General features: G+C 51.2%; 124 protein-coding genes and 3 pseudogenes (1 of these 127 running past the window's edge). 72 read left to right on the forward strand and 55 right to left on the reverse strand.

Translation table 11 applies throughout. The features are described 5' to 3' along the window. The 4 genes from ACW73I_RS06425 to ACW73I_RS06440 form a co-directional block, all read left to right on the forward strand. The coding region (locus ACW73I_RS06425; RefSeq protein ID WP_458028414.1) for a Crp/Fnr family transcriptional regulator at positions 1-400 on the forward strand (400 nt) is incomplete at its 5' end. Between the two features lie 434 nt (positions 401-834). Continuing rightward, positions 835-1,365, forward strand: coding sequence for a transglycosylase SLT domain-containing protein (locus ACW73I_RS06430; RefSeq protein WP_458028415.1), 531 nt, complete (start codon positions 835-837; stop codon positions 1,363-1,365). An 18-nt stretch (positions 1,366-1,383) separates the two neighbouring features. After that, the gene (locus ACW73I_RS06435) at positions 1,384-1,695 is read left to right on the forward strand and encodes a flagellar transcriptional regulator FlhD (protein ID WP_458028416.1); all 312 of its coding nucleotides are present in this window, start codon (positions 1,384-1,386) and stop codon (positions 1,693-1,695) included. Continuing rightward, positions 1,692-2,243, forward strand: coding sequence for a FlhC family transcriptional regulator (locus ACW73I_RS06440; protein ID WP_458028417.1), 552 nt, complete (start codon positions 1,692-1,694; stop codon positions 2,241-2,243). The genes ACW73I_RS06435 and ACW73I_RS06440 overlap by 4 nt, the downstream gene beginning before the upstream one ends. Before the next feature lie 791 nt (positions 2,244-3,034). Here the strand turns inward: ACW73I_RS06440 and ACW73I_RS06445 are convergent. After that, on the reverse strand, positions 3,035-3,388 hold the full coding sequence (locus ACW73I_RS06445) for a hypothetical protein (RefSeq protein ID WP_458028418.1): 354 nt from the start codon (positions 3,386-3,388) through the stop codon (positions 3,035-3,037). A 287-nt stretch (positions 3,389-3,675) separates the two neighbouring features. Continuing rightward, positions 3,676-4,236, reverse strand: a complete 561-nt coding sequence (locus ACW73I_RS06450) for a TetR/AcrR family transcriptional regulator (protein ID WP_458028419.1) — start codon at positions 4,234-4,236, stop codon at positions 3,676-3,678. Between the two features lie 212 nt (positions 4,237-4,448). On the opposite strand from ACW73I_RS06450, the gene ACW73I_RS06455 reads away from it, so the two are divergent. The 16 genes from ACW73I_RS06455 to ACW73I_RS06530 all read left to right on the forward strand — a co-directional run bounded on the left by ACW73I_RS06455 (position 4,449) and on the right by ACW73I_RS06530 (position 17,341). Next, the gene (locus ACW73I_RS06455; protein ID WP_458028420.1) at positions 4,449-5,543 is read left to right on the forward strand and encodes a lactonase family protein; all 1,095 of its coding nucleotides are present in this window, start codon (positions 4,449-4,451) and stop codon (positions 5,541-5,543) included. Positions 5,544-5,586: 43 nt separating this feature from the next. Beyond that, positions 5,587-6,207, forward strand: coding sequence for a cytochrome P460 family protein (locus tag ACW73I_RS06460; RefSeq protein ID WP_458028421.1), 621 nt, complete (start codon positions 5,587-5,589; stop codon positions 6,205-6,207). An 81-nt stretch (positions 6,208-6,288) separates the two neighbouring features. Further along, on the forward strand, positions 6,289-6,669 hold the full coding sequence (locus ACW73I_RS06465) for a DUF4383 domain-containing protein (RefSeq protein WP_458028422.1): 381 nt from the start codon (positions 6,289-6,291) through the stop codon (positions 6,667-6,669). Then, positions 6,660-7,148, forward strand: a complete 489-nt coding sequence (locus tag ACW73I_RS06470) for a GNAT family N-acetyltransferase (RefSeq protein ID WP_458028423.1) — start codon at positions 6,660-6,662, stop codon at positions 7,146-7,148. Before ACW73I_RS06465 ends, ACW73I_RS06470 begins: the two co-directional genes overlap by 10 nt. A 437-nt stretch (positions 7,149-7,585) precedes the next feature. Next, positions 7,586-8,104, forward strand: a complete 519-nt coding sequence (locus tag ACW73I_RS06475) for an adenylate kinase (RefSeq protein ID WP_458028424.1) — start codon at positions 7,586-7,588, stop codon at positions 8,102-8,104. Continuing rightward, positions 8,085-8,879, forward strand: a complete 795-nt coding sequence (locus ACW73I_RS06480) for an NAD(P)-dependent oxidoreductase (RefSeq protein WP_458028425.1) — start codon at positions 8,085-8,087, stop codon at positions 8,877-8,879. Before ACW73I_RS06475 ends, ACW73I_RS06480 begins: the two co-directional genes overlap by 20 nt. A gap of 53 nt (positions 8,880-8,932) precedes the next feature. After that, positions 8,933-9,523, forward strand: coding sequence for a Crp/Fnr family transcriptional regulator (locus ACW73I_RS06485; protein ID WP_458028426.1), 591 nt, complete (start codon positions 8,933-8,935; stop codon positions 9,521-9,523). 105 nt (positions 9,524-9,628) lie between these two features. Then, on the forward strand, positions 9,629-10,255 hold the full coding sequence (locus ACW73I_RS06490) for an NAD(P)H-dependent oxidoreductase (protein ID WP_458028427.1): 627 nt from the start codon (positions 9,629-9,631) through the stop codon (positions 10,253-10,255). 1 nt (position 10,256) lies between these two features. Next, positions 10,257-10,715: a DMT family transporter gene (locus tag ACW73I_RS06495; RefSeq protein WP_458028428.1), complete on the forward strand. Its 459-nt coding sequence runs from the start codon at positions 10,257-10,259 to the stop codon at positions 10,713-10,715. Further along, complete coding sequence (locus ACW73I_RS06500; protein ID WP_458028429.1) at positions 10,705-11,487, forward strand: GNAT family N-acetyltransferase; 783 nt, start codon at positions 10,705-10,707, stop codon at positions 11,485-11,487. The genes ACW73I_RS06495 and ACW73I_RS06500 overlap by 11 nt, the downstream gene beginning before the upstream one ends. A 709-nt stretch (positions 11,488-12,196) precedes the next feature. Then, complete coding sequence (locus ACW73I_RS06505) at positions 12,197-12,676, forward strand: hypothetical protein (protein ID WP_458028430.1); 480 nt, start codon at positions 12,197-12,199, stop codon at positions 12,674-12,676. A 598-nt stretch (positions 12,677-13,274) separates the two neighbouring features. Beyond that, positions 13,275-14,264 carry a hypothetical protein gene (locus ACW73I_RS06510; protein ID WP_458028431.1) on the forward strand — a complete coding sequence of 330 codons (990 nt, stop codon included), beginning with the start codon at positions 13,275-13,277 and terminating at the stop codon, positions 14,262-14,264. 167 nt (positions 14,265-14,431) lie between these two features. Further along, on the forward strand, positions 14,432-15,010 hold the full coding sequence (locus ACW73I_RS06515) for a hypothetical protein (RefSeq protein ID WP_458028432.1): 579 nt from the start codon (positions 14,432-14,434) through the stop codon (positions 15,008-15,010). A 73-nt stretch (positions 15,011-15,083) separates the two neighbouring features. After that, positions 15,084-15,866, forward strand: coding sequence for a hypothetical protein (locus ACW73I_RS06520; protein ID WP_458028433.1), 783 nt, complete (start codon positions 15,084-15,086; stop codon positions 15,864-15,866). A gap of 185 nt (positions 15,867-16,051) precedes the next feature. Further along, entirely contained in the window at positions 16,052-16,549 is a 498-nt protein-coding gene (locus ACW73I_RS06525) for a hypothetical protein (protein ID WP_458028434.1), read from the forward strand. A 237-nt stretch (positions 16,550-16,786) separates the two neighbouring features. Further along, positions 16,787-17,341, forward strand: a complete 555-nt coding sequence (locus tag ACW73I_RS06530) for a hypothetical protein (protein ID WP_458028435.1) — start codon at positions 16,787-16,789, stop codon at positions 17,339-17,341. Positions 17,342-17,393: 52 nt separating this feature from the next. Here ACW73I_RS06530 and ACW73I_RS06535 read toward each other — a convergent pair whose 3' ends face one another. After that, entirely contained in the window at positions 17,394-17,915 is a 522-nt protein-coding gene (locus tag ACW73I_RS06535; RefSeq protein WP_458028436.1) for a flagellar protein FlhE, read from the reverse strand. A gap of 139 nt (positions 17,916-18,054) precedes the next feature. Next, complete coding sequence (locus tag ACW73I_RS06540; protein ID WP_458028437.1) at positions 18,055-19,131, reverse strand: hypothetical protein; 1,077 nt, start codon at positions 19,129-19,131, stop codon at positions 18,055-18,057. Positions 19,132-19,223: 92 nt separating this feature from the next. On the opposite strand from ACW73I_RS06540, the gene ACW73I_RS06545 reads away from it, so the two are divergent. From ACW73I_RS06545 to istB, 3 genes are all read left to right on the forward strand, one after another. Beyond that, a complete protein-coding gene (locus ACW73I_RS06545) occupies positions 19,224-19,529 on the forward strand; it encodes a hypothetical protein (RefSeq protein WP_458028438.1) in 306 nt (101 codons plus the stop codon). 201 nt (positions 19,530-19,730) lie between these two features. Further along, a complete protein-coding gene (gene istA, locus ACW73I_RS06550; protein ID WP_458028439.1) occupies positions 19,731-21,278 on the forward strand; it encodes an IS21 family transposase in 1,548 nt (515 codons plus the stop codon). Then, positions 21,275-22,021, forward strand: a complete 747-nt coding sequence (istB, locus tag ACW73I_RS06555; protein WP_458028440.1) for an IS21-like element helper ATPase IstB — start codon at positions 21,275-21,277, stop codon at positions 22,019-22,021. Before istA ends, istB begins: the two co-directional genes overlap by 4 nt. Here the strand turns inward: istB and ltrA are convergent. Both ltrA and ACW73I_RS06565 read right to left on the reverse strand, forming a co-directional pair. After that, positions 21,982-23,295, reverse strand: coding sequence for a group II intron reverse transcriptase/maturase (ltrA, locus tag ACW73I_RS06560; RefSeq protein ID WP_458028441.1), 1,314 nt, complete (start codon positions 23,293-23,295; stop codon positions 21,982-21,984). The two genes, istB and ltrA, sit on opposite strands and share 40 nt — an antisense overlap. A 587-nt stretch (positions 23,296-23,882) precedes the next feature. Beyond that, entirely contained in the window at positions 23,883-24,737 is an 855-nt protein-coding gene (locus ACW73I_RS06565) for a LysR family transcriptional regulator (protein WP_458028442.1), read from the reverse strand. A 133-nt stretch (positions 24,738-24,870) separates the two neighbouring features. Here ACW73I_RS06565 and ACW73I_RS06570 point away from each other — a divergent pair, with 133 nt between their 5' ends. After that, entirely contained in the window at positions 24,871-25,590 is a 720-nt protein-coding gene (locus ACW73I_RS06570; RefSeq protein ID WP_458028443.1) for an FMN-dependent NADH-azoreductase, read from the forward strand. 107 nt (positions 25,591-25,697) lie between these two features. Here ACW73I_RS06570 and ACW73I_RS06575 read toward each other — a convergent pair whose 3' ends face one another. Continuing rightward, the gene (locus tag ACW73I_RS06575) at positions 25,698-26,579 is read right to left on the reverse strand and encodes a LysR family transcriptional regulator (protein WP_458028444.1); all 882 of its coding nucleotides are present in this window, start codon (positions 26,577-26,579) and stop codon (positions 25,698-25,700) included. A gap of 104 nt (positions 26,580-26,683) precedes the next feature. On the opposite strand from ACW73I_RS06575, the gene ACW73I_RS06580 reads away from it, so the two are divergent. From ACW73I_RS06580 to ACW73I_RS06590, 3 genes are all read left to right on the forward strand, one after another. Beyond that, positions 26,684-27,286: an FMN-dependent NADH-azoreductase gene (locus ACW73I_RS06580; protein WP_458028445.1), complete on the forward strand. Its 603-nt coding sequence runs from the start codon at positions 26,684-26,686 to the stop codon at positions 27,284-27,286. Between the two features lie 66 nt (positions 27,287-27,352). Beyond that, on the forward strand, positions 27,353-27,922 hold the full coding sequence (locus ACW73I_RS06585; RefSeq protein WP_458028446.1) for a YceI family protein: 570 nt from the start codon (positions 27,353-27,355) through the stop codon (positions 27,920-27,922). A gap of 83 nt (positions 27,923-28,005) precedes the next feature. Continuing rightward, positions 28,006-28,863: a pirin family protein gene (locus ACW73I_RS06590; RefSeq protein ID WP_458028447.1), complete on the forward strand. Its 858-nt coding sequence runs from the start codon at positions 28,006-28,008 to the stop codon at positions 28,861-28,863. A gap of 113 nt (positions 28,864-28,976) precedes the next feature. Here ACW73I_RS06590 and ACW73I_RS06595 read toward each other — a convergent pair whose 3' ends face one another. Continuing rightward, a complete protein-coding gene (locus ACW73I_RS06595; RefSeq protein WP_458028448.1) occupies positions 28,977-30,794 on the reverse strand; it encodes a sigma-54 interaction domain-containing protein in 1,818 nt (605 codons plus the stop codon). Between the two features lie 317 nt (positions 30,795-31,111). On the opposite strand from ACW73I_RS06595, the gene ACW73I_RS06600 reads away from it, so the two are divergent. From ACW73I_RS06600 to ACW73I_RS06625, 6 genes are all read left to right on the forward strand, one after another. After that, entirely contained in the window at positions 31,112-31,849 is a 738-nt protein-coding gene (locus ACW73I_RS06600; protein ID WP_458028449.1) for a cysteine hydrolase, read from the forward strand. A 61-nt stretch (positions 31,850-31,910) separates the two neighbouring features. Beyond that, entirely contained in the window at positions 31,911-32,165 is a 255-nt protein-coding gene (grxC, locus tag ACW73I_RS06605) for a glutaredoxin 3 (protein WP_458028450.1), read from the forward strand. Between the two features lie 84 nt (positions 32,166-32,249). Further along, positions 32,250-32,720 (forward strand): nuclear transport factor 2 family protein, encoded by a 471-nt coding sequence (locus ACW73I_RS06610; protein WP_458028451.1) that lies wholly within the window; start codon positions 32,250-32,252, stop codon positions 32,718-32,720. Positions 32,721-32,967: 247 nt separating this feature from the next. After that, positions 32,968-33,513, forward strand: coding sequence for a carboxymuconolactone decarboxylase family protein (locus ACW73I_RS06615; protein ID WP_404359416.1), 546 nt, complete (start codon positions 32,968-32,970; stop codon positions 33,511-33,513). A gap of 60 nt (positions 33,514-33,573) precedes the next feature. After that, entirely contained in the window at positions 33,574-34,206 is a 633-nt protein-coding gene (locus ACW73I_RS06620; RefSeq protein ID WP_458028452.1) for a pyridoxamine 5'-phosphate oxidase family protein, read from the forward strand. Positions 34,207-34,818: 612 nt separating this feature from the next. After that, a complete protein-coding gene (locus tag ACW73I_RS06625; protein WP_458028453.1) occupies positions 34,819-35,166 on the forward strand; it encodes a hypothetical protein in 348 nt (115 codons plus the stop codon). Positions 35,167-35,190: 24 nt separating this feature from the next. Here ACW73I_RS06625 and ACW73I_RS06630 read toward each other — a convergent pair whose 3' ends face one another. Genes ACW73I_RS06630 through traF form a run of 3 tightly spaced genes read right to left on the reverse strand, consistent with a single transcriptional unit; the run spans position 35,191 to position 41,063 of the window. Further along, positions 35,191-38,388 (reverse strand): conjugal transfer protein TraG N-terminal domain-containing protein, encoded by a 3,198-nt coding sequence (locus tag ACW73I_RS06630; RefSeq protein ID WP_458028454.1) that lies wholly within the window; start codon positions 38,386-38,388, stop codon positions 35,191-35,193. A gap of 60 nt (positions 38,389-38,448) precedes the next feature. Further along, on the reverse strand, positions 38,449-39,900 hold the full coding sequence (locus ACW73I_RS06635) for a conjugal transfer protein TraH (protein WP_458028455.1): 1,452 nt from the start codon (positions 39,898-39,900) through the stop codon (positions 38,449-38,451). Further along, complete coding sequence (traF, locus tag ACW73I_RS06640) at positions 39,897-41,063, reverse strand: conjugal transfer protein TraF (RefSeq protein WP_458028456.1); 1,167 nt, start codon at positions 41,061-41,063, stop codon at positions 39,897-39,899. Before traF ends, ACW73I_RS06635 begins: the two co-directional genes overlap by 4 nt. Positions 41,064-41,403: 340 nt before the next feature. On the opposite strand from traF, the gene mobI reads away from it, so the two are divergent. Beyond that, positions 41,404-41,889 (forward strand): conjugative transfer protein MobI(A/C), encoded by a 486-nt coding sequence (mobI, locus tag ACW73I_RS06645; RefSeq protein ID WP_458028457.1) that lies wholly within the window; start codon positions 41,404-41,406, stop codon positions 41,887-41,889. Between the two features lie 192 nt (positions 41,890-42,081). Here the strand turns inward: mobI and ACW73I_RS06650 are convergent, their stop codons facing one another. The 4 genes from ACW73I_RS06650 to ACW73I_RS06665 all read right to left on the reverse strand — a co-directional run bounded on the left by ACW73I_RS06650 (position 42,082) and on the right by ACW73I_RS06665 (position 45,939). Beyond that, positions 42,082-42,885: a LytR/AlgR family response regulator transcription factor gene (locus ACW73I_RS06650; protein ID WP_458028458.1), complete on the reverse strand. Its 804-nt coding sequence runs from the start codon at positions 42,883-42,885 to the stop codon at positions 42,082-42,084. Then, on the reverse strand, positions 42,882-44,036 hold the full coding sequence (locus ACW73I_RS06655) for a sensor histidine kinase (protein WP_458028459.1): 1,155 nt from the start codon (positions 44,034-44,036) through the stop codon (positions 42,882-42,884). Before ACW73I_RS06655 ends, ACW73I_RS06650 begins: the two co-directional genes overlap by 4 nt. Positions 44,037-44,276: 240 nt before the next feature. Further along, positions 44,277-44,687: a DUF6326 family protein gene (locus ACW73I_RS06660; RefSeq protein WP_458028460.1), complete on the reverse strand. Its 411-nt coding sequence runs from the start codon at positions 44,685-44,687 to the stop codon at positions 44,277-44,279. Between the two features lie 136 nt (positions 44,688-44,823). Continuing rightward, complete coding sequence (locus ACW73I_RS06665; RefSeq protein ID WP_458028461.1) at positions 44,824-45,939, reverse strand: sensor histidine kinase; 1,116 nt, start codon at positions 45,937-45,939, stop codon at positions 44,824-44,826. Positions 45,940-46,343: 404 nt separating this feature from the next. Here ACW73I_RS06665 and ACW73I_RS06670 point away from each other — a divergent pair, with 404 nt between their 5' ends. The 6 genes from ACW73I_RS06670 to ACW73I_RS06695 all read left to right on the forward strand — a co-directional run bounded on the left by ACW73I_RS06670 (position 46,344) and on the right by ACW73I_RS06695 (position 50,827). Continuing rightward, positions 46,344-46,736 (forward strand): hypothetical protein, encoded by a 393-nt coding sequence (locus ACW73I_RS06670; protein WP_458028462.1) that lies wholly within the window; start codon positions 46,344-46,346, stop codon positions 46,734-46,736. Positions 46,737-46,967: 231 nt separating this feature from the next. Next, complete coding sequence (locus tag ACW73I_RS06675; RefSeq protein ID WP_458028463.1) at positions 46,968-47,684, forward strand: hypothetical protein; 717 nt, start codon at positions 46,968-46,970, stop codon at positions 47,682-47,684. Between the two features lie 76 nt (positions 47,685-47,760). After that, complete coding sequence (locus tag ACW73I_RS06680) at positions 47,761-48,504, forward strand: Lcl domain-containing protein (RefSeq protein ID WP_458028464.1); 744 nt, start codon at positions 47,761-47,763, stop codon at positions 48,502-48,504. Positions 48,505-48,539: 35 nt separating this feature from the next. Then, positions 48,540-49,097, forward strand: a complete 558-nt coding sequence (locus tag ACW73I_RS06685) for a hypothetical protein (protein ID WP_458028465.1) — start codon at positions 48,540-48,542, stop codon at positions 49,095-49,097. A 220-nt stretch (positions 49,098-49,317) separates the two neighbouring features. After that, complete coding sequence (locus ACW73I_RS06690; protein ID WP_458028466.1) at positions 49,318-50,115, forward strand: alpha/beta fold hydrolase; 798 nt, start codon at positions 49,318-49,320, stop codon at positions 50,113-50,115. Continuing rightward, positions 50,096-50,827 (forward strand): DUF998 domain-containing protein, encoded by a 732-nt coding sequence (locus ACW73I_RS06695; RefSeq protein ID WP_458028467.1) that lies wholly within the window; start codon positions 50,096-50,098, stop codon positions 50,825-50,827. Before ACW73I_RS06690 ends, ACW73I_RS06695 begins: the two co-directional genes overlap by 20 nt. Positions 50,828-51,287: 460 nt before the next feature. Here ACW73I_RS06695 and trfA read toward each other — a convergent pair whose 3' ends face one another. Both trfA and ACW73I_RS06705 read right to left on the reverse strand, forming a co-directional pair. Then, on the reverse strand, positions 51,288-52,157 hold the full coding sequence (trfA, locus tag ACW73I_RS06700) for a plasmid replication initiator TrfA (RefSeq protein ID WP_458028468.1): 870 nt from the start codon (positions 52,155-52,157) through the stop codon (positions 51,288-51,290). A gap of 10 nt (positions 52,158-52,167) precedes the next feature. Continuing rightward, entirely contained in the window at positions 52,168-52,632 is a 465-nt protein-coding gene (locus ACW73I_RS06705; RefSeq protein WP_458028469.1) for a hypothetical protein, read from the reverse strand. A 130-nt stretch (positions 52,633-52,762) separates the two neighbouring features. On the opposite strand from ACW73I_RS06705, the gene mobH reads away from it, so the two are divergent. The 3 genes from mobH to ACW73I_RS06720 are packed head-to-tail and all read left to right on the forward strand — an operon-like array spanning position 52,763 to position 57,635. Next, on the forward strand, positions 52,763-55,165 hold the full coding sequence (gene mobH, locus ACW73I_RS06710) for a MobH family relaxase (protein ID WP_458028470.1): 2,403 nt from the start codon (positions 52,763-52,765) through the stop codon (positions 55,163-55,165). Further along, positions 55,162-57,006 (forward strand): conjugative transfer system coupling protein TraD, encoded by a 1,845-nt coding sequence (traD, locus tag ACW73I_RS06715; RefSeq protein ID WP_458028471.1) that lies wholly within the window; start codon positions 55,162-55,164, stop codon positions 57,004-57,006. Before mobH ends, traD begins: the two co-directional genes overlap by 4 nt. Then, a complete protein-coding gene (locus ACW73I_RS06720) occupies positions 57,003-57,635 on the forward strand; it encodes a DUF4400 domain-containing protein (RefSeq protein ID WP_458028472.1) in 633 nt (210 codons plus the stop codon). Before traD ends, ACW73I_RS06720 begins: the two co-directional genes overlap by 4 nt. A 51-nt stretch (positions 57,636-57,686) precedes the next feature. On the opposite strand, the gene ACW73I_RS06725 is transcribed toward ACW73I_RS06720, so the two are convergent. Next, positions 57,687-58,565: an AraC family transcriptional regulator gene (locus ACW73I_RS06725; protein ID WP_458028473.1), complete on the reverse strand. Its 879-nt coding sequence runs from the start codon at positions 58,563-58,565 to the stop codon at positions 57,687-57,689. Positions 58,566-58,765: 200 nt separating this feature from the next. Between ACW73I_RS06725 and ACW73I_RS06730 the strand changes: the two genes are divergently transcribed. From ACW73I_RS06730 to ACW73I_RS06740, 3 genes are all read left to right on the forward strand, one after another. Beyond that, positions 58,766-59,347: a hypothetical protein gene (locus ACW73I_RS06730; protein ID WP_458028474.1), complete on the forward strand. Its 582-nt coding sequence runs from the start codon at positions 58,766-58,768 to the stop codon at positions 59,345-59,347. Next, positions 59,344-60,072: a class I SAM-dependent methyltransferase gene (locus tag ACW73I_RS06735; RefSeq protein ID WP_458028475.1), complete on the forward strand. Its 729-nt coding sequence runs from the start codon at positions 59,344-59,346 to the stop codon at positions 60,070-60,072. The genes ACW73I_RS06730 and ACW73I_RS06735 overlap by 4 nt, the downstream gene beginning before the upstream one ends. Before the next feature lie 246 nt (positions 60,073-60,318). Beyond that, positions 60,319-62,088, forward strand: coding sequence for an MOSC domain-containing protein (locus tag ACW73I_RS06740; RefSeq protein ID WP_458028476.1), 1,770 nt, complete (start codon positions 60,319-60,321; stop codon positions 62,086-62,088). Between the two features lie 34 nt (positions 62,089-62,122). Here the strand turns inward: ACW73I_RS06740 and nikR are convergent, their stop codons facing one another. Together nikR and ACW73I_RS06750 are read right to left on the reverse strand one after the other, a co-directional pair. Then, positions 62,123-62,614: a nickel-responsive transcriptional regulator NikR gene (gene nikR, locus ACW73I_RS06745; RefSeq protein ID WP_458028477.1), complete on the reverse strand. Its 492-nt coding sequence runs from the start codon at positions 62,612-62,614 to the stop codon at positions 62,123-62,125. Positions 62,615-62,951: 337 nt separating this feature from the next. Then, positions 62,952-63,752: a helix-turn-helix transcriptional regulator gene (locus ACW73I_RS06750; protein WP_458028478.1), complete on the reverse strand. Its 801-nt coding sequence runs from the start codon at positions 63,750-63,752 to the stop codon at positions 62,952-62,954. Between the two features lie 115 nt (positions 63,753-63,867). Here ACW73I_RS06750 and ACW73I_RS06755 point away from each other — a divergent pair, with 115 nt between their 5' ends. Next, positions 63,868-64,524 carry a pyridoxamine 5'-phosphate oxidase family protein gene (locus tag ACW73I_RS06755; protein ID WP_458028479.1) on the forward strand — a complete coding sequence of 219 codons (657 nt, stop codon included), beginning with the start codon at positions 63,868-63,870 and terminating at the stop codon, positions 64,522-64,524. Positions 64,525-64,585: 61 nt separating this feature from the next. Here ACW73I_RS06755 and ACW73I_RS06760 read toward each other — a convergent pair whose 3' ends face one another. The 8 genes from ACW73I_RS06760 to ACW73I_RS06795 all read right to left on the reverse strand — a co-directional run bounded on the left by ACW73I_RS06760 (position 64,586) and on the right by ACW73I_RS06795 (position 73,358). After that, on the reverse strand, positions 64,586-65,083 hold the full coding sequence (locus tag ACW73I_RS06760) for a DUF2380 domain-containing protein (RefSeq protein ID WP_458028480.1): 498 nt from the start codon (positions 65,081-65,083) through the stop codon (positions 64,586-64,588). A 2-nt stretch (positions 65,084-65,085) separates the two neighbouring features. Continuing rightward, positions 65,086-65,535, reverse strand: coding sequence for a regulator (locus ACW73I_RS06765; RefSeq protein ID WP_458028481.1), 450 nt, complete (start codon positions 65,533-65,535; stop codon positions 65,086-65,088). An 891-nt stretch (positions 65,536-66,426) separates the two neighbouring features. Next, complete coding sequence (locus ACW73I_RS06770; protein WP_458028482.1) at positions 66,427-66,945, reverse strand: hypothetical protein; 519 nt, start codon at positions 66,943-66,945, stop codon at positions 66,427-66,429. A gap of 105 nt (positions 66,946-67,050) precedes the next feature. After that, positions 67,051-67,986, reverse strand: a complete 936-nt coding sequence (locus ACW73I_RS06775) for an AraC family transcriptional regulator (RefSeq protein ID WP_458028483.1) — start codon at positions 67,984-67,986, stop codon at positions 67,051-67,053. A gap of 216 nt (positions 67,987-68,202) precedes the next feature. Then, a complete protein-coding gene (locus tag ACW73I_RS06780) occupies positions 68,203-69,549 on the reverse strand; it encodes a DUF1302 family protein (protein ID WP_458028484.1) in 1,347 nt (448 codons plus the stop codon). Between the two features lie 13 nt (positions 69,550-69,562). Then, positions 69,563-70,363 (reverse strand): outer membrane lipoprotein-sorting protein, encoded by an 801-nt coding sequence (locus ACW73I_RS06785; RefSeq protein WP_458028485.1) that lies wholly within the window; start codon positions 70,361-70,363, stop codon positions 69,563-69,565. Beyond that, positions 70,360-72,732: an efflux RND transporter permease subunit gene (locus ACW73I_RS06790; RefSeq protein WP_458028486.1), complete on the reverse strand. Its 2,373-nt coding sequence runs from the start codon at positions 72,730-72,732 to the stop codon at positions 70,360-70,362. The genes ACW73I_RS06785 and ACW73I_RS06790 overlap by 4 nt, the downstream gene beginning before the upstream one ends. Next, entirely contained in the window at positions 72,729-73,358 is a 630-nt protein-coding gene (locus tag ACW73I_RS06795; RefSeq protein WP_458028487.1) for a glutathione S-transferase family protein, read from the reverse strand. The genes ACW73I_RS06790 and ACW73I_RS06795 overlap by 4 nt, the downstream gene beginning before the upstream one ends. Before the next feature lie 113 nt (positions 73,359-73,471). Between ACW73I_RS06795 and ACW73I_RS06800 the strand changes: the two genes are divergently transcribed. Both ACW73I_RS06800 and ACW73I_RS06805 read left to right on the forward strand, forming a co-directional pair. Beyond that, complete coding sequence (locus ACW73I_RS06800) at positions 73,472-74,077, forward strand: TetR/AcrR family transcriptional regulator (protein ID WP_458028488.1); 606 nt, start codon at positions 73,472-73,474, stop codon at positions 74,075-74,077. Between the two features lie 64 nt (positions 74,078-74,141). Beyond that, positions 74,142-74,330: pseudogene (locus ACW73I_RS06805) on the forward strand (IS1595 family transposase); the annotation flags it as partial. Here the strand turns inward: ACW73I_RS06805 and ACW73I_RS06810 are convergent. From ACW73I_RS06810 to ACW73I_RS06850, 9 genes are all read right to left on the reverse strand, one after another. Next, entirely contained in the window at positions 74,314-74,946 is a 633-nt protein-coding gene (locus ACW73I_RS06810; RefSeq protein ID WP_458028489.1) for an HAD-IA family hydrolase, read from the reverse strand. The pseudogene ACW73I_RS06805 and the gene ACW73I_RS06810 sit on opposite strands and share 17 nt — an antisense overlap. A gap of 77 nt (positions 74,947-75,023) precedes the next feature. After that, positions 75,024-75,623: a DUF6624 domain-containing protein gene (locus tag ACW73I_RS06815; RefSeq protein ID WP_458028490.1), complete on the reverse strand. Its 600-nt coding sequence runs from the start codon at positions 75,621-75,623 to the stop codon at positions 75,024-75,026. An 87-nt stretch (positions 75,624-75,710) separates the two neighbouring features. After that, positions 75,711-76,148, reverse strand: a complete 438-nt coding sequence (locus ACW73I_RS06820) for a GNAT family N-acetyltransferase (protein ID WP_458028491.1) — start codon at positions 76,146-76,148, stop codon at positions 75,711-75,713. Between the two features lie 242 nt (positions 76,149-76,390). After that, a complete protein-coding gene (locus tag ACW73I_RS06825; RefSeq protein WP_458028492.1) occupies positions 76,391-76,897 on the reverse strand; it encodes a hypothetical protein in 507 nt (168 codons plus the stop codon). Between the two features lie 200 nt (positions 76,898-77,097). Further along, positions 77,098-77,880, reverse strand: coding sequence for a hypothetical protein (locus ACW73I_RS06830; protein ID WP_458028493.1), 783 nt, complete (start codon positions 77,878-77,880; stop codon positions 77,098-77,100). Between the two features lie 69 nt (positions 77,881-77,949). Further along, positions 77,950-78,522, reverse strand: a complete 573-nt coding sequence (locus ACW73I_RS06835; RefSeq protein WP_458028494.1) for a hypothetical protein — start codon at positions 78,520-78,522, stop codon at positions 77,950-77,952. A 90-nt stretch (positions 78,523-78,612) separates the two neighbouring features. Next, positions 78,613-80,334: a transposase gene (locus tag ACW73I_RS06840; protein ID WP_458028495.1), complete on the reverse strand. Its 1,722-nt coding sequence runs from the start codon at positions 80,332-80,334 to the stop codon at positions 78,613-78,615. Positions 80,335-80,700: 366 nt separating this feature from the next. Next, positions 80,701-81,099, reverse strand: coding sequence for a hypothetical protein (locus ACW73I_RS06845; protein ID WP_458028496.1), 399 nt, complete (start codon positions 81,097-81,099; stop codon positions 80,701-80,703). Between the two features lie 109 nt (positions 81,100-81,208). Further along, a complete protein-coding gene (locus tag ACW73I_RS06850; RefSeq protein WP_458028497.1) occupies positions 81,209-81,919 on the reverse strand; it encodes an autoinducer binding domain-containing protein in 711 nt (236 codons plus the stop codon). Between the two features lie 173 nt (positions 81,920-82,092). Between ACW73I_RS06850 and ACW73I_RS06855 the strand changes: the two genes are divergently transcribed. The 5 genes from ACW73I_RS06855 to ACW73I_RS06875 are packed head-to-tail and all read left to right on the forward strand — an operon-like array spanning position 82,093 to position 84,757. After that, entirely contained in the window at positions 82,093-82,488 is a 396-nt protein-coding gene (locus tag ACW73I_RS06855) for a DUF4260 domain-containing protein (RefSeq protein ID WP_458028498.1), read from the forward strand. Positions 82,489-82,525: 37 nt separating this feature from the next. Next, entirely contained in the window at positions 82,526-83,215 is a 690-nt protein-coding gene (locus ACW73I_RS06860; protein WP_458028499.1) for a class I SAM-dependent methyltransferase, read from the forward strand. Positions 83,216-83,222: 7 nt separating this feature from the next. Continuing rightward, complete coding sequence (locus ACW73I_RS06865) at positions 83,223-83,546, forward strand: EthD family reductase (protein ID WP_458028500.1); 324 nt, start codon at positions 83,223-83,225, stop codon at positions 83,544-83,546. Between the two features lie 46 nt (positions 83,547-83,592). Further along, complete coding sequence (locus ACW73I_RS06870; RefSeq protein ID WP_458028501.1) at positions 83,593-84,159, forward strand: hypothetical protein; 567 nt, start codon at positions 83,593-83,595, stop codon at positions 84,157-84,159. 16 nt (positions 84,160-84,175) lie between these two features. After that, entirely contained in the window at positions 84,176-84,757 is a 582-nt protein-coding gene (locus ACW73I_RS06875; RefSeq protein ID WP_458028502.1) for a transglutaminase-like domain-containing protein, read from the forward strand. 70 nt (positions 84,758-84,827) lie between these two features. Here ACW73I_RS06875 and ACW73I_RS06880 read toward each other — a convergent pair whose 3' ends face one another. After that, positions 84,828-85,775 (reverse strand): IS1595 family transposase, encoded by a 948-nt coding sequence (locus tag ACW73I_RS06880; RefSeq protein WP_458028503.1) that lies wholly within the window; start codon positions 85,773-85,775, stop codon positions 84,828-84,830. Positions 85,776-85,862: 87 nt separating this feature from the next. Between ACW73I_RS06880 and ACW73I_RS06885 the strand changes: the two genes are divergently transcribed. From ACW73I_RS06885 to ACW73I_RS06905, 5 genes are all read left to right on the forward strand, one after another. After that, positions 85,863-86,264 carry a GFA family protein gene (locus ACW73I_RS06885; RefSeq protein ID WP_458028504.1) on the forward strand — a complete coding sequence of 134 codons (402 nt, stop codon included), beginning with the start codon at positions 85,863-85,865 and terminating at the stop codon, positions 86,262-86,264. Between the two features lie 75 nt (positions 86,265-86,339). Beyond that, a complete protein-coding gene (locus ACW73I_RS06890) occupies positions 86,340-87,218 on the forward strand; it encodes an alpha/beta fold hydrolase (protein WP_458028505.1) in 879 nt (292 codons plus the stop codon). Continuing rightward, positions 87,190-87,885: a CTP synthase C-terminal region-related (seleno)protein gene (locus tag ACW73I_RS06895; RefSeq protein WP_458028506.1), complete on the forward strand. Its 696-nt coding sequence runs from the start codon at positions 87,190-87,192 to the stop codon at positions 87,883-87,885. Before ACW73I_RS06890 ends, ACW73I_RS06895 begins: the two co-directional genes overlap by 29 nt. 100 nt (positions 87,886-87,985) lie before the next feature. Next, entirely contained in the window at positions 87,986-88,393 is a 408-nt protein-coding gene (locus tag ACW73I_RS06900) for a DUF7768 domain-containing protein (protein WP_458028507.1), read from the forward strand. Positions 88,394-88,510: 117 nt separating this feature from the next. After that, complete coding sequence (locus ACW73I_RS06905; protein ID WP_458028508.1) at positions 88,511-89,068, forward strand: class IV adenylate cyclase; 558 nt, start codon at positions 88,511-88,513, stop codon at positions 89,066-89,068. Positions 89,069-89,204: 136 nt separating this feature from the next. Here the strand turns inward: ACW73I_RS06905 and ACW73I_RS06910 are convergent, their stop codons facing one another. The 4 genes from ACW73I_RS06910 to ACW73I_RS06925 form a co-directional block, all read right to left on the reverse strand. Beyond that, positions 89,205-89,915 (reverse strand): SGNH/GDSL hydrolase family protein, encoded by a 711-nt coding sequence (locus tag ACW73I_RS06910; protein WP_458028509.1) that lies wholly within the window; start codon positions 89,913-89,915, stop codon positions 89,205-89,207. A 70-nt stretch (positions 89,916-89,985) separates the two neighbouring features. After that, positions 89,986-90,606, reverse strand: coding sequence for a LysE family translocator (locus ACW73I_RS06915; protein ID WP_458028510.1), 621 nt, complete (start codon positions 90,604-90,606; stop codon positions 89,986-89,988). A 248-nt stretch (positions 90,607-90,854) separates the two neighbouring features. Continuing rightward, positions 90,855-91,499: a glutathione S-transferase family protein gene (locus tag ACW73I_RS06920; RefSeq protein ID WP_458028511.1), complete on the reverse strand. Its 645-nt coding sequence runs from the start codon at positions 91,497-91,499 to the stop codon at positions 90,855-90,857. Next, on the reverse strand, positions 91,496-91,750 hold the full coding sequence (locus tag ACW73I_RS06925) for an antibiotic biosynthesis monooxygenase family protein (protein ID WP_458028604.1): 255 nt from the start codon (positions 91,748-91,750) through the stop codon (positions 91,496-91,498). Before ACW73I_RS06925 ends, ACW73I_RS06920 begins: the two co-directional genes overlap by 4 nt. Here ACW73I_RS06925 and ACW73I_RS06930 point away from each other — a divergent pair. Continuing rightward, the gene (locus ACW73I_RS06930; protein WP_458028512.1) at positions 91,730-92,782 is read left to right on the forward strand and encodes an IS630 family transposase; all 1,053 of its coding nucleotides are present in this window, start codon (positions 91,730-91,732) and stop codon (positions 92,780-92,782) included. The two genes, ACW73I_RS06925 and ACW73I_RS06930, sit on opposite strands and share 21 nt — an antisense overlap. On the opposite strand, the gene ACW73I_RS06935 is transcribed toward ACW73I_RS06930, so the two are convergent. From ACW73I_RS06935 to ACW73I_RS06945, 3 genes are all read right to left on the reverse strand, one after another. After that, positions 92,742-92,942 carry an antibiotic biosynthesis monooxygenase family protein gene (locus ACW73I_RS06935; RefSeq protein WP_458028605.1) on the reverse strand — a complete coding sequence of 67 codons (201 nt, stop codon included), beginning with the start codon at positions 92,940-92,942 and terminating at the stop codon, positions 92,742-92,744. The genes ACW73I_RS06930 and ACW73I_RS06935 overlap by 41 nt on opposite strands. 62 nt (positions 92,943-93,004) lie before the next feature. Continuing rightward, complete coding sequence (locus ACW73I_RS06940; RefSeq protein ID WP_458028513.1) at positions 93,005-93,430, reverse strand: protein tyrosine phosphatase family protein; 426 nt, start codon at positions 93,428-93,430, stop codon at positions 93,005-93,007. 134 nt (positions 93,431-93,564) lie between these two features. Beyond that, entirely contained in the window at positions 93,565-94,371 is an 807-nt protein-coding gene (locus tag ACW73I_RS06945; protein ID WP_458028514.1) for a helix-turn-helix transcriptional regulator, read from the reverse strand. Between the two features lie 60 nt (positions 94,372-94,431). Here ACW73I_RS06945 and ACW73I_RS06950 point away from each other — a divergent pair, with 60 nt between their 5' ends. Next, a complete protein-coding gene (locus ACW73I_RS06950) occupies positions 94,432-95,214 on the forward strand; it encodes a class I SAM-dependent methyltransferase (protein ID WP_458028515.1) in 783 nt (260 codons plus the stop codon). Then, the gene (locus ACW73I_RS06955; protein ID WP_458028516.1) at positions 95,211-96,014 is read left to right on the forward strand and encodes a class I SAM-dependent methyltransferase; all 804 of its coding nucleotides are present in this window, start codon (positions 95,211-95,213) and stop codon (positions 96,012-96,014) included. The genes ACW73I_RS06950 and ACW73I_RS06955 overlap by 4 nt, the downstream gene beginning before the upstream one ends. 123 nt (positions 96,015-96,137) lie before the next feature. Here the strand turns inward: ACW73I_RS06955 and ACW73I_RS06960 are convergent. The 8 genes and pseudogenes from ACW73I_RS06960 to ACW73I_RS06995 form a co-directional block, all read right to left on the reverse strand. After that, positions 96,138-96,884: pseudogene (locus ACW73I_RS06960) on the reverse strand (SAM-dependent methyltransferase). Positions 96,885-96,978: 94 nt separating this feature from the next. Then, positions 96,979-97,791, reverse strand: coding sequence for a glutamate racemase (gene murI, locus ACW73I_RS06965; RefSeq protein WP_458028517.1), 813 nt, complete (start codon positions 97,789-97,791; stop codon positions 96,979-96,981). Between the two features lie 93 nt (positions 97,792-97,884). Beyond that, positions 97,885-98,280: a tautomerase family protein gene (locus ACW73I_RS06970; RefSeq protein WP_458028518.1), complete on the reverse strand. Its 396-nt coding sequence runs from the start codon at positions 98,278-98,280 to the stop codon at positions 97,885-97,887. 29 nt (positions 98,281-98,309) lie between these two features. Continuing rightward, complete coding sequence (locus ACW73I_RS06975) at positions 98,310-98,981, reverse strand: class I SAM-dependent methyltransferase (protein ID WP_458028519.1); 672 nt, start codon at positions 98,979-98,981, stop codon at positions 98,310-98,312. A gap of 204 nt (positions 98,982-99,185) precedes the next feature. Further along, complete coding sequence (locus tag ACW73I_RS06980; RefSeq protein WP_458028520.1) at positions 99,186-99,995, reverse strand: sulfite exporter TauE/SafE family protein; 810 nt, start codon at positions 99,993-99,995, stop codon at positions 99,186-99,188. After that, the gene (locus tag ACW73I_RS06985; protein ID WP_458028521.1) at positions 99,992-100,519 is read right to left on the reverse strand and encodes a DinB family protein; all 528 of its coding nucleotides are present in this window, start codon (positions 100,517-100,519) and stop codon (positions 99,992-99,994) included. The genes ACW73I_RS06980 and ACW73I_RS06985 overlap by 4 nt, the downstream gene beginning before the upstream one ends. Further along, positions 100,516-101,394 carry a branched-chain-amino-acid transaminase gene (gene ilvE / locus ACW73I_RS06990; protein WP_458028522.1) on the reverse strand — a complete coding sequence of 293 codons (879 nt, stop codon included), beginning with the start codon at positions 101,392-101,394 and terminating at the stop codon, positions 100,516-100,518. The genes ACW73I_RS06985 and ilvE overlap by 4 nt, the downstream gene beginning before the upstream one ends. Positions 101,395-101,411: 17 nt before the next feature. After that, complete coding sequence (locus ACW73I_RS06995; RefSeq protein WP_458028523.1) at positions 101,412-102,338, reverse strand: DMT family transporter; 927 nt, start codon at positions 102,336-102,338, stop codon at positions 101,412-101,414. A 159-nt stretch (positions 102,339-102,497) separates the two neighbouring features. Between ACW73I_RS06995 and ACW73I_RS07000 the strand changes: the two genes are divergently transcribed. Next, a complete protein-coding gene (locus tag ACW73I_RS07000; RefSeq protein WP_458028524.1) occupies positions 102,498-103,910 on the forward strand; it encodes an aminotransferase-like domain-containing protein in 1,413 nt (470 codons plus the stop codon). 107 nt (positions 103,911-104,017) lie between these two features. Here the strand turns inward: ACW73I_RS07000 and ACW73I_RS07005 are convergent. Then, positions 104,018-104,461 (reverse strand): annotated as a pseudogene (locus ACW73I_RS07005) (YiiD C-terminal domain-containing protein). Positions 104,462-104,495: 34 nt separating this feature from the next. Then, the gene (locus ACW73I_RS07010; protein ID WP_458028525.1) at positions 104,496-104,981 is read right to left on the reverse strand and encodes an SRPBCC family protein; all 486 of its coding nucleotides are present in this window, start codon (positions 104,979-104,981) and stop codon (positions 104,496-104,498) included. A gap of 247 nt (positions 104,982-105,228) precedes the next feature. Here ACW73I_RS07010 and traL point away from each other — a divergent pair, with 247 nt between their 5' ends. From traL to traC, 9 genes are all read left to right on the forward strand, one after another. Next, on the forward strand, positions 105,229-105,510 hold the full coding sequence (gene traL, locus ACW73I_RS07015; RefSeq protein WP_458028526.1) for a type IV conjugative transfer system protein TraL: 282 nt from the start codon (positions 105,229-105,231) through the stop codon (positions 105,508-105,510). After that, positions 105,507-106,118 (forward strand): TraE/TraK family type IV conjugative transfer system protein, encoded by a 612-nt coding sequence (locus ACW73I_RS07020; RefSeq protein ID WP_458028527.1) that lies wholly within the window; start codon positions 105,507-105,509, stop codon positions 106,116-106,118. The genes traL and ACW73I_RS07020 overlap by 4 nt, the downstream gene beginning before the upstream one ends. After that, positions 106,115-107,077 (forward strand): TraK protein, encoded by a 963-nt coding sequence (locus ACW73I_RS07025; RefSeq protein WP_458028528.1) that lies wholly within the window; start codon positions 106,115-106,117, stop codon positions 107,075-107,077. The genes ACW73I_RS07020 and ACW73I_RS07025 overlap by 4 nt, the downstream gene beginning before the upstream one ends. Beyond that, positions 107,077-108,441: a TrbI/VirB10 family protein gene (locus ACW73I_RS07030; RefSeq protein ID WP_458028529.1), complete on the forward strand. Its 1,365-nt coding sequence runs from the start codon at positions 107,077-107,079 to the stop codon at positions 108,439-108,441. Before ACW73I_RS07025 ends, ACW73I_RS07030 begins: the two co-directional genes overlap by 1 nt. Positions 108,442-108,470: 29 nt before the next feature. Beyond that, on the forward strand, positions 108,471-109,277 hold the full coding sequence (locus ACW73I_RS07035; protein WP_458028530.1) for a DsbC family protein: 807 nt from the start codon (positions 108,471-108,473) through the stop codon (positions 109,275-109,277). Beyond that, positions 109,274-109,798 (forward strand): TraV family lipoprotein, encoded by a 525-nt coding sequence (locus ACW73I_RS07040; protein ID WP_458028531.1) that lies wholly within the window; start codon positions 109,274-109,276, stop codon positions 109,796-109,798. The genes ACW73I_RS07035 and ACW73I_RS07040 overlap by 4 nt, the downstream gene beginning before the upstream one ends. Before the next feature lie 122 nt (positions 109,799-109,920). After that, complete coding sequence (gene traA, locus ACW73I_RS07045) at positions 109,921-110,220, forward strand: TraA family conjugative transfer protein (protein ID WP_026601817.1); 300 nt, start codon at positions 109,921-109,923, stop codon at positions 110,218-110,220. 8 nt (positions 110,221-110,228) lie between these two features. Continuing rightward, a complete protein-coding gene (locus tag ACW73I_RS07050) occupies positions 110,229-110,492 on the forward strand; it encodes an RRXRR domain-containing protein (protein WP_458028532.1) in 264 nt (87 codons plus the stop codon). After that, a protein-coding gene (gene traC / locus ACW73I_RS07055) for a type IV secretion system protein TraC (protein ID WP_458028533.1) crosses the window boundary here: on the forward strand, positions 110,489-112,481 show its 5' portion. Its footprint extends 422 nt past the window's final position; 1,993 of the gene's 2,415 nt are visible here — the first part of the coding sequence; its start codon is at positions 110,489-110,491; the stop codon falls past the right edge of the window. Before ACW73I_RS07050 ends, traC begins: the two co-directional genes overlap by 4 nt.

Raw genomic sequence — 112,481 nt, forward strand, 5'->3', positions numbered from 1 at the left:
CGCCAAAGCCGTAATCGCGAGCAAATTGTGGCGTATAGAGATGAAGCCATTTCTGGGCTTATTGCAAGCATCCAACGCGCTTTGCCTGAGGATGTTGGGAAGCCTCAGCAAACGGCTGCATGGGGCGATTCAGGATATCGAGCAATTGACGCTGCAAAATGCCAGCATGCGGGTGATTCAACTGCTGTTGCAATCGGCACCCGATGGCGAAGGCAATCAATACAGTCTGGATTTGGAAACCCCGAAACAAGTACTGGCCTCAAGGCTGTCGGTACGACCGGAAACCTTTTCGCGCATCCTGCAACAGCTCAGTCGCAAGGAACTGATTTCGGTGCAGGGCAAAACCATCCATATTCTCGATTTCAACGGGCTGCAAAGAGAACTGAGTTTGGTTCAGTAAAGATGATTGCTGTTCTTATGGCAATGCCATCTACATAATGTCTGGCAATAAAACACGTATGCCGGTCATTATTTCTGTTGTGGAACACCTGCATTTCTAACCGTAGCAACCTGCTATAAAACGACCATAAACCAGCCATCCGCATAATTTTAGACCAAGATTAAATCCAATTGACGGTCGTATTTTCTGACATTACTTGTAAATACCCCCCAGAGGATTGACGAAAAACTGCGAAAAGAGAGGTTTTTCGGACATATAGAATTTTTGGGAACGTCGTAAACTCACTTCAAGACCAAAGCAGTGAGATTACGATGTCAATTGTTCACATAAAAAAAGCGATTAGTCCTTCGGGTGTTTCCATCCAAAACTTTATAAAGCATCTTTGGATTGGCATAATCGGCGGCTTTTGCTTCGTCAGCCTATCGGTGGAATCCATGGCGACTGAGTCCATTCAGCCGAATAGGAACAGCCATCAGTCCTCGGCGTCAAAAACCAAATTACGGAACACACTGTGGGGCCAAGTAGCTCGTAGACATCATATTGATCCCTATATTTTGTATGCCGTTGCGCTCACCGAATCGCGAAAAAACAAAGACCAGAATCAAGTCATACCCTCGCCCTGGGCCATCAATAGCGCTGGCAACGCTTTTATTCTCGGCAGCCAGCGGGAAGCCGAAGCATTGCTCAATCAATTGATGGATAAAGGTAAACGCAATATCGACGTTGGCATTATGCAAGTCAATCTGCGTTGGCATGGCCACCGTGTTGCGAAACCAGAGCAACTCTTGATACCAAGTACTAATCTCGAAATTGGCGCAAGCGTACTATCGGAGGCCATCCAATCGGTGCCTGGCAATCTCGCACATGGCATAGGCCGCTACTACAGTTGGAAAAATGAGCCTGCAGCTATCCAGTACGGGCAAAAAGTAATTGCCTTGGCGAATCAAATTCGCGCAATTCTTTAGCGAATAGAGGATTGCAGATTGAACGAAAATCTCTACAAACTCAATCTCGACTACCTCATCGTCGCGCAGTCCTTAATTTTTTCCGAGAGCGAACAAAAAGCTATGTTCTGCTTAGGTCTCACGATCGAAGCGGTTTCATTACTCAGAAAGATGCCGCTCGAACAGTTGAAGATCCTGGCTCGAAGTGATTGCCTGACCTTTGTTCCCCGTTTCAACGCCCACCAATGGAGCAAATTCCTAAACGCCCAAAAAACCGAAGTGCCGGATGTGATCGACGCACGGGCCATCGAACTCCTGATGCTTTTGCCCTCCCATTCACCAGAGTCATGAGCAACCATTGCGCTTTTGCTGCTCGACTCAAAGATCAGTATTGGGCTTATCAATTGCTGAAACGAAAGTTGCGTACAAAATTGGCCAGCCGAGCCATCAAAACCCTGCGCTCCAAAGATTTGTGCAATCTCTATTTTTCCCTGCATGGAGAAAGTCCAGTGGCGGGCCTGGTCCCTGGCATCGCAGCTCTGCCACAGTCGCGCGAGTCGTTTCTTTACATCGCATTATTTGCTTCTATTTATCGAAGCGCTTGCTCAGGCGCTATCAGAGCAGAAATGGACCTGAACGCCCTGGTGTTTGCCTGGGATACTTTTTGTGCATTCTATCCCAACCATATTCAAGAACGCCGACCATTTGGCCGCATACGGCCTGCAAATTTCAATGAAGCCTGGATTATCGCCGAAGCCCTGAAAGACGGACTTGCAGAACTACCTTACTGTACGAGCTGCCATACGCCCTATCTGATCATTCATGGCTGCAAATACCAGCAAGTCTGTCAGATGTGCGTGCTAAATCAGACACACAGATCCAGGTACATCAATGACTAATTGATTCTTTCCAAAAATCTTGGGATAGTGGCCACTAGACTTCAAGATCAGTCGAAGTTTCGAAGTGGAGTCCAACAATGGCGACATTTTCATCCCAATTAAGCCGAAAAGGCGCTTCCAAACCCTCAGTCTTTGCCGAACATCATGCCGCCGTGATTTGCAACGAATGTAGCCGATCCATGGTACCGAGAGTAGTCGTTTATTACGGCAGGCCGGCCAAGTCGGTTTGCCCTTTTTTGCGGAGCGACATTTGCGCGGTTTCCGAGTGGATTACAGCAACTTTTACATCGGTTTTCCAAGAAAATTATTTCATTCGATACTTTTAAACGAACAGCCTTAGTAGCCGCTGGCTTTGGTTTGATTTGGCTCCTTGCAACGATGGAAATGTTGCCTAGCGAACTGGAAGCCCTTGGGATATTCGGTAGCATCATTTTCAGCGCTTTCGGCCTAGCTGAGTTTTTTATCAAACTATCGAATTCATTACGCAACAGTTTTCGCACAACAGTAGCTACTATTGGTCGACTTTAGCCTTGATAGCAATTCTGATTCCATATATTTAGAGATGATCTAACCCCATACGTCGTGATGGCCTCTTTCCTGACGATAGTTCGATGGTTCCTGGCCGGTTTTGCAGTCGCCAGAGTTCACTCTCATTGAAAGTCAATAGTTTACGCGGCCTCGCGCCCGATTTTAATTCCCAATCTGATCAACCAGATCCATGCGACCTTGACCTGCCGCGCTTTTAATTAGCTTGGCGATATCATTACCTTCCACACCGCCTTCCTCTTCTATCAACTGGCTTTCGGCAATACCCAGGTTGCCACCATACTCGCCGCAACAGCAATCCCCGCGAACGCTTCAAACATCAATGCGCGATAGTATGCCTGTTGAGCAGGAGTTAGTTTGTCAGCCACTGAGTTAACGCGCTGATTTGCCCAACTTCGAGTCGCGTCCATGAATCCTGAATAGCAATTTGATGCGCCATACTGGATAGACTCCCAGATATCAGCGCCGTTGGTTCGCGCCTCTTTGGCTTTAGCGACAAATTCTTGAATACCAGTATTGCACGCAGTACCTATGGCCTCTATATTTTTAGCGGCATTGTATAGACTGCCACCCAGAAAGTTATATAACGCTTCGGCCATCGATGGTGTGTCATTCGTCGCTGCTGCAATCGACTGCCTAAAGTGCTCGGCCTTGATATTGGCAAGCTCGGTAAACCCTTCATTCGAGTGCCCTTCTCGGGTTTCAAGATTTTGATCATGCAGGGCTTCGATACTTGCTTCACCACTGGCAATTTTCCCCGTTGCTCAACGAATCTGTGCCTGTACAAACTCACTGTCGGCAGCACTGGTCCATTTACTCGAAAAGTAGGACATAAAACGAAAAACCCCAACGAAATCACTAACCTGTACTCTACCTCATTCGGTCGTTAAGCGACTGCCGTATGAGCATCGATCAGTTGCTCGGCAACTGCCGTGAAGTTTACGGATGCTTCGGATTTATCGATCAACGCAATGGCCGACATACCCTCCAGCAGCACGAACAATTTATAAGCCAAAATGCTTGGCTCGCGGGCGCCGAGCGAGATACACAATTGCTCCATAATGCTGCGTTCCCATTGTTTGAATTGTAGACAAGCCTCTTCTACCGCTTTATCTTTACCGGCAAACTCGCTCATTGCATTGACGGCCAAACAACCGTGAAAGTTGATATCGCCAAACCAGGTGTCCGCATCGTCAAAAATGATTTTTATTTTTTCTCTTGGACCTTGAGTCTCGTCGCTTAGCAAATCGTCGATATGCCTTTGGTAACTGGTTCGGTAGTAAGCCAGTACCGCCACGATGAGATCGTTTTTAGTCGGAAAGTATTTGTACATGGTTCGCTTGGACACCCCGGCTTCCCGCATGATCAAGTCCACGCCAGTTGCAAAAAACCCGTTTGATTTAAACAGTTTGTATGCCGCTTCAACAATGATTTCCCGCTTATCCATAGTCATAAAATCCAAGGCCTTTCGTAATCAATTCACGAATAGCATAACAACACGCCGGCATAAGTAAACAGATTTGTTTACAAAATATTTGACAAAGTAAACAGATCGGTATACATTCAATCGCAAGTAAACAAATCTGTTTACTTGGTGCGGTGTAAGTGGTTAGTTCCCCTTGCACACTAATGTTGTTTTCCAACTGATGGAGTTTGGTCATGAAAAATCGAGCAAGACTGATGGTTCTGGGCGTCTTAGTTTCCGCGTTGGCATCGGGTGTTTGTCATGCAAAAAACAAGGCGAAAGAAACCGTGTATACCTTATCCAACGACGCTAACCATAACGCCGTGTTGGCTTTCGACCGCGATAACGACGGATATCTGCATGCGGCCGGACAATTCGATACCGGCGGAACGGGTACCGGAGGAGGGCTGGGAAATCAGGGCGCATTGGCCTTGAGTAAGAACGAACGTTATCTATTCGCGGTCAATGCTGGAAGCGATGAGGTCTCCGTTTTCAGGGTTTCAACATCTGGATTGGAGCTACTAGACAAGGCCCAGGTTTCGGGCGACGAACCGGTGAGTGTGACGGTCGACCACAATTTGGTGTATGTGGTGAATGCCGGAGACGATTCCATTTTTGGTTTCCGTTTCGATCCGCGTAGCGGTCAATTGCACCCTTTGCCGGAGTCCTATCGGGCCTTAAGCGCCCCCGGCTCGGCGCCGGCGCAAATCAGCTTTAATCACGAAGGCAATGCGCTGGCGATTACCGAAAAAGCTACCAATAAGATCACGACCTTCGCTTTAGACGATAACGGTCTGCCTGCTACTCGCCATACCTTAGATTCGGCAGGCGTCACGCCCTTCGGTTTTTCCTTCGGCAAACGCGACCAGTTTTTCGTTGCCGAAGCCGCGGGAGGCAGTGCGAACGCTTCGACGGTATCGTCCTATGAAATCATGGAAGATGGAACCGTTCACCTGTTAGACGGTGCGGTTGCCGTCGGCCAAACGGCTGCTTGTTGGCTGACAACGACGCCTAATGGGCGTATCGCGTTTACCGCCAATACACCAGCGGACAGCATATCGTCATTTGCGATAGACCGGGCCGGGAATCTGACGCTGTTGAAAAATATTGCCGCTCAGGAAGATGGACCTAGAGATATGGCTATTTCCGACGATGGACGGACCTTGTACACCCTGAACGGCGGCAGTAATAGCATTGGCGTTTACCGGGTGTTACCTAAAGGCAAATTACAAAAGCTGCAAAGCATAGCTCAGCTACCGGCCGGATTTACCGGCTTGGTGGTGCGCTGACAAACAGCGGTCATTCGGATAATTCAATAGCAGGAGAAGTGTCATGGCACCTTACAACATGATCACCAGACAAAAACTAATCGCCTTGATTTGTTTTTTTAGCATCGCGATATCGGTACCCTCGTTTGCCGACGATGGTATGCAGGCATCCCAAAGCTACGCGAAATTCGATCAATCCGGCCAATTGATCAGACCGACCGGCTATCGGGAATGGATATTCGTCGGCGCGCCGCTTACCCCAAACGATATGAACGATGGCAAAGCGGCGTTCCCGGAGTTTCATAACGTCTACATCGATCCGGCCAGCTGGGCGCACTGGAAGAAGTTCGGCGAATTTCCGGACGGCACGATTGTCGTTAAAGAACTGGTAAGCGTCGGCAGTAAGCAGGCTCCCAGCGGAAATGGTTATTTTCAAGGCGAATATATCGGTCTGGAAGCGATGGTGAAAAGCGGGCAACAATTCCCGAAAGAGCCAGGAAACTGGGGGTTCTTTCGCTTCACGATTGAAGACAGCCCGATGCTGCACAGTGCCGCTAAGACGCAACCAAGCGAAAACTGCCAGGCTTGCCACCAAAAGCATGCTGCCAAAGATCAGGTTTTTACCCAGTTTTACCCGATATTGCGAGCCGCAGCGGGAAAAGGCCAGGCAGGAACCGGTCGTTAATGATCTTTATGTCGAGAATGGAAGCGGAATTTTTGGGCAGGGATGCCATTTTCATCAAATTTTTAGTGTGGAGAAATATCTATGAACGCACGAAATATCTGTTTAATTTATGGCGTGGTATTTATTTTAGTTGGCGTCCTGGGATTTATTTCTAATCCAATCATTTCTGTCATCGGCGTATTCCAAACTAACGCCGTTCACAACATGATTCACATCGGTTTAGGCGGCGCATTTATTGCCGGTGCGCTAAAGTTTCCCGCAAAGGCCACTATGGTGTTAAAGACGCTGGGTGTTGGAGGCATTGCAGTGGCCATTTTTGGGGGGATAACCGGCGGTAATCTGATGTTAGGCATTATTCATGTCAACGAAGCTGACCATTGGTTGCATTTAGGTTTGGGCTTCGCCGTATTGGGATCGGGATTCGTCCTTCCAAATCGAACTGTAGAACGGCAATGGGCTTAAAATTGATTCGTCTGAGTGAAATCGAGTTAGCGGACATTATTGCGCTACACAACGATCCCAGTGTTTTGCGCCATTTGCCTCTCGCAGGTGGAAATTTCGACGAAGTCGAATGTATGAGATGGGTGGAGAGTAAAGAAACTCAGTGGGAAGTCAACGGCTATGGCCCTTGGGGAATTGTGATCAATGGTGTTTTCGCTGGTTGGGGTGGATTTCAGCGTGAAATGGACGATGCTGATCTGGCACTGGTTTTGTCACCCGAATATTGGGGGTACGGAAAAGTCATCTACCGGAAAATTATCGAGATAGCCTTTCAGGAAATGGGGTTTGAGTCTGTTACCGCACTTCTCCCTTCCAGTAGAGTCCATGTCAATGGAATGCTTCGTCTAGGGTTTCAAGCCGATGGGCAGGTGGAGATCTCTAACTCCATGTTTTATCGGTATCGCCTTCGGGCTCCATACCGAATGCAGAATAAAGGCTAAGTTCGCTAATGAGAAGAAGGGGGGATATGGACTGTTAAATGGAGACAATGAGCGGATATAACGCTCGAGTGCAGAGTTAAACCGGATTGAGCAGGACGCAGGAAATCGCATTCCCCTGTTTGCCATAACAATCAACGCAATGTAAACTGTTTCGCAATTGCCACTGACTACGTTCGTCATAACCGTTAGTGTCATAAAGGAATATACCGGTTGGAATTGTAGACCGGTCACTTAAAGGTCCAGATATACAATAATTTCTTAATAGGCCGTGACATAAACATATGACTACAGAGTTTTCGCATCAATTTTTTCGAATTATTTCCGTCATTACATAAGAATGGTGGGTTTTGTTGCGTAGATAATATTGAAAACCCGCCCAAGAGGCGGGTTTTTTATTTCTAGCTTCTTGGGTTTTAGATAAGACCATAGGAGGCACTATGAAAAAAGTAGCAATATTCGGTAATGCCGGGGGTGGAAAATCCACGCTGGCGAAGCAATTGGCTGAAGCATCTAACCTTCCGCTATACTCATTAGACAAAATAAAGTATCGGGAAGGCGGTAAAGAAATTTCTCATGACGAGTATCTGAAACTACATGCCCGGCTAATAGGCCAAGATAAGTGGATTATTGATGGTTTTGGCAGTGTTTCATCAGCCTGGGAGCGTTTTTCAGTTGCGGATACGCTAATTTATATTGATCTGCCTTTACTAACCCACGGTATGTGGGTGACAAAGAGATTACTAAAAGGCTTATTTGTAAACCCCGAAGGCTGGCCTGAAAACAGCCCGATTTTCAAAGGGACATTAAATAGTTACCGAGTGCTTTGGCTATGCCATAAAAAACTAACGCCGGCTTATCGGAAACTGGTCGCTGAATCTATAGAATCAAAACAAGTTCATCATTTGAAGTCGCCGAATGAAATAAGAAAGCTTCTTTGTGAACTTCGGCAAGAATAATGTTGCTACTCAAACATCAGATTTGAAAAATCGGAACAGGAAAACAACCACGATGATTTTGCATTCCCAAGAAGCTAATAGGATGAATAGAAAGAAGATCTGTATTGTCGGTGCATCCGGAAAGCTAGGAAAATATTTGGTTCGGCTGGCTTTGGATAAAGGTTATCAGGTCGTTGGCGTTTGCCGTGAAAGTAGTGTCCACAAGTTAGACGAATTTAAAGAGCGTATTGAAATCATTCCAGGGTTGTCAAATGACCGGTCAGTTATTCAAAAAGCAGTCGAAGGATGCGATGGTGTGCTGACCGTTCTGGTACCCTGGGGAGTGAATCATTATTCAACCGGCACTGCTCAAGCAGTGCTGGATTTTGCCCCCCATGATGCACGGCTGGTGTTTTCTTGCGGCTGGCATATTTCCATGGATGGAAAAGACGTCTATTCCTGGAAACTGAAAGTTTTGGTTAAGGTTTTTGATTGGATAGCAAAAACTTTACGCTTTGCCGATATCAGTGACCAAGTGGAAGCCTGCCGCCGGATTTTCGCCAGCGATAAGAAGTGGACGGTTGTGCGGGGAAGCGATCTTACCGAAGGGGAAAGTCAAGGCTTACCGCTGTGGAGCGAACATGTCGGAGATCCTATTCTTAAAAGCAACCTAACACACCGTATCGACTTTGCTTTATTCATGGTTGAAGCACTGGTGAATGATAATCTCATACACAAAGCGCCTGCGATTGTCGGCAGGCTAACGCCGTCGGCGGTTGCTGCAGGCCAAGGATAGGGAAGCTAGCAACCTCATTCCTAATCCAATATAGGCATGGAGGAATAATTTTGGTGTGTGACGAACATAAAGCTTTTATCGCGTTGAAACAGTCTTTGGCTTCGTATTCGCCTATCAGCGATGAAACGTGGCAAGCCCTCCAAGGAATAACGGTTTTCAAAGCGTTACAAAAGAAGGCTGTGCTTTACCGGGACGGCGAAATTCCGCGTTCTTATGCCTATGTCTATAAGGGGCTGATCAGGTGTTTTGTCTGCGATGAAAATGGCAATGAATACAATAAAATCTTTTTTGCCGAAGGTACGTTTCCAGGGGCAATGACTGCGTTACTGACTTCCAGCCCTTCGTTGCTGACATTTGAGGCTTTGGAAGAATCCTTAATCATCGAGATAAATTTTGCTGCTTACCGACAGTTGTTACTTGAAAAACACGATTTGAAATTATTTCAAATTCATTATCTGGAAAAAAATTGGCTGCTGGCCAAAGACGCGCGTGAAATTGAAATTGTCCAGGAAGACGCGACTACCCGTTACTTGCGTTTTATTGAAGAGTATCCCGATCTGGTTGACCGCCTCCCTCAATACCATATCGCTTCGCATCTTGGCGTAACGCCAACACAACTCAGTCGAATTCGAAAAAAGTTATAACTCATCAACCTATGTAAATGAATCAATAAATTTTAATTTGTATTCTTCTGCCCAACCTCTAATCGAAAGCTTTTGTTTAATCAATCGCAATAGGAGCAGACGAAAATGAATCTGATAGAAGCATTGAATTGGCGTTATGCGGTGAAAAAATTCACCGATGACAAAATCCCCACCTCACAGCTGAAAGACCTTCTTAACGCGACGAGGCTTAGTCCATCTGCCTACGGCTTGCAGCCTTATGCTTTGATTGTGGTGGAGTCGCAAGATGTTCGTCGGCAGTTATTACCTTATTCATACGGGCAAAACAAAATTGCCGAGAGTTCTCATCTCATCGTATTTGCCGCCCATTCGGTACTTGGAGACAACACCGTTGATCGTTATATCGACAAATATGCACAAGTGACCAAGCAATCGCCTGGTGAACTTTCCGGTTTTTCCGCGCATATGAAGGCGGCATTGGCTAGGATGACAAATGAGCAACGGCAGCAATGGGCCCATCAACAAGCCTATATCGCGCTCGGCAACTTTTTGACTTGCGCCGCACTGATGCAGATAGACTGTTGCCCGATGAGCGGTTTTGATCATAATGGATACGACACCATTTTGGGATTAGCTGAAAAAGGCTTGACTTCCACAGTGATTTGTCCGATTGGGCGTCGTCATCCCGAAGACCAACAAGCATTGAGACCGAAAGTGCGTTTTGATTATGACGCATTAGTACTGGAGGTCTGATGTGGGCCAGCTATCTTTTCTCGCCATGCTTGCCGGCGTGGCCATTGCCTGTCAAGCGACGATGAATGCCCGGCTTGGCGTATTGCTGAATAGTCCGCTATTGGCATCGGGCATCGCATTTTTGTTTAGCTTTTTGTTGACTGCGATAGCGGTGGCTGCATCGACCAAACACTATCCGCAGATTGCCCAGATTAGAGCGGTGCCGATCTATTTGTGGTTTGCCGGGTCGGTATTCAGCGCGTTCGGTGTGGCTACGTTTTATTATTTGATCCCGAAGATGGGTGTTGGCTCTATGACATCATTTGCATTGTCGGGGCAAATCCTAATTGCCATGATCGCAGGGCATTACCGGTGGTTTGGGCTAGCCGAAAACCCAATTAACGCGTTCAAATTGGTTGGACTGCTTGCTCTTATCGTAGGCATATGGCTGATTAATTGGGAGTCACCCCATGCACATTGACGAAGCAAATCTTAAAAACCTCACTGGCCTGTGGAAAAAATACGGCTTTGATGTCCTTAAAGATCAGGTTGGAGCTGCCATGTTGATCAACACCAGGTGGCCTCATCGTTGTTGGTATGAATCTTCCGCGGTCATTAATGATCAAAAAGCGAGCAACGGCGATGGTCTTCTTGCCGAAATTCCACCAACGGCGATTATTCCGATTTGGTCCTTCGTGAGCAGCAGGCCTATTAATCTCCTGCCTTTTCAGGCAGAACATGACTTTCTCGAAAAGGCATTAATCGCGCAAAAATGGACTTGTCATTTTGAACAAACCGCGATGTTTCTAGAATTGCCAGATGAAATGGCCATCGCACCTTCTGTAAACCCTGAATTTCGAATACGGATGGTAAGCGCAAACGAAGAGCTGGCACTATGGGTTAACGTTTGTGAAGATGCCTTTGATTATGACATCGAAGCATTAGTGCTGGAGCCCTTAATCGGCGATAAGGATATACGGATAATGTTGGGCGATATAGATGATCAAGCGGTGGCGGCTGCACTGCTTTATAAAACTGACCACACCATTGGAATACATCAAGTTGGCGTTAGAAAAGCGTTCCAAGGCAAGGGACTTGCTTCGCGATTAATGCATGAAATCTTAGGGATTTGCATTCAGTGGGGCGGAAAAAATGCGGTGTTACAGGCTTCGCAAGCTGGAATTTCTCTATATCATCGTCTTGGTTTTAACAGCCAATTTATAATCAAAAACTATCGGAGGCGCTCCCCATGATGAACTTAATGAGTAACAACGCCAGACAGCGGATCGGCTCGGGGTGACGGGATTGCGCCCATCACCTCTGCCACACCACCGGACATGCGGTTTTCCGCATCCGGCGGTTGGAATCAACGGCCTTCACCGCTCAAGGTTTTGCTCCTTGTCTATACATCTTACGTGGTCAACGCCCTGTTACTACACTCGCTACCTCCAGTTTCGCCCATGTTAGGAATCCACCAAGCCCAACTTAACGTGGCCGTCAGGTAGTTTGCCGCTCGCGGCTACTCCGTCCGGTTTCAAGTAACTTCACGTGTTTTCACAGAAGTCCTTTCGTCGTATCTCGATTCCTTCGGCCCTTCGCTCCGGCCTGTTTCCAAGCCTTCTTCGCTAATATGGCCTCTGCTGACTTCTCCCTAACTCTCATTCGGGAGATCTCTCCGGGTGCGAAATCGCATGCTACTTGCGCACCCTTGGCAGTCTTAGTTGCACGACTATGGTGCTACAAGTTGCACACCAACTGCGCCAACTTGCACATTCTGCTGGCCCACACACAAAATTCGGCCTCAAAAGCTGCGCGTCAAAATGACGCAGCATAGAAGTTAGATTATCGATTAAGCTTCCATTTGCGAACCAAGGGATAGTCAGAAGTCAAGGACTGCAATCCCTCGCATTGTTCTTGGTAGTTTTGATTCACTATTACTATTGATGTATAAGGAGATTTTTCATGTTAAAACATGTTAGAAACACATTTTTACTTGTAATATGCCTGATAACTAGCGCAGCTCAAGCGGAGAGTGAGGTAATTGCCAAGGATTTGGCAGATAGCCAGATCCATCTTCATTTGGCCATCAGTGAGGGCAATTCTGCTGAAAGCCTTTTAAATAACGGCGACTTGAACGGCGCCGCTGCCGCCTATAGTCAGGCCACCGAGGAAGCGCGTAAAGCGCAAACATCCGTGGAAAGCGCTTTGGTCAAAATTCAAGCGCTACGAGAAGCGAAAAGTGAGTCCTTTGACGAAAATCTCGATACCGCTGCAGCGCGAATTATGGTGGCAAATACAGACTTGCTTCAAGCAATCGACATCTTAGAAGCAAAGAGCACATCCCCCGAATCAGAACAGCCAGTGCTGAGAAATATTTTGTCGGTGATTACAACAGAACTCATCAATGGGACGCTGTACCTGAATTTGTCCAATCCAATTTGATGTTTCGAATATTCTTAAATACCTGTGTAACTTTGTAATTTGGAGTACTTTTATGAACAAATGGATATTATTGCCGCTTCTGTTAATTGTGGCTTCTGTTAGCTATGCAGTCGATACATCATGGTCTAAAACAACGACGCACTATACGATTTATATGTCTGGTGGCTGGGCAACTATGCCTTTTAGTCCACCCAGCTCTGTCCCTATATCAGGAACGACCGTCACCTCGGTGTCGTACCAATGGTCAACTTATCCGAATGGTAACTCTTCGGAACTGGTCGAGATTTGCTATTCCAATCCCTACTCGTCAACAATTCAGTATTGTCATAATATTTCCGCCTCCCAGACAGGTACTGTCCATTTTTACGATGGATTCAGTGCTCGAGGTACTTTTTGGATTAGACATACTTTAACTGGAGGCACTTACCCCGCAACAGCAAACTCAAGAACCGACTCCGTTACGGTCAATTATCTTTATTAATTTGTGTACAGGCGATGCGTATTTTTTGCGTATCGCCTTTGTTGACGTATTTAAAAAAAGAACCTGTTGCCGCTAAACTATGTAGTTAGAGTTTTTCTCGAAATTGGAGAAATGTATATGGCCAGCATCAATGTATCGAACACTACGGCATCTCCTTCGGCAATTTTGCAGAAACGAAGTGCTTCGCAACCGACTGAAAAACAAGGCAACAACAGTTCTGCTTCATCCAAAAGCACCACTGACACGGCGACTTTTAGCGGGCATGCAATGCTTTTGTCGAGGTTATTCCACACTAGTGATCCGAACGCCACCCCCGAGGTCGCGACGGCGTTTACGACCAATAACCTGAGCGGTAATTCCGCCAGTTTCCTTACGCAGGCGGACAGAAAGCTGATGGAACGCGCCTACGAGTATGCGCAGTCCAGCGGCATGGATCTGGAACAAGTCGATAATTTTGCGTTTGATTTGGCAAACTACCGCTTCCTACAGGCGACGGGTAATAACACCGGGGAGATCGCCGGCCAATCAGGTATCTATGACGCAGAAGGCAATCCTTGGGTAGGCAAATACAACCCTCAAGACGCCGAGCAGGTCAAGCGGATATTGACTGATCCCTCGGTGGAATCCACCGACATCGACAAAGGTTTTTTGGCCTATTTGCTGAACCCGCAAATCAGTGGTTTGACGCACGCCGTTAGCTTTGAAGCATTGGAAAAATTCATTCCCGCATTGACATCGCAAAATAGCCTATCGGCAGATAATGCGACATCCAGAACCGCGCAAGCCTTTACCCCATCCGATCCAGGCTTGGTTCAAGCCTTGTACCGTATCGATCATCCCTATCAAGGCGCCAAATGGGACGCCGGGGCCAACGTCCCAAACAATGCCTCCGATCAGCCGTGGCAGCATCTGAGTAAAACCGAGCGCAAACAAATCATGGCAGCCTATCAACTGGCATTACTGCATTCGGCCGACGCTAATCTTAACCTCATTGACCAAATGTCGCGCTTGTCCGGACTCGCCAAGATGCAGCAAAATCCGGCTATCGAACCCTCCGAGTTAGCAAAATTGCTTGCCGAAACGACGGCTATCGACACGCGGGTTTAGTTTAAGCTGCCGCCCAGATGTTTTGACGCGGCTTCCGGCACATTCTTGCCGTTTTTTAGTTTCTCGGACATCCGGAGTCTCGCTGTGCGCCGGTAATTAGGAAAAATGTTAGATGGCATGGGCATTGCATCAAGTTTGAGCAAGCCGATTTGTCACAGGAGACGCCCATGACATCTACCATTCAAGCCTTAGCCAACCATTTTTCGTTCAATTACACCTCGTTCAACGCCCAGCGGACCGTGCAAACGCATAATGGCCCGCGAAGCCAAACCGCTACGCAAGACACTGTCAGCATCAGCGACGCCGGCCGGCGAGCATTGACAGCCAACACCGACACTCAAGCAAACGCCACGTTCCAGCAACTCATGACAGAAAAAACCGCCGGACAAAACTTTCTGCGCAACGCCGCTTTGGCGAGTCCCCATTCCAGCGACTTCGAACAATTTGCCTACGCTCTGGCGCACGAACCGCTATTGGACGGGCAAGGCGGTGGTGGTTTGATTAGCTTGGGGGCCTCGCCGAACGATCCGCTGCATTACACCAGCGGTGAACTGGTCACCGAAGAAAGCAAAGCCTACTTCACAGAGCAGGCCAGCCAATACCGGCAAGCGGCGGTTAAGTTGTACGATTCAGCCAAGGCGACTGGCGTTAGCGCCGGTGAAATCGTCAATCGCTTGTACGACTTGCAAGCGCAACAGCCGGCCCGATTCCGGGCCATGATGATGTGGCCGGCAGCAGCCGGCTGACTTGCGCTTTCCCAGTTTATTCAAACGCCACCGCCCATTTTTATAGCAGTCTGCCATCAGCAAGGAATAAGCCATGAATATTCAAATCGTCAATAACACCACGCCAAACGCCATCCAACAGCGCCATTTGATTCAAAGTCCGGACGCGAATTTTTTCACCGACTTTAAAGCTGCCTATGCGCGATACCAATCCGCCCCGCCAACCGGCTCGTCGTCGGACGCCGCTACACAAAACGCAACCACCACCATGGCGGATGTAATGGGCTTGACTTACACCGAAATGGCTGCAGTGCGCGGCACCAGTGCCAACGATCAGACCGCTTACGCCGCCATTTTAAATCGCGCCTATAGCCAAGGCGGCATGGAAAATCCGGTCGCGTTTTTGCAAAGCCTGACGCCGCAAGAACAAGGCGTGGTACAGCGCGCGCATTGTCTGGCCGAGCCCTTCGACGCCTCGACGATGAGCAAGGAAGGCGCCTACAATTTGCTGCTACCGGAAGGTTATCAGGTCGATTTCAATCACGATGGCATTCAGGAAGTCGGCGCGGGTAAAACCATCACCTTTCCGCCGCTCGACGCGCCGGAACAAGTCAAGCAAGCGTGGTTAACGGCGACGCAAAACATGGATGAAGGCGACATGATGACGTATCAGCTTCAGATGCATATCATGCTGTATGGGATCAACGCCAACGACCAAACCAGCAAAGCCTTAGCCCCTACTGATCAAATCGACAGCTACCGCGAGGGCGTTGATAAATTTCTGGCCTGGCTGGAATACGCCAAAGCCTCGACACCCTCCGATCAATATGCACGTGACAAGGCATTTTTTAGCGATATGAAAAGGTTGCTGGCGTAAGCACATTAAGGCAAAGCAACCCCACAACCGACAATATTTTCAAGCCATCAGGCATCCATGCCAGGCTAACGGTTTAGTCAATTATTTTAAGCTCAAACATTCGTCACCCCGGCCGACAACTGTTCAGACGGCAGAAGGTTTCCTAAGCGTTGTGCTCAAACCTCAAACCGGTTTAAGGAGTGTAAATGCAGATTAGTCCAAATTCATCCCAACATCACTATCGTTTCTTGGAAAAAGTCGATCCCATGCCTTGGCAAAATCGATTCAAGACCGCTGATAGCACGCCAATCGGCCAGCGGTTTGACGCCAAACAAATAGCCTTGAAACCGGATGAACTGAAACAAAAACTGGCGAACGTGGATTTGCACAATATTTCGCCGCGTGACCTCGCCATGTTGGGCGGTTATTTGAATTTCAACGGCGAGATTTCCGACAATGCCACCGGGGAATTTCTGGTATTGACGGTCAACGATGACCAATACGACTTGAACCCCGATAAGCCTATAGATGCTATCCAGGAATACGAAAGGCGCTATGCCCTCGTTAACCGCGTGATCGACAGTGGCGAACAAGGCTGGGACGATGCTAGGCGCTTTTTTGGCAATGTGCTTCACACACTCTACAATCTGGACAATGCCATAACGTCGTTAAGAGTTGGCTCCCAGATCGACGCCAACGCGTGAAATTTGGCAATTGACGAAGCCCGGAATGTCAAAAATTTAGAGCCCGAAAGCCAGGTCGGCAATACGGCAAAACATTGCCGCTTAATTTTGATGCTAGCCTTTAACTGGCGGCAAGCCAATGCCGAAAACAGCCATCAGAACGCCATAAAACTGTCAAAGTTCGCTGGCACAAATCATGCTAATAATTTAAAAACTGATTTTGAATGTTTGAATTACAGTTTAATAAGGAGATAGAGCATGTTTGTAAACACGACATCGAATACGCACCCGACTTACGGCACTTCATCAGTTGCCAGCAATTATCAATCAAATAGTAATGTGTTTAAGAACGACAATACCAATACCAGATTGGCAAACGCCGATTCCGTGAATATTAGCGATAATGCCTATAAAGCATTAAACGAAGCCTCTCAGCCTTCCAAAGATGCAACCGATCCCGTATCGGCAGCCGCGAAAAAACTTGTCGATAATGTTAACAGTGACCCTAAATTTGCAGATGAAATGGCCCAAGCATATGCCTATTCAATCGACTTGAGGCCAATTCCTATGGTTAATGGTCATTTGCCAACCGCAAATGACACTGAGGCTTGGGCGCAGATGACTCAAGGACAAGCTGAGTTTGAGGCTCAGGCATCATCGATCCGAAACCAGCGCATCCAAATTTACAGCGATATGAAGGCAAATGGGGCTAGCGGAGCGGAAATATTTAAAACAATTATGGAGTTTAACAAAACGCTTCCGGAAAGTTACTTACAGTCCACAGGTACTGACAAGATAACTCGATATTTTTAATATTCGGCTACACAAGGCCGCTTATAGGCTAAGCGGCCTTGTTAGTTACCACTTAATATTGATAGTTAACGATGACCTGATCGACTTGACCATAAACAGGAGACATCGTTCCCGTACCTGATACATAAAAGGCGAAATACATCATTTTATTTGCCGGATAATCGTTAAAAATCGACGTTGCTCCTGATGGATAGCTGGTGACATTCCCGCATCCCGCTGTCTGGTGACAAAGTCCAACCGTTAACCCGGATGGAATTCGCGACAACCCCCAACTCCAAGACACAGAGGTAATGGTTGCATTGGCAGGAACGCTACCGACTGGATTCAGATAGAGATAGTACCAAACATTTTTAGAGTATAGGGTTGGGCCACCGCCGCTATTTACCCAGGCGCCGGAAGACGCAAGAGGCGAAATGGCCAAAAGCGGGGAATCTGGAAGTCCGCCAGCAATGTCCGGTGCCGGAACAGCCTCAACCGTAGCGACAACCGAGCCTGTCTGAGCAAAAACCGGTTGCATAACAGCCATTAAGCCGATGCTAAGTAAAATACTCCTAACCAAATTTTTTGTAACCATACCATTACACTCCTAAAAAATAACTCCAAAATGTACTTCAGTTTGCGGGCAACGAGCTTAGCCCGCGACGGAGTATCGTTTATGGCCTAACATCTGAACTGCGTCATATCGTCACAGGCGCAGCCCAACCGTTAGTCGGTCATCGCCCGCCCTGAATTTCCTTCTCCAACTCCTTCCAAAGCCAATCCTCACCATAGGAGCTTTTGGTTTCTTGGCACAGGTGTATCCAACCCCATTGCCATTCCATAAAATCCGATTGCCAGGTTTTCCATTGTTGTTCGGTCGGCGGTCCGTATCGCCAATTGGGTGCGAGTACTACACCCAGGCCAAGCGGCACATCAAACCCGTATTGGCCTTGCAACAATAGGTACATAGCTCGGCGACGATTGGCCCACGAGGCGAAAGGTTTTAATGCCGGCACTTGATAGAGGGCAGTATTCAGCAATTCAATAGCCCAAAGGTAATGAACGGAGTTGACCAAGAACTGCCTATCTCCCCAATCGGTTTGGCAAAAGATTTGCGCCACAAACACCACATACAATTCTTCTCCAATCCGGCGAGACAGGAAATTCCTCCCCATCATCAGTAACATTTTGTAAATGTCTTGGGCTAGCCAGCGGTTGTGGACATGATTGCCCTGTTGCTTGGACTCACGCCAATACAGCACTAAGGCCGTCAACGTATCGAGACTCGCTAATTTGAGCAACCGGCGGCTCACTGACGACGAGTAAGGTTGACGGTGCTTAGCGGCGCTAATGCCGCCGTCTTTCGCGGATCGATACACAATCGATTGAACCTGTGGCTCCAACTTTTCCAGCCAATTATCGATTTTCGGTAGCACCCGATTACCCAGACGTAGCACTTCCCAGAGCGGATGATTGATGTCTCGGGCGGAGCCCGGTGCCTTGGCATCCACCAAGGCAATCAACGCGGCGCCGGGCTTGTGTTTACCGGCTTGGTATTTACTCCACTTGTTTTTTGCAGGTAACGGTATGCCATCCTCGGTCTTATCTTGGGGTTCGAAGTGCTTTTCCAATTGGTAGGCGGTGGCTAATTGGGCTTTCTGCTGAAGACCGATATACCAATACTGCGTTCTTAGGCGGTTGATCAAACGGGGATTGTAGGGATTATCGGCAATTGGTTGAAGTATCGCTTTTTTCGCATCGTCGAGGCGAAAATTGATACACGATTGTTTTAATTGACTTATTGTTGCCATTTTAGGGTAAAAGTTTGCTCAATCTCTCCTGTTTCGCGGATAGCGTACATCAGTTACCCTATGGCGCATCAAAAATTGCTACCGAACGTGACATGACACAACCCGAGTCGATTGAGCCCTTAGTACAGGAATTGCAGGAGACATTGACTCGTCTGTACGGCCCGCTCTTGGCAAGTCGCGATCTATGGAAGCTGTTGGGATTTACCAATCCGGCGGCTTACCGCCAAGCCCGTTTGCGGCAGCGGATACCGGTGGTGGAATTCGAAATCGAAGGCCGGCGTGGCCGGTTTGCGTTGACGCAGGATGTCGCGCGTTGGCTGGCCGAGCAGCGCTTGTCTATCCCGCAAACTAGTAAAGACCAGGAGAAACCGAATGAGCTAACCGACAAACACGACTAAATTCGCAGACTGAGAACGACAAAAGCCCAGGGCTGCAACCCCGGGCTTTTCAAGAAACCGTCAAGAAATTCAACCACTCATGACGGTTTCATTGTCGATCTAATTCAGGCCGGCGTCAAGCCGGCTGTCTGCTCCTATACCCATTTTTTAATACATCGCGCCGGGCGGAGGACTTCACACGCCCTGGTGCCAGGAAAGACAATGAAAATATCCATAACCACGTTGCGCCAAGTGATTCGACTGTTGGCCGACCCTGACCTTTCGATGCGATCCATTGGTCGCACCTGCCACATTTCACCTAATACCGCAAAAGCGGTTCAAGCCCAATTGGTCGATAAGCAATTGAGTTGGGCCGATCTCCAAGCTTTGGATGACGGTAAACTGTATCAAGCGTTGTTCGGCGGTAAAAAACCGGGCGATTCCCGAAAGCCTGTTCCGGACTGGATTCAGGTGCATTCCGAATTGTACAAACGGGATATGACCTTGCAATTGCTTTGGGAGGAATATCGTCAACGCAATACCGATGGATTGTCTTATGAACAATATGCTCGCCGTTACCGGGCCTGGAAACGCACTTGTAAGATTAGCCTGCGGCAAATCTACTTTCCGGGCGAATATATCTTCGTCGACTTCTGTGGACGTACCATGCCGATTCGCGACGCCAAAACCGGGGAAGTTTGGTTCGCCCAGGTGTTTGTCGGCGCGTTGGGCGCTTCCGGGTATTTGTTTGCCGTTGCCGTCGCATCCCAGAAAATCGCCGACTGGCTCAAGGCTCACGCGCTCATGTTGGCGCACATCGGCGGCGTACCACGTTACATCGTCCCGGACAATCTAAAATCCGCCGTGCTGAAGAACAACAAGCAGGGATTGTTGCTCAACTCCGCGTATCAGGAACTTGCCGAGCATTACGATTTCATCATAATGCCGGCCAGACCGCGTAAGCCTAAGGATAAATCACTGGGCGAAATCGGCGTACAAATCGTGCAGCGTTGGGTGCTGGCCCGGTTACGCGATCAAGTGTTCTTTAGCTTGGACGAATTGAATACCGCCATCAGCTACTGGATGGAAAAACTCAATGAGCGTACCACTCGTACTTATCCGAATAGTCGGTTCCAACGCTTTTTCGAATTGGATGCACCGGTGTTAGAAGGGCTTCGCAGCGATCCCTATCCTTATAGCCAATGGCGCTACCAGGTCAGAGTCGATGAAAGTTACCACGTTGACTATGAGCAACACCAGTATTCAGTGCTGTATACCTACGCCCATCAACACGTCGATATTCGGGCCAACGACGAGTTTGTTCACGTCTACTACCAACGCCAGCTAGTAGCATCGCATATCCGCCAAATTGGCCCAGGCCGAACCACCTTGGACGAGCATATGCCGCCCAACCACCGTTTGTTTCGCGAAGGGACACTGGAAGGATTACAGACCTGGGCGCAATCCATTGGTCCGTCTACCGTGACGTTTCTGCAACGTAGTTTGGAAGACAAGCGCCACTTTGCCAGCCGTCTGAAAGCCGCGCAATTATTAAGGCGAGACGCCCAGAAAGACAACTGGCAGGGGCGCATTGAATCAGCTTGTACCCATGCACTACGGTTGAATTGCCTGGGTTTTGATCGGCTAAGGGGCATTATTCGTACCAATGCCGATAACCGTTTGTCAACGGTGACAACCGTCAAGGTGATCGAACATGAGAACTTGCGTGGCGCTGATTATTTCACCACCACATCGGAGACACCGCTATGATCATCGCCGGAACCATACCCCATAAACTTGCTCAGCTTGGCCTGCACGGCATGGCGGCCGCCTTGGAAAAACAGCAGTCCGAACCGAAATATACCGCCATGCCTTTTGAACAACGCCTAGGTTTGTTGATCGAGCAGGAGCTACAAAGTAAAGACGCCCGCAAAATCGAACGACTATTGAAAAACGCCAAACTCCGTTATTCCCAGGCGGTACTCGAAGACATCGATTACCGTAATCAACGTAGCTTGGACCCTTTGCAAATACAAACCTTGGCGACCGGTGAATGGATGCGGCAAAAACAAAACCTGATTTTGACCGGTACGACCGGCACAGGCAAAAGCTGGATCGCCTGTGCCTTTGGTCAACAAGCCTGCCGGCGAGGGTTAAGTACGCTCTATATGACCGCAACCCGCTTATTTGAGAATTTAACCGTGGGAATGGCCGACGGCAGCTTGCCCAAACTGCGACGTCAATTAATCAGCGCATCGTTGTTAATCATCGACGATGTCGGCATTGGCGGCGTACCCGCTCAATTAGGGCCGATACTTTTAGAAATCCTGGATCAGCAATCGATGGTCGGCTCCTTGATTCTTACCAGTCAATATCCGACTAATAAATGGTACGAATTGTTCGAAGACGCCACTGTTGCCGACGCGATTCTGGATCGGATCGTCCATCGAGCCCATCCGACACGGCTCTCCGGTCAGTGGTTTCCACATCGGGATTGGCTTGCCATCACGTAAGCTTCATGTAATGAGAAAAGCCCGCGTTCGGCAAAGTAGGCATTCTTCCAGCGAAAGGAGGCGCTTTTACTGTTGGCACAGCCTCGCTTCTTGTTCTGTTTCAGCAGGATGGCTCGCAGTCGCCGTCGCACAAACGCATCCAACGTGTTGAACGTGTATTTGTGCGCGTGCTTGAAATAGCCGAACCAGCCTTTCAACACCGGATTAAGCTTCTGTATCGTCCGCTCGATCGATTCGCCGGATGTCCGCCGAGTACGCGACCGAATCGCGTCTCTCAACTTGTTCAGACTTTTCCGTCTGACCGTCCGTCGCTCCGCTTCGAATCGGTATCCGAGAAACTCGAACCCTTGACCCGGTTCCCGACAATCGCCAATATGGGTTTTGTCGGGGTGTAAGGTTAACTGGTTTTGGGTCATCCAGCCTCGCACCAGTACCAACGCGCGCTCGGCTTCCTCCCGACTGTAGCAGAGGATCACGAAATCGTCGGCATAGCGTACCAGCCGAAAACCGTCCCTCGTCAGCCGTTCGTCCAGCGGATGCAGGTAGAGGTTCGCCAGCAGCGGACTCAACACCGCGCCTTGCGGCGTCCCTTTCTCCGGCGTCCAGCACCGTGCTTCGGTCAGGATATCTTGTTCGAGAAATCGCCGAATCAGCACGAGGACTTTGCCGTCACTGATCGATGCTTCGACTCGTTCCATCAACCTTTCATGCGAAATGGTGTCGAAGTAGCCTTGGATGTCGGCATCAACCACCCAGCAGTACCCCGCTTTCAGGCTTTGGTCTACGTCTCTGAGCGCATCCTTACAGCCGCGTCCGGGACGGAATCCATAGCTCTCATCCAGAAATTGCTGTTCGAAAATCGGTTCGATGACGCTTTTCAGCGCCGCTTGCACGATGCGGTCTTTGACCGTCGGAATACCCAGCGGGCGCGTTTTACCGTCGCCTTTGGGAATTTCGATCCGTCTAACCGGCTGTGGCTGGTACTGCCCGGTTTTCAGCGCTTGGTGCAGCTCGTCCAAATACTGCGACGCTTGGGCTTCGAAACGCTCGATACTGACACGATCCACGCCCGCCGAACCTTTGTTACGCTTCACCCTTAGCCATGCGGCCATGAGGACCTCCGGCCGGTACACTTTGTCGTACAAACTGAACCATTTACCACCTTTGACACCGTTAGCCAGTGCCGCCAACATGCGGTCCGTCCAGACACTCGTTTCCACCCACGGCACTCGCGGTTCGCAGGATTCTGTCGCTTGTTTAGCCGTCTCCGACACTTCGTGACTCCTCTCGGTACGTTGTCTGTCTTTCTCGCATCCACTTTCCTACCTCCCTTCCCTCGGCCCGGGTTGTGTTGTCCCGCGCTTTTCCGGCGTTTCCACTGTGTTTAGGTTCCGGAGGACTCGCCTCGGTTCTATTGACCCGGTTTCCCAGGTTGGGCTGACCTTGGACAGCTTCATCGCTTTACAGTACTACGAAGGCTCTGACTCCTGCCGCCGTTCTCTCGCAGCGGCAGGTCTCCCTGCTTATCTCGCGTAAACTTCCGACCATTCCATCCCCAAGCACTTGATGCGCCCCTTGATCGTTTTAGCCGCCATCGCAACGTCAAGGACAATTTTCGGGCTTCGCCTTCCACACGCAGGCTCGCCGCTACATCCCGCCGAATCGAGTTCGTCTCCTACGGACTGGTCGTTCATCGCCAGTTGCTCTCCACCCCACCTCGCGGTGACGCAGTTACTTTTGATTACGGAGTCATGGCTTCCTCCGACACGGACTTTCACCGTGCTGTTTACGCGCCTTCACAGGCGCACATGCGGTTCGTACCTCACCGCATCTACCGAGCTTTGTCTTGATTGCTGGGGATTTACCTCTCTATAAGTAACTTGTCTAACCATTCTATAAACATAAAGTTATGTCGAGAAAGGTGTTTTTCTTTATTTGCTATGTAGTAACAGAGCTGAGAATTGATGGCTTGGGTGTTCAACTCGATTAACACGCCTGCTTTTACATAGCCTTGAGTAAGCGTCCTTGAACAGAATACATAGGCGTTTTCTAGCAAAGATTGTTGAATACCAAATAACTCTTGATCAAAACGCCTAACTTGAATTTGCTTATTTTGTAAGCCGTTGAGTTGCAGCCATGCTTGCAATGGCACGCTTGGTAAGCTGCTATTTTTCCAATCGGTGGTGTAAATAGTCATTTGCTCTGTCTGATTAAATTGTGCGGCAGTGTAAGCTGAGCAAAATAAATTAAATTGTTCGAGTTTGATTACGTCAGTGCTTGATTGTTTGTCAATTTCACCGAGCCGAATGGGTAAGGTGAAGTTGTTTGCTTCAATGCTCTCACCGCTGGTGATATTCACGTTGCTCTCAGGGTATTGAGAATAAAATTCTTGAAGAGCGGGAATGAGTACCAAAGCGGCAAATGACGATGTGGTTGCGACATTAATTTGTTTATCTTTTACAGCAATTTTTTCGATCGCCGTTTCAATCGTTTGAAAACCTTGGCTAGTAGCGGCTGCCAGTTCTTTACCAAGTTCAGTGAGTGCCACCTTTCTTGCTGTACGTATGAATAAGGTAACGCTTAATCGCTGCTCAAGTTTATTAATGTGATGAGAAACAGCTGTGGGTGAAATGGATAATTCAGCGGCTGCTGCTTTAAAACTCCCCAGTCTGGCAGCTGATTCGAACGCCTTGAGCGCGGGCAAAGAAACTTGCATGATTTCTTCTCCTTAAACAGCAAAATAAATAATAGATGAATTTTACTCATCTTTAAGTGTTTTTTACTCGTTTGTGATTAGGCCTATGAAGCAGAAAAATAACAGTCAGATTTAACAAGAAGAGGTATCAAAAATGAATGTTATTTTACATGTGGATTCTAGTGTTAGAGCCATTTCGAATGCAAACCAAGAGCACGGTTCCATTTCTAAAAAGCTGGCAAAAAAGTTTATTTCACGGTTGAAAGAGGGAGTTAACATAGATGAGTATATTTATCGTGATGTCGGCGTAAATCCGCCTCAGTTTATTACTCAAGATTGGATAGGCGCAGTATTTACCCCGGAATCGAAAAGAACTTCTCAGCAACAGCAGATTTTGGCGCAGTCAGATGAGCTTATTGCTGAGGTCGAAAAAGCTAATTTCATCGTTATTTCATCACCAATGTATAACTACGGAATGCCTGCGCAGTTAAAAGCTTGGTTTGATCAAATCATACGCATCAACAAAACCTTTGATTTTGATTTGGCGCGCGGCGATAAGCCTTTGGTTCCTCTATTGTCTGGCAAGACATTACTGATTATTACTTCAAGCGGCGAGTTTGGTTTTGAAAAAGGCGGAATAAACGAAGCATCCAGTCATTTAGTGCCGCATTTACGCACTTTGAGCAAGTACTTAGGCGTGACAGAAATTTACCAGATAGGGTCAGAATATCAGGAGTTTGCAGATCATAGGCATGAAAAATCATTGCAAATGGCTGAGTCTAAAGCCAATGAACTCGCTTCTGTATTGGCCGAAAAGCTGAGGCTAACGGCTGGAAAAGTTACCAAAAGCCTTGCACAACGTTTGGCAGGCTGAGGCCGGTCAAGCATTCGAGCATTGCGTAAAACGATTTAGCCCAAAATATCCCAAAGCTATGGAATGTTTAGCCCGTATTTCTTAAACAAAGAAAGAGACCGCGCATCTCAATCCGTTACTTCTCTTAATAACGCAGCGAAGCGTTGTACGCCCGGTCCGGCAAAATCTGAACGGGTTACGATCAAATACAAAGGTACTTCTCGGATCGAGCCTTCTTGTAGTGGCAAGGGTTTGAGTAGCCCTGACTCTATTTCCTTGCGAATATGGGTTTCCGGCAACCAGGCGAAACCATAACCGTTCGCCACGGCCTCGATTGATGTGGCGATGTGACTGACCGTCCAGCGCTGATTAACTTCAACCGTCACCGCCCGGTGATCGCGCTTGCTGCCGGAATCGCGCACCACGATATGGCGGAAATTCCGCAGGTCGCGGTAAGTCAAGGCATGCGCTTGCTGATGCAATGGATGATCGGCGTGGGCCACGGCTACTAACCTGACCTGAGTCAGCACATCGCCCAGAAAGCCCGGCGGCACCTGCGGTGAAATCGCTAAATCGACTTGTCCGCTCAACAGCGCATCAGCGGTTCCGCCCAATACCGATTCGATCAGTTCAATGCGCGTACCGGGACTTTCCTGACCAAATCGGTCCAAGCAGGCCAGCAACTTGGCCGACGGGAACAGGATTTCAACGGCCAGCGTGATGGTGGCTTCCCAACCAGCAGACAACTGATGCGCCGCTCGTTCCAGTTCATTCGCTTCGTTCACCAGCGCTAACGCCCGTCGATAGAGCATCTGCCCGGTCGGCGTCAAAACTGATTTTCGCCCATGAATCTCGAAGGCTTTGACGTTCAACAGGGTTTCGATTTTTTGCACGGCATAAGTGACCGCCGACTGGCTTTTATTGAGCTTTTCAGCCGCTTGGGCGTAACCGCCCGCGTCGACCACGCCGATCAGAGCGCGCCACTGCTCCAGGGTAATGTAAGAACTCATGGCAACCTATCTAATAAATGAATCATTTTTGCCGAATAATTATACTTTTTAATCGATTAATTAACGGTTTAAATAAAGCCACCGTTACTTATCGAGGAAGTGCCATGACCACCTTACTGCAAATCCAATCCAGCGTATTTTCAGCGGACGGACAATCCAGCCAACTGAGCAATGCATTTGTTTCCGCTTGGCAGCGCAATCAGCCTGATAGCCAAATCAAAATACGCGATCTGGCCTTATCGCCCGTGCCGCATCTGGATGCGGAACGCGTGACCGCTTTTTTAGCGCCAGCAGAAGGCCGAACAGCGGCGCAGCAACAATTAGTCAAGCTATCGGATGATTTAATCAATGAGCTCAAACAGTCGGACATTCTCGTCATCGGTGTGCCCATGTACAACTTCAGCATCCCATCGACGCTTAAAGCTTACTTTGATCATATTTCACGGCCCGGCCTGACGTTTCGTTATACGGAAAATGGCCCGGAAGGTTTATTGAGCGGCAAAAAGGCCTATATCTTTGCAACGCGCGGCGGCCAATACGCCGGAACGGCACTGGATACGCAAACCGCTTATATCCACAATTTTCTCGGTTTGTTAGGGATTTCAGATGTGGAATTCATTTACGCCGAAGGCATGGATATGAACAGCGAAATCAAAGAAAAAGCTTTGGTGGAAGCCAACGTGAAATTGAATGCACTGGCCGCGTGAAAGCCGATCAAGGTCATCTTGAATACTTTTCGAGCAACCGATTTTTTCCATAATCACTGGAGATTTATGATGAAACCGCCCCTCTTTCTACCGATAGCCGCTTTAGTTTCCACCACCGTATTAGCGGCCCCGGAAACCTACATAATCGATGGTAAGCATACTTTGCCGCGATTTTCCTATAGCCATTTTGGCTATTCCACCCAGCTTAGCCGCTTCGATAAATCCACCGGCAAAATCGTGTTGGATCGTCAGGCCAAAATCGGTTCGGTAGACGTGACTGTTGATACCACCTCGGTCAATACCGGCTTTGTCTTGTTCAATGAACATATACAAGGTACCGATTTTCTGGATACTGCTCACTATCCGACGATGACTTTTCAATCCGACAAGCTGACATTCGACGGCGACAATTTGACCAGCGTGGAAGGGACGTTGACTCTTAAAGGCATTAGTAAACCGGTGACGCTGACGGTAACCTCCTTCCAATGTATGCCGCATCCGATGCTGAAAAAGGAGGCCTGCGGCGCTAATGCAACAACGACTGTCAAACGGACCGATTTCAATATGGGTAAATTTGCTCCGAATGTCGGTGATGAAGTAACCGTAACCATTCCGGTCGAAGCCGTCAAAGAATAAGCGGCTAGGTATAGACGCGGTTGATCTAAATGCAAACTCGAATTGGGGAGTAAGCTTCTGCCCCGATTCGATAAGGAGCTGGTATGAAAACACGTACTCTTCAGCAAATCATTCCCTCGATTGCCACTTCGGATGGTGGCGGGGTCAAGCTACGCCGTAGTTTGGGACAAAATCAGACACTGCGCGTCGATCCTTTTCTGATGCTCGACGAATTTTCTTCGAACAATGCCGACGACTATATCGCCGGATTCCCCAGTCATCCGCATCGGGGTTTCGAAACGGTGACCTACATGCTGGACGGCCATATGCTGCATGAAGATCATCTGGGTAATAAAGGCGATTTGAAAAGCGGTGGAGCCCAATGGATGACGGCGGGACGTGGGATTATTCATTCGGAAATGCCGCAACAAGAAAGTGGACGCATGCGCGGCTTTCAGCTTTGGATCAACTTGCCGGCCAAGGAAAAAATGAAACCTGCGCGTTATCAGGATATTCAGCCCGATGAAATGCCGTTGCTTGAATTGCCGAACGGCGCTGAAATCAAAGTCATTGCAGGTACTGTTGACCTTGATGGTACGACCGTCAACGGCCCAATCCAGGGTCTAACCACCCAACCGTTGTTTCTGGATGTCAGGCTGCCGGCGCATGGGCAATTTACTCAAGCAGTTGCTCAAGAGCACAATGCCTTTGTTTATCCCTATGAAGGAAAGATTGAAATCGGTACGGCCGATCAGTCTCGCTCGTTGGAATCGCAGATGGCAGGCGTCTTGTCTGCTGGCGATCGCATCGAAATTCGTAGCATCGACCAGCCCGCCGCTTTTCTAGTGCTTGCAGGTCGGCCCTTGCGGGAGCCTGTCGTGCAATATGGGCCATTCGTCATGAATACACGGGAAGAAGTCGATCAAGCGTTGAGCGATTATCAAAATGGACAACTGGTATGAGTAGTGATTCGAGTGCGAGCCGGATACCGCTCATTCCTCGTCGCGGCTGCTCGCTATCTTAGCTGGGTGATCCGAACCATCGGACAAAACATTCCGGCCGGAACGCCAACGCCTTAACTAGGCTTGCTTATCCCCAGAACCGTCATGCGATACTTTAGCGTTGACGGTTTAATCCCCAGTAATTCAGCGGCACCATCCTGTCCCCACACACGCCAATCGGCGTGTCGCAGTGCAGCGATCAGGTTAGCCTTTTCTCGTTCCCGCATCTCGGCCTCTGTGACAAAATCGGCTTCATCCGACGGTTCCGGGTTTATCGTTATGTCTGATGTTGTGCCGGCTTCATCCGGCATCGCCAAGTCGAAACGCGCCCGATTGCCGGTACTCAGGATCACTGCGCGTTCGATGATGTTTCTGAGTTCCCTGATGTTGCCCGGCCAGCTATGTGTCATGAGTCGCTGCACCTGCTGTTTCGATAAAGACATCGGGTCGCGGCCAAGCTCCGCACAAGTACGTTCCAGGAAGTGCTCGGCCAGAAGCCCTATATCTTCACGGCGATGCCTTAGCGGCGGCACCAGAATCGGAAACACGCCTAAACGATAGTACAGATCTTCTCGAAATCGCCCGGCCTTTACTTCGGTTTCCAAATCTCTATTGGTAGCCGCAACAACCCGTACATCCACCTTGATCGTCCGCTCATCGCCGACTCTTTCGAACTCCTTTTCTTGCAGGGCGCGCAACAACTTGCTTTGCAGGCTCAATGGAATTTCGCCGACCTCGTCAAGGAACACCGTACCGCCGTCGGCCAACTGCAAGCGGCCGGCACGATCTCGATGCGCGCCGGTAAAGGAGCCTTTCACATGACCGAAAAACTCGCTCTCGAACAAGTCCTTAGGAATGGAAGCACAGTTAACCTTAACCAGTGGTTTGCCGGCCCGCTCACTCCTGTCATGGATGGCGCGAGCAACCATCTCTTTACCGACACCTGATTCACCCAGAATCAGCACATTGGCCGGCGTCGCGGCGACGGCTTCGATCTGGGCCATGGTACGTTGCAGTGCCGGGCTATTACCGATGATGTCGCCAAAATCCGACACGGTCTTTATCTCGTCGCGCAGATAGTCGCGTTCTTGCTCCAGTTGTTCCTTCAACTGTTTGATCTCCTGAAACGCGGCCTCGCGCTGCCGCTCGATCTCCTTGCGTTTCGAAATATCCCGAAACACCACCACCGCACCCTCGATTTTGCCATCCCGGCGGATCGGCGTGCTGGTGTACTCGACTGGCACGGCGGAACCATCGATATGCCAGAACACTTCGTCATCCACTCTATGTACTTCGCCATCCTGTAGAGCTGCATAGATCGGACATTCGGTGTGCACATAAGGCGAACCATCCGGATACGAATGGTGATGAATATCATGCACCCTCTTTCCGATGACTTCCTCCGGATTCCAGCCCAGAATTTCCTTGGTTGCCGCATTACCGAATGTCGCTTTGCCGTTGCTATCGAGCCCATAAATCCCTTCGCCTGCGGCTTTGAGTATCAACTCGTGCATGGTACGCAAGCGACGAAGTTCATCAAGCGCCTGGTTCAGGTTGGTATTGCAAGTGGCCGCCAAGCCAAGCCCCGTTAACCCTGACTCCAATTGAACCGGCCAAACCGATAGAAAGCCCTGCGTAAGGCCGTTTTCGCACAGCAGGGACACGGGAACGTCCTGTAGCGGCGAGCCTGAACTTAGTGACTCCTGTAGTTTTTGTTTCAAGGATGGCGTGTCATTAACCAGCAAGAGTTTTGAAATCGATAGCTCAGACCCGGTATCGGTATTCAATAAGCCGAGCCGAGCGCGCCAGCCCCGACTGAGGTGACGGCAAACCAGGTTTTCATCCAGCACAGACAATAGCGCGGGTGCGTGTTGCATCAGCCATTCAATCATGAGGCTCTCCACAGTTTTTTCAGGATTAGGCCACAACTTTTTGAGTTACGCAATTTGTTGAGGTGGCCTGGCTTTTTTATCTCTTTGTTTTTAATAGAAATTCATCATGGCACACACTTTGCCATAGAACATGTGCAAGACAGGAGATTCCGAGATGAGCGCTAAATAGCGCCTCTGTATTGGCATCCATCGGATACCGATCTTCGACCTTATCTTAGACGCGGTATACGAATGACAGCCCTCAACTCGCTAATCACCCTAAATGTTAGCTTTTTATGTTACTCGACCTGTGGCGGAAGCCACAACAGGAGAAAACCATGAAAACCATTATTAAAACACTAGGTGCGGCAGCATCCCTGGCAGCGGCTATCTCAATCGCACTTGCCGACTTACCCAATCCCGGCATGCAAATCGAAAAGGGAAACACCGCGCTGGTTGTGACCGATCCGCAGAACGATTTCCTCAGTCCTAAAGGTGTTACCTGGGGCGTGGTGGGCAAAAATGTCGAAGCCAACCATACCGTAGAGAACATCGAGGCCTTATTCAAGACAGCGAAGACTGAAGGCATCCCAGTGTTCGTTTCGCCGCACTACTATTACCCGCACGACCACGGTTGGAAGTTCGAAGGCGCGCTTGAGGCCCTGATGCACAAAATTGGCATGTTCAATCGCAAGGGCCCGCTGACGATCGAAGGCTTTAGTGGCTCCGGTGCGGATTGGCTGGAGCGTTACAAACCCTACATCAACGACGGCCATACCACGGTGACTAGCCCACACAAGGTTTACGGCCCGGAGACGAACGATCTGGTATTGCAGCTACGTAAGCAAGGTATTGACAAGGTGGTGCTGGCCGGCATGTCCGCCAACTTGTGCACCGAATCGCACATGCGGGAACTGCTCGAGCAGGGGTTCGAGGTGGCCGTCGTGTCTGACGCGACGGCGGCGGCCCAGGTCGAGGAAGGCGATGGTTACGCAGCAGCTCTAGTGAACTTCCGCTACATGGCCAACACGGTGTGGACCACCGAACAAGCCGTCAAAGCCATGCGGGCCAAGTAAGCGAATAAGCATCCAACAATGTTTTAAAAAACCTGTAATAAATCTAATAGAGGACACGCAAATGAACAAAATCGAAATTTACTCAACGGATATATGCCCCTGGTGCAAGCAAGCGAAGGCGCTGTTGAGTTCCAAAGGACTCGACTTCGAGGAAATTAACATCACCTCAAATCAAGATCGTACGCTCGAGATGATCGAACGTTCGGGCCGCCGCACGGTGCCGCAGATATTTATCGACGGCAAACACATCGGCGGATTTGACGACCTTTCCAAGATCGACTTATCCAAGCGCTCAGAAGTCAGTCTATGTAACTGATTGAGAGCAAGACACCAACCCTTAGGCTGAGGCTATTCCAAAGGCTTCAGCCTTTGCGTGAAGTTTAACCAAGAGGTGAAAACCATGAACGAAACAAGACCACCACTACCCCCTTATCGCGCCGAAACGGCAGCGCAGAAGGTTCGCCTGGCCGAAGATGCCTGGAATAGCCGAGATCCGGAAAAAATTGCTTTGGCCTATACGCCCGACAGCAAGTGGCGCAATCGCGCAGAACGCCTTAACGGTCGCAAAGAAATAGTCGGGTTTCTGCGCCGCAAATGGGCAAGAGAACTGGACTATCGACTGATTAAAGAGCTGTGGGCGTTCACAGGCAACCGTATCGCCGTCCGCTTTGCCTACGAGTGGCACGACGACGCGGGCAACTGGTTTCGCTCTTACGGCAACGAGAACTGGGAGTTTGATGATAGTGGTCTAATGCGCCTGCGCATCGCCAGCATCAATGACCTGCCGATCAGTGAATCACATCGCTTGTTTCACTGGCCGCTGGGTCGTCGCCCCGACGGGCACCAAGGCCTTACCGAATTAGGTCTGTGACTAGCCGGTCGGTTCCTCAATTTTTTGAGTATCGAACCGTAACTTTTTATGTTTCGCAAATTTTTAAGGTGTTTGTTTTTATATCCCATTGTTTTTATTAAAAATAAATCTGGCACAGCACTTGTAATAAAGCAAACCTACGACCGAATAGCCGCCGAAAACCGGCGGTTACCTCCGCTGGCCGGGTGGCTAGCGGAAATCACTAACCCCGCCTCAAACAGGCGGTCATTGATAAAGGAGAAAAACCATGTCACGTATTTCTATTCCAACCCTCGACAATGTCCCTGAAGCATCAAAAGCCACACTCGATGCTGTTCACAAACAACTCGGCACAGTCCCAAACCTGTTTCGTCTGATTGCAATCAGTCCGGCAACGCTAACTGCGTACACCAGCTTCCAAAGTGCCCTTTCCAGGAGTCTCGACGTCAAGACGCGTGAACGCATCGCGCTGGCGGTTGCGCAGGTGAACGGCTGCGACTATTGCTTGTCCGCCCATACCTATCTGGGCTTGAATCTGGCCAAAATCAGCTCAGAAGAAATCGCGCTGAACCGCAAAGGCGCGTCGACCGATGCAAAGGCACATGCTGCGGTGAGCTTTGCATCCAAAGTCGCACGCAACCGGGGCCATGTAAGCAACGCTGACATTGCACAAGTGCGGATTGCCGGTTTCACTGACGCCCAAATCGTGGAGATCATCGGTCTGGTTGCTGAAAACAGTTTTACCAACTACCTCAACGAGGTCGCCAAGACCGATATCGATTTTCCAGAGGTCAGGGCTTTCGAAGCAGCTTGATGGTAACTGGCTCGGGACAGATGTCCCGAGCCGTTTCAACGATTTTACAGGAGGCTCATCATGTCCTATGGTTTTCTCGACATTGCAATGACACCCAGTGTCCGGGCTGTGCAAAGGGAATCGGGTGCTGACGCTCTGTGGTCAAACTTTAAAGGGCATCGCGCCTTTGACCGTTTCACAGAGAACGAGGCTGCATTCATAGCGGATCGCGATAGCTTTTTTCTTGCCACGGTATCCGAAACCGGCTGGCCTTACGTCCAACATCGGGGAGGTCCACGCGGCTTCCTCAAACTGGTCGATGACCGCACGCTTGCCTTCGCCGATTACCGCGGCAACCGGCAATACATCAGCGTCGGCAACGCAAAGGCCGAAAATCGCGCTTGTCTGTTGCTCATGGATTATGCGCGCCGCGCCAGGTTGAAGATGTACGTGCATGTCGAAGTCATTGCGCTCGATACCGACCCGGCACTTACACGGCTGGTTACCGTACCGAGCTATAAAGCCAAGATTGAACGCATCTTCCGCATGCGGCTTGAAAATTACGACTGGAATTGTCCACAACACATTACCCCCCGCTTCACTGAGCAAGAGATTGCCGAGGCTATTCGGCCGCTTCGTGAACGCCTGGAGGCACTTGAATCCGTAAATAATGAGCTACGTGCCAAGCTTGCAATCCATAGCGAATACGGATGAGCCCCCTGGATCAGAGGAATGCCCACGCTGTCTAACGGCATACAACATGCTCAGGTGCACAATCCGAGAGATTCCAAGATTATAGCTGGAAAGCAGCGGACAACAGCATAGGATAAGTGTCACTGTGGTTGTCCAGGGGCTCTTCGCATACTCTACATTCGGGATGAAAGCCCAAATCAGAATCCCATCAACACAATGCATTGTAGCCAAGCAGTCGGTCAACGTCGCGTTGATCAATCTGAGGCTGCGTCAACAGATTCAATTGTCAAGATTTGCTTTATCCGTTTCCGACTGTGAAAATGCGGTAAACGAAAACCCGTTAAAAGACTTGATATTTTATCCGTTAGACAGCACGATTGCGGTTTGCTTCGATTCCTGAGACTACCTATGTCGACTCGTCCATCCCAATTAAAGCTTAAAACCCATCCATCACAGTCGGTTCATTCACGTTATATCTCTACGGTTGAATGCAGCTGTTGCCAGCGGTTCATGGTGCCGAGAGTGATCAGTTATTATGGTCACCCTTTGCGTTCTGTATGCCCTTTTTGCGGGGCTACATTTATTAAGTTTCCCAGTGGAATTCAACGACTCATTCAACGCTGTTCAGATGACATGTTGTCATTTGACGTGTTCTTAAGACTGGTATTGATCGCAACATTTTTTGGAGTTGCTTGGTTTGCCACATCAACCGACTCATTACCGGATCCGATTATTTCGATCGCGGCTTTGGGAACCGTTCTGATTGGAACGTTGGCTTTTGCAGAGCTTTGTTATCAATGTGTCGAACAATTAGCGCTAAAGTTAAATCATGAAAGCAACTACTACTGGGCAGCTATAGTATTGGCTGCGGTAATCATTGCCAATGCACGTCACGACCTTATATTTTTCATCTTCATATTTTTTCTGGCCATGTCAATTCGAGGACTCTTTGCTGGATTGGCTCAAGTTTCAAAGAATTGATTATTCGTAGCCAGAAAAGTCGTTTTAATAATTCACTCGACCACGCGCCCGATTAAAACTCCCAATCTGTTCGATTAGATCGGGTCTATTTTGTCCCGCTGCTTGCCGCAGTAATTGGGAAATGTTCTGCCCATCAGCAACGCCTTCCTCCTCGATAAGCTGCTTTCTCGCTTGATCAGTGCTGCCACTATATTCGCCACCAACCGCAATACCTGCAAACGCTTCAAACATTGATGCGCGATAGTACGCCTGTTGAGCGAGAGTTAGTTTGTCAGCCGCTGAGTTAACACGCCGATCGGCCCAACTTCGAGTCGCGTCCATGAATCCTGAATAGGAATGTGATGCGCCATACTGGATAGACTCCCAGATATCAGCGCCGTTGGCGCGCGCCTCTTTAGCTTTAGCGACAAATTCTTGGATGCCAGCACTGCCCGCCGTACCAATGGCCTCGATATTTTTAGCGGTATTGTAAAGACTACCACCCAGAAAGTTATATGATGCTTCGGCCATCGACGGCGTGTCATTCGCCGCCGCTGCAATCGATTGCCTGAAATGCTCGGCCTTGATATTGGCAAGCTCGGTAAAGCCCTCTTGGGAGTGCCCTTCTCGTATTTCAAGATTTCTATCATGCTGGGCTTCGATGCTTGTCTCACCACTGGCAATTTTTCCCGAGGCCGAACTGATTTTGGTTTGAGCACGCTGATCCAGTGATTCGGTTTCTGGCCGCGGGTCTTTGAGATCGGCCTGTTCGACGATAGCTTCAACCCTACTTGTTTCCGGTACTTTGGTTTTCAGCGATTCATTTCGGCTGGCATTCCAGCTTTGATCGGCTTGCGGCGCATTAAAGGCATCACCGAGCAGTTGGTAACCCGAGATTTGTGCCTGGTGTGATTGCTGATCATCCAGTGTTCGGTAACTGGGTGATGAGAAGCCGGTCAATAACGACATGCCGGCGGCGGCATAGGCTTGATCGGCATCGCTGATCCAACCGGTGGCTTTCCATTGTGAGGCCAGTCGCTGCGTATCGCCGCGCAAACCGTATTGATCCAACGCCTGATCCAGGCGCTCCATCAACGTGTTGTCATTAGCGATTTTGTATCCCGTCTCCGCCGCACCGAAACTGGCTTGTGTCCCGAAGCGTTGTTGGGCCGATAGGGTTTGTTGATAGGATTCGCTGGCGGATACCGCATCGGTTGCGCTGTGTTGCAACGAGGATAACGATTGATTTTGCAGTCCCATTGAGGCGACGTTTCGGGTGCCGGTTTGCGCATCCAGTGCCAGGCTTTTCGCCAACCCGGCTTGATAGCCCTGACTATCGTTGACCGTTTGGCTGATGTCCGCGGCAATCGCATCGGACTTGTCCTGACTGACTTTGAAATCGTTCTGCAAGCGGCCGGAAATGGCACCGCTCAATTGGTCGTTACCGAGCTTGGCCCCGGCATTGGCACTGCCGGCCACCAACGCCGAGAATTGATCGGCGGAAATCCCGGTATCGGCATGTTTCTTGGCAAAGGCCTCGCCAAACTGACGGTTATAGGCATCGGTATAACTCGAACTGCTGGCGATTTGATTGCCCAACGAACGGCTGTCAAACGCATCACTGGTGATACTGGCCGACTTCGACGCAGTCGATGACACGCTGTGCATGAAGCTGCTGGTGGCTTGTTCCGAAGCGCTGTAAGCCGACGACACCGCCGCACTCATGTCCTTGCCGGCTGTAAAGGTGGGTAGCACTTTGTCGACACCGGTTTGGGTGACCGCCGACAATGGACTGTATTGATGCTGCGCTTGCGCATTCAAAACCGGCGCCGGGCTGATCACATCGGGCGTGGCAATTCTTTCGTTAATGGTGTCGCCGCCATCCATCCGCCCCAGGAAATGGGTGGCCGTTACCGCACCACGATAGATCAGCATCAAGGTAATGGCCGGTGTTGACGCCGCCAACATGCCGCCAATCGACAACCATTGCTGCAATTCCATATCCAGCTGGTAAATACCCATCATCGACGGCAGATTGTAGGTGGCCGTGGTCAGTGCCGCCATCTTGCCGGCGGCCGACATTTGGATGAACAGATTGATCACCGCCAGTATCGGCATCCACAATTGGATCCACAACAACATCGAGAAGTAGCCGATATTCATTCGGATACCCACATTGCCCAGCATCACCACGAAGGCCATGATCGGTGCGATGGCATAACTCAAACCTTCGATGAAGGCCATCATGGGCCGGACGATCTTGGCAAACAAGGTTTGTTCAGCGGCCCATTGGGTATTGCGTTGCTGGATGGCTTGTTCGACCATGGCTGCCTTGTTCCAATGCAAACCGTCTTCATGCCGGCCGATCACGCCTTTCTCGAACATCGGCAGGATGGCCGACATCAGCATGTAATCGGCGGCATCGACTACACCAGGCCCTGCCAACGCGTCGAAGGCATCCTGTATTTTCGGCACCGTGTCGGCTGCCGCCGGCACACCCAAGGTCGGTTGCAACAAGCCTTCCAACGCCGTCGCGAAATTGCCATTGGCCACCACGCTCAAATCGGCCCAGGCATCCGTACAGGTTTTGGTTTGCGGTTGGCCGCCGACAAAGATTTGGGTCATGTAAATGTCGGAATCAAAGCGGATAGCATTCAACGGATCAGCATCGCGCAAGATGGCATCCACCGATTTCTGGTTCAGATCGACACCGGTCAACGTGCATTCGCGCACATAATTGGCAAACGAGGTTTCCATATCGCTGCCGGCATTCGGCATATTGGCCGCACCCAAGTTAATTCTGGACAACAAATTCTTCCGCACCGCCGTCAAGGTTTGCAAACTATCGGCAAAGCCATTGCCGGTCATCGACGGTGTGGCAAAACCTTGTTCGAACAATCGCGTGGTCCGATAGCCCATGTTCGACATCACGCTACCCACGACCGCCGGACCCAACGGTACATTATCAACGACCACCACGCTACCGGTATAGGCATCCTCGACCGACACCCGCACCGACGGCGCATACAACATCAGCCACAACACATACGCCAGCAATAAATCCTGGTAACGAATGCCCCGACCATCCCAATGCAATAATGCCCGCAGCATGACGATGATGACACCGATCAAGCCACCGACGGCCGCGGCGGTGCGGTAATCGCCGGTCCCGGAGATCATCGCGATCGCATTCAGTACGGCTTGCAAATAGGCGGAATCGCCCACCGAGAAGATTTCAAACATGGGCGACCTGCCTATTAAACAACGAGGGAGAAAACCATCATGGAGACAAGAAATGCGAGTTTAAGGACTGGGCCAAGCCATCCCGGAAGCCGGCAACTGCGCCACGGTACCGTAATGCTTGGGCTTCACGGTATTCATCAATTGCTGGTAAAACGCCATCAGGGTTTGAGGATTACCATAACGACCGGCGATGGTGACGTATTCGTCCTGGATCTGCTCGCGGGCGTCCTTCAAGGCATCCATCAGCAATTTGGCGTAGGCGTGGTCGTTCATGTGCGCCGCGGTCTGCACAGCATTCAGTAAATCGTTGACGATCAGTTGTGCCAATTCCAAGGCAATCACCGGTGCCGCTTCTTCGGCCCAGAGTTTGGCGATGCCGGCGTCTTCCCGTGCCAGGTTATGGATCATGCCGCCAATAGCATCCGGTACGGTTTGCATGAAGGCTTTTTCGCTATCAGTGATTTGGCCGGTGTTGGTCGAGAATTTGTAAATCAAGCCGTTGCCGCTATTGGCCGAACCCAACAGGATGTCCATCACTCGCTGTTTCAAGCCGACCAGATTGACGTTTTGGACAATGGGTTTCAGACACTGGTCGGCATCGTGACCATCCGAACAAGTGTACATCCTGACGGTTTGATAACTGTTGCCGGCATCGTTACCGTACATCAAATCCTTGATTCTTAAGATCGGTGGCGGCGCGTTGATGGCATTGTTCTCGCCTTTGCCGTCGGGCGCGGCTTGCGGCGCATCGACGATCACGGTGCCGGAAATACTCATCGCCGCTTCCAGCAAACTGTTACCGCCAAACCGGAACCAGCCGCCGGCGTTCTGATTGACCAAGGCCCGCCAGACCAGATTACCTTGAATGATCTTGGTCATATCAGTCGGGTCGTTCTGCTTGATCTGCTGTACCGGATCACCCAAGGTACTGGTATTGGTCCAGCTGGAAAACACATCCGAAATGCCTTGGGTAAATGAGGCATTGGACAAATTGGTTTTGCTTTGCAAATCGAAGGCTTTGACCGTATCGTTGACCAAGCCTTGCGCCAAGCGGCAGGAGTTGCTGAACATCTGGTTCATTTCCTGGATTTTCTTTTGCAGGTCGGTCATTACCGATGCGCACCAAGGACACATGGCGCCAACGGCCAACTGAAACGCATAGCCTGAAGCATTGGCGGCCACATTGCGTAGCAATTGCACGAATTGGTTGAAGTTGATGAAACTGAAGCTGCCAGCGAACAAATCGATGCCGCCACAACCGGCACTGAAGGATGGCGGCACGAACGAGACCAAATTGGTGTTGGTGATGCCATTGCGCGCCACCAGACTGCCGCCGGTGATTACACCACGGCGCTGCCCCAAATGCGCGGTCGGCGCCGTGAAATTGGTCATGGTGCCGAACATGCTGTCCATTTCCTGTTGCAGGTCCGCATAGGCTGGAACGGCACTCTCAACCAACAAAATCAACACCAGCAGCTGACGATGCCGCAGAGACAATGAAAACGAAGTCATGGCGTGCTCCTCATTTGCGCACTGCGTTGCAATGCCTGGATCAATGACAGTGGATCTTGAGTGACCGCAGGGCTGATGCTACCGGCGTCCGGTAACAGCATCGGCGTGTTACGAATACCCTGGGTGGTTTGGTATTGCGAGGCATCGATCCAACCGGCTTCCTTGGCGGCCAGCAGAATCCGACCGGTGAGTTCTTCCAGTGACAATGCACCTTGCGCCAACGGCACGATTTGCTTGGGTGGTTTCATCAGATACAGCGCCGGCGTCTGTTCAACGCCCAACATCGCGGCCTGACCGCTATCACGTTTGAACTGACTGAAAAAGCCGTTCGGCATGGGTAAACCATCCAACGACACGGGATAAATCTTGAATCCGTAGGCGTTTTCCAGCATGGCCAGAATTGGTGCCTGCACATGGCAATAAGGACAATCGGACCGGAAGAAAAACAAAATGCCGGCTTGGGCGGCAATCGCTTTCAAGGCGCGTTCGGCCACCACGCTGGCTTGGTGATTGGCTTCATTGGCCGCATAGGTCGCCACCGGTCGGCGTACCGTTTCATCGAGTTGCGGATCTGACATCACCACGTAGCGGGCGGCATTGGTAAAGCGCTCGGCTTTGTCCATCATGACCCGCTGCAGGTAGTAAAACGCCGCTACATTCTCGGGACTCGGATCGTCGATCGCCTGATTCAGATAATGCTCAAGGTTTTGCTTCAACCAGGCCGAGGACAGGGGTTGGGGTTCTGCAGAGGGCTTGGCTTGTGTTTTGGTTTTGGGTTCGATTTCAGCCTCAACATCACTGGACGGTTTGATGTCAGACTTGGGTTTGTCCTGATCGGCTTGAATTTCGGTTTGGGAATTTTTAACCGGCTCCGGCAACACCTCATACCAAAACCAGCCGCGCTGTTTGTCGGAGAAATAGGAAACCTCGGGCGCGCTGTCTTTTCCCATCGCCACTGAGGCTCTGAGACACAAGCTCATGATGATCGGCAAAAAAATGGCATTTCGGTTCATCGCGCTATTGTCCGTCAGATTTTCCCAGCGACTTTTGCAGCTGACGACGAAAACGCCATCAGCTGCAAGCTGGTTCGAAAAGCGATCGCAGATCGCGACCGTAACGTCAGACGACCGCAAATTCGGCGTCAACTGCAATCGGCATCCCATATCGGTCGCCTAAAATGCTGGCGTTATTGCGAACGGACGATACCCCACAAATCCCAATTGGAAATTCGACTTTGGATTTCCCTACGCTAGTAGGGAAACGTGGCAAATGTAATCAGCCGGAAGCCCGAAGTAATTTCCTCGGTAGGCATGAATCACGCCGATTTGCTAAGGCAATGCCTAAGTGAATCATTGAGAAAATGACAGTGATATGCCTACTGCGGTAGGGATTTAAGGTGTAAACACCTATGCACTGAGGCACTTTCCAAGTGCCCGCAATGAACAGAAAATCCCGTTAGGCATTGTCCATATCTATCCCTACAGTTAAGTAATAGGAAAATTCATGTCCAGCGAACAACTTGTCACCGCTCAATCCACTCTCACCGAACATGACATACTGCATTGGGTCGAAACCCGGTGCGATCATCTCCAGGCGCAAGCCAAAGTGCTAGTCGACGATTATTGGAGACAATTGAAAAGCCAACGCCAGAAACACAGCAAAAGCGAATCGGGCCGAATTGGCGTCCGCATCCGCTGCCGGGAAAACCAACGCGCTTTCAGCATTGAGTGGTACCGCATGGCCACATTGCGACAAAATGGTCAAAACAAGCCCATTGCGCAGTACGTTAAGAAAGGCCGTGGCTATCGTTATCCGCTCGGCAACCTGCTGAAGAACGAACCCGCCTGGGAGACGGAATTAGTCGAAGAACTGGAAACCGAGTTTGCTCATATCCGGCAACAGCTCGATCGGTTGGGAAAAATTCGGGATGCGGTGCAGCGATATTGCAAGGTGATTGATGCCAACGAAAACAACAAATTCGTTAGTTGAGGTGCCGATACACAAGCATTACGCCAATAAATCTAACATGAATTTAAGTGCCTGTTCGGCCAATTGCTGTTACTTCACCGCCTTGCAGTAATAGGAAGAGCAACTCGAGTGGAACCGGACAAAGCACCTTCTCGGAAAGCGCGGCTAGGTGCTCACCCCTTGGAATATCAGACAAAACCACATTCTATAAATTTATGATGGGGTCGCTTGATTGATTTCCCGGTTTTTGGTGAGTTGGTTACGTACGACGGCAGCGTAAGTCCTGCCCACCCTGACTTCGGCGCCATCTTTCATGACGGCAATCATAGCGGCGAACGGCGCTTGTTTTATGCGGGCAATGGCGTTGCGCTGCACGATGGCGCTACGGTGGATACGAATGAACTCTTCGGGATTGAGGCGCTTTTCCAAGGCGGTCAACGTTTCGTGGTAGAGGTACTCCGCGCCATCGACATAAATGCGCACGTAATCGCGCTCGGCCTGGATTCGAGTGATCTTGTCCTCGGTGACGCGGATGTGTTCTCCGCGGACTTTGACCCAGAATTGGTTGTATTGCTTGGGTTGTTCGTGCAAGGCGCGCTTGAGGGCGGCGATGGTTTCTTGCAATTCGGCAATGCGGTCGGTTTGGTTGCGTGCGGCAATTGCGACTTTTGCCCTTTCCATCGCCTGTTCAAAACGGCCAGGTTCGACGGGTTTGGTGAGGTAATCGACGGCGTTGGCTTCGAATGCCCGCAATGCATGATGATCGAAGGCGGTGACGAAAACGACGATGGGCGGCTCCGGGCCTAATTGTTCCAATACGTCGAAACCGCTGCCTCCGGGCATCAGAATATCCAGCAGCAGGATATCCAGCTGCAATTCGAGTGCTTTGCAACGGGCTTCCGCCACGTCTGCTGCTTGCTCGATGCGGTCGACCCAATCCAGTCTGCCCAGCATGCGAACCAACCTGCGCCGGGCGAGCGGTTCGTCATCGACGACGAGCACGGTGAGACCCATCATGCATGCCTCCAGGGTAAGTTCATGGCGACGCGGTAGCGGCCGGGTGAAATACATCCAGATGAAAAGTGTGCTTCTTCTTGAAACCTGGCGCGTAAGCGTTCTTCTATGTTACGCAATCCAACGCCCATGCCTGGAAGGCGACTACCTTTGGCGTCGCCGCACGGCATGTCGTTTTCCACGGCAATATGCAGCCGGTCTGCGATACGGGAAGCGCTAAGCACGATTTCGACTTGACCGCTGGTGGCACCAACACCGTGTTTGATGGCATTTTCGATCAATGGCTGGAGGATCAGGCTGGGAACGAGGGCATCGCGCGCGTTTTCCTGGATGATGGTTTTGAATGTCATACGGTCTGAAAATCGCTCGCGTTCGATCTCCAGATATTCTTCCTGAAGGGCTATTTCGTCGGCGAGCGACACGTCGTGCATAGGATCGAGCGAAAGTGTGGTGCGCATGAAAGTCGAGAGTGACAGCACCATGCGCTCGGCGCGTGTGGCGGCGCCTTCCTCGATCAGACCGGCAATGGAGTTGAGCGTATTGAACAGGAAATGCGGATTGATCTGGTATCGCAGCGCTTTCATTTGCGCGGAAAGTGCTTCTTCCCGAACTGCGGCCAATTGGCGTTCCCTGTCTCTGACATCAAAGCTGTATAAAAGTGTAAGAAACGCACAAGACCAACCAAAGAACATAGCCCAGCACATAAATAATACTATGATGTTGTCCATCAATGAAAAATTTAGGTTCGTGGTGGCGTAGAGGATTTTGTAAAACTCTTGTGTGAGGATGAAATCCACAATGGAAACGATGGCGGAGATAAGGAAGCATATAACGATGTTGTGAATCATCTTGTTTTTTCGCAGATGCCAGACTGCAATCGACATGATGAAAAAAGATGTAAGTCCGGAGACAATTTCGACCAGCGCAGAATGATCGACGAAGGCCGCCGGAACGTGTAGGTATGATTCCGGGGCAGGAATAAATGCAGACAGGCCGTAGAATAAAGCGGCCAGGAGCAGGTAGCTTATTCCCAGCCTAAATGCCTCTCCAAAGAGGGATTCACGAGGAGGTATTCCATCCTCGATCTGAAGTTTTAAAGACTGAATGGTCTTACGTCTGGCAAGAGACTTGTGGTCCGGCTTAGGCTTACGCATCAATTTCTCGCCGGCAGGCTGTAAGCCGAATAATAAACTTTGCAATTGCAGAACGATTCTGAATATTTTGTTTGTGGCGCAACAGCATTTTATTTTCCAATTATTCGCTCGCTCACAACAATTAAAAACGTAACAGCGGGAGCAGCAATATTCACCCAATGATTTATCGATAAGGCACAAAGCCTGCCACGTAAATCATTGCAATAGGTATTTCGGCATGCTTTCACCGGGCGGCGGTTGTTATGGTTCACTACTTTGGCGTGGCCATTTCCACGCATAATGGATAATCAGGGAAAGCAGAACAACTTCTACAACTGCTCCAAACACCATATGTATCCATGCCTCGCCTGCCAAATTGAACAACGTAAAAGGAATGTAAACCGTGGCGACGATTATGTTTGTCCAGCGATTTCCTTTAGCGGTCAAGGCAACGGAGAGAAAAATCATGAGCGCTGGAATCGTTACCAAGGCTAATCCTGCCAATAGAGCCGCTTGTGTAATGTCAAATACGAACATTTTTCCTGCCAGGATATCTCCTATGGAACCCGGCATATACAAGTGGAAATAATCGACATAGATGTAGAGAAACATTAGCGCAGTCCATAGAGCCGCGAGTTGCACTTTTATGTTGATTTTTATGTCTTCTAGCATGTGTAGCTCCTTTTAGTTTTGTGAACCATGACATTGATGACTGCCTCGATTAGGCCGATCCCGTGCCGCTGGCGCAAAATCCGTATGAGGCTGCGCTGGCCACCAGTTCGGCGTTGATACGAGAAGTAAACCCTGCTCATGCACTTCTCCAAGGCAGAGTAATGGCTGCCCTGTAACGGCTGGGGGATATTCGGCCCGCGAGAAAGCTAGCGTCATCCTGAAAACGCACGCGCAGACGCTCATCCACGTTGCGCAGACCCACACCTATGCCTGGGCGGTAATTAGCGAATGCATCGTCACGCGGCATATCGTTTTCGACAATCACATGAAGCCGGTTATCTTCGCGATAGGCGCTGAGCGTAATTTCTACGGAGCCAACCGTCGCACCGACGCCATGTTTGATCGAGTTTTCAATCAGAGGCTGAAGGATAAGGCTGGGAACAAGGGCGGACTTCACGTCGTCCTGAACAAAAATTTTGAATGACATACGGTCGGCGAATCGCTCGCGTTCGATCTCCAGATACTCTTCCTGTAACGCGATTTCGTCGGCGAGCGATACATCGTGCATGGGCTCTAGGGCAAGTGTGGTGCGCATAAAGGTAGAGAGCGAAAGCACCATTCGTTCGGCGCGGGTAGCGGCACCTTCTTCGATCAGCCCGGCAATCGAGTTGAGGGTATTGAACAGAAAATGCGGATTCACTTGGTAGCGTAGCGCACGCATTTGCGCGGATAACGCCTCCTCACGGGCCGCGACTAGCCGAAGCCCACGCTCATGAAGCTCGAAACTGAACATTAGGCTGATGTAGAGACAGGACCACCCAAAAAACAAGGCAGCGCCAAGCGCCGTGTCGTTGATGTAATTGTTCCAGTTGTAGTCTGACAGTTGCGGCAGTGGGTAGGCAGCTTGAGCGGCATAGCCAAATCCGGCCCAAACCGGCGCTGCTGCTAAGGAGATCAAGAAGGAGGACAGGATAAAAATTGGCAGCGAGCTTTCCGATGGCCCGCGAAGTGCTGCCCGCTTATGCAATTGAAACAACGCATAGGAAATAACCGTTGTGAATAGCCAGCCTGATCCGTATCGAAGGATTTTCTCAGCAATATAGATCGCATGCTGAGCATATCCAACTGACGAGACCGTCTTAAGCGCATACAGAACAACGGATGAAGAGAACGCGCCCCCCCAGTAGATCAGGCCGAAACGAACCTGGGCTTGGCTGATGGTGCAATCTGATGATGATTTCGTCGGTTTCATGACGGCATTATCCCCTGTCACAACTTTCTCACAAGTGTGTTTAGTCGTCGAATTGTCGCCATTCGCAGAAATTTTTCGCCTTCGTAGAAGTTTGGTAGCGCTTGGAAGAAATTGAAGAGAAAACGCGAACAGGCATTTTTACAATACAACCAAGTCAAGTGAGAGCCTGCAAGCCAAGGTTAATTTTCGGAACCCGGTTCAGTCTGATTATTGCCTGCCGCTGTCCGGTTTGGGCAGGCACTGAATTGGGGAACCGGAAAACACAGCATTGAACGCAGGCGTGGCCAAAGTTCATTTGATCCTCATGCGAGGCACTAAAGTTTTGCCGGCTAATTCTATACGTTAGGCATATCGTTACGCTCCTATGCCCAGCGTTTCTTTGACTTGGAGCGGGGGAAAATCAAATGGCACATAAAGTTCTAGCGGTAGCTCTCTTTTTGATGTTTTCCGGTTGCGCAACAACCGGAAATAATACTTCTGCTCAAGGCAGAAACTATGCCGAGAACAAAATATCAATGGCTATTGGCCGTGAGATTGGCAATTTTAAAATCACCAATTCTCAGGCCACAGATGCTCCGGCCGGTTATAACGGCATGCAGTACACCGTTAAAACGGATGATGGAGCCACCTTTAAATGTGAAATTTTAGAGCCGTCCGGGTTTGGTCAGTTCGCGTCGTGGGGTATGGCAAGCGGGGCAGATGCCATGTGCACGGATTTTACCAAAGGCTCGAGCGACATCGGGAAAACCAACAATGCGAACTGCAACGCCTTGCTTCGAGCTGCGGGCAAATGCTGACGCTCCTTCGAGCAGACTCGTGACTAATTTACTAACTATCTCCGACACCTGTGATTGCATTCCGTCGTCGATTAATCGCTGTTCGCAGAATTTTTTCTCCTTCGCAATCGCATGGCGACCATTGAAAGAATTTGAATAGAGGCGGCAGACAGGGCTTTTTACAATGCTGTCACGGTGTAGAGATTGTGATGACTTTTTAAATTTTAAAGACGAATTCTTTGGAGAAATACGATGAAACGTCGAACTCTTTGCTGTGCACTATCGGTGTGTAGTTCATTAATGATTGAAAGCGCGCACGCGCAGTTGTTTGATCGCGGTGGCGGCCTTATTTACGACAGCGACCTGAATGTCACCTGGCTGGCCGATGCCAATTATGCGCAAACCAGCGGTTATGACAGCGATGGCCGTATGAATTGGAACGAAGCGAATGTCTGGGTCGCCGGTCTGGAGTACCACGATACTGTTCGTAACGTAACCTACAGCGACTGGCGGATGCCGACAATGGTCGATTTGGGCGCTCAAGGCTGCAACTATGCCTATAGCGGCACCGATTGTGGCTATAACGTCGATACCGCCAGTTCCGAATTGGCTAGCCTCTTTTACGGAGCGTTAGGCAATAAGGCCTTGGTCAACGCCAGCGGCCAGCAGCAACTCGAATACGGTTTGATCGACGACCCCAACAATCCCAACGACGAGTCGCTGTTCAGCAACCTCCTGGCGGATTATTACTGGTTCGGCACGCCATACAACCAATCCGGAACTTATGCATGGTCCTTTCGGTTTGTCACAGGCGAGCAAAAATACCATTTGGCGGCCGGCAGCCTGATGCGAGTCATGGCGGTGCGAGACGGCGATGTGGCTCCGGTGCCGCTACCAGGCGCGGTTTGGTTGTTTGGAGCGCCGTTATTGGGTTGGATGGTCAATCGACGTCGTCCTGTAGCTGCCTGATCGATCAAGGCCAAACGACTCCTATTCTCGCTTGGCCCGTCGTGCAACGATTTTTTCAACTTTCAGGAACAACATCATGAATACGCTTATTTCGAGTAAATCTCGGTGGATACTGTCGGCGCTATTGACTGGCGGCATCAGTATGTCCGCTAATGCCGCATTGCTGGACAGAGGCAACGGCATGCTTTACGACACGGTTCTAAACGTAACCTGGCTGCAGGACGCGAACTACGCTAAAACCAGCGGTTACGATGCCGATGGCAAGCTGGATTGGTATGGCGCGGTGGCCTGGGCCGAACAACTTGAATTCGGCGGCTACGGCGACTGGCGTTTGCCCAGCATCAAGCCGGTCAACGGCGTGGCCTACAACGAAAATTTTACCGACGACGGCTCGTCCGACTACGCCTTTAACGTCAGCAGTCAACAGTCCGAGCTCGGCTACATGTACTTCGTCAATCTGGGCTTGACCGCGTTTCAGTTTCCGGATGGCAGCGACAACCCCAACTTCGGTATTTACCGCAACGGCGATACTGGCGGGCAAAACGACGTCGGCCTAGTGAAGAATCTGCAGTCCTTGCAGTACTGGTCGGGCGACGAAGTGCCTGCCCGCCCCGACGAAGCTTGGTTTTTCGATACCGCGCTGGGTAGTCAGCAGAATTACTATAAAAGCGGTGCGTTCAGCATTGGCTACGCTTGGGCCGTCCGCGACGGCGATGTGGCGGCTGTGCCTCTCCCCGGCGCAGTCTGGTTGTTCAGTAGTGTTGTGATGGGATTCTTGTATAGCGGGCGGTCCAAAGCCGACAATACTCAAACGGCTTGAGCCAGCCATCCATCTAAGACAAAGGGGAAACACGCATGAAAAAGCAAACAATGGCCGTTCTGCTGGCGGCAACCCTGAGCATTGGCACGGCGAACGCGGCGACTACCGTGGTCGATTTCGAGGGTATCTACGATTGGGATCTGGTCGACGGATACGGCGGCTTGTCCGGTTGGGAGTCAATGAGAAGTCAAGTATCGAGTTATCACGACTTCGAATTACATGGCCCGGAATTGGGTGAAAACCGGTTGCATACTCGTGACGGTGAGCTGACGTTCGATCAGGGCCCGGTGGTTTTCGAGGGCATGTATTACAACTATTGGGGTTATGACACTGACATCAGTTTTTCGCTGTTCTATCAAGGGCGGCAGGTCTACAGCTCGCCTCTCGACGCGGAAAATCAACCGTTCGATATTTACTGGCTGGCATCGGGATATGCCGGGCTGGTCGATAAAATTCAGTTCCACGGTCAATCGGGTGATGGATTCATTATTGACAACCTGACCTATTCCACCTCGCCGGTACCTGTGCCGGCGGCTGGCTGGCTGTTCGTGAGCGGTCTGATGGCGTTTATAACTCGTCGGCGCAATGCATGACGGGGAGACGGGGTAACCGCTAGCGCGACAGCGTTTTCTGGGTAGCTGATAAACACTGTTCGGATCGATAGCGTCCAATCGGTTTGATAAAAAGTTTGTCACCTTCAGTGTATCCAACAAAGGATGGAATTCGTGTCGTTGTCCCCCAATCGCCCGGATCTCGGCATACACTGATTGGTGACTTCTTGTCAGTTTGAATTAGCAGGATTTTGAAATTTGTATGTATGTCTTTAGCTTCAAAACCATTATTTCCTTGTTGCTTGCAACGCTGCTGCCTGCTTGTGCGTCGTTGCCAAACAAGGCCACGACTCAAATTGATGACCGACGGGTGGAGTACGCCTTAACCGGCAATGGAAACCAGACGGTCGTGTTCGAAAACGGCCTCGGCGGCACGATGGATTGGTGGGCAAAAGTGATACCCGAACTCAGCGGCAATATCACTGCATTTGCATACAATCGCCCCGGATACGGTAACAGCGAGTCCGCACCCACCCTACGTGATGGACAACATATTACCGAAGAACTGCGCTTGTTACTGCGTGCCAAACATCTGCCGCCGCCTTACATTCTGGTAGGGCATTCCCTGGGTGGTTTATACATGCAACTGTTTGCTAGGCTTCATCCTGATGAGATAAGTGCATTGATTCTGGTGGATTCGACTCATCCTGAACAACTCAAAGGCGATGGCGCCTATGAAAACTGGCCTTGGTGGGGGCGCATGCTATTTCAGTTGATAACTTCAGATGTCGAAAAACAGGAATTTGACGCCATAGACACCACTGGCGAGGCAGTATTGTCCATCCCGACTTTTACCGGAAAACCAGTAGTTGTGCTTAGTGCGTTACAGCCTCTTGAACAAACATCGCCCTTAGCAAACGATGCTAATGCAAAACGCCGTGATCTAGCCCGACTGTATCCTGGCGCCAAACAAATCTGGGTCGATAGCGGCCACGCCGTGCCGCTAGAAATGCCCGAATCTGTTGTTGCGGCAATTCGTGATGTGTTGGAGCGACAATGACGCTATTCACGGCGGATTGACAACACGAATAGACCGTTCAGAACGTGTGAAGAATGAATCCAACTTTTTAGGTGCCTGGCTCGGCCTGGCTGCATCACTGTACTGGCTCTGCGGAGTGATTTATTTACCGACTCTGTTGTCGAATTATGATGCTATCAGCCAGACCATTAGCGAGTTGAGTACCATTTCGACACCGCTCGCAAACCGAATCAATTTTGGCTGGTCGTTACCATTAGGCTTATTGCAATGCTGGGCTGTATTGACCGAATACCGGCAGCAATATGTTACGGTAGAGGTTCGCAAGGGATTGGCAGCGTTTGGTTGCATTGGAGTCGCCTACGTGGGATGCAGTTTTTTTCCGTGTGATCTGGGAGCGCCCCTCTGGGGTTCATGGCGTCAAATGATTCACAATGCGTTCGGCGGGCTTGAATACGTCGGCGGAGGTTTGGGATTATTACTATTTGGGAGAGCCAGACGCGATAACTACCGATTGGCCAAGGTACTCCAATTGTCCGGCCTATTAGTATGGTTGGGTTTGCTGTTAATGACTGTTCCAGGGTTGTTTGGTTTTCGAGGAGCGGTGCAACGCAGCATTGAAGCCATACTGTTTGGCTGGTTGACGTTGGGAAGTATCAAAAACCTCACCGGGACCATGCTATGGCCCGTATCCGACTGTTTGAATGAAGTGAAAGCGCTGAAAAAAACCCGATGATGAGCCATCGAGTTTGAGTCAGCGACTGGGGTTCTTAGGATAGTAGCATAACAATCCAACAATAGCCCAAGGCATAGATAGGAATTCATGCAAACTATCACAAACATTCGTTTCGACAACGAAATCCTTACTATCACCGTCCCTATATATTGATTAAAAAAAGATTATATATAGATTAGCACCCTCAAATTTCTGTACAAGAAAATCGCCACAGCCCACGAATAGCATAGCCTGCGGCGATTTCACAATTTGCTCGAAGCGTCGGTCTAATGCCGTGTCAAACGTCGGCCTAATGCCGTGCTTTTTGTCGGTCTAATGCCGTGCCCGTCGGTCTAATGCCGTTACCTTGTCGGCCGAATGCCGTGCCTCCGTCGGTCTAATGCCGTATCCGCGTCGGCCTAATGCCGTATCGAGAGGCTTCGGCCGACCCAAAATAGCGTCGGTCTAATGCCGTGCTTTTTTAGTGCTGCTGGTCGACGAGAAATCGCTGTTGACTGGGCGTCGGCTGGCGTTTGATTTTCACCATGTCATCAGCGAATTCAAAGCTAGCCAAAGTGCCGATGTTCACCAAGGCCTCCAACGCTTTACCCAGTCGATACTTGAAATCGCGGATGGTTTTCGCGCCACTACCGCTCAGCCGGTGAATGGTGGTAATTTTCATCGGGAACGGAGCGGCATGGGACGACAAAAAACCGTGTAACCATAAGGCCAAGGGTTGTTTGCGCAATTTCTGCCGCTGCTCGAATTCAATGTAGGTGTAGCCGTCCTCGAACAGGCGTAGCATAGATTCGGTCAATTCCACCACGTAGCGCTGTGTTTGTTCATCACGGTAATAGCGCAAAAAGCCTTTTTCACCAAAGGCATCCCGGCCGTGAAAGGTGATCTCCACAAAGGCGCCGCCCAAACGGGCCATCGCTTCCTTCAACCATTCATGTTGGCTTTTGCCGCTACCACGCCCCAATGCCGTCAACAGGGCATGAGCGCTGAAGGTCACGCTAAATCCCGGTAATTGTTGGCGGGACAAATGCACGATCTGCATCCAGACATCGAGGTCCGATTGATTGAGCTGTATGCCGAGGTAACGCACCTCGATCCCATCGACCGCCGCCAACAGTGTTCGTTTTTTGTAGGCAATACGTTCCTTTCCCTGGATGCCGGCGAACAATGCGCTCCGTAAACAGGCATTCGGTGTACCGCGAATTGCCGACGGCCAGTTGGGTAAAGACTTCAAGGGTTCGACGACCCGCAATTTGGCTTTTCTCCGCTCAGTCAGAGACTGAAAACGTTCGGAGAGATTGTCGAGCGAATGGTTTGAGCTATTGCTGTCCATGACGGCCGCCTCACTTCTTCAGGTTGCCAGGGTTGCAACCATGGCTCAGAACGTTGTGCGGGATAGTCATGGTTCTTACTAACGCCAGCTCCTGCGGTGTCATATCGAGTTGGTGATGGCAATATTTTCGCCAGGCGCGTTCGATGACCCGTGCATCGTCATCCTGGTTATCTCGGATGTTGGACGTGCTGACATTGAGTACGCGGTCCGAGGTGTCTTCACTTGCCACGTAAACGCCAAGCGGCTGATCGACTTGCCTGACGACGTGTTCCATTGCTGCAGTTCGCATCACTGAACCGCCCAATCCACCTGTCCGCCAAGCATTATCCAGACGCCAGGGTTGTTCGGGTTGAATCGGCACTATCCATTCGATAACGGTCTCGCTCACGGCGGCATCGGGCCGATTCAGCGAAGTACAGGCCGTGCCGCACAGCATGGGCACAAGACAATGGATTACGAGCGATTTGAATTTCATGAGAGCTCCAGGGTAATTAAAGGGAGCTCGTTACACTAAACACTCTTTTGCGAGGCCTGCTTGCAGCTGACGTCGAATTCGTCGTCGGCTGCAAGCGACGATTGAAAAATTCCCGGCAAGATGCAGCGTTATGGAAAATACGCCTTCGACTCTCATTACCCGCATCCGCCAACGTCTGTTTGGCGTCGAGTCCGCGCCTGTCGCTCAAGTTGCGACAACGATTGATGAGGACGTGCCGCGTTACCCGCCGTTCATGAAGGGTCTGCCGGCGGCACCGGTAGAACGCATCCTATCCAGCCAAACGGAGCTGATTGCGGCCATTGAACAGGCGCTGGCCATGCCGGATAGTCTTTATCAAACCATAGCCGCGCCGGTCATACGCCGTTATGCAGCCTTCAGCCACTTATTGCCGGCTTCGGAATCTCATCATCATCGCGGCGCCGGTGGCTTGTTTCGGCATGGTCTGGAAGTCGCCCATTGGGCCACTTTGGCATCCCAAGGCAGTTTGTTTGCCACCGCTGCCTCGCCCAAGGAACGAAAAGCACAAGAAGTACGCTGGCGTCTAGCGGTCTGTTTTGCCGGGCTATTGCATGACATCGGCAAACCGGTCGCCGATATCGCCGTGGTCGACTCACAGGGACAACATACCTGGAACCCTTGCGATGAAAATATCACCGACTGGGCTGTGCGACATGAGATAGACCGATACTTTCTGCGCTGGCGGGATAACCGCCATAAACGCCATGAACAGTTTTCGGCCTTGGTGATCGAGCGTGTCCTCACCCGCGAAGCGCGCACATTCATCCTGGAGTCTGGCCCGGACATCATGCAGGCCATGCTGGAAACCATTAACGGTTTGGACCGCGGCTCCAAAGTTTACGCACTGGTGATCACCGCCGACTGCAAAAGCGTGGAACGGGATTTGAAAGCGCACTACCAAAACATCGACTCGGCCTTGGGCATGCCGGTGGAAAAGTACTTGTTCGACGCCATGCGCCGCTTGGTCAAGTCCGGTCAATGGACCGTCAACGAAAAAGGTGCTCGACTATGGCGTTTTGAGGATGGCCTGCATATCGTCTGGCGTGCCGGTGCGCAAGACATCGTCACCCTGCTGACCAAGGACAAAGTGCCCGGCATTCCGCGCGACGAAGACACCTTGGCGGACATCCTGATCGAACGCGGTTTGGCAATCCCTAAGTCCTGGCCGGATGGTCGGCAATACCGTTATTGGCAAATGCAGCCAGAGGGCTTGGACAATCCGCTGTATCTGTTGCGACTGAAATCTGCGGAACTCATTTTCAGTGGCGAGCCGCCGCTCGTGGTTGAAGCGCGCGAAATCAAAGAATCGGATGCGACCATCGTAAAAGCCGAGCCCGTTACCAGTCAGGCACCAAAACTCAGCAAACCGGCAAAACCCAAGAACGTCGCGGTTATGAAGCAACCCCAACGCACTGATAAGCCTAAGCCCGTTGAGCCACAAGATCCCCAGATAGAACCTGCTCAAGACACGAGCGCTGAACTCGATCTACCGGTCCACGAATCGGCACCAAGCATTTCAAATTCCTTGCCATCAAATCCCGATCAAGGACTGTCGCAATCCAAATCAACCGATGACGCCCCTTCGTTGTGTCAGACCGAGCATCCGAAAAACGCAACGCCAGCCACATCGACCAACGCAGAAAAAACTGCATCAGCCGCAAAACCTGATTTCTCCACGAGAGATTCGAAAAGCGCCTCCAATCCGGTCGACAGCGCCAAGTGCTGGTTGGAAAACCATGGCGATGCCGGCCAATGGTTAATGGATGTCGCCTCTATGCTCAATCAAGGCCAATGGCAATTAGGCAGCGATCTATTGGAAGTCCAAGACAAATACTTGCTGTCGTTTCCGGCTACCGCTGAAAAACTCGCCATCGACCCACCCCATTTCATCAAAATCCTGGAGGCCAGCGGTTGGCTAGTGACCGACGTCCTGTCGCCGATGCGTAAGGTACAAACCATCCGATCGGTCCGCGGCATCCTGCTGGCATTGGAACCGAGTCTGGCTTTGAAGGCATTATTGAAATCCCAAGACAAACCCACGCTGACAGCGTCATCCCCTCAATCTCCAAGTAGCAATACTGACAAGACCAGAGATCAAGTTAAGTCTGCTCAGCCTCAAGACGAGACCATTCGGGAACCCAAGCTTGCTCGGTCCAAATCAAACGCGACAGGTAAGCAAAAATCAATACGCGGCAACGCGTCAGACAGTTCGGTCAATTCCGAGCCTGATAAGGCAAGTGATCCCGTAACAACCCCACCGGCAAAAGCCGGAACGATCGATTTGCTGATCGCGTATGTGCGGCAACAAAACCTTCCGCCCGACGAATCATCGCCAGACGGCCACTGGTACATAGTGTCCAATACCGAGCTGGAACAATTTCTGACGCAACATCCGACGATCAAGCGCACTCGCATGATGCTCGATATTGCCAACCATCCGGATGGTCGCTCGGTCAGTGCCACGGAAGGCATCCAGGTTCGGTTACGCCCATGAAATCCGATTATGACTACCAGTTTCCCTGGCGGCCGATATTTGAGGTTTACGCCATCTCGGGTTGGTTGGGGGGTGCCGGATTGGCATATTGGACCAGTCGCTGGTCTGACTTGCCGCGTGAGCCTTTCGATTGGTTGATGGCGGCGTGCGGAGTCATGGCGTGTTGGCGATTGTCGCCGGCGTTGAGTCTCTGGTACCGCAAACGCCGGTTGCGGCAGTTTCGTTTCCAATACCTGGATGCCGAAAAGCTTGTAAAAATTGTGAAGTATCATCCTGAGACCTTGTGGTTCGGTTGGGGATTCGATTGGGTGCAAAAGCATGCCCAGTTGGCCTACGAGATTTTGAAACGCGATGTCTCGACGCTGATTCCCAGCGATCATCAACGCATGGGCTCGGCCTGGATACACGGCCTGGAAGTCTCCGAAAGTGACATTCGCCAACCCTTGCAGCATACCGCCGGCCATACGCTGCTGGTCGGTACCACCGGTGCCGGCAAAACCCGCGCCTTTGATGTGTTGGTGACACAAGCGGTATTGCGTGGCGAAGCGGTGATCATCATCGATCCCAAGGGCGACAAGGACTTGATGGCGAGCGCCAAACGGGCTTGCGCCTTGGCCAAGCGTCCGGATCGCTTTGTGTATTTCCATCCGGCGTTTCCGGAAGACAGCGTGCGACTCGACCCTTTGCACAATTTCAACCGTCCTTCGGAAATCGCCAGCCGCATCAGCGCCATTTCGCCCAGCGAAAGCAGTAACGATCCCTTCAAAGCCTTTGGGCAAAAATCGCTGGATAACGTCATCCAAGGCTTGATGGTGATCGAGGAACGGCCAACCTTGGTGAAACTGCGCCGTTACCTGGAAGGCGGCCCTTCGACACTGGTGATTCAAGCCCTGGAACGCTATTTCGACAACAACCTGGGCCATTGGCGCCAAGAGGCACGGCCTTATCTGAAGAATACCAAGGACATCGATTCCAAAGCAGTAGGTCTGGTACGGTTTTACTGGGAAGTCGCCCAATACCAACTGCCGAATCTGGATTTGGAAGGCCTGTTGTCGTTGTTCGAACACGACCGCGCGCATTTCAGCAAGATGGTGGCGTCCTTGATTCCGATCATGAACATGCTGACCTCAGGCTCTTTAGGTCCCTTGCTCTCCCCTAACCCGCATGATATTGAAGATCTTAGGCCGATCACCAATACCGGCCACATTATCGAAAAGGCCCAGGTCGCTTACATAGGCCTGGACTCGTTATCAGACGGCATGGTGGGCAGCGCGATTGGTTCGATTCTGTTGGCCGATTTGGCGGCGGTTGCCGGCGATCGCTACAACCACGGTGTCTCGGACCGACCGGTGAATGTGTTTGTCGACGAAGCGGCCGAAGTCATCAACGATCCTTTTATTCAGGTGTTGAACAAAGGCCGCGGCGCCAAGATTCGCTTGTTCATTGCCACGCAAACCTTTGCCGATTTTGCCGCCCGCACCGGTTCTCAGGACAAAGCCCGCCAAGTGCTGGGTAACGTCAACAACCTGATCGCGCTAAGGATCATGGACAGCGAGACCCAGCAGTACATCACCGACAATCTGCCCAAAACCCGATTGAAATACATCATGCGCACCCAAGGCGTAGCGACCAGCGCGACCAATCCCACCGTGTTTTCCGGTAATGTCGGTGAACGCTTGATGGAAGAAGAAGGTGATTTGTTTGCCCCGCAACTACTCGGACAACTGCCTGACTTGCATTACATCGCCAAGTTATCCGGCGGCCGGATTGTCAAAGGTCGTTTGCCGATTCTGCGGTCTGACCTGGATCAACAACTGAACCGTCAAGGCGCGGGCTCATGACACGCAATCTGTTGTTCAGCCTGATGCTTTGGCTACTGGAAGTGATCCTGGTGGCCAGTTTCGTTTCCGACCGCTGGACGCGTGAACTGCAGCGCGCCGAAGACCGGATGATGATCGGCTATTTTGGAGCAGAAAAGGAATCGCAGATCAGTTACACCGCGCAACGCTGGTTCGATCGCTTGTTCGTCAGCACCGGCATCCGCGACAGCGTGTTCCGCTACTTCATCCCGACCGAGCGCGAACGCCAGATGTCCAAAGGCTTCGAGGATGTGGGCCGCCACGATTTGTTTCCTTTTATCGAAAGCCGGCTCAACGTGCTGTGGGACACGATCTTTCAAATAATCAAGCGCCTGACCACGGCGTGTATTTGGTTGCCGTACCTGGCGGCGGCCTTATTGCCGTTTGTCGTCGATGGACTGGTGCGGCGCAAAATCAGCCAAACCAACTTCGATTATCCAAGCCCCATGGCGCATCGCTACAGTCTTTACCTGATTCTGGGTGCGCTGTATCTGCTGCTGGTCAGTTTGACCTTACCGTTTCCGATTCCGCCACAAGCCGTGCCGGTGGGCGTTTTTATTGTGGCCTACGCCGTCAACATACTGTTGGCTAACACGCAGAAACGAGTATAACGCCTCCAACAACCAGACTAGTGCTTCGGGATCCGACATGGTCACCTGAACTCAAGCGTCTTTCAACGGCAAATAGATATCGGTGATTAATTCGTTTTCCGGCACGTCCGGAAAAAGATTTAGGTAGTGAAAGAAACAGGGAAAATCCCTTAATTCTTCGTTACTTTCAGGCAGCCGCGTTCCGTACAAAAAACGTATTTTGTCGTCCATGGCTTCGTGCGGCCCAACGTGGTGAATCACCGCGTAGCGCCCGCCGGGGATGGTTTTTGTGACGACCCCTTGCGGATTATCCGGTACATCGTGATCGACCGAACCGCACAGGTCGAATCTGAAATTCTCAGGTGCCGTGGTTTCCGGGTCGTCGTAGGCGAGCCCGTAGGTATTGCTGGTGCTCTTGGGCGACAATCCGCTGGCCTTGCGCCATTCTATAAACACCGCTATCGAGTCGTTTAAAGTTTCAACCGGCCCGCGGTGTTCTAACACGGCAACCTTGGTTTGTTCGAATGTCACTATCTCTATTTGCATGTCTAATTTTCCTCGTTGTGCCGGTAGGCGGTAGTTTTGATGCCAGGTTTGCCACTGGGGTTGTTTTCTAAATTGCGACGGCGTCTGGCCGAATAATTTCTTAAAGGCACGGGCAAACGATTCCGGATTTTCGAACTTGGCTTCGAAGGCGATATCGATAATCCGCAGATCCAGGCGATATGCCAACTGGTAGCATGCCCGCTTTAAGCGCGTTAGCTGAATGAATCGAAACACGTTAATTCCGGTATATTCGGAAAATTGCCGATGGAAGTGGTATTTGGAAAACAGCGCAATCCGGCACAAGCGGTCGACGGATAAATCGGCGTCCAGATTAGCGCGGATGTAGTCGCATACCCTGTCCATTCTGTCTTGGTAGGCAATATTTTGTTTAGCGAGCTTGGCCATTGTTTCGGCAATTACGATTTTCCTTTAAGCTGGACATATTCTGTCACGCCGCAGACTCAGTATCCTGACCGTAATTGCTATTTTAAAACCGCTATGTCGATAAACTTAGGCGGGATAAGGTATAAATCTGCAAGCCTACGATAGGCGCAATCGGCATAGTCCATTACAATGCCTAGCTAGCTTCTTCCTTCCGTATCCAAATGCCGTTCAAGCCTTTACTCAGCGCCATGGCTATTGCCTTAACCATAGCCGCATTACTGCCTTATATTAGAGCCATCCTCCAGGGCACCGTGCAAGCACACGTGTTTTCCTGGGTGATCTGGGGAAGTACCACGTTCGTGGTGTTTCTGGCGCAAATCGCCGACCGCGGCGGCGTCGGCGCCTGGCCTATAGGTGTGTCGGGTAGTTTGACGGTCTTGATCGCGATTCTGGCCTATAGGCGGCGGGGCGACTTGAGCATTACCCGTAGCGATTGGTGTTTTTTTGCCGCAGCTTTGTCTGCGCTGCCGTTATGGTATGTAACCGCCGATCCGTTTTGGGCCGTGGTGCTGTTGACGGTGGTCGACCTGCTGGGTTTCGGCCCAACCTGGCGGAAAGCCTATGCGCAGCCCTACAGCGAGTCGCCCGGCTTTTTCGGCCTGTTTGCACTGCGCAACCTATTGGTAGTTTTGGCGTTGGAACATTATTCTGCAACCACCTTGCTGTTTCCGGCGGCGATCGCATTGGCCTGCGTATTATTAATGGCGCTGATCGCGCTACGTCGGCGCGCGGTAACGGCATGAGCGACAGTAGCGGGTGTCTTGAGGCCGACGGCGAACCGCATTCCGCCGTTGCCGATCAAAGCAACGACAGTCGCATTTTGGTTTCTTGGGCGGCCAACGCCGAACCGTGGACGGCCGCGGTTCGCGAAGGGCAAATCGCCAGCCGCCGGTTGGCTACCGATCAGGCGGTCATAGATGCCGTCGCCGCATGCGCTCCGCAGTCTGTGCTGGATATCGGCTGCGGCGAAGGCTGGCTGGTACGGGCGTTGACCGAACGCGGTATTCTGGCGGCCGGCGTCGACGCCATTCCGGCGCTGATCGAACAAGCCCGCCAAGCCGGCCGGGAAACCTATTATCTGGCGTCTTACCAAGATATCGCCCAAGGCCGATTCCAGTTTCAGGCCGACACATTGGTCTGTAATTTTTCTCTGTTCGGAAAAACCTCGGTTGAAACGCTATTTGCCGCTGCAGCCGGTTTGTTGCCAACGCACGGCCGCTTGATCGTGCAAACGCTACATCCGCTGGCGGCCTGTGGCGGCCTACCCTACCGCGATGGCTGGCGCGCAGGTTCGTGGCAAGGGTTCAGCCAGGACTTTAGCGACCCACCTCCCTGGTATTTCCGTACCCTGTCCAGTTGGGTGGATTTATTCGTCGGCAACGGCTTCGAAATCGCCGAAATTCGCGAACCTGCGGCTCCCAACGCTAACCAACCATTGTCGATAATCTTCACAGCAGCCAAGCCGTGAACTGAGCACATCCATTTACGCGAGCGATAATACCCCTCGGTTCTTTAGCCAATCTTCCATGCATCTTTGCTAGCGCATTGAGTGAGTGCAGGCGTAAAAGCTTGTCAAAAACAAATAGTATTACGTTTTATATATTTCGTGATACTATTTTGCGTAATTAAGCCGCAACTCCATCCGATCAGCGCTTAACGCCCCAGCTCGGCCCGCTGGAATTGAATCGATTACTAATTTATCGGAGACTAAACCATGACCAAACACAAAGGAATGAAATCAACCACAAAGTTAATCAGTCAACGCCCACCGAACGATTCGACTAATGCCAGCATTACTTCCATAAACGTCAGCAAAGTCACGAACGTCATGTTTAAAGATAAAACCGTCCCAACGGGCATTTTTAAACAACCTGTCAACGGTTTAGTTCACATTGGCACCAACGGAGTAGAAGACGATGAACAGGCAGATTTGCGTTGCCACGGCGGGCCGCATAAAGCGGTCTATATTTACGGATTGCTGGGATACGCGCATTGGGAAGCCTATTTGGGACGAAAACTGGCGGCGGGCGCCTTCGGGGAAAACTTAACAATAAGTAATTTGACGGAAGATTCCGTCCGTATCGGCGACCTTTTGATTTGCGGAAAATTGGTGATGCAAATCAGCGAACCGCGCATATCGTGCTTTAAGCTCGCCATGACGCTCAATGAAGACCCTGGATTTTCAAAAATATTTCTGGAAAACGGCCGCGTTGGTTTTTATGCGCGGGTTTTACAAGAGGGCAGCGTGATGGCGGGCGATCAATTGATACACGAACCCGTTTCCATCCCGTCACCGACAATCCACGAATTCGTTCGTGCTTGTTACGATCCGAACGCGACCTTGGCTGACCTAAAATTTGCCCGAAATGCGGCAGGCTTGTCGCCAGAGTGGCAAGCGTTACTCGACAAGCGAGCCACAGCGCTGATGCTGGCCCGCCAACCCCAGGCATGGTCCGGCTACAAAACGTTTATGGTAACAAAGCGCGAAACGGAAGCCGCTGGAATAATATCCTTGTATCTGGCGCCGACAGACGGCGCCGAACTGCCCGGCTACCTACCTGGCCAACATATTACCTTACAAGCTGAAACTCCCATACGCGGTACGCTAGTTAGACCCTATTCACTGTCGTCCGCCCAGATCTCTGCAAATGCATTCCGAATAACGATCAAATGCATGCAGGCAGTGGAAGAGGAAAATCAAAGCGCGTCAATGTCACGCTATCTGCACAAGTCGGTAAAAGTCGGTGACCAATTGCTGGTCAAGGCCCCCGGCGGACGCTTTTTTATTGATGAAATCGACACCTCGCCACGCGTGCTATTCGCTGGCGGTGTCGGTATCACGCCGCTGTTCGCCATGTTTGAACACGCCGCCAACATGGATTGCCCGACCACTCTGGTTTACGCCGTCCGCGCCGAATCCGAACGTTGCTTCCGGCAACCGATTGCAGCGCTTTGCGACAACCACAGCCATCTGAAAGCCATTTTTCTAGCTGAATCCGGGTTAGAGCCACCACTGTCCGATACTACCCGAGTAGGTCGGATAGAGGCAAAACTGTTGACTGAGCTGGACTTGGAAGCGTCGAACTTTTTTCTATGCGGTCCTTTGGGGTTTCTGGACCAAGTTGAAGAAATGCTGCAACAAGCTGGCGTTTCGGAAAACCGAATTCATATCGAGACATTCGCGGCACGGCCAGGTAGAACAATTCAGTTTAACCCTGAAGCGGCAGGTACCGAACATACCTTGACCTTTGAAAAGTCGGGGTTGTCCGTGCAGTGGACCGCAGACCGGGGGACGCTACTAGACCTGGCTGAAGCCAACGGACTACGCCCTCCATTCGCGTGCCGGGCCGGCACCTGCCAATCGTGCGCAACCACAATTCTTTCCGGCTCGGTGGATTATCTGGAACTGGTCGATCCGCCGTCGCCTGAACAAACCTTTATTTGCTGTACGATACCGGTTTCCGATGTGGTATTAGACCTTTAATCATGTCGTTTTAGAGCGCAACCAGCAGCCGGCATCACTTCTCCGGCGAATTCGAAAAAGGATGCAGTTGCGGAATCAATGCGGCAACGAGTTCCAATCGCCCCCACAGCACGCCGCGAAGCGTGATCATCGCGTCGGCGATTTCCTGTACTTTCGCCGGCGGCCCCTGCACCAGAATCACCTCCAAAGTTCGCTCGCCGTCCAGCAATACGTGCAGCGATGAAATGACCTCGGCGATATTTTGCCGTTGCAAATCAGACAATTTTTGCTGCACACCGATTGCCAGATTATCGTAAAACAGCGTTATCGTTCCCACCATCACCCGATCGCCGACCTCGTTACGGTGTTCAACTAGCGAGCGGTGCAGGATTTTGGCGATAGCTTGAGAGCGATTGGCAAAGCCACGTTCGCTGACCATGGCATCGAGTTCATTCAACAGATCCTCTGGCAGCGTCATGCTGATCCGGCTCGCCAAGCGTTTTGTGTCGTTCTTCGGTTCCGATTTCTTAGAATCACGCTTAGTCATTTTTTCAATTCCAGATAATGTTGTCGTATGTTAACCGACCAAAACACAATTGTCCGTTGGCTAACCTAATGGTATCAACTCCTTTATCCATAAATCTCGATCTGATAGTTTCTCTAAGCAACAACCGCCTCCGTTGGCTCAGCTTTTTCCCGAGCCTCCGATGCTCTAGCAGAATGTTTTATGTTTTACGCAGTTTGACATACAGCACCAACGTCAACATATTATGTAGGCTTTACACCCAACTGCCGAATTTGAACAACGCGGGATGGCAGCAGCTACTGGTCGAACGATTGACTTTCGGATATGGTCATGGTGTGTTGCTAGACCGAGTGGATCGTTAGGTTTGCAATCGCGCCAAATCGCTCAAACTCACACTCGGCGGCGCGCCGAAGGTCTTGCGAAAGTCGTGGCAAAAGTGAGCTGAATCGGTAAAGCCGGCGGCGTGGGCGGCGGTCGTGAAATTGTCACCGCAAACGATGCTGGTCAGCGCTTGGCGCATACGGCACCAGGCACGGTAGCGCCTAAACGGTACGCCGACCTGTTGGGTAAATAGGTGCTGAAAGCGCGACGGCGACAAGCTTACCTGAGCCGCCAAATCGGTCAGCGGGCTCAAACCGTCATGGGCCTGCAGCTTTTCGACGATGCGTTGCACACGCGGATCGATAACAGTTGCGGGCGATCGTTGAATCGAATAGTCGAGCAAATCCTGGAGCGCATCAGCGGACCAACCGACTTTGTAACGATCTTCATACAAATCGCGCATGAAAGCGATTTCACCACCGTTGCCGACCAAGGCGCCTTGTTCGGCTCGGCCGCTGTTGACCAGCGGTAGAAAGGCATCGACGCCGGAGACGGTCGGCTCGATGTACAGTACGGTGATAGGCTCACCGCCAACTTCCAATTCGTGCATTACGCCAGCCGGAATAATCGCTGTGCGGCACCACAGCCAATCCCCGCCTGGTAGACGCAGACGAAATTTGCCATACAAACCGGCTAAAAACACCGGTGCCCCATGTTGATGGTTGGTGCATCGATACAACGGCCCAGTGAAAAAGGTGCGGCCGTCGCGAATGTCCCACAGCGCGTCGAGTTCCTCATCTGTTACAGCATGTTTGTACAAGCGGAATGATGGGGTCATCAGTTATGCTCTTTTGCTATCAATGGTTACGGTTCGGCCAGTGTACTGAATACCATGATCGACTGTAAATCACCTGACTTTCTCTGCTAACGATATCACCACAGGAATACGATCAATGAGCAATTTTTATAGCGAGCAACACAGACGGTTACAAGACCAACACCAAACTCGGCCTCTGGCAGACCGCCTGGAAGAAATTATTGTCGAAACGCAAATCTCCGAACAACATCAGGCCTTTATCGAAAGCAGGGACTTTTTCTTTCTGACCACGGTGGATCATCGCGGCTATCCTACCTGTTCATACAAAGGCGGAAATCCCGGTCTTGTTCGCAGAATAGACCCCCAGACCTTGTGTTTTCCAACTTATGACGGGAACGGAATGTTTTTGTCCCTAGGTAACATCCAACACCATCGCAAAATCGGCATGTTATTTATCGATTTCGATACGCCGCATCGTGTTCGCGTCCACGGTGATGCCTCAATTGAAGCTGACGACCAGCTTTTGTCGGACTATCCGGAAGCTCAAGCAATTATCAGAGTGCAGATTAGCGAACTGTTCGTTAACTGTCCTCGCTATATTCATCGTATGCAGCGTGTCGAAGCATCTAAATACGTGCCGCAGGCTGATATGGAAACACCAACGCCACAGTGGAAACGAATCGATGCAATCCAGGATGTACTGCCGCCTTGTGACCAAGGACTTGCGGAAAAACTTGGCGGTACCATCACACCGGAACAATACGGCGACATGCTGAAAAACAAAAACGCTTGAATGTCGATTTAGAATATCCGTTCAACGGATCGATTCGTTTAGCCATATCGCTTCAATGGTATTATTTTTGCCCATTTATCGACTGTCGAATCTTTTGACCCAACTTATCGATCCCATGCTGAGTGACCAACTCATGTCTGCCTTTTAGTTCGATGTCATAACGACTGACGGCAGTTTGGGTTTTGACGTTGATTAGATAAGTCCACAGATAAGAAAACAAAAAGCTCGGCTTGCTATGTTGACTCACGACAATCCAGTCCGCACCCTGTTGTTGACCGAGCTTTGCGGCAAGATCATGAAAGCGAAACAGATAACCGAAGCCTGCATTGGCCTCCTGTTGCGTTTCGGCGGAAATATTAACCAGCTGAACATCATCGAATTGACTCAACGATTGCCGCAACAACGGCGCCATTGAGGCAGTACGCTGCAATTCCGCTGTCGTATACGGCAACGAGGTAATATCATTCAGCTCGAAGTCGAGCACGGCAATTCGGGTTTCTGCATAGCTGGTCGACCAGCCACATAACAGCCAGGTAACCAGCAAGTGACAGGGTCTCATGTTCAAACTCCCGAAGTGCTATTCGCTTGTTGTTGCCACAACCCGATGAAATCCTGCATGGTCAATTCGCCAACGGGTTTCTGCGCATCATCCAGAATTTGATAAAGCACACCATTGCCGCCGCGGATACTGAAAAACACAATGGCATCCTGGTCACCACCGCCCTCTTGATGCGGTTCGTCGCTGGCCGGGCTAATCGTGTAACGGCCAGCCGGGCGGATTTCCTTCACGCTGCCGTCGGCATGGTATAAACGATGCTCACCCTGCACCACAAAGGTCTGATTCAATACCTGATGCCTATGCAAGACAATCTGTTCACGCGCGGCGAATTTAAACAATACATCAATGATCCTGCCCGGTTCGTCGATATCAAGAATGTAGTACTGTAAATGGTCGATCCCATCCAGTTGTTGCCAGTGAATATGGCTGTCATCAAAACAATAAGTAGTCATTGCTGCCCTCCAACGTAATTAACAATCGATATGCTTAACCGGAACACTCGGTTGCTAACAGAGTAACCGTGAGTGCGCTGACTATCAGCCGATATTTGCCTGGCAAATTCGGGCAATTTGCCCGCTGTTGAACATGGCCTTTTCGGAATCCGCTTAGGTTTTTAGAAAGTCGATCTCCTAAATTATCTGGCTTGAGCTTTAGGAGAAAGTTTACGCATGTCACCAATTATGCGTTGGCGCAAAGGGCTGGCGGGCTAATCTGTGAAACGCATAAAATACTCCAATTTCAACAAGGTGGATTGCCTGCCTCTTGTAGATGCGAATTTAATCTTATCGACCAGATGTCGCGTTTGTCAGGACTCGCCAAAATGCAGAAAAAGCCGACTACCGAACCTGCCGAGTTAACGCAATTGCTTGCCAACGACGACTGTCGATACACGAGCTTAACTTCCTAAAGCCCAGGTTTGGTAAAGAACGCGTTCCAACTCTTCTTTAATGGCGTCTAGGGTGTTTTTGATGATCTCTGGCTCCCCGAAAAACGTTAATACGGTTTGCAGAATACCGAGAAGAATTTCTGAACTAAAACGATATTATTAGAATTTGTTAACTCAAATAGGCATAGACAATCGGTTTCTCTGTCGACCCTCCCTAGGCCACACGCCACGTCCATTTCTACTTTTACCGACTGTTGATTCAATAAATAGCACCAAAATGTGGTTTTACTTTGAAATAGGATTTGATCCTATTTTTTGGAAATGCTACTCATGAAACGGAAAAATCGTCCGCTAAGGTTCTCCCGGCTACCGTAGAGCTCAAACTTACCTTACTTCCCAAATTGACACCCGAACATTACGTCTTACGGCCTTATGAGACTTAGGCTTCCAGACACAATCATTTCCCCATCGCAGCCAGTGTCGCAAATATAATGATGCCGATTCCTGCAAGAACCGCAATTGCCAGTACTTGCACCTGCTTTTTGTTCATCGCGCTACCGCTCTCATTTGCGTAGCCCAGTTCCATTGTCATTTGAATCGCCCGCCACGATAGATAAGCCAAAGGCAGCGATACCAAGAGGCCAACAACCTCAATGACCAGCAATGCCAAAGGCATTTCATTCGGCGAAACAGGAAATATCTTACCAAGATCCAATGCGTAAACCAGGAAATAGGAAATTCCGCAAACCAAGGAAGCAACTACTGCCCAATGCTTCCCTTTCAAAGCGAAGTAGGCAAAGGCAATGCTGCCAATTCCCAAGACTGTCAGGAAAGTGTTGAACGCTCCCAGTATCACTGGCGATATATGCGAGAAATCTCTTGTTTCAATCGGCCCACCGGGAACCAATATTCCAAGTAACACGGCCGACAACACCAGTAACCCGGAAACGCCTCGGTTTATGTATTTATCTTTCACTCAAGAATCTCCTAGCGCCTAAGTTTGCAATCGATATGATTTAATGCATCCTACTTGGATCATGGACTGGAACGATATGGAAGCACCAAAGCGCAATGCAACCTTCTAAGCCGGCCCATCGACTGGAGCCCAAAAAGCCAATAACGAACCGGTAGGCAAAACATGCCATAGTGGAACCACGGGAAGGCACAACTCGCATTCTAACTTTCCAGTCGAACGATCATAGGTTGCACCCTTTGGGTAATACTCAAAACATCGCCGCCCATCGAGTTGCAAACCACTAGCGGGCAACCAGTCCCGAAGCAGGGCGACCCAGGCTTTGCCCACATGTTCCACTGTACCTTTGAACTTGAGAACTGCATATTTTCCGCCCGGAATGGTTGACTTAAGAGCGCCGCCGGTTGCCACAAAATCGGGCGCGACTTCGGCACAGGCATCATATCGGCATTGCTCGGGAGCGGTGATGCTCGGGTCGTCATGGCCGACGCCATAGCGGGTATGATCTGCGGCGAGCTTGTTCATGACCGCCCAAGGTACATAAGTTTCCTGCCAAAACCGTGCAATGGCTTCGCCATAGGGTCCGGTGTAACGAAAATAGGCGATGGTCGCAGGTTGGCGATCGATGATGTCTACTTCCATGATGCTTCCTGTGTTTGGGCCACGAAAAGCTACATGTTCCTCGAAAGGCGCTGGTAATGCCTGATTATTCTTGCTATTTGCGATGCGTTGTGTCTGTTGCTGTTCCCGCCAAACAGTGGGCGAATAAACAAACCGGCTCTTGAATGCGCGGGTAAAGGCTTCGCCTGAACCAAAACCCACCGACAATGCAATGTTCAGTATTTGCATGCGGGGCTGAGCCGCGAGCCTCATCGCTGCAACCTCGAGACGCCTGCGCCGCAGGTAATCGCCCAAGGTTTCTCCCATCCATGCGGAAAATAGCCGATGAAAATGGAACGGGGAAAAGCAGGCAACTTCGGCCAAGGTATTCAGGTCGAGAGATGCGTCTAAATGCTTGTCAATGTAAGCGACGACTCTATGCATTCGACTTTCGTATTCTGTGCGTGAGCGAAAATTGCTGGAAACCATGCCGTACTTTAGGTGAAGTTGACTCGAGACCAAAACAGAGGACCCGCAAGTGTAGCTTGCAAGCGATCCGATTAACAGAAAAGTTCTGCTGCTCGTAGGAATAGTTATCATTTCAATGCATTGTCTAATTAGCGTACTTTACGCTTTCCGTGGGTGATTGATGTTTTTAGCTTAATACGCGACTTCCAGGCTAAACACGACTCGGTCGTTGCCATCGAATTGGCCGAAGCGACCTAGGCGGTCGCCGTAGAAGATGTCGGCGCCGATCCAGGTCGTGACGTTGTCTTGCCATTGGTATTTGATCTTGGAACGAACGATGCCGTCGAAATCGTTGACATTGCCGATGACCAGCACTTCGGCGGTCAGCGTGTCGTACAAAAAATCACGCCGGACCAGGCCGGTGATGGTCGTATCCAGCTTATCGCGCGTGCTCAGCCCGGCATCTTCGATCAGCCAGCTTTGAATGAATTGTGCACTGAACAGTACGTCGGCTGGCCCGTTCCAATCCAGACCCAGTACATATTGCAATTCCGGGCTTTGTACGATGCCATCGTTCAGCCGCCAGTCACGGCCTATGAATGCATGCCGACTGAAGTAAGCAAACTCGCCGCGCACGACCCAATCGTCGAACGCATTGCTAAATGTCGTACCGAACACGTGGGTGCGCTGATATTCCGGCGTCACGGTAACCACCGGTTGCCCGTCGATCAGCGACAGCCGTTGCATCAGCGCCGGCGAATTGTTGTACTGGTATAAATAATTAAAAGTGATATCCCAGCCCTGCCAAAAAGTGGAGGCTCTGAAGCCGACGTCGGAATCTAAAATCACGTTATCCGGGCGTTGCGCCGCTGCCAATACCGCATTGACGCCAGCCGGCGCGATTGGCACCAGTTCCGGCGAACTAAAAGCGAAGGTCGCGTCCTGTTTGGGCAAGGCATGATAGGTTTGGTCCGGAATCCACAGGAATTGCAAGTTCCAATCCTGCCACTGGCGCTCGATGTTGACCGTCCACAGCGGAATGCGCGATTCCTCGAAGTCTTCCAGTATGAACTCCCGAAACGACTGCGGATTGACGATATCCAACACCTTCAGCCCGTCGGACTTGCCCCATACCACTTGTTGTTTACCCAGCATCAAATAGGTATCGCCGAGTTGGCCTTGCAAGCTGAATTCGCGCAGTTCCATATCGGTTGCTTGGTTCAGCAGAGCGGGCTTGCTGTATGGGCTGTAGGCGTCACGCTCCAAGTCGGCGATTTGCATGCCGGCGATAGCTTCCGTGTGCAAGCGCGACACCGATTTCAATCGCCAGCCGTTGTCGAATTTCAGGTCGAACTCGGGCTTCAGGGTCAAATTCAACATCTGGCTGTCACCGCTGTTGGTGTTGACGGCCCAACGGCCGGTGGCTTTAATCGACGCGTCGAAATCTGCGGCCAGTGCCGGCGCCGAAACCAGCGCGATAACCGATGCCGAGATTGCCCTGAGTCTGCATGTGGAAACACCAATCGATTGGTCCGGCATGCCTACGTCCCTTTTACAATCCGCGCTTCATCGCTTCCTGGGTAAATACGCTGTCGTCCACGCCGTCGGCATAATTCACGTCGGAAAACACGAATCGGGTGCGATGGCCGGTTTTATGGTTGACGACCTCGAATTCGTGCTGGGTCCAAATGCCTTGAACCTGGCGAATATCGTAGAAATGGATAGTCTTTAACGGATTGCCCTGCGGGTCCCACATTTTGGCTTGGCGCACGATCCATATCGTATCGTCTACGCATTGCTCGATTTTGCCATAACCCAATTCCTCGGCAATCGCTTCGCTGACTGGCACGCTTTCCAGCAACAGACAGTGTGCGCCGTCTACCTCGCTTTCGCCCACAGTCTTGCGGGTGTAATCGGCCAGCGACACCCGGCTCTCCAGCTTGATGTCCTCGTAAGTGAAATCGGTTCCGAGGAAATAGTCGCCGCGGTCGGACGCCGAAATACGCCGCACCTTGCGCAAGGCCGGCAAATACAGCCATTGATCGTCATCCTGGTCGGCTTCCGGATAGTCGTAGGTCAAAAATACGCTGCCCTTGATATTGGCCGGATCCAGGTAATAAATGACCGAGCGTTTTTCGGCACCGTAGTATTTACGAAAGCCCTTGGTTTTACGGACCCGGGTCTTGCCGTCCGCATCGGTCAATTCCATCGTCAACAACCTGGACACCGCCTCGCCTTCGTCGCGGGCGTTGATATGCTTGGCGATCTCGTCGCCGCTCGGTAGCTCGGCTACGGCTAAGCCAGCGTAAATCGACATGGTTAACGGCAGCGCGATCGATAGTAGGCGTTTCATATTGACTCTCCTGTTTGTTGAGTTAAGGGAATAGCGGCGGTTTCTGCGTATAGGAATCTAGGTGCGAAGAGTTTGGCCAAGGCCGGCAACAAGGTCATGCTGCTGAGGAAACTGGTGGCGATGGCAACCGCCACCAGCAAACCGAAGTCCTGCAACACCACGACTTTACTAACCATCAACACCCCGAAACCCAACGCCAGCGATGCGAAATTGAAGAACAGCGCGCGACCGGTGTTCGGGTACAGATTCAAGATGGCTTGATCCAGGCTTTGCCGCTCACGGCCGACCAGGGTTTGCAAGCGTTCCAGCGTATGAATCGAAAAGTCGACGCCAAGGCCGATCGCGATGGACGCGAACATCGAGGTGCTGATCGACAGCCAAATGCCGCTAAAGCCCATCACCGCGTATATCATCAATATCGTCACCAGCACCGGCAACAGCGCCAGCGTGCCGGCAACGACCGAACGAAAACTCAGAGCGGCCATCAACCAAACCAAGATCAGCGATATAGCTATGCTAAAAGCGTGACTTTGGCCCAAACGTTCGATCCAGTGGTAATCGACGTTCACCCGGCCGCTCAAGCTGGCTTGAATGTCGGGCGTATTGAATCGGTTGTCGAGATAGTCCTGAGTTCGTTCGGTGACGATTTTTTTCACCGAATAACGGCCGTCGTTTAAGCGCACCCGCACGTTGGCCAGCCGGTAGTCGTAATCGACCTCCTCTTTGAAATCGTCCGGGTCGCCACTGGCGCTATATAACAAAAAATACTGCGCCGCCAAATCAGCATCGTCCGGCAAGCGGTAGGCCTCCCTGCGGCTTTCGTTCAGCGCCCGGTTCATCTGCTTCAGATAATCCACAATGGATACGCTGCCGCCGACGTGGGGCAAGGTTTCGACAAACACCTGCAACGCTTCAATGCGGCGTAGGTTGTCCGGCTCGAATAGCGCTTCGCTACTAGGCGTTTCGATCAGGATGTCCAAATAATTACTGCCGTCGAACAGCCGGTTCAATACTTTGTCGGCAATGGACAAAGGCTCGGCCGGATCGAAGGTCTGCATCCGGTCTTGATCCAACTGAATATGAGACGCACCGAACGCGCCGGCTATCGCGACGATCAATGTCAGGACGATGATGCTCTTCGGAAAACGTACAACCATGCTTCCCAGACGCGTCAAGGCTTTGCCGAAGCCGTCGACGCCGTGTCCGGCCCGATACGCGCGGCTGGGCTTGGGTTTAAGCAGACTCAGCAGCGCCGGCACCACCAGCAACGAATAAACCCAAGCTACCGCGACCCCGACAAAGGCGAATACGCCGAAATAACGCATCGGCGGCATCGTCGAAGCCAGGCTGATGCCCCAGAATCCGGCCATCGTCGTCAACGAGGTCAGCGTCACCGGTCGCCACATGGCCACCATGGTGTCCACGACCAATGTGCGGGCGTCGCGGCCCGGCTGTTCCGCCATGCGCTGGTAATATTCGCTGAGGATATGAATGGAATCGGCCACCGAAATGCCGATCAACACTACCGGCAAGGCGTTGGTGATGACGAAGAAACTGACGCCGAAGGCACCCATCGAACCCAATGCGCCGGCCACCGTGGCCAGCACCACCAGATTAGGGATCAATACGCCGCGCCAGGTGCGGAAAGCCAGCAGGCAGACCAACGAAATAATCAATGCCGCCATTGGATCGAGCCGGACCGCATCGGCATCGATATAGGCTCCCATATAACCCGAAACCGCCCCTTCGCCAGCCACATAAAGTTGTTCGCCTTCCGCAAGCGACGTCTGCTCGATCAGCGACGACAATGCCGCATACGCCTGTTCGGCCGACTTCTGATCGTGCAACTCGGCCACGATCAACGTGCCCTGTGCGTTCCTGGCTACCAGGCTGCCAAGATAGAGCGGGAAATCCATCACCGCCGCTTTGATACGATCGGCTTGACTTTGATCGGACGGCGTCTGTTCGAAAAACGCTTCGACCAACATGCCGTCTTCGGTGCCAATGATATTGTTTTCGGTAGCCAGACTGGTCACCCGCTCTGGATCGATTTGCGGCAGCTTTTTGACCTTTTCGGTCAAGGATTTGACCAAGCTCAGGGTATGCGGATTGAATACCCCGTGCTCGCCTTGGTTGACGACGGCAATGACCAGCGGATCTTCCAAGCCGAACAAGCGTTTGGTGCGGTCACGCAACTGCAAGGCAGGGTGATCCGGCGGGATGAATGCATCGGCGCTGGTATCTTTTTGCATGCGCGGCAACCAAATCGCAAACAGCACGAAAACCAGCACGCTTAGGACAATCACGGTTTTCGGTTTGGCCGTGACGGCCATAAAAAAACGGCGAGGTAAAGTGATGTTGGCATTCATGCTACATCTCCCGCACCCGGTACGGCCATGCCGCGTTGCACCGCCGGCCGCTGTTTGAGTTGCTGCATCCAGCGGTTCAAGTGCCGGTATTGAGTGAGCTGTTCTTCCTTCCACAACGCAGCCGGCAACGCAATCACATCGGCGACACTGTACTCAGCCCCCGCCAGAAATTCATGTTCCGCCAAGCGATCGTCGAAATGGCGGTATAAGTCTAACGTACGCTTGTTAATGCGCTTTGCGGCCTCGTATTGGCGTGGTGAACACAAACGTCTCAGATAAAACGCCATGAACAAGGACGAGCCGATATCTACCGCATGAAACTGCATCCATTCGTAAACCCTGGCGCGTTCCATTGCAGAAGCCGGCAGTAGACAATCGGTTTTCTCGGCTAGATATTGCACGATGGCCACCGACTGGGTCAGAACCAAAGGCTCCGCTTCCGCGTTATCGTAATCCACTAAAACCGGAATCCGGCCGCTGGGGTTCAGTTGCAAAAACTCGGGTTTCTTTTGCTCGCCCACCGCCAGCTCGACGCAATGCGCGACATAAGACAAACCTGTTTCTTCCAGCATGATCGACGCCCGCTGTCCGTTGAACGTAGGCGCCGTATATAACTCGATCATCATCTATCTCCCATTCGCTTTAACTAATTACAGACCAACTAGTCTGTTTGCAAAAAACATTAGCACAGACCAACTGGTCTGTCTATAATTACCCTAAGATTTTTTGAGAGAACAACATGACTGTCGAACGCAATCCGGAAAACACCCGTAAGCGCATCCTTCAAGCCGCCTTCGAGGAAATGCACCGGTACGGATACCAAGGCTTGCGGGTAGATCAAGTACTGAACAAAACCGGGCTGAAGAAAGGCGCGCTGTACCACCACTTCCCCAGTAAACAAGCTTTGGGCTATGCGGTATTGGAAGAATTGATCGAAGAACGCATCAGGAGGCTCTGGATCGATCCTCTGAAAAAATACGACGATCCGCTAACGGGTTTACAGACGATGTACGAACGCATCGGCAAAGTCTGGACCGACGAATTTTTCAGCCTCGGTTGCCCTTTAAACAACCTGGCTCAGGAAATGTCGCCGATCGACGCCGGATTTAGAGAACGGATCCAAGGCTTTTTTCAGTTCTGGCGCGACGCCTTCGCCGCAGCCTTGCAGCAAGGCCAGCAACAAGGCATCGTCGACCCGGTGGTCGATTGCAAACAAAGCGCAATGTTTCTGATTTCCGCAATGGAAGGCGCATTGGGCATGACCAAGAACAAACGGGACAAGTCCGTTTATGTCGGTTGCGGCGAGGAGATCAAGCGATACTTGGAATCGATGCGGGTGAAGTGAGTCGGCTCCATACATAATACGACTAGACCGTTATGGGCACAGGCAGCCGAATTTATCGAACTAGATCCGAACGATGGCTGAACGCAATGCCCTCTATAGCCTGGATGGGCACGTTCAGATTGACGATGCCTATCTCTGTGGCGAACTGACGGGTGACAAAGCCACTCGTGGCTCAGAGAATAAAGTACCCTTTGTGGCAGCGGTTTCACTGGATCAGGATGGGCACCCTCTGTTCATCAAAATGACAGCAATTGGGGAAGATGTAACATATCGTCAAAAAACACGATACTTTGCCCAGGGCACGATGAAACACTCCCATTATGCACATATCGGTATGCTCGCATACCTGCAGCCATCGCTGCCTCAATCCCAACGTCGCTATCTTCTATCACCGCGCATTGAGCAGGCGCAAAGCCCATCGCCTTGGCGGCATGTTGGAACAAACCCGGTTCCGGCTTCCATGAACCAACGTCATACGAACTAAAAAGGTTTTCACCAAAATAGGATGCGAGGCCGCTAATTTCCAGCGACTGCCGGATTTTCGGCATCGGCCCGCTCGAGGCGATGCACTTGGGCAAGTTTAAAGCGTCCAGCATTTCGATAGCACCGGGCATGGGCTTTAACTCGGAACAGAACAGCTCCGAAACACGCTTACGATAATATTGTTCAAAAGCTTCCGGTAACTTCCGGCCGAGGCGATTTTCGATATCGGCAAGAATCGCGGCCAACTTCTTGCCGCGATAGCGCAACATCAAAGCATCGACGGTCTCATTCAATTGCGGAAGTAGATCGAGAAACGCTTGGTTGCAAAGCGCCTCGCTATCTACCAGCGTTCCATCCAAATCAAAAATTACACAGAGTCCATTCATTGACTGAGTTTCCTTCATATAAATTTACGGGGATACGCTGTTTTTATAGAACGTCCGATGGAATGATAAGATTGGTACTACTTTTTTCGCCAACCAACCGCAATGAGCCAATTGTCATATTCGCGCTCCCAATCCGGCGGCAATGAAACCATTTCATGCGCACTTTGCCTCTCGATTTCAGCCAGTCGCTCCTCTATAGTGTCGAGTCCGATGGCGCGACGCCGATCATTCACGTGCTCAGGGTCTTCAATGGGGTAGGAAACAAAACGACCGTCCTTTCCCGGCTGAAATTGCGTTCCGTATAGTTGTGGCCGGCCCTCGTACATGCGAATCCTGTCTTCGAGAAATGCCGGTTGCCAAGCAGGCACTTCGCCTTCTGAGGCTGCCATTTTCAGTAGAGACAAGCACTGCCGCATAAACCTAGGATTACCAATGGCATGCTGCGCGATGAGCCAAGCTGCCCATGCACCGCGTTCTCCAACAAGACTCTCTCCGGGCCAGCCATGCTGATCGATGACTTCGGCAAGACAAGTGGCGTTGTGTATGTGGACGGCTTCCATGCGGGGACGGTAACCATGACGGGACAAAGAGCCATCGCTGGCTAAGACTTCTCTTACGGCAAGATCGTTTTCCGCGAGTGTAACAAGTTGCTGTCCAAGACGGTTAGTCGAATCCATAGCCACTCCTACAAACTGCTTAACCCGGCAAATAACCGGATACAAAAATCCCGTAGCAGGTTACTTGGTCCGAGTTGAATTACCCAGTCATGGCTTCCATTCCAATTTGTAAAACGCGTCATCTTCATCGAACTGCTTAAAGCCCAACTGTAGGTAAAATGGCTTGACCGGATTGGCTTTAATGACGCTCAGTCTTAAAGGCAATGAGCTTTTGCGAGCGACATCCTGAAGGTGTGCTATTACTTTTTGGCCTATGCCTGTCCGCTGGCACTCCGGTTTGATGATGATCATTTCCAACCAAAAGTGGTCGAGATTCTGATTTAAGACAAAGCCTCCTACCTGCTCGCCTCTACTACTGACTATTTTCCACTTCACAGGGTGTAAGTTCCCGCAAAATCCATTTCGTTGAAAGGACTCGTTCCAGCCCCAAGTGGCCTCGATACATGATCGCATTGTTCTACAGTACAGATCGTATAGCCACTCTTCATCGAGCGGTTCACCGTATCTAATTTGGTAACCGATCATCGCATTACACCTCACAAGTTAAGGAGCAGGTAGCGAAGCGGAACGTCCCTTTGAACAACGTTAATGGCACCATTTCCAGTTTGGGGTTCACGTAATCCCGGGCTGACCACTTGAACACCAAAAAACTTTTTCCCGATTGAACAATTCCGGCGTTTCCAATGTGGTCGCATGCAAGAAGACTAATCCTGGATAGCCGGAGGTTTTTTCATTATCGGGCTGACGCTGTTAAACCGAAAATACCACTATCCGAGAAAAGCGCTCCTTGCCTCGTGCCAGTTCGTTTGGCTCAGATAACCAGGTGACTGTTGATCCATATAGCCGACCATGTCCGCTAAAATTTGCTGAAGTGTCTTTCCTGACGCCATACCCGCCTGATAGACTTCCAACCGACCTGCAGCAACTTTAGAAGCTAACTGTGTAAATGCCGCTCTACTTGCGTCTGTCACTGGATTTCCGGAACTATCCGTTGCAACACCCGTTCTAACATTCGGATAGACCCTCTGCAAGTCTGTACGGCCTGCAAGTTCTTTCGCGTATTTAGCAGCCGTTTTCGTATCCAGATTGACAGTAATGGAGGAATTCGAAGACTGAATTGCTGCATAGGCTTGATACGCCTCATCACTGATATGAACTGTATCGCCTGTACCTGTATTGGCGTTAATAGGATTATCCGTTGTTTTATTTTGATGATTCCGCGCAAATTCAGTTGCATGTAAATAATTGACGTTTGAAGCCGCATTGATAAACATAAATTTTCTCCTAGGCAAGTCAGTGGGATAAACATATACAATCAGTCAACAATTTTAAGGGCATAAAAACCAACCCTTTTATGGCGTTTTATTACTACATCGGTTTGCCGGCATTTGTGGCTAGCTTCAATAGTAAGCGGCCATAATTTGCCGCTTTGCCGATTTCAATTGATTCGATTGCACTTTGCCTTGACCGGCGCTTACGCCAATAGCCGTTTCATATCGCTAAAAAACGCCTTGTCGCGTGCATATTGATCTGCTGACACGGATGCTTTGGCATATTCCAGCCAAGCCAGAAATTTATCGACCCCCTCACGGTAACTGTCGATTTGATTGGTCGGCGCCAAGGCCTTGCTGGTTTGGTCGTTAACGTTAATGCCGTACAGCATGGTATGCATCCGAAGCTGATAGGTCATCATGTCGCCCTCGTCCATGTCCTGAGTCGCTGTCAGCCAGGCTTGCTTGACTTGTTCCGGCGCATCGAGCGGCGGAAACGTAATGGTTTTAGCCGCGCCGACTTCCTGTATGCCATCGTGATCGAAATCCACTTGATAGCCTTCCGGCAGCAACAGGTTGTAAGCGCCTTCCTTGCTCATTGTCGAGGTATCGAAGGTATCGGCCAGACTATGCGAGCGCTGTACCACACCTTGTTCTTCCGGTGTCAGACTTTTCAAAAACCCGACCGGATCGTCCATGCCGCCTTGACTGTAAGCGCGATTCAGAATCGCGGCATAAGCCGTTTGATCATAGACGCTCGTGCCTCGAACCGCAGCCATTTCGGTGTACGTTAACCCCATCACATCCGACAAACTGGTAGCGGATTGGTTAGCCTTTGCTTCCGCCGGAGCATCGCTTAACGATGCCGGCTGATAGCATGCATATGCGGCTTTAAAGTCGGTGAAAAAATTCGTGCCCGGACTCTGAATCAGATGACATTGCCGAATGGCGTTTGGCGTAGTGTTGTTGACGTTTTGAATACTCATAGCAAACTCCTTGTGAATTACCGTCTCAATGGAAATCCTCAGTTGACCGTCACACGCGGTCGGCAAGGATCAGCCGGCGGGCGGCCACATCATCATGGCCCGGAATCGAGCCGGTTGTTGCCCTTGCAAGTCGTATAGCCGATTGACGATCTCGCCGGCACTGATGCCGGCTGCCTTGGCTGAATCGTAAAGCTTACTGGCCGCGTGCCGGTATTGGCTGGCCTGTTGCGTAAAGTAAGCTTTGCTTTCCTCGGTAACCAATTCACCACTGGTGTAATGAAGCGGATCGTTCGGCGTTGCCCCCAAACTAATCAAGCCGCCCCCGCCTTGCCCGTCTGATAGTTGATCGTGCGCTAAATCGTAGGCGAATTGCTCGAAATCGCTGGAACGTGGATTCGCCAAAGCGGCGTTGCGCAGAAAATTTTGCCCAGCGGTTTTTTCGGCCATGAGCTGCTGGAATCTGGCATTTGCTTGAGTGTCGGTTTCAGCTGTCAACGCTTGCCGACCGGCGTCACTGATGCTGACAGTGTCCTGCGTAACCCCACTGCGTGGGTTATCGGGCATTTGCAAGGCCCGCCGCGCGTTGAACGTAGCGTAATTTGTTGAGGAAGGGTTGGCTAAGGCATGAATGGTAGATATCATCGGCGTCTCCTATGGCAAATCTGCTTGTTCTAACGTTAAGCAATGCTTATGCCATCTAGCAATCACCCTAATTAGAGTCTGCTCAGTAAATCAACCCGCGTAGCAAGTTTGACTGGTGATCGGACTGCCATCACTCCGGCGTTTCACAATCCACGGTTGCGACATCCGCATGACGGCGCGTATCCAACCTGGAAGCCGCTCCAAACCGAGCGCAAAAAAGAGCCTTTCCAGGACCAGCAGGTTCATCACCAGGAAGATAGTGTTGATCCAGGCGAACGAGGTATTGGCACGCTTGGCGCGGATGTAGTTAAGCCGGTAGCCGTTTTTGCCTTGGCCGAATTTGCCTTCGATGGGGATGCGTTGCAGGTATTCCTGCCGGCGTTGGGCTTTTTCTTGCTGAAGTTGCTCTCGGTTGGCCTCGGTTTCGCGTTTGGGACGACCGAGCGGTTTGCCGGCAAAGCGGATACCGTGCCGTTTCAGGTAGTCGCGGTTGGCGCGGGTACCGTAGATCGGATCGGCGAGCTCCCGTTCCGGGTAGTGTCCATAGCGTGCCAGGTAGGCTTCGATTTGCGAGACCAGATCCAGGCCTTCGTGAAAGGCGTCCCAACGCAGGTGGTCGACATGGGCCAAGCCATCGCCGTTCAAGCTGACGCTGAGTTTGGCGCCGAATTCGACCGGCTTGTCCAGCTTGCCGCGCACCATCGGCCGCACATAAGGTTGGCTGATGCTAACGATACGGTAGTCGCAGCACCGAGTCCGGGTTCGATACATGTCCCTCTGCTGCTGATACAGGTGCTGGATTACCCAGTAGCGATGCAGCAGCCAGCGGGGTAACGGCAGCGGCGTGCCTGCCGTGATCGGCGCCAACAGGTGTTCGATATGGCCCAGGTTACGGCGCAAATACTGTAGTTGTTGTTTGAGGCCTCGGCGCAGCACTTTCCGGCTGGGGCGCTTTTGTTTGGCGACGGCCAAATAGGCGGCGCGGGCTTTGCGACGGTACGTTCTAGGTTTGTCCGCCACCTTCAGCCGCTTGCACAGGGTATCGATGATCCGTTCGGTCAATTCGCGCGCTTCGTTCAACAAACTCAAATCGGTGGGAAAGCGGATGGCTTGTTCGACCACGGTGGCATCCAGAATCAATTGACCGCGTGGGGCGATCGTCGGTACGACGCACGCTTCCTGGCCCGCTGCCGTTTGAGGCTGGTCTTGGGCGGTGGTATCGGGAACATCAACGGTGGCTAACTCGGACTGCGCCACAACATCCGTCGCAAGTGGCGTCGCGGTCGGCGATGGGTCATCCGGCTGCTGTTCGGATCGGTCGGCGAAAGGGCTATTCGGATTCTCGCGCCGTTCCGCCTCCGACTCGGCTGGCATTGGGCTTTCCGCTTCAGACCGTGCCGGTTTTTGGCCCTCGTGCGCCGCGATAATGGCCCGATGGAAACCTTCGAATACGGCTTCACCCATACGCTTGCGAACGTCGACCAATAACGACGGCGCAAACGGTGCCTTCGCTTGGTAACCGGCCAAGCCAACGAAGTATTGCAGATATGGGTTTTCCTGGATTTGCAGCACGGTTTCCACATCCGACAAACACTGCTTGTGCTTGATGATCACTGCGCCGATCACCAGGCGTGCGTCTTTCATCGGCCGGCCCCGGTCCGCCCGCATCCCTTGATAATAGCTCTCCGCCAGTTCATCCCAGGGCATACACTCGCTCAGTTTCACCCAGCGGTTATGTTTATCCAACGCCGTATCAAACGGCCAGTCGAATTCGGCTAGTGTCAGTTGTTTCGAGCTCGTGGTTCGTATCATTGCTGCACGGTTTTTGAGGGTCAGTCGGCTTTTTTCTTGCAGAATATTACACCAGAATCCAACTATATTCTTTTATAAACAATGAGTTATATTTACTGAGCAGACTCTAATTACCAGCGCACAAAGAGAATCACTCCGTCCAATGAACTTAACAATCGGCAAGAATTTGCCGTAAGCCGCGTCAAAATATCAGGGCGATAGCTTAAACTAAGCCCGCGTATCGATAGTCGTTGTTTTGGCAAGCAATTGTGCTAACTCGGTAGGTTCGGTAGCCGGATTTTGCTGCATCTTGGCGAGTTCGGACAAGCGCGACATTTGGTCAATGAGGTTAAGGTTACCGTCGGCCGAATGTAGTAATGCCAGTTGTTAAGCTGCCATGATTTGTTTACGCTCGGTTTTACTGAGGTGCTGCCAAGGTTGATTATCGGAGTCTTTTGCGGCGCTGTTCCCAGTTTCCCATTTGGCACCTTGATAGGGATGACCGACACGGTACGAGGCCTGAGCTAAGCCTGGATCGGACGAGGTAAAGGCTTGCGCGGTTCGGGATGTCGCATTATCTGCCGATTGACTATTTTGCGATGTCAATGCAGGAATGAATTTTTCCAATGCGCCAAAGCTAACGGCACAGGAAGCGGTAGTTTGCCAAATCAAACGCAAAATTATCGACTTGTTCCAAGTCCATACCGCTGGACTTCGCATACTCGCAGGCGCGTTCCAATGGCCTTCTTCTACTCGATTGCGGGAAGCGCAATCGAAGAAGTGCATACATCACACCAATCGTACGCAAGATACAACAGACGGCTTTTGGCTTTTAGCGTTGCTTAAACTGAATATTTGGCCTATTGAAACCAATCGAGCTAATAATGTTATGCCTTTACAACAATCCAAACGTTACGGCTTTAACCGCAGCCGCCGTTTTGTTGGTCGTATTTAATTTCGTAATGACGTTATTGATATGAAAATTGACGGTACGTTCACTGATACCAAGGATGCTCGATATTTCGTTTGCTGTTTTACCATCCGCTGTCCAACGCAGAACAGAAATTTCTCGATTGGATAACTTCAAATTTTCCACTGGTGCCCATTTTGGCAACAAGCAGCGTGACATGGCCAAATGCGCCGATTGGGTAAGCCAAGCCATTTTAAAACGTTTGGCTGCAAGTTCTGTTTCAGTCAGTGGTTCATTGGATCTTGCCAGGGTTAACATGCCTGTCGCCCCATTTGTGTCTCGCATGGACTGAGCCCTGCCATAGCGTAACCCGAACGAGCGCGCTTCTTCCCAGAGTTCTGCCGTTGAAGCAAATAAAGTGTCTGACCAAAGAAGAGGTAGCTGCGAACGTAAAGCGTGTTTGACCGTGGGATCAACTGCACAATAGTTTTCGGCTAGATATTGCGCTTGCCACGCAGCCGGATAATTATTGACCATAAAGGTTTTTGGATTACTGATCGGCAACGGAAACCTGACACCGTAAGCACAATATTCGAAATCTAATTCTCTGCTTAAAGAAAGCAAGGTTTGAAATAGCTGATGCTCACAATCGATATTCAGCAATGCTTGAAGTTGATTTTCTTGCCAAGATTTCATCGGTATCCAGGTTTATTTATCCGATTCAATACGTCGAATCATTTCTGGGAAAATTATTATTCCGCATAGGTCATGTGCTTTAACCTGTCAATACTGACAGTTGTTACAGGGTCTTAAAAGAGGTCTAATAAAATCCCAATATTTATACTACCACTCTCAACAGCAGGAGTTATATGTTAGGCGAAACGACTGGTAATGTCCGTATTTTGCTGCGACTTGAAGGTGTTTTCGTATTGATTGCTGCTTGTGTCGCTTATGCCAAGCTGGGCTTGGACTGGAGCAGTTTTGCACTTTACTTTTTGGCGCCTGATATTGCTTTGCTCGGTTATTTCGCCGGTGCCAAGGCCGGGGCCATCAGCTATAACGCCACGCATTCCTATATCGGGGCAATAACCTGCCTGGTGATAGGCTTAGTTGCCAGCTTTCCCGCTTTTCAGGGCGCCGGATTAATTTGGTGCGCGCACATTGGTTTTGATCGGGCATTGGGATATGGACTCAAGTACCCGGATGGATTTGGTTTTACCCATCTTGGCCGTATCGGGCGATTTGTTGTTAACAGCCAGAAATAACGCAATAAGCGTAGTTTGTTCAGACTTTAGGAACACCATGACTTTTACTCTCGACAAGGTCGTACCCTGGGGACGCTCATACGCCGAATACGTCAGCATGTTTGATCTGACTACAGATGATTTGGCTTGTCGCATTCTAGGCTGCGGCGATGGCCCGGCAGGATTTAATACCAAACTGACCGAGCAAGAGGGCCAAGTCGTTTCAGTGGATCCGATTTACATGTTTGATGCCCAGCAACTTCAAAACCGAATTGCAGAAACTTATGAAATTGTGATGGCACAGGTTCGCCAAAATCAAAACAATTTTGTTTGGGATGTCATTCCATCGATAGAGCGGCTTGGCGAGATTCGGATGTCGGCCATGGATGCGTTTCTCGCCGATTTCGAGCACGGCAAGCAGCAAGGCCGATATGTCGCCGGGGAATTACCCTCGTTGCCTTTTACAAATGAACAGTTCGATATTGCCCTGTCGTCACATTTCCTGTTTTTGTATAGCGCGCACTTATCTGCCGATTTTCACCGGCAAGCGATAGCGGAAATGTTGCGTGTTGCTCGCGAGGTACGGATATTCCCACTGCTTGCGCTGGATGGATCAATGTCACCTTACCTTTCCGTGATAAGCGAAGACTTTAGCCGCCGTGGCTTTGCCGTACAGACCAAAAACGTTGCTTACGAATTTCAACGCGGCGGTAATCAAATGTTAGTCATCAAACATGTATCCAAATGAGGCCTCAATGATAAAAATCAGTATTTTGTATCCCAACAAACCGGATGCCCGCTTCGACCTGCAGTATTATCTGGAAACACACATTCCGATGGCGCTAGAAATCTTCAGCGCTCATCCAGGCTACAAAGGCGTTTCGATTGATCGAGGACTAGCCGGCGCCATCCCTGGAACGGAAGCTGCCTATGCGGTGATGTGCCATTTTCTATTTGATTCCGTGGAGGACTTCATGGCGGCATTTATGCCGCACGCGGAAAAGCTGCAAGGCGACATGGCCAATTACACCGACATCGAGCCGGTCATTCAGATCAGCGACGTACTGATTGCTCGATAAAGCCAGATTCATTTTTATGATTGCAGTAGCTGTGCAGAAATTGCCTATGAAATTCATTAAATGGCTTGTTGCGATTGTCCTGTTGTTACCGATTACTGCGTTTACGCTTATCAAACCCGTTCGCGTGCTGATTCCAGAAGCATTTGGTGTCAATTGCAGCGAACATAACGTTTGTGTGGACGATTATTCTCGGCTTGCTGAGGCGGTGTCGTTACTCAACGAATCGAAAAGCTTTCTAGCAGCGCAATGGGGTCTGTCTATTGATGAGCCTAAGATAATCTTCTGCAGTACCGAGAAATGTCGGTCTGCATTCGGGCTATCCAATAGGGCTGGGTTCACTTTTGGCAATTTCGGTATCGTGATGGCTCCGCGAGGATGGCAACAACACTATGTGACACATGAACTCATCCATCATTGGCAGGCTGAAACCTTCGGTAGCTTGGTTCGCTGGATGGCTAAGCCCTGGTTGATTGAGGGTATGGCCTATTCACTTAGCAACGATCCACGATCAGAACTGCATGAACCATTTGAATCGTATCGTCAGCAGTTCAATAACTGGTATAGGCATAATTCCAATAGCCCACTCAAAGATGCAGTGGGTTCGGCTCTCTAAATTGACAATAAAAAACATGACCGAATATCTTGGCGTTAGTGAGTTTATCGACTGGCAGCATCCTTTTCTCATGGCCAAGGCCGCCGAATTGGCTACCGGCTGTGTTAGCGATGAGGCAATTGCCAAGCGCTGTTTTGAATTCGTGCGAGACGACATCAAACATAGCTGGGATTACCGGCAGAATCCTGTGACTTGTAAAGCCTCGGATGTATTAATCCACGGCACAGGCTATTGCTATGCCAAAAGTCATTTACTGGCCGCACTGTTACGTGCTAATCAAGTTCCGGCGGGACTGTGTTACCAACGACTAACGGTCGAATCATCCGGTCCGCCTTATTGCTTGCATGGATTGAACGCGGTTTACCTGAAACAACATGGCTGGTATCGAATGGATGCCCGCGGCAATAAGCCGGGTGTCGTAGCCGAATTTTGTCCGCCCATCGAAAAGTTGGCGTTTCCGCTTGTCGATGCGCACGAGCAAGATATTCCCGGAATTTGGGCTGAACCCTTGCCGACGGTTGTGAAAGCACTAACTGAAAATAATACCGTTGAGGGGGTTTATGAAAACTTACCGGATTTTGTTGATTCAAGCCAATAGGCTTGGGCAAATAGCGGCAAACAAGTCTTTAGGATTTTTCAACTAACAACAGCAGCAAAAGCAAACCTGATTACCCATAAGCCTCAGCCAATTTAAGCAGCCTGCCCGGTATAGGTGGCGTATTGGCCGCCGCGACCAGAAACCGAGGCATCATAGCTTTCAGATCGAATCGACGGTTAAAGCGATAACAAAACTCCGCCAAATATCGAGGTAAATGTTTGGGATTGATGGCGTGGTAAGTACCGTTAATTGAACGCTTCACATTGCCGATCATGGTGTTAACCCAGGCGAATTCTTCTTTGGTCACACTGTCGGGGCCACCGCCGGTGACAATGGTGTAATGATGGCAGCCGCGATCAAGCACAGCGGAAAAGCAGGCTAGACCATCCGAATACACGAAGCTACCGGGCTCAAGATGTTTGCCGGCCCAGCGTTTGATTTCGCTGTTGCGGAAGCCTTTGACGACATTCAAGTTCATGGCAATCGGATGATGATCTTCGTTCAGAGCCACTGCCGCGACAAACGGCGTCTTGTTTTCCGAGCCACGCCCGCGTTTACCGCCTCGATGCTCGCCACCCCAGTAGACATCATCCAGTTGAATGATGCCAGCCAACGGTTTGCGGTCATCCCGCTCTTTCATGGCCTGCATGATTTTATGCTTGAGGCTCCAGGCGGTGTTGTAGGAAACGCCAACTTGGCACTTCAAAGCCAAGGTCGATAGGGCGGTTTTGGCTTGCGTCAGCAGATGGATCGCCAGAAACCACACTGTGAGCGGCAACTTGGTTTGTTCGAATAGCGTCCCGCTGATCAGCGAGGTTTGATGATGACAAGCCGCGCATTGGTATAAGTTGCGTGTTTTGACCAGACTGAACCGATGGCCGCCGCAACTAGGACATCGAAAACCACATGGCCATCGGGCCTGAAACAGGGCTTCGGCGCATTGAGTTTCTGTTCCATACCGATTCATGAAATCGGTCAAACTGAAGCCTTTTTGAAATTGGATCGGATTCTTTTTCATGGCGCGATCTCCTGTCTGGTCAAGGCTTTCATTGGACCCCCTGTGAGCTACAAAGTTGCTGAGGGTCGTGAGTAATCAGGAAAGCAAATGAGTGAATATAAAGGCGGCTGCATGTGCGGGGCGGTTCAATACGAATTGAAATCCGAACCACGCTTAGCTTTTTTATGTCAATGCAGGCAATGCCAAAGAATCACCGGAACGGGTCATTCTGCCGAGTTTGTAGCATCTGACAACGACACGATTCTTTCAGGATCGCTGAGTTTTTACGAATTGACTGCCGACAGCGGAAACACCATCAGCAGCGGATTTTGTCCAAATTGCGGCAATCCGGTGTTAAAAAAATCCGCTGGATATCCGGGCATGCTGTTTTTTCACGCCGCCACATTGGATAACCCGGCTGTGTTTAAACCGCTAAAGGTATTTTGGACCGCGAGTCATCAACCCTGGGATTACGTGAATCCAGCCCTTGAACGGAAAGAATTTTCCTAAGGTAAGGCCGTATCGAATGAACACAGCAAAACGATTTATCAGAATCCAGTGGTGTTTAAATAACGAGATGTCTTCATGCCGTCATTAAACCAAATAACGAAATATCGCCAGTTCGGAGCGGTCGACGGCCATCCGGTCATCTACTTCCATGGTACACCTGGGTCGGCTGAAGAAGGTCAAGTCTTCGATCGTTATGGCAAGGCAAATGACCTGAGCATCATTTGCTACGACCGGTCGCAAATCGATCCCCATTTAGACGGTGACGCGTATTACCGTTACATAGCAAAAGAAATTACAGACAGAGTCGCCGGCAAACCGGTCGATTTTATCGGTTTTTCGATTGGCGCTTTCATATCCATGCAAGTTTGCCAAACCATGACCGGCAAGGTGCGTAGCCTGCACTTGGTTTCCGCTGCTGCGCCGTTGGATGCGGACAGCTTTATTGATTCGATGGCGGGCAAAGCCGTTTTCAGACTCGCTCGAAATAATCCATTCGCTTTTCTACTGTTAACCAGGCTGCAAGGCTTTCTTGTACAGATTTTCCCAAGTCTGTTGTTTCGAGCACTGTTTTCCAGCGCTGCCGGCGAAGACAGAACACTGGTAGCCGACAGAGCGTTCCGGTCGACTATTAGCCAGGGATTGAAAACCTGTTTTAGTCATCCGCAAGCCTATGTACGCGACATCAAGGCCTATGTTCGACCCTGGAAAGAGTTGTTGCCTAATATTACCGCCAATGCCTATGTTTGGCACGGTTCGAAAGATAACTGGTCACCGGTTTCGATGGCTATTTTCTTGAAGTCGGCTCTGCCAAACTGTTCAAAAATAGAAATTATGGACGGACTTTCCCATTACTCATGCCTTTATCGCGTAAACCAAAAGATATGTTTGACGATCAACAAATTGAATCAGCAAGTAATAAAAGCCAATGACCACTTCGATTGCCATTCTTGGTGAATACCAGTCGACGTTCGCGCCCCACGCCTCGACCAATGCGGCGCTTGAGCATTCTCGAAAAATTTTAGAGGCGGATATCTCGGTGGACTGGATTTCTACCGCAGATATCGAACCGAAGCTGTTTCAGCGTTATTCAGGCATATGGGTTGCACCGGGAAGCCCTTATAAAGATATGGGTAAAACGTTGTGGGCGATTCGTTACGCACGGGAAAATGGCATCCCCTGTTTTGGCACCTGCGGCGGATTCCAGCACATCGTCATCGAATACGCTCGCAATGTCCTTGGATTCAAAGATGCTCAACATGCGGAATACGATCCGTACGCTTCGAAACTCTTCATTTCGCAATTGGCCTGTTCACTTGCGGGCCGCGAGATGCGACTAAATTTCGCACCGGGGTCGCAGGTCGCTGAGATTTATGGCCGCTTGTTCGCAACGGAACATTACTACTGCAATTTCGGCGTCAATCCAAACTTCATCCGGGATTTGAAACAAGGGCCATTGCACATCGCCGGCTCGGATGCCGAAAGTGAAGTCCGTGTCATTGAGCATCCCGGCCACCCGTTTTTTATTGGAACGCTATTTGTACCGCAGGCACGTTCTACGCCTGATATGCCTCACCCCCTCGTTACTGCATTCTTGGAGACAGCCGTTGATTCCGAAATATAACAGGCAGAGAGGAGCGCTTCGGTGCTAGCCGTTTCGCTTTTCTCAACCTTTCATCAGGAAGCAAGCCTGCATCATTTCCACATTTATTGAGACTATCCACATGGAAGAATTTGACCACATTGCAAAAGACCTTCAACAAGACAAAAAAGTTGTATTTACGGCTCAATCTTGCAAAAACTTTCACCAACGCATGCTGATCTGTAAACACGCTTTTGAACAGGGTGTTGTCCCAGTCAACCCTTTCAACTTGTTTGGTTATTTCCTCTACGAACTAGTCGACAGAGACTTGGTTAGATGCGGGAATAACAATCTCTTGAAGCGATGTGACGAGCTATGGGTATATGGGGAAATTAGCGATGGCGTCCTCGCTGAAATTCAGATGTTCAAGGACTACAAGAAACCGGTGAGATTTTTCGATATTTCCAAGCTCCCAGCGGAGGTAAAGGAAATTTCCAAGTACGACCTGATCTTTGAAGATAACGTCAGGCAGTACAAGGGTTCTATTTAATAAGTGGTAAGCATGTACCAAATAAATCCATTTGCCCTGACTTGGTAGTCAACAGGGGCTATATGCAAAAACCACGCATCTCTCAGTACTTCGGCATTAAAATTTCAGTAAATAACTATGGCTAGAAATATTGAAATAAAGGCATATATCGAGAGTGTCGAAACTTTGGAGCCCAAAGTGGTCAAAGTTGCAGATATGGGACCAACCGAAATCTTCCAAGACGATACTTTTTTTCAATGCGAATCAGGGCGATTGAAACTCCGTGCATTCTCTGAAAGCCTCGGTGAGCTTATCTTCTATAAGCGTTCCGATCAGGCCGGACCCAAAGAATCATTCTATGTTCGTTCCCAAACAACAGAACCCGCTACATTACGCGAAGCCCTTTCACTCGCTTACGGTGAGATTGGTCGTATACTAAAGCGTAGAAGGCTATATCTTATTGGCAGAACTCGCATTCACCTTGATAGAGTAAATGGACTCGGAGACTTTCTTGAGCTTGAAGTTGTGCTTTCCGAGGATGAGTCTACACAAGAAGGCATAGCAGTCGCACACCAACTCATCGACATATTTGGCATTGAACCAACCCAACTAATCGAAGGTGCGTACATTGATCTCTTGAACAATTCAGGATATACAAAATGTGTTCAACACGGGCATTCGCGGAGCGCACGTTAAGTGAGCTACTATGTTTCTCTTGATTCAATCAATGCCTGAACTTTCCGCCCATCAATAATTTGCATATTTACCGACCACGTAGCTTGGGGGGTCAGCAAAGATTCGCAGCGAATCAAACGCGCCTGGCGACATGCTGCTAGCCAACTGTTGCACTGATCTGAATCATTTCCGCGATATGCTCCCCCCACAATTTATATGTAAATTTCCCAGGATGAAACCCATCGGCTGCGATGTAGCTTGGATCCAGAGGATATGGAACTTGCACAAACATACAACCGACCTCATTCTCAGCGACCGCTTGCATAAGCTCGTTGAACTGTCTCGCCCTGAGACCCAACCACCACCGCAATGGATTTGGTAAACCGGGAAACAGATGCATCGGTGGAATGCTGGACAAATATATTTGCTTTGCCCCGAATTTAGCTCTGAGCAAAGTCGCAAGAGCATGCAAATTTGTAACCCAGCGACCACAACTTGTTAGCGATGTAACGTCATTGACGCCTATGGATACAACCACAATTTCAACGCGATTTGCCGGTGCTTCCGTCAACTTTTCCAATAGCCGAGATGATGAATCTCCCGATTGAGCCAACAGCCGCCAAGAAACTGACCTTGTAGCACTGAGAGCAGATACCAGCCTTCCTGAAAGGGCATGACGCTGATGCCCAACACCAACCCCGGCCGCCGCGGAATCTCCGGTAATGAGAAGAAGTAGCTCTTCTCCCTCACCCACCTGCCCAGCCCGCTCACCATCAGGCTCTGGTAATTGTGCCGTAAACCAACGAACAAACCTTCCCTGAAGGTAGAAAAGCGGCCAAAGTAAAGCTAGTGCAATGTAGTAATTCATATCTTTTACGGTCGGCTGATGCCGAGCTAAAGGGTGTGTAGCCAAGCGCTACATCCCTTTGAGCAATGTGTTAGAAATTATAGATATTCAGTGTCACCAATTGGTAAGACGTGGATAACGAAAGCACTCCAAAGACGGCGAGCATGGCCGCCAGAACTTTCATTGTTGCTAGATACCCACGGCTCTCTAGAGATGGAAGAAAATTGGCCGCAAGCACGGCAACCGCAATCTTTGAAACGATGAGTGTTCCAATAGCTGTAATCACAAACACGATGCTTTCTGGGGTAGTACCTCGAATAATATAACTGCCTCCTACTGTAAACCAAAAGAGATAGGGACTAGGATTTAGCAGATTGACTTTAACCGCCATGCCCAGTGAATGGCGGACACCCAATTTGGACATGATGGCGATATTCCTGACACGCAACATTTTCCATGACAACCAAAGCAAATACACGCCTCCAATGAGACTGAGTGCCGCGGCAAAGAGATTGATATTCCTGAATTGCGATAGGAAATACAATGCGGCGAGAATAATTGGTCCATCGGTTATCAGCGGAGCCAAACTTGCACGAATACCGCTTGGTAATCCACGCGAAAGAGTTTGCTGGATCACTACAATCCCAAGAGGGCCTGGTTTTAGGCCGGCTGCTAACCCAAAGAAAAAGGCAGAAACAAAAAATTCGTTCATGATCCCTACCATTGACATTTCTAACGGCAAGCCCACCCGGCTAAAACTTCAGAATGGTTTTTGCTCGGGTGAAGCACATTGTTTGGCGCGATTCTCATCCTACTTCAATCTTAAATAAATTCATGATCACAAACCTTGGCCTTATTTTTACGGCGTAAAGGCCGCTCTCGGTACGAGCTTTGATCTCGCCATTTCTGGAAGAGGTCTGTAGTTAAGGGCCGGTTTTGTCAAAATTCCAATGTCTCGGATTAAAACGTTTGCCGCCCATAAAGCTCATTGAATGGGACCATAATATTCTCGCGGTAAGCTTTGCGTTTGGTCAGTGCCTGATACCATCGTCTGACATTAGGAATTTCCGGGGTAGGAACGCCCATTTCAAAGTAACGGTAAAGCGAAGTCGCAACGGGAATATCGCCCATGGTAAATGCGTCGCCGGCCAAAAAAGCTTGCGAAGCCAGATGCGCGTCCAATAAAGCCAAATGCTTCTCGCACCGCTCCGCCGCCTGTTGAATCCGCTGCTGATTTCGTAGTACCTCAGGTGTCCTGTAAAAACCCCAGAACAAATCGAGAAAATCGTCCTGAAATGTCGCTAACTCCCAATCCATCCAGCGATCGGCCAATGAACGCTCTGCCGGTGATTCCAGCCATAAATGATTTTGGCTATAGGTAGCACAAAGATAGCGAACAATACTGTTCGATTCCCAGATCACAAAACCATCATCGGCCAGAACCGGGATACGCCCGTTGGGATTCATCGCCAAAAAATCAGCTTGGTCGAGACCGCCAAACCCGCCACCCACTTCGATATGCTCATAAAGCAAATCGAGTTCGCCTAAAGCCCAACTTACTTTTTGAACATTGTAGGCGTTACGCCTTCCCCAAAGTTTAATCATATTCCTGGCACAACCTCATAGTGCAATACGGTGGGAAACGGATTGTAAAAATGGTGCAGCATACGCTTCCATTCTTGGTACTCCGGCGACTGACGGAAGCCATGTTCGTGGGCTTCGAGAGATTGCCAACGCACAAGCAAAACATAGTGTTCTTTCGATTCAATACATCGTCGCAGTTCGTGACTATTAACCCGGCCCTTAAATACCCTGTTAATCTGGTAAAATAGCGCATGAGAAATGAAAAAATCGATGCACGAAAATTAACAGTGGAAGGGCGTGGTTTGTTGCGGCAAATGGTCCTTCGTCTTCGCAAACAATCCGGCATGAGTTGCGAGGAACTGGCGCAGATTGCCGGCGCCCATCAACGAACGATAGAGGACTGGTTGAGAAAAGCCCGCCTTGCCGGTGAGGGTATGCTGGAAGAAAAACGCCGAGGCCGCCGTTTCGGTACAGGTCGAAAATTGACGATGACGGATGAATGCTGGGTGCGTGATCAAATCATTGATCAGTGCCCGGCACAGCTGAAACTGCCGTTTGCACTGTGGACACGGCCGGCCATCAAAGAGTTGATTCGTGAACGCTTTGGTGTCGAACTGCAAGATCGGTTGATCGGCAAGTATTTGAAACGCTGGGGCTTTACTCCACAACGCCCGATCAAAAAAGCGCTGGAGCAAGACCCCGCCAAGGTCACCGAATGGTTGGAGGCTACCTATCCGGCGTTACAAACCAAGGCAAAAGCCGAAGGCGCCAGTTTGCTATGGGGCGATGAAACCGCGGTCAAGGAAGATACCAATTGGATTCGGGGCTACGCACCTAAAGGACAGACGCCGGTCATCAAAACACCGACCCGCTGGAGCAAACTATCCATGATTTCAGCCATTTCCGCGCGCGGCGAAGTGGTTTTCCAGATCGTCGAAGGCTCGATTAACAACGAACGGTTCATTGCGTTTCTCGAGCGACTCATCGAAGGGCGCGACCGTAAGGTCATTCTGATCGTCGACAACCTGCGCGTTCATCATGCCAAGCAGGTCACTGAGTGGCTCAAGGATAAACAAGATCGAATCGAACTGGCGTTTCTGCCACCTTACAGCCCAGAGTCCAATCCTGACGAGTATCTCAACCGCGATTTCAAAACCGCCTTGCGGTCAGGTCCGGTTAGCCGAACCACAGAAGATTTGTTGGCAAAGGCTATGGCTTTCATGAATCGAATTGCCAACTTGCCCGAGCATGTTTCCTCTTATTTCAGACATCCGTCAGCTGTGTATGCAGCACAGGGTATTTAAGGGCCTTGTTAATAATATACCCCGGCATGGATGCGATAATAGTCTGCGCTCTCTTAAACGCGTTTTCAAACTCTACGGTTTGGCCGGGGCGAATCTTCAGTTGGGCGATTTCCAGAATCATTGCGGAATAAACATAAAAAAGATTCCGCATATCTATCATGAAAACTACGTCGCCACAACAAAAGTAAAATGCCCGATGATCGATCTTACGCAGTGGCTGGCTCAAACGTTTAGCATCATAAACCGTTTCCACACCTGATCCGGGAGCATAGCCTCTACCGCCTCTTCATGCGACTTTCCGTGAACCAACCGCTGATACTGATAAAGGAATGCCGATGCGCGTTTATTGACTACGCAATGAACCGATACTTTCTTATCCGATAACGCTTCCATAATTCCGATAATCATTTTTAAATGTTCGAGGCTCGGCTCGTTGAAAGGCACAGGCATATGCACGTATGCCATATTTCGAGAAGACACGATATTCCCCTCTTCTGGAATCGCGTTTTCCGAATTCGGCATTGCTAGATTAATCACAGCCTGATAGCCGGCTTCGGCAATGTCATGGAACTGTAGCGAGTTGGGTTGCCCCGACGACGCGATACGATTCGATACTAGGATGTAATTTGTGATGTCTTCAACAGCCATTGGATTCCTCAAACGACACTAAAGATTTCCAAGCATTATGCTAAATACTAGAAATGTCTGTGATTTGTACCCAACCGCCCCGCGTCAAATATGGCGTTAACAAACTCTACTGCCGTTTGCTTCAAACCACCCATTCATTTCTCGCATAACGGCAGCAAACACACGAGCTTGCAATCCGGCTGCGCGGCAACAAGTAGCGTGGTTTGCATGAAACGCAGCACGCCTCGTTGCGGATGGTGAAAACGCCGCTCGCCGCCCTCGCGGTGCAATACCGCTTGTTCTTGCCAAAAATGCACAAAGTCCGGGCTGCCGGACGATAACGCGTCAATTAGGGCCTGCAACGCCGCGTCCGTAGGCCGGCGGCTGAAATCGGCGCGGAACTCGGCCGCCAACCGCTGGGCACGCTCCGGCCAGTCGGCCAGCAATTTTTTGGCGCCGGGCTCCAAAAACACGAAACGCAAAAGATTGCGTTCGCGGCTTTCCGCATCGAGCCAGCCGACAAACAATTCAGCGGCGGCCGCGTTCCAGGCCCTGGCCGTCCAGCCAGCATCCAGCAGATAGGCCGGTCCGCTGAAGTGCCTAGGCAACGCCAGCAAGTCGAATGGCAGTTCGGTTTGAGGTTCGGCCGCCGCCAAGGGATCTCGCTTGCCAGCCAGATCGAACAGCGAGGCTCGCTCCGCCGGCGTCAAGCGCAACGCATCGGCCAAGCGGGACAAGGCTGCCGGTGAAGCCGCCACGTCACGTCCCTGTTCCAACCAGGTGATCCAAGTGATGCTGACCAACGCCGCCTCGGCCAATTCTTCACGCCGCCAGCCAGGCGTGCGCCGTCGTCCACTGGTTTTAGGCGGCAGTCTTTCGCGGTGAGCGCGGATAAAGGCGCCGAGCAGGCGTTTGGGATCGGGTTCACTCATGGTGCCTTTTATACCAGGATAAATCATCATCTTGTACTGGTTTATCAATCGCCGAACAATAAGCCGTCATCCACAAACAAAGGATTCGCTATGACAAACGATAAGCACCACCAATCTCTGGTCGCCGGGAAATTCGGCGATCACGCCCTAGATTATCTTGCCAGCACCACCCATGCTCAGGGCGAAGACCTGGAACGCATGGTCGAAATTATCGGCGCCCACCAACCGGGCTCCGTGTTGGATTTGGGATGCGGCGCAGGCCACGTCGCCTTTCGCTTGTCGCCGCTGTCGCAACAAGTGATGGCTTGCGATTTGTCCGACGCGATGCTGGCTGTGGTCGAAGCGGAGGCCCAATGCCGCGGATTACACAATATCGCGGTCCGAGCCGGAACAGCCGAAGCCCTCCCCTTTGCCGATGCCGGTTTCGATTGGGTCGTTAGCCGTTACAGTGCGCACCATTGGACCGAGGTCGCCGCTGCACTGGCTGAAATGCACCGGGTATTGCGGCCAAACGGTATGCTATTGCTGATGGACGTCCTTAGTCCGGGAACGCATTTGCTGGACACCTGGCTGCAAAGTCTGGAGTTGCTGCGCGATCCTTCGCATGTCCGCGACCGCTCACTGGCCGAATGGCAAGCATTATTGGCGACGGCCGGCTTTAGAACCGCGAGCGTCCGGACTTTTCGCCTCCCGCTGGCGTTTGGCCCGTGGATCGAACGCATCGGAACCCCTCCGCCCCACGTCACGGCGCTTCGTCGTTTGCAACAGAGCGCGCCGCGAGAAGTGTCCGACTACTTCGCTTTCGAGGCTGACGGCAGTTTTACTGTAGACACGGTGCTGATCGCCGCCGAAGCCATGGTAGGTAGGTCATGAGCGCATACAAATGGGACGCCGAGGATTACGCTCAGCACTCCCATGCGCAGAAACGTTGGGCCGGCGAATTGATCGCACGCCTGGCTCTGACCGGAAATGAAGCCGTACTGGATTTGGGTTGCGGCGACGGATGGGTCGCGGCGCAACTAGCTGACGCACTGCCGAACGGGTCGGTGGTGGGCGTCGATTGTTCGCCGGCGATGATCGAACTGGCCCGCCGCCGCTACCCGCCGGACCACCATCCCAATCTGCACTTTCAAATCATGGACGCGCGCGCATTGAGTTTCGAAGCGCGCTTCGATTGGGTGTTTTCCAACGCCGTGCTGCATTGGGTCGATGACCACCGTCCGGTACTGTCCGGTCTCTATCGCAGCTTGAAACCGGGCGGAAAACTGCTGTTGCGCATGGGTGGCCAAGGCGATGTGGCGGAGATACGGACCACTATGGACAAAGTCACCATGTCGGCACAGTGGTCCGAGTATTTTCAAGGCTTCGAATTTCCGTATACCTTTCCAGCGGTCGATGAATGCCGGGTGATGCTGAAAGCCAAGGGATTTACCATCAAACGGCTAGAACTCATCGCCACGGATATGGCGCACGAGGGCCGGGCAGGTTTGGCGGGCTGGATTCGAACCACCTGGCTGCCTTACACACAGCGGATTCCGGAGAACCTGAGAGAATCGTTCATCGAAACGGTTTGTTCAGATTATTTGGATCAAGTGCCATTGAGCGCGGACGGCAAAGCCCATGTGGCAATGGTCTTGCTCGAAGTCGAAGCGAATAAATCGGACAAAACGTAAGCCCCGCAGCCCCGAATAGCGAAGCAAATTCGGGGCTACTAGCCTTGCCAATCACAGCGACAACGGGAGTCACCAGCTGGTTACGCACCACAATAGTGGACGGTCCACGGATGCGTCAACACATCACCTTGGCATCAGCGCGAACACTCCCCAGCCCAGGTACTCACGCGTGTAAGCGGCGTAACGCACGGGTTCCGAGGTCAGTTGGGCCCGAACCTCTTGCGCGAATTCGTCCTCGGGATTGGCTTCAAGCCATCGGCGCATCGTGAGCCATTTGGCCGCCTCGTATCTGTCCCAGCCGTCTTGGTCGGCCAGAACCATTTCAACAACGTCGTAGCCAAGGCGTCAGAAAGACGCGAGAAGTTCCGGGAGCATGAGAAAGTCAGCAATTGAGTTGGCAAGACATCCCCTAGCGACCGCTGCCGTCGGCGGTAACTGACGCCAGAAGGGCTCGCCGATAAGGATGATTCCTCCGGTACGCAAACTCTTCACCAGCAACTCAATCGTGCCGGCGACGCCACCGCCGATCCAGGTAGCACCGACACAAGCTGCCACGCCGACCCTCTCCTCGGAAATATAGCCGGCCGCATCGCCATGGATGAACTCGACTTGACCGGTGACGCCGAGTGCATCGGCACGGCGTTTCGCTTGTTCGGTGAACAAGCGGCTCATGTCGATGCCAGTGCCTATGACGCCGTGATCGCGTGCCCAAGTGCACAGCATCTCCCCCGAGCCGCTGCCGAGGTCGAGCACTCGGGTCCCCGCTTCCAGACGCAGCGCTGAGCCGAGTGTAGCGAGTTGTTCTGCTGTGATCGGGTTATGGATGCGGTGAGCACTTTCGGTGATGTTAAATATTCGTGGTATATCCACAGTGGAAAATCTCCTTACGGGTGTGAATAGATTCGGGCAAAGCCTATCTCGCGCGCGAAGCGGCCCGCTGTTACGGGCTCGGTTGAACAAAGGATCAGGCCTCGCCCGATGGAAACCGATGTACATGTTCATAGGGTTCGCCAACGGCCGCCAGAAAGCACGAGAGGCTCTCCAATGAACCCGTTGAGTAGAATTCAGTTGCCACCGGCTTGCACACGCTGCCGTTCGATGCCGGCAGTACCTGGTGAAGCTGCCGACCGATGGCTACTGACGGCTCGATGATGGTGACGGATGGTCCCGATATCCGTGCAATCGACTCCATCAAAAACGCGTAATGCGTGCAACCCAGAACAATGACGTCCGCACCGGCTGTGAGGCCCGGCCGCAGGTAATTTTCCAACAGTGCATAGGTCGATTCGTGATTTATCCGCCCGAGTTCCACTTGATCGGCAAGCCCTGGGCAGGCCTGTAAGATCACGCGAACACCTTGGGCGTATGTGTCGCAGAGTCGCGTGACGGATTCGCTTCGTATTGTATTGGTCGTGGCTAGCACAAGAACCGCCTTTGTCTTGGTTATTTGAGCGGCGGGCTTGATTGCCGGCTCCATGGCAATTATAGGAAGGGTATGAAGAGATCGCAGCCGTTGTGCGGAGACGACGCTGGCGGTATTGCAGGCCAGTACCAGCGATTTTGCGCCTCGTCGCAACAAAAATCCTGCTATTTGTCTTGTTCGCTCCAGAATGAACTCTGAAGATTTGTCGCCATAAGGCGCGTTGGCGCCGTCCGAAACGTAAATAAACGATTCCTCGGGCATCTTCACGCGCAACGCGCGAAGAACCGATAGCCCGCCGACACCGGAATCGAGGACTCCGATAGGTGCAGGTTCTTCGGCATGACTACTGTACATTTTGTGGACTGAGAAGCCTAGCTCTGCAAATCAGCTGGACAAAAAATTCGTAGCGACTTTTGGACCGGCTGAATACGCCTTGTTAGCTGTAGGTTAAACATTTACTTCAAAGCCAAGATCAACATCGCATGCAGCCTGACCACCCCGTATTCCCCAATTTTCGGCGGAAATTTCACGCAGCATGATTTTTGTGTGATTAGCGGGAATACCAGACTGAGACAGATTGTTAACGATGGCTTTGTATAGGTTCCGCTTTGCTTCAAGCGATCTACCCGCGAAACAATCAATACTTATATGTGTGTAATACTCTGGCTTTTCTCGGTCTGGCGGGCATTGAAACCTATGCGGTTCATGTACGAGCAACCGCACATTCCTGTCGCCTGGAAGTATTTTGAAAGCCTCCCGCAGTGCGGCATGAACGGCCTCCATTATTTCAGATTCAATTTCTGGTGAGTATTGCTGACGTACTTCTATAAGTGCGCTTGGCATTTTTAGTCCTAAAACAGCTAATGTTTGAATTAAGGTGCTGGCGGTAACCGGTCCCGTTTGAATGATGAGCTAGGCTCATTTCTGAATGCGAGCCATGACCACATGATACCTGCCTGGCGATTGATCGGTTGGGCAGACTCTGTCCGCACATATAGGACTTCTTTGAGGCCGTCCCGTCTGGCGAGTTCTATTGTTTCCTCGGCAGTAACCTCAAATGCTCGCCTGCCCGCTGGAGTCGGCCCATGTCGCAAAGACATAATAAGCAAAGCACCGGGCTTGAGCAACGCCGCAATATTTGACATGGCGTGCTTACGTTCATTCTCTGCAAGATGTGCCCACACTGCTGTAACCAGTGCAATATCGAAAACTTCTTTGCGAGCCATGGTCTTGAGTAGCATTGGCAGACTATCGTCAAGCCACTCGATCCGGTTTGAAGAATGGAGTCTGGCGCCTGCTTCTCGAAGTGGGTCTGTTGGCTCTACTGCTAGGATGCAATGTCCTTTCTTCGCGAGCCACGCGGCGTCAATCCCTGTACCGGCACCTAAATCCAAAATCTTGCTTGCCTTTGTCGGTAGCAAGTGGAGCACTGCTTTGTATTTCTCGGTGAAAGGAACGCCTTCGTATAGGGAGATGAGTGACTCCGCATCTTCGGCATAACCCTCAGTTCCAGGAACAAACTTTGACAGTGTAAGGGCGGACATTTGCGGGCCTACGCTACGAATTAGACGGTTAACGGCATATCTGGCGGGTTGTTAATTTTCTATATTTAGCACTTCAAGCGATCTATATTTAGCGGTCAATATTGCTAATATCCTGCATCAAATAGTCAATTTGAAGCCTTACTCATGTCTATGCAACTGTTTTTCAATACCCTATTCAAAGGTAAATATAGTCAAACCATATTTCTATAATACTGAAAACAACATCTTTAGACTAAGCAGAATCAGCAGTAATGCAAAGATTTTTTTTAAAGACGCGACTGGTATTTTGTGAGCCAGCCGAGCTCCGTAAGGTGCTGTAATGAAGCTTGCCGCAGAAATTAGAAGTACGGCTGGAGCGTAAACAAACCCGAACGTATATTCGCTTCCCGATGTCACCGTCCAGCCATTGATGACATAGCCTGCGGTGCCGGCGATGGATATGGGGAAGCCTATTGCGGCAGATGTTCCAATGGCTTTCTTGATATCGACATTTTGCCAAACAAGATATGGAACGGTTAAAGAACCACCTCCGATTGATACCAGCGCAGAGACTGCGCCAATACCGGAACCGACACATAACAACCCGACACTGCCTGCCAGTTTTCTACTGGCTTTTGGTTTCTTGTCCAAAAACATTTGGCTTGAAACGTAGGCCATGAATAATGAAAAAAACAAGGCAAGATAAAGTGGGCGGGTATTGACTGCTATAAATGTGGCCACAAATGTCCCCAGGATGATGCCAAGCGACATAATTTTAACGATATTCCAAACGACAGCACCTTTTGCATTATGCGCTCTCACACTTGACAAAGAAGTAACAATGATTGACGCCATCGATGTTCCCAATGCCAAATGAATCACTTTTTCAACCGGAATACCTTGATAAATAAAGATTGTCGTTAAGACGGGTACCATAATCCCGCCACCACCAATACCTAGGAGCCCGGCCATAAATCCGACGAATGCCCCAAGCACTAAAAAAGATAAAACCCACTGTGTTTCCAACAACATCATATAGTTCTGCTGTTAAAGCCCAACGTAATGCTAACCGGCGCACAGATAAAATCAATGTCGCCGTAATCGCAACCGCACTGGCTCAGCAACGCGGTGATTTGGCCACGGTGGTGAGTCTTGTGGATCAATAAGGTGGTCAATATGGTTGCCACCTCCAATACCCTGTCCTGCCCGGTGGAGAGGCTGCGGAAAGCGATGCGCCGTTGTAAATCGTCGGTTTGCAAGCCTTGAATCCAATCCAGCAAAACTTGGTCGCAATCGATTTGCGCCGCCCGCAATTCGGCGAAATCGGCGTAAAGCTCCAAGTCCAAGCGTTGATAAGGCACCGGGCGCCCTTGTAAGCGGGCGAGCCAGACGCGATCGCCCAACAGCAAGTGGTTCCAGGTGCCGTGGATGGAACCAAAAAATACGCCGCGCTCCCGTTTGCGTTCCCCGTCCGCCAAAGTGAAGCAGGCGTCATATAGTCGTTGATTCACCCACTGGCTGTAACGCGCCTGTAACAGCAAATTCTCCAGCAAATTCATAAGATTCCTCCGCACTCTCGTTCTATGGTTCGCCGAAAGGCCTGTTGCAAGTGGAGGAATACCGGTCCGGGGCAACTAGGCAATGCACGGCAATCAACACTAGCTACCGGTATCAGTTCCGCGCCGGTGCCGGTCAAAAAGCATTCGTCGGCAGCGTACAGGTCGTACACGCCCAACGGCTGTTCACCGGTTTCAAGACCGTCGGCTTCCGCCGATTCCAACACCAAATCGCGGGTGATGCCTTCCAGCGCGCCCTCGCTACAAGGCGGCGTCAACAATCGCCCGTTTCTAACGATAAACACATTGTCGGCGGTACCTTCGGCCACCCGGCCTTGGGCGTTGAGCAGTATCGCTTCGTCGGCTCCGGCATGGTTGGCCTCGATTTTGGCCAGAATGTGGTTCATATAATTCAAGCTTTTGATGCGCGGATCCAGGCCGTCGGCCGGCAAGCGGCGCACCGACGACACAATCAGCCGAGCGCCGGCCTGCTGGTGGCCGACGGCTATCATCGTCAATTGGTCGGCGATGGCAATAACGTTGGGCTGCGAACAACTCTTGGGATTCAAGCCCAACGGTCCGGCTCCGCGCGTCACCATCAGACGAATATAACCGTCGCCGTCGGCGAAGGCAGCGATCAGCTGTTCGATAGCCGCCGTCAATTCGGCTATCGAGAATGGTATTTCCAGCGCAATCGCCCGCGCCGACAGTTGTAGACGCCGCAAATGCCGTTGCAGCCGAAATGCCTGGCGCCGGTAAAAGCGTATGCCTTCGAAAACGCCGTCGCCATACAGCAAACCGTGGTCGTTGACGGGGATAAGCGCTTGCCCGGTAGGCAACAGTTGGCCGTTCAACCAGGTTATCGAATGGATAGTCATCAAATTCTCCTGTAAATTTAGCGGTGGTATGAAGGTTTTCTGGCAGCCAAGACGCAGGCGACGACCAGTGCGGCGGTTGCCAGCTGTTCAATCTCGACGCGTTCACCGATTAACGCCGCACCGGCGGCCATGCTGAGAAACGGCTGCAGTAATTGCAGTTGGCCGATCCGCGCGGTACCGCCCAGCGCCAGGCCACGATACCAGGCAAAAAAAGCTAGATACATGCTGATTACGCTGACGTAGGCGAAGCCCAACAAACTCGGCCAGCTGACCAGCTCGAAGTGCGGCGGCGCAGTGTTCACCACCCACGGCAACAACAGCGGCGCAGTTATCAACAACGCCCAACTGATGGTCTGCCAAGCACCCAGCTGTTTTGCCAAACGTGCACCTTCGGCGTAACCGTAGGCTACGCAAGCGATGGCGGCCAGTAGATACAGATCGGCTTGTTGCAGTCTGGTTTCCCCGGACAGGTAGACGAAGACCAAAATAGCCGCGCTACCCAATGCCGTTGCCAGCCAGAACGGCCATGCCGGCCGCTCACCCGACAACAGCACGCCGAAACCGGCGGTCAACAACGGCGTCAGGCCGACCACCACGGCAGCATGCACCGCCGACACCTGTTGCAAAGCCAATGCCGACAGCAGCGGAAAGCCGATCACTACTCCGGCAGCGGTTGCAGCCAGCCTGAGCCATTGGCTGCCCCTGGGCAAGCGACCGCCGCGCCACCACAACACCAATGCCGCCAGCAATGAAGCTGCAACCGCCCGGCCCAGGCCAACGAAAACCGGATCGAGTTCCGCCACTGCCATTCGGGTTGCCGGCAAGGTCAGGCTAAAACCGAGAATGCCGGCGCAGCCGAACCAATAACCGCGCTTGAGCTCGGAAGTTTGGAGAAACGTCGTAGGGCTTTGGTCGCCAGCGGCAAGCGCAGCGCGGTTAAACATGCGGGATTTCATAGCCTTGTCCTGTTTGATTGAAGGCGTCACTTTAGACTATGATCAGGCAACCGATACAGATGCACAATCTGTAAATTATATCGATACAATTTTGACTCAAATTGAATTGTATCCATCGCCAAATGCCGAAACTGTATTGTAAACACCATGACCTTACGCTACGAAAACCTAGCCGAACATTTGCTTAACGCCATTGCGCAGAATCTGTACCGGCCGGGAGAACGCCTGCCCAGCGTGCGCCGGCTCAGCCACCAACATCAGGTCAGCACGGCAACCGCGGTGAGCGCATTGCGGCTGTTGGAGGATCAGGGCCACCTTGAAGCCAGGCAACGCTCGGGCTATTACGTCAGGCCGCGCCCGCGCTGTTCGCTACCGGAACCGGCAATTTCCACACCGCCACGTGAACCGACCTTGGTAACGGGGCAGGAATTGGTGTTGCGCTTGATCAAAGCCGCCAATAATCCGAAGATCGTGCAGTTGGGTGCAGCCGTGCCGGCGCCGTCGTTTTTGCCGACGCAAAGGTTGGCGCAAATGTCGGCCAGCGTCGCCCGGTTTTACCGCCAACGCATCTCCAATTACGAATTTCCGCCGGGCACGCCGGAATTGCGACGGCAAATCGCCCGGCGCATGTCGGAACAGGGCTGCCCGGTCGATCCCAGTGACATCTTAATCACCAACGGCTGCCAGGAAGCAATGTCGCTGGCATTGAGAGCGGTGACCGGGCCGGGCGACATTGTCGCCGTCGAATCGCCGACCTTTTACGGACTGTTGCAAATCATTGAATCACTGTCCCTACGCGCGATCGAAATTCCGACCCATCCGCGCGACGGCATCGCGCTGGATGCGCTGCAATTGGCCTGCGAGCAATGGCCGATCAAGGCCTGCATCGTGGTTCCCAACTACAGCAACCCTTTGGGTTATTGCATGAGCGATGCACGCAAACGCGCGCTGATGGAACTAGTCAACCGCAACCGAATTGCGCTAATCGAGGACGACGTTTATGGAGATCTGGGTTTTGGTATGCAACGGCCGTCAACGGTGAAAAGTTGGGATAGCGAGAGACGGGTATTGTATTGTTCGTCGTTCTCCAAATCGTTGAGTCCGGGTTTGCGCGTGGGTTGGCTGGTGGCCGGGCCTCACTTGGAACAAACCGAATATCTGAAATACGTCAGCAATCTGGCGACGCCGACCCACGCGCAATTGACGGCCGCGGAAATGCTGGCAAAGGGCGGTTACGAACGGCATCTACGCCAGGCGCGCAACCAATACCGGCAAGCAGTGGATAGGATGACCGCGGCCATCGGCGCTTATTTTCCACCGGGTACCCGCGTCACCCAGCCGGAAGGCGGCTTCGTAATCTGGGTGGAGTTGCCGGAAAGTGTCGATGCAACGGCGCTGAGCCGGCTCGCCTTGGCGCAGGGCATCAGCATCGCGCCCGGCCCGATTTTCTCGGCCACGCAAAAATACCGGAACTTTATTCGCCTAAATTGTGCGGTGGATTGGGACGAGCGGGTAGACCATGCGCTGGTAAGATTGGGACAGATGGTAGAAGAGCGATAGTCCGGATCGTATTTGCCGAGTAGACTGCGCCATCAATTTAAGAGCTTTAACAAACGCCAGCCGAGTGCCGTGGCCTAGTATCCTATTACAGCCTTTAAGCCTGTTCTTTACGCTCTCAACGCGACAAATTCACCCCTGAGCATTCCGACGACTTGTCCTGCGTGCTCCAACTCCGATAGGACGGTAATTCTGGCCTTTCCTTTGCGCTCCAACATCCGCGTAAACTTCAGCCAGTCATCTTCGTGTTCCAGCAATGCCTGTGCTGTAAATTCGCCGAATATTGGCTTGTCGTACTACATGGTATTACGCTGGATGACTAAGCGGGCTTCAATACCACTTCCTCGCAGTCGTGTATGTAACAAAGACCATACAGCGAGAATCGCTAGTGCCGACGCGCTCCCGCCAAATACGGTTTCCCGATGATTAATATTCGGCGCTAACGACGCTTGCAAGACAGCGGTTTCCGCATTCGCCGACACGACGACTACACCCATCGCTTTCGACAGAGGAATGTGTTTGTGAAGGTACTGTTCAAGTTCAGTTAGTGACAATTTTTTCTCCGTTCATGGTATCAAACGCTAGGCGTCAACTTGTAGGCTCCACGCCGCTGTTGGCCCGTATTTGACCACCTTCGGCTCGCGCCTTCAATGCATGGTTCATCGCTTCAAAACCGCTTTTTGTGCCTCGATCCAAACTTCGGCGCATAATCCCCACCAAAATCCCGCCAAACCGTTCGTTCTGAATAAAACGAACCTTGTTCTCGCCAAGCGACTCGATCACAAAGCAATGTTCGCCATCAAAGAGACCGAGAAACAAAAAACGGCCTAACCAGCGAATCTCTCGCGTAGGTTGAACTGTAAGGACGACAGGCGAAAACCGCATGGCCTTGCCACCATCTGGCTGTACGACAATCTGAAGCCGCCCGCCTTGCCGAAGCATTCCGACCGCAGATCTGACGAACGGGTTCCATTGCGGATATGACGCCAAATCCGACAACACCGCCCAAACCCTGTCCGCGGAGGCATCTATTTCAATTTCCGTATGGAGATAATGTGTAAACATAAATTTCATTCGTTGTTCAAAACAAAAAACCGCATTTGCTGCCGGTTTTGGAATTTAGCAAAAATCAGTCCAACTACATGCGCTTTATATCCGATTTATGCAACTGGCTCACTTCTTATAAACAATCAAATCACTGGTTCAACTAACCAGTCAATTTGACTTCAATTTTTACAGCTAATCGCAATTTCGTCATCAGCTGCAAAAGCCTTTCTCAAATTAGCCTTCACAATGATGACCATCCCAACCGGAGGTCATTATGGAACCCGTTGCCATCCCCCAATCGATAGACGATCCGATCCACATTTTATTGTGGAGTGCGGATGAGATCGTGCCGTTTATGGTCAGCATGCTGACCGGCATGTTGATCGATCAGTTCATTCCCGGATTGGCTTTAGGCCTCATCGCAGTCAAATTCTACCGGCGTTTTCGCGATAACCGGCCCGACGGCTACACCTTGCATGCGCTGTATTGGCTGGGGTTGTTGCCCAGTCGCGCCCAGACCATCCCCAATCCCTACATCCGCGGGTTTCTGCCATGAGATGGTCGGAGTTTCTGCAGACCTGGGACGGGCATGAGACCGAGAACCGGTTTAGTCGCGTCGTCATCATTGGTTTGTTAGTCATTTGCGTGATCACCTCGCTAGCCGCCTGGCGCACCGAGCGCAGCATCATCCTGGTGCCCCCTACCCTCACCCAGGAAGTCGAAGTCACACGTAGTAGCGCTTCGAGTGAGTTCAAAGAGTCCTGGGGCTTGTTTCTGGCAGAGTTGCTCGGCAACACCACCCCAGCCAACGCCGATTTCCTGAAGACCGCGATCGAGCCCTTGTTGGCGCCGGATATTTACCGCAGTGTCCTCGATGCCATGGCCGATCAAATCAAGGCCATCAAGATGGATCGGGTGGCGATCAGCTTCACGCCGCGTCACGTCGATTACGAAACCGCGACCAATAAAGTCTTTGTCAGCGGTGAATTGAAAAGCCAAGGCCCCAGTTCCAAACCCGACGTCAAGCCCCGCACCTACGAATTCATCATTGCCATCAAGAACTACCGGCCACGTCTGGAGTTCATCGATGTCTACCCCGATTCGCCCAGAACCTTGGATCGTTTGAAAGCGACCCAAGGTCAAACCCGCGAGACTCAACCATGAAACGATCATGTTTGCCATTTTGGTTACTGCTGACGGTAAGCACTTCTTTGTCTGCCGAGGAATTACCGGTTACCGTTTTGCCACCGGTCACCACAGTCGCAAAGCCTTTGTCCACATCAGATGCTGCCATGGATCAAACTACGGATTTCGGCATCGAACTGCCGCCGGTGGATGTGAGTGTATTGCAAGCGGCAAACCGACAGGCCGCTGCCACAGCGACAACGTCCGTCGCGCCGCAACACATTCAAGTTAAACCCGGCATCAACGAACTGATGCCGATTGCGGTCGGCCATTTGAACCGCTTGGTCACACCGTTCGAACATCCAGTGGTCACGACCACTAGCCAAGCGACCACCAGTACCAAGGGTAAAATCGTTTACGTCGCTACCGCCGACGAAACGCCAGTGACCTTATACATCACGCCCGGCGACAAGCAGGACATCGCCTTGTCGCTAACCTTGATTCCCAAACGCATTCCAGCCCGGGAAATCCATCTCAGTCTGGACCAGGACGATTACAAATTACTGAGCAAACTGCAATCGACAAGCACCTCTTCCGGCAACATCGGCGTTCAGCAACAGGCCTACATTGCCCACATTAAATCGCTGTTCCGCGACCTGGGTCTGCAAAAGACACCACCAGGCTTTTCGCTGCGCGATCCCAGCCAGGGCGAACAGATTCGGTGTTTGCAAGATCGAGTGCAGATCAAAACCGGTCAGGTATTGGAAGGTCACGACATGTTGATCCTGGTCGGTGTGGCCCGTAACACCGGCATGCAGCCTCTGGAGTTTGACGAGCGCTCTTGTGCGACGACTAAAAACGAGGTGCTGGCCGTTGCCGCTTGGCCCAAAGTCGTGCTAGGACAAAACGAATCGACCGAACTCTATGTGGCGATCAGACAGACTCCGGAAGCCTCATCGGCGCTCAGGCCGTCATTGCTCAATGGGAGTCAACCCTGATGGCTGGCATACAAAACGGCTGGTGGTCACGTTTAAGTCCTACCGCCAAGCGCAATGTGGCGGTGGGCAGTATCGGCACCGTGCTATTGGCGATCATCATTGCGCTGGCCTCGGTGTCGCCGGAGATTGCCAAGCCGACCAGTAAACAAGCAACCATCCAGCATATCCTGACCGACAGCGATCCGCGCTCATTGGGCATCGACGGCATTTCCGCCCAACTGCGCGATCTCTTGCAAAAGCACGAAGAGCAGGGGCGGCGTTTGGCTGCGATAGAGGAACAACAAAAACGCGAACAGCAATCCGACGAACTGCGCTTCAAGCAATGGACCATGGCGGAGCGGGAGGCCTATGAAGCCAAACTCAAAGCCGTGACCGGTGAAGTCGAGTCGTTGAAGAATAAACCGGCTTCGCTGCCATCCACAACGGGTGTGGACCCTAATGTACTCTCTGACAATAGCACGCATCAGCCCGATTATGCGCGACGGCCTTATTCCTCCACCCGGCTTAATAGCGCTCAAGACGATCTGAACAACGTCTTTGAACAAGCCGCGATTCCTGCACCGACGACTGGCAACGCCGGTATCTCGGGCGGACGGTCCGGGGCAAACCCACAAATGCCAGCTACCATGCAGATCCGCGTCATCAAGGAAGAAAAACCGGCTACCGACACCAAAGTGGTAGGTGAAAACGGCGCAGCACAAGGTTCACACAGCGATGTTTTCATCCCCGCCGGCAGCATCCTTAGCGGTGTTTTATTGAACGGCCTGGATGCCCCGACCGGCAAAAAGGCCAAGAAAGAACCGATGCCGGTGCTGTTTCGGATCAAGAAGGAAGCCATTCTACCTAACCGCTTCCACGCCGATGTGCGCGAATGTTTTCTATTGGCCGCCGGTTTTGGCGACTTGAGTGCCGAACGCGCCTATTTTCGTGGCGAGACGTTTTCTTGCGTACGCCAAGACGGTGGCGTGATCGAAGTGCCGATGAATGCGTATGCCACCGGCGAAGACGGCAAAAACGGGGTGCGCGGTCGCGTCGTTTCCAAACAAGGCGCCCTACTCGCCCAATCGATGATGGCAGGATTTTTACGAGGCTTTTCCGATGCCTTCGGCCGCAACCAGATTCCGGTGTTGATGACCGGCGGTCTAGGCGGTCTGTCCGGTACCACGCCCTTCCAAAGTGCCTTTTCCTCACAATCCATGGAAGGTGGCGCCTTGAAAGGTGCCGGCTATGCCATGGAACGGCTATCGCATTTTTACATGGACATGGCCGAGGAGATTTACCCGGTCATCGAAGTCGATGTTACTCGCCAGGTCAATTTCATCGTGCAGAAAGGCACGGCCTTGAAACTGAAAACCCCAAGCTGATTATTCAACCCATGATCCGGAACAAAAAGATGAACCTACGCCAGACCCGATTACTATTGTCATTGCTGATATTTGCTTCCGCAGCATTCGCTACTACTCCACCCAAACCGAATGCATCCGACATTGCCGCCAGTTTGTTGTCGATCAACATTGACGGCATGCAGGATTTGCCGATTACCGGCTTGAAAATGGTCAAGACTGGCAATCAAACCGTGTTCATGTCCAGTAACGGCCGCTTTGCCTTTTACGGTGGCAAGCTGATGGATGTTTGGACTCAACAAGAAATCAAGGATCTACCCGACATCGACCAAATCGCCAACCGCATCGATCTATCCAAGATGAAACTGAACGTCGACGACTTGGGACCGGTCACTGTCGGTCAGGGTAAAGAAGCGGTATTGATTTTCATCGACCCACGTTGCCCGTATTGCGGCAAGGTCATGAAAGACCTGCAAGCCTTGCAGGACAAATACACCTTCAAACTGGTCATGGTACCGATCCTGGGGCCCGAATCCCAAAATATCGTCGTACAACTGACCTGTCAATTGGGTTCATCGGGTGCCAAAGCTAAGGCCGCCGTTCGCGATCGCCTGTTGAAACAAGATTACGCCGGCTTACCGACCGAACAGCCCACACCATGTAATAAAGAGCCGTTACAGAAAGCCATCGTCACGGCCAAACTTTTTGGCCTACCAGGCGTACCGTTTCTGATTGCCCCGGATGGTCGGACGCATATTGGCGCTCCGGACGTCTTGGCCGATTGGTTGGCCGACAAACCCAATGCCGTATCCACCACAACCACATCTGAACCTACGAAAGCGGAGAAAAAGCCGTGAAACGATATTGCCAATTTCCATTACTCTTTTCCAGCTTGATGTCGGTATTCGTCTCAGGCTGCGCAACTCAATACGGCTGTAAAGGCATGCCGGATGAGCCACAGTGTTTGTCGACCACACAGGCCTATCAAGTCACCAATCCGGCCTTGGTGGAGCCAACAGTCGAACAGGATGAACGCGCAGAACTTGATCGAACCGTATCCGATCCGAACATCCCAGTGCAACAACCGATGCCGAAAATCGACGACCCCACGCCGATTCGGACCCCGTCGCAGGTCATGCGCATCTGGATCGCGCCGTGGGAAGATGCCGAAGGCGATCTGATGGTATCGAACTATGTCTACACCGAACTGGAATCACGCCGCTGGATGATAGGCAAGTCGGCGCCGACCTTGAATCCGTCATTGATTCCGCTGCAGATTGAGCAACGGCCGCCTGCAACACGCCAGATATCGGATAACGATGATGTGGAATCTCGCGGTTTGCCAGCCACGCTGAACAATCCTGCCGCTAACCACTAAATTCATCACCGCCGGTGCTGTTTGGACCGGCGAGTCTTGGCGGGCGACCGCTGTTGTTGAGCCGGAGCACGCTTCCGAGATCGGACGGGTAACCGTCTTCATTCAACTTTGAGGTCGTTTTCATGAAGGTGTCTTATCGAACCGGGGTTCTAGTCGCCCTAGCTTCCTTGTTTTTTGTATTGTTGGCACCCGACGCCATGGCCGGTGCCGGCGGCACCGAGTTCAACAACGTCTGGACCTTGCTGACCGGCTGGGTCGAAGGCTTGTTGGGTCGGATTATCGCCATTGTATTCGTGATTGTCGGTCTGGTCGCTGGTGTAGTGCGAGGCAGCATCATGGGCTTCGTGCTGGGGATTGCCAGCGGCGTCGGCCTGTTTGCTGCGCCGACCATTATCACCAATATCGTCACCGCGACACTATAGGGTCCGTTATGAACCACATCACCGGACCACAGCCCAGTACCGAGACCACGGCAGGCAACCGCCGTATCACGACTACGCCAAACGAGCAGCGCACCGTCCTGGTTCAGGCCGCCGACGGCAAACCGATCAATCCATGCCATCCAGCGCGGGCGCGGGAGTTGTTGCGTAAAAAGCGCGCGATGCGCGTCAGCCGCCATCCTTTCACGATCCGCCTATTGGCTCAACACCAGGCTGAATCCGTGCAATGTCTGTATGACCAGGAGCCAACATGAAACCATCCCGTCTGCATACCGCCGACACGCTTTTTTCCGCCTTGGCTTATGACAGCGATCACCATCTGTTTTTGTCAGCCGATCGCAGCATCGGCTTTGGCTTTATCTGTCGTCCGCTGACGGGGGCCGATCAGAGCGTGTCTGCTCGCGTGAATGTGTTGCTGAATCAGGATTGGCCGACCGAGACCTTGCTGCAGGTTAGTCTTTGGACTTCGCCGGATATCGAAGAAGCGCTGGCGGTCATGCAAACCCGTCGATTGAAACAGCAAAAACCGACCTATAAAGCCATGACCGGAGCCAGCGTCGAATTCCTGCGCCAAGGTACCACCAAACCACCTGAAGCGATTTCCGGTGCAAGGCTACGACGCAGTCATGTTCTGGTCACGGTGAAATTACCGTTGGACAATCCTAGGCCTAGTGAAGCGGAAATCCGTCGAGCCACTGAATTACAACTGGCAACGCAGCAATCGTTGTCGACCATCGGTCTTTATCCGGAGGTATTGGATGCCGATCAGTATGTACGAGTGCTCAATACCCTGCTGAACTGGAACGCCGATGCCGGCTGGAAAGATCGCGTGGTACCGGAATGTGATCCCACGCAACTGATTCGCAACCAATTACTAGACTATGACAATGCCTTACAGACTGACGAAAAAGGCATCTGGCTAGGGTCAAAACGAGTAAAAACCCTGTCGGCCAAACGCACACCGAACCATTTTTACTTTGGTAGCGCCAAGAGTTATCTGGGCGATATTTTGTCCGGTACCCGCGGTATACGCCAAAATGCGCTGATCAGTCTAACGTTGCACTATCCCGACGCCGAATCGACACGCACTCGGCAGGAAGGGGTACGGCAATTCATTACCAACCAGGTCAATACGCCGATTGCCCGGTTTTTACCGGTGCTGGTGCAGCGTAAACATCATTTCGACGTGCTATTCGAAGCCTATGGCGATGGCGATCGGCCGATTCGCAGTTATTTCGGTGTGCTGTTGTTCTGTGAAGAAGCTGAACAAGCGGCGGCGGTATCCAATGCCCGAGTGTATTTTCGGGAATTGGGTTTTCAGCTGCTGGAAGACAAGTATTTCTGCTTGCCGTTTTTCCTGAACTGTTTGCCGTTCGGACCCGAACGTTTGGCGATTGCCGATCTGAAACGCTACCGCACCCTGGCCACGCGGCATGCCATTCCGTTATTGCCGCTATTCGGCGATTGGGCCGGCACCGGCACGCCGACTCTGAATTTCGTGTCGCGTAACGGTGAACACATGGCGGTGTCGTTGTTCGACACCACCGGTAACTACAACCTGTGTATCGCCGCCGAATCCGGTAAGGGCAAATCCTTTCTGACCAACGAAATCATCGTCAGCTACCTGACCGAAGGCGCACAAATCTGGGCCATCGATGTCGGCCGCTCCTATGAAAACCTGTGCGAAGTGCTGGAAGGCGATTTCGTCAAATTCACCCACGGTTCGGGGATTTGCATGAACCCGTTCGAGATCGTGCAAAACTTCGAGGAGGAAGCCGACATGTTGGCCGGTTTGGTCAGCCAAATGGCGGCGCCAACCGAGAAACTCACCGACTTTCAAACCGCAGGTCTTAAGCGGATATTGAAGCAACTGTGGACCGAAAAAGCTCAGGCCATGTCGGTGGACGACATTGCAAAATGCCTTTGTACCGAAGCCGATCAACGCTTGAAGGATGTCGGCGAGCAACTGTTTCCCTTTACCACCCGCGGTGAGTACGGTCGCTATTTCAACGGCAAGAACAACGCCAAATTTGCCAGAGACTTTACGGTATTGGAGTTGGAAGAGCTCAAGGGCCGCAAGCATCTGCAACAGGTCGTCTTACTGCAGCTGATTTACCAGATCCAGCAGGAAATGTATCTCGGCGAACGCAACCGGCCCAAGATCGTCATCATCGACGAAGCCTGGGATTTGCTCACCGAAGGCGATGTGGCCAAGTTCATGGAACACGGTTACCGCCGGTTTC

It is taken from the genome of Methylomonas sp. MgM2 (assembly GCF_054172045.1).

Coding starts and splice junctions, on each gene's coding strand:
- ACW73I_RS06430 (WP_458028415.1), top strand. CDS start 835: ATGGCGACTGAGTCCATTCAGCCGAATAGGAACAGCCATCAGTCCTCG.
- ACW73I_RS06440 (WP_458028417.1), top strand. CDS start 1,692: ATGAGCAACCATTGCGCTTTTGCTGCTCGACTCAAAGATCAGTATTGG.
- ACW73I_RS06445 (WP_458028418.1), bottom strand. CDS start 3,388: ATGGCCGAAGCGTTATATAACTTTCTGGGTGGCAGTCTATACAATGCC.
- ACW73I_RS06450 (WP_458028419.1), bottom strand. CDS start 4,236: ATGGATAAGCGGGAAATCATTGTTGAAGCGGCATACAAACTGTTTAAA.
- ACW73I_RS06455 (WP_458028420.1), top strand. CDS start 4,449: ATGAAAAATCGAGCAAGACTGATGGTTCTGGGCGTCTTAGTTTCCGCG.
- ACW73I_RS06460 (WP_458028421.1), top strand. CDS start 5,587: ATGGCACCTTACAACATGATCACCAGACAAAAACTAATCGCCTTGATT.
- ACW73I_RS06465 (WP_458028422.1), top strand. CDS start 6,289: ATGAACGCACGAAATATCTGTTTAATTTATGGCGTGGTATTTATTTTA.
- ACW73I_RS06470 (WP_458028423.1), top strand. CDS start 6,660: ATGGGCTTAAAATTGATTCGTCTGAGTGAAATCGAGTTAGCGGACATT.
- ACW73I_RS06475 (WP_458028424.1), top strand. CDS start 7,586: ATGAAAAAAGTAGCAATATTCGGTAATGCCGGGGGTGGAAAATCCACG.
- ACW73I_RS06490 (WP_458028427.1), top strand. CDS start 9,629: ATGAATCTGATAGAAGCATTGAATTGGCGTTATGCGGTGAAAAAATTC.
- ACW73I_RS06500 (WP_458028429.1), top strand. CDS start 10,705: ATGCACATTGACGAAGCAAATCTTAAAAACCTCACTGGCCTGTGGAAA.
- ACW73I_RS06505 (WP_458028430.1), top strand. CDS start 12,197: ATGTTAAAACATGTTAGAAACACATTTTTACTTGTAATATGCCTGATA.
- ACW73I_RS06510 (WP_458028431.1), top strand. CDS start 13,275: ATGGCCAGCATCAATGTATCGAACACTACGGCATCTCCTTCGGCAATT.
- ACW73I_RS06515 (WP_458028432.1), top strand. CDS start 14,432: ATGACATCTACCATTCAAGCCTTAGCCAACCATTTTTCGTTCAATTAC.
- ACW73I_RS06520 (WP_458028433.1), top strand. CDS start 15,084: ATGAATATTCAAATCGTCAATAACACCACGCCAAACGCCATCCAACAG.
- ACW73I_RS06525 (WP_458028434.1), top strand. CDS start 16,052: ATGCAGATTAGTCCAAATTCATCCCAACATCACTATCGTTTCTTGGAA.
- ACW73I_RS06530 (WP_458028435.1), top strand. CDS start 16,787: ATGTTTGTAAACACGACATCGAATACGCACCCGACTTACGGCACTTCA.
- ACW73I_RS06535 (WP_458028436.1), bottom strand. CDS start 17,915: ATGGTTACAAAAAATTTGGTTAGGAGTATTTTACTTAGCATCGGCTTA.
- ACW73I_RS06540 (WP_458028437.1), bottom strand. CDS start 19,131: ATGGCAACAATAAGTCAATTAAAACAATCGTGTATCAATTTTCGCCTC.
- ACW73I_RS06545 (WP_458028438.1), top strand. CDS start 19,224: ATGACACAACCCGAGTCGATTGAGCCCTTAGTACAGGAATTGCAGGAG.
- istA (WP_458028439.1), top strand. CDS start 19,731: ATGAAAATATCCATAACCACGTTGCGCCAAGTGATTCGACTGTTGGCC.
- istB (WP_458028440.1), top strand. CDS start 21,275: ATGATCATCGCCGGAACCATACCCCATAAACTTGCTCAGCTTGGCCTG.
- ACW73I_RS06565 (WP_458028442.1), bottom strand. CDS start 24,737: ATGCAAGTTTCTTTGCCCGCGCTCAAGGCGTTCGAATCAGCTGCCAGA.
- ACW73I_RS06570 (WP_458028443.1), top strand. CDS start 24,871: ATGAATGTTATTTTACATGTGGATTCTAGTGTTAGAGCCATTTCGAAT.
- ACW73I_RS06575 (WP_458028444.1), bottom strand. CDS start 26,579: ATGAGTTCTTACATTACCCTGGAGCAGTGGCGCGCTCTGATCGGCGTG.
- ACW73I_RS06580 (WP_458028445.1), top strand. CDS start 26,684: ATGACCACCTTACTGCAAATCCAATCCAGCGTATTTTCAGCGGACGGA.
- ACW73I_RS06585 (WP_458028446.1), top strand. CDS start 27,353: ATGATGAAACCGCCCCTCTTTCTACCGATAGCCGCTTTAGTTTCCACC.
- ACW73I_RS06590 (WP_458028447.1), top strand. CDS start 28,006: ATGAAAACACGTACTCTTCAGCAAATCATTCCCTCGATTGCCACTTCG.
- ACW73I_RS06595 (WP_458028448.1), bottom strand. CDS start 30,794: ATGATTGAATGGCTGATGCAACACGCACCCGCGCTATTGTCTGTGCTG.
- ACW73I_RS06600 (WP_458028449.1), top strand. CDS start 31,112: ATGAAAACCATTATTAAAACACTAGGTGCGGCAGCATCCCTGGCAGCG.
- grxC (WP_458028450.1), top strand. CDS start 31,911: ATGAACAAAATCGAAATTTACTCAACGGATATATGCCCCTGGTGCAAG.
- ACW73I_RS06610 (WP_458028451.1), top strand. CDS start 32,250: ATGAACGAAACAAGACCACCACTACCCCCTTATCGCGCCGAAACGGCA.
- ACW73I_RS06615 (WP_404359416.1), top strand. CDS start 32,968: ATGTCACGTATTTCTATTCCAACCCTCGACAATGTCCCTGAAGCATCA.
- ACW73I_RS06620 (WP_458028452.1), top strand. CDS start 33,574: ATGTCCTATGGTTTTCTCGACATTGCAATGACACCCAGTGTCCGGGCT.
- ACW73I_RS06625 (WP_458028453.1), top strand. CDS start 34,819: ATGTTGTCATTTGACGTGTTCTTAAGACTGGTATTGATCGCAACATTT.
- ACW73I_RS06630 (WP_458028454.1), bottom strand. CDS start 38,388: ATGTTTGAAATCTTCTCGGTGGGCGATTCCGCCTATTTGCAAGCCGTA.
- ACW73I_RS06635 (WP_458028455.1), bottom strand. CDS start 39,900: ATGACTTCGTTTTCATTGTCTCTGCGGCATCGTCAGCTGCTGGTGTTG.
- traF (WP_458028456.1), bottom strand. CDS start 41,063: ATGGGATGCCGATTGCAGTTGACGCCGAATTTGCGGTCGTCTGACGTT.
- mobI (WP_458028457.1), top strand. CDS start 41,404: ATGTCCAGCGAACAACTTGTCACCGCTCAATCCACTCTCACCGAACAT.
- ACW73I_RS06650 (WP_458028458.1), bottom strand. CDS start 42,885: ATGATGGGTCTCACCGTGCTCGTCGTCGATGACGAACCGCTCGCCCGG.
- ACW73I_RS06655 (WP_458028459.1), bottom strand. CDS start 44,036: ATGCGTAAGCCTAAGCCGGACCACAAGTCTCTTGCCAGACGTAAGACC.
- ACW73I_RS06660 (WP_458028460.1), bottom strand. CDS start 44,687: ATGCTAGAAGACATAAAAATCAACATAAAAGTGCAACTCGCGGCTCTA.
- ACW73I_RS06665 (WP_458028461.1), bottom strand. CDS start 45,939: ATGAAACCGACGAAATCATCATCAGATTGCACCATCAGCCAAGCCCAG.
- ACW73I_RS06670 (WP_458028462.1), top strand. CDS start 46,344: ATGGCACATAAAGTTCTAGCGGTAGCTCTCTTTTTGATGTTTTCCGGT.
- ACW73I_RS06675 (WP_458028463.1), top strand. CDS start 46,968: ATGAAACGTCGAACTCTTTGCTGTGCACTATCGGTGTGTAGTTCATTA.
- ACW73I_RS06680 (WP_458028464.1), top strand. CDS start 47,761: ATGAATACGCTTATTTCGAGTAAATCTCGGTGGATACTGTCGGCGCTA.
- ACW73I_RS06685 (WP_458028465.1), top strand. CDS start 48,540: ATGAAAAAGCAAACAATGGCCGTTCTGCTGGCGGCAACCCTGAGCATT.
- ACW73I_RS06690 (WP_458028466.1), top strand. CDS start 49,318: ATGTATGTCTTTAGCTTCAAAACCATTATTTCCTTGTTGCTTGCAACG.
- ACW73I_RS06695 (WP_458028467.1), top strand. CDS start 50,096: ATGTGTTGGAGCGACAATGACGCTATTCACGGCGGATTGACAACACGA.
- trfA (WP_458028468.1), bottom strand. CDS start 52,157: ATGGACAGCAATAGCTCAAACCATTCGCTCGACAATCTCTCCGAACGT.
- ACW73I_RS06705 (WP_458028469.1), bottom strand. CDS start 52,632: ATGAAATTCAAATCGCTCGTAATCCATTGTCTTGTGCCCATGCTGTGC.
- mobH (WP_458028470.1), top strand. CDS start 52,763: ATGGAAAATACGCCTTCGACTCTCATTACCCGCATCCGCCAACGTCTG.
- traD (WP_458028471.1), top strand. CDS start 55,162: ATGAAATCCGATTATGACTACCAGTTTCCCTGGCGGCCGATATTTGAG.
- ACW73I_RS06720 (WP_458028472.1), top strand. CDS start 57,003: ATGACACGCAATCTGTTGTTCAGCCTGATGCTTTGGCTACTGGAAGTG.
- ACW73I_RS06725 (WP_458028473.1), bottom strand. CDS start 58,565: ATGGCCAAGCTCGCTAAACAAAATATTGCCTACCAAGACAGAATGGAC.
- ACW73I_RS06730 (WP_458028474.1), top strand. CDS start 58,766: ATGCCGTTCAAGCCTTTACTCAGCGCCATGGCTATTGCCTTAACCATA.
- ACW73I_RS06735 (WP_458028475.1), top strand. CDS start 59,344: ATGAGCGACAGTAGCGGGTGTCTTGAGGCCGACGGCGAACCGCATTCC.
- ACW73I_RS06740 (WP_458028476.1), top strand. CDS start 60,319: ATGACCAAACACAAAGGAATGAAATCAACCACAAAGTTAATCAGTCAA.
- nikR (WP_458028477.1), bottom strand. CDS start 62,614: ATGACTAAGCGTGATTCTAAGAAATCGGAACCGAAGAACGACACAAAA.
- ACW73I_RS06750 (WP_458028478.1), bottom strand. CDS start 63,752: ATGACCCCATCATTCCGCTTGTACAAACATGCTGTAACAGATGAGGAA.
- ACW73I_RS06755 (WP_458028479.1), top strand. CDS start 63,868: ATGAGCAATTTTTATAGCGAGCAACACAGACGGTTACAAGACCAACAC.
- ACW73I_RS06760 (WP_458028480.1), bottom strand. CDS start 65,083: ATGAGACCCTGTCACTTGCTGGTTACCTGGCTGTTATGTGGCTGGTCG.
- ACW73I_RS06765 (WP_458028481.1), bottom strand. CDS start 65,535: ATGACTACTTATTGTTTTGATGACAGCCATATTCACTGGCAACAACTG.
- ACW73I_RS06775 (WP_458028483.1), bottom strand. CDS start 67,986: ATGCATAGAGTCGTCGCTTACATTGACAAGCATTTAGACGCATCTCTC.
- ACW73I_RS06780 (WP_458028484.1), bottom strand. CDS start 69,549: ATGCCGGACCAATCGATTGGTGTTTCCACATGCAGACTCAGGGCAATC.
- ACW73I_RS06785 (WP_458028485.1), bottom strand. CDS start 70,363: ATGAAACGCCTACTATCGATCGCGCTGCCGTTAACCATGTCGATTTAC.
- ACW73I_RS06790 (WP_458028486.1), bottom strand. CDS start 72,732: ATGAATGCCAACATCACTTTACCTCGCCGTTTTTTTATGGCCGTCACG.
- ACW73I_RS06795 (WP_458028487.1), bottom strand. CDS start 73,358: ATGATGATCGAGTTATATACGGCGCCTACGTTCAACGGACAGCGGGCG.
- ACW73I_RS06800 (WP_458028488.1), top strand. CDS start 73,472: ATGACTGTCGAACGCAATCCGGAAAACACCCGTAAGCGCATCCTTCAA.
- ACW73I_RS06810 (WP_458028489.1), bottom strand. CDS start 74,946: ATGAATGGACTCTGTGTAATTTTTGATTTGGATGGAACGCTGGTAGAT.
- ACW73I_RS06815 (WP_458028490.1), bottom strand. CDS start 75,623: ATGGATTCGACTAACCGTCTTGGACAGCAACTTGTTACACTCGCGGAA.
- ACW73I_RS06820 (WP_458028491.1), bottom strand. CDS start 76,148: ATGATCGGTTACCAAATTAGATACGGTGAACCGCTCGATGAAGAGTGG.
- ACW73I_RS06825 (WP_458028492.1), bottom strand. CDS start 76,897: ATGTTTATCAATGCGGCTTCAAACGTCAATTATTTACATGCAACTGAA.
- ACW73I_RS06830 (WP_458028493.1), bottom strand. CDS start 77,880: ATGAGTATTCAAAACGTCAACAACACTACGCCAAACGCCATTCGGCAA.
- ACW73I_RS06835 (WP_458028494.1), bottom strand. CDS start 78,522: ATGATATCTACCATTCATGCCTTAGCCAACCCTTCCTCAACAAATTAC.
- ACW73I_RS06840 (WP_458028495.1), bottom strand. CDS start 80,334: ATGATACGAACCACGAGCTCGAAACAACTGACACTAGCCGAATTCGAC.
- ACW73I_RS06845 (WP_458028496.1), bottom strand. CDS start 81,099: ATGCACTTCTTCGATTGCGCTTCCCGCAATCGAGTAGAAGAAGGCCAT.
- ACW73I_RS06850 (WP_458028497.1), bottom strand. CDS start 81,919: ATGAAATCTTGGCAAGAAAATCAACTTCAAGCATTGCTGAATATCGAT.
- ACW73I_RS06855 (WP_458028498.1), top strand. CDS start 82,093: ATGTTAGGCGAAACGACTGGTAATGTCCGTATTTTGCTGCGACTTGAA.
- ACW73I_RS06860 (WP_458028499.1), top strand. CDS start 82,526: ATGACTTTTACTCTCGACAAGGTCGTACCCTGGGGACGCTCATACGCC.
- ACW73I_RS06865 (WP_458028500.1), top strand. CDS start 83,223: ATGATAAAAATCAGTATTTTGTATCCCAACAAACCGGATGCCCGCTTC.
- ACW73I_RS06870 (WP_458028501.1), top strand. CDS start 83,593: ATGAAATTCATTAAATGGCTTGTTGCGATTGTCCTGTTGTTACCGATT.
- ACW73I_RS06875 (WP_458028502.1), top strand. CDS start 84,176: ATGACCGAATATCTTGGCGTTAGTGAGTTTATCGACTGGCAGCATCCT.
- ACW73I_RS06880 (WP_458028503.1), bottom strand. CDS start 85,775: ATGAAAAAGAATCCGATCCAATTTCAAAAAGGCTTCAGTTTGACCGAT.
- ACW73I_RS06885 (WP_458028504.1), top strand. CDS start 85,863: ATGAGTGAATATAAAGGCGGCTGCATGTGCGGGGCGGTTCAATACGAA.
- ACW73I_RS06890 (WP_458028505.1), top strand. CDS start 86,340: ATGCCGTCATTAAACCAAATAACGAAATATCGCCAGTTCGGAGCGGTC.
- ACW73I_RS06895 (WP_458028506.1), top strand. CDS start 87,190: ATGACCACTTCGATTGCCATTCTTGGTGAATACCAGTCGACGTTCGCG.
- ACW73I_RS06900 (WP_458028507.1), top strand. CDS start 87,986: ATGGAAGAATTTGACCACATTGCAAAAGACCTTCAACAAGACAAAAAA.
- ACW73I_RS06905 (WP_458028508.1), top strand. CDS start 88,511: ATGGCTAGAAATATTGAAATAAAGGCATATATCGAGAGTGTCGAAACT.
- ACW73I_RS06910 (WP_458028509.1), bottom strand. CDS start 89,915: ATGAATTACTACATTGCACTAGCTTTACTTTGGCCGCTTTTCTACCTT.
- ACW73I_RS06915 (WP_458028510.1), bottom strand. CDS start 90,606: ATGAACGAATTTTTTGTTTCTGCCTTTTTCTTTGGGTTAGCAGCCGGC.
- ACW73I_RS06920 (WP_458028511.1), bottom strand. CDS start 91,499: ATGATTAAACTTTGGGGAAGGCGTAACGCCTACAATGTTCAAAAAGTA.
- ACW73I_RS06930 (WP_458028512.1), top strand. CDS start 91,730: ATGAGAAATGAAAAAATCGATGCACGAAAATTAACAGTGGAAGGGCGT.
- ACW73I_RS06935 (WP_458028605.1), bottom strand. CDS start 92,942: ATGATAGATATGCGGAATCTTTTTTATGTTTATTCCGCAATGATTCTG.
- ACW73I_RS06940 (WP_458028513.1), bottom strand. CDS start 93,430: ATGGCTGTTGAAGACATCACAAATTACATCCTAGTATCGAATCGTATC.
- ACW73I_RS06945 (WP_458028514.1), bottom strand. CDS start 94,371: ATGATGATTTATCCTGGTATAAAAGGCACCATGAGTGAACCCGATCCC.
- ACW73I_RS06950 (WP_458028515.1), top strand. CDS start 94,432: ATGACAAACGATAAGCACCACCAATCTCTGGTCGCCGGGAAATTCGGC.
- ACW73I_RS06955 (WP_458028516.1), top strand. CDS start 95,211: ATGAGCGCATACAAATGGGACGCCGAGGATTACGCTCAGCACTCCCAT.
- murI (WP_458028517.1), bottom strand. CDS start 97,791: ATGTACAGTAGTCATGCCGAAGAACCTGCACCTATCGGAGTCCTCGAT.
- ACW73I_RS06970 (WP_458028518.1), bottom strand. CDS start 98,280: ATGCCAAGCGCACTTATAGAAGTACGTCAGCAATACTCACCAGAAATT.
- ACW73I_RS06975 (WP_458028519.1), bottom strand. CDS start 98,981: ATGTCCGCCCTTACACTGTCAAAGTTTGTTCCTGGAACTGAGGGTTAT.
- ACW73I_RS06980 (WP_458028520.1), bottom strand. CDS start 99,995: ATGATGTTGTTGGAAACACAGTGGGTTTTATCTTTTTTAGTGCTTGGG.
- ACW73I_RS06985 (WP_458028521.1), bottom strand. CDS start 100,519: ATGAATTTGCTGGAGAATTTGCTGTTACAGGCGCGTTACAGCCAGTGG.
- ilvE (WP_458028522.1), bottom strand. CDS start 101,394: ATGACTATCCATTCGATAACCTGGTTGAACGGCCAACTGTTGCCTACC.
- ACW73I_RS06995 (WP_458028523.1), bottom strand. CDS start 102,338: ATGTTTAACCGCGCTGCGCTTGCCGCTGGCGACCAAAGCCCTACGACG.
- ACW73I_RS07000 (WP_458028524.1), top strand. CDS start 102,498: ATGACCTTACGCTACGAAAACCTAGCCGAACATTTGCTTAACGCCATT.
- ACW73I_RS07010 (WP_458028525.1), bottom strand. CDS start 104,981: ATGAAATTTATGTTTACACATTATCTCCATACGGAAATTGAAATAGAT.
- traL (WP_458028526.1), top strand. CDS start 105,229: ATGGAACCCGTTGCCATCCCCCAATCGATAGACGATCCGATCCACATT.
- ACW73I_RS07020 (WP_458028527.1), top strand. CDS start 105,507: ATGAGATGGTCGGAGTTTCTGCAGACCTGGGACGGGCATGAGACCGAG.
- ACW73I_RS07025 (WP_458028528.1), top strand. CDS start 106,115: ATGAAACGATCATGTTTGCCATTTTGGTTACTGCTGACGGTAAGCACT.
- ACW73I_RS07030 (WP_458028529.1), top strand. CDS start 107,077: ATGGCTGGCATACAAAACGGCTGGTGGTCACGTTTAAGTCCTACCGCC.
- ACW73I_RS07035 (WP_458028530.1), top strand. CDS start 108,471: ATGAACCTACGCCAGACCCGATTACTATTGTCATTGCTGATATTTGCT.
- traA (WP_026601817.1), top strand. CDS start 109,921: ATGAAGGTGTCTTATCGAACCGGGGTTCTAGTCGCCCTAGCTTCCTTG.
- ACW73I_RS07050 (WP_458028532.1), top strand. CDS start 110,229: ATGAACCACATCACCGGACCACAGCCCAGTACCGAGACCACGGCAGGC.